Genomic DNA, 115343 nt, shown 5'->3' on the forward strand with positions numbered 1-115343 from the left:
GGTTGAGGTGATGATTCCTGAGATGTTCAGAGTATTCATCGTGGTTCCATCAGCAGCACTGACAAAGGTATAGCCCGTCAGAGTGGGGGGCGTGAAAGTATAGCCGGAAGGAGTGCCGACGGCTGTGCCGCTACCGCTGTTTATTACGCTGTTTGTAGATTTGTCATACAGTGTGTAGGTGTAGGAGTACTCAGTGCCGCTCTTATCGTAAGTTACCTTAAATACAGGCACGTAGCAACCTACATTGCCGCTGGCTGACAAATTGATTGAAACAGATTGCGAATTGATGCCTGTCACAGCGAGTGTGGTGGCGTTAGATGAACTTGAGCTGGTTGCAGTAGCGGAAGTGCCTTTGCAACTGAGTGTTACTCGAGTGGAACCCACATTGTAGAACTTCATCTCAATGCCCAAGATGGAGTAGCCTTGAGCAATGGACAAGGTATAAGTGCAATTAGAAGAACCCCTATAAAGGGCAAAGCCATTTGAATGATAACTTAACATGTTGTTAGACGGCACACTCAACGTAATTTGAGGCGTGCTGGCACTGACCCACTGTTTGCTGTATTGGGAACCGGATGCAGGCACACCATCTCTGTAAAATGTGCCGCCACTGGTGGTCTTGCCATTGAGTGTCACAGTGGTCTGCGCATTTGCTCCGATACTGCACATGGCGAGCAGGAGCACTAAGAAACATAAATAATACTTTTTCATACGATATTCATTATATAGATTTATAATTACCTGTTGCAGAACGGATCTTTTTATTTTATCTTGATAAGGATACTGCAGATGCTATAGCCGCTATAGACTTTTGCCGGGCAAGATTCGCGCCTTGGCGCAGGTGCACGAAAAAGCCGTTCTCTCTTCCTCGCCTGAGGAAAAAAGAACGGTTGGAATTGTATTTATGCACGCTGCAAGCGAACTGGTTGTGCGGACTGCTTGTAAATCGCTGATATTCTGTTGATTACAGCAATTATGGGGGGGTAATTCCGAACTTTACACTCGCAGCATGTGCGTCAGCAGGCATGTGTGCTACATGACTGAGACGACGGACATTATTTGCACGGGTTGCGGGTTGATACAGACTGTTGGCAGGGCTCATAAGAAATTGCTGGGGTTGTAAGGCATTAAAACAAGTCGTTCGCGCAATGGCTCCTTTTCAGAAGAGCATGAGTTCGCAACTCTTGTCTTGCAGCTCCTGTAATACCTTGTGGCACACTTTTTCTGCTTGTTCTCTTTATTGTTTGATTTTGTTAAATCCTTATGGAGTCCGTTTTTTAAGGCATATTCCATTTAGATATTGCTTTCAATGTACAAAGATACGTTTTTTTTATAATATTTGCAAAGATTGTTAGATTATTTTCAAACACACATAAAAGATAGTTAAGAATTTTAGAGAAATGTGTAAGAAAAAGTCATTTTAAAAATGTAACTTTGCCGCGCCTTTCACACAGAGAGGTACATATATGCTTGCGTAGTTCAATGGATAGAACAACTCTCTCCTAAAGAGTAGATCTCAGTTCGATTCTGAGCGCGAGTACTTTAAAAACACATACCTTTATTATGTTTTCCCTTAATTATAAAGTAACGACGAGCAACTGCAACCGCGGTGGTAGCTTGAAGTTGTATAGTGCTTTGCAGATGATGCAGGACTGCAGCGAGATGTGGATTGATTCCGAGCCGGAAGTGAAGGCCTATTTCCGTGACCACCACATGGCGCAGCTCCTGGCGTCCCGCCAAGTGGAAATCCTGCGCGTGCCGCATTATAAGGAGGACCTTACGGTAAAAACAAGCGTCTTCGGCATGGAGTCGGTTTTTGGTTTCCGCAACACGGTCATTCTCGATGGTAAGGGCAAACCCTGTTATCTGACATGGAGTACGGGCGCGTTTGTGGACAAGGTTAGCGGTAAACTTGCGAAAGTGCCGGAAGAGATAATTGCAGCCATGCGTTTGGAGGACAAAGTGCGCATGGAGTACAAAAACCGTAGGATAATCCTACCGAAAATCGTACCGGAAATCCATGCGGGCATAAAGGTGATGCGCAACGACATCGACTATAACCAGCACACCAACAATGCCAACTATGTGCGTATGGCACTCGAACTGCTACCCGAAAATTTCGTAGTCCGCAGCATGAGGGTGGAGTATAAGATACCCGCCAAATTAGGCGATGTACTCGTGCCGGAGGTAATAAACGCAGGCAACGTGATATACGTAGTCCTGAAACTCGACGAACGCGACAGCACAATTATGGAGTTCTGCAGGTAGCGCTTCACAAAATATGATTTTTGACCTTGATACAGTTGTTTCTATGAACTTGTAAAGAATCATTGTAACCTATACCCGGGTGTTCCATTGACGAAAACAGGACCATAAGGCGCAACCTCATTCGGAGAGGTTGCGCCTTATCGTATGTTGCAGTGTATTGTGGGGGGGCTTATCTCGTGAGCGCCACGCAGACTTTGTTCTGGAATTCTCTGCCGGTTTTTGATTCTCGCAGGCCGTTGTTGAGGATGGAGAAGACGAGGCGGTGGCCATTGGCTGCTGTGCAGTAGCCTGAGAGGGTGCTGACACCCGTTACGGTGCCTGTCTTGGCGTAAACGTTGTTTTCGGCGGTGGTGTTCTTCATGCGCTTGCTCAGCGTGCCGTCCACTCCGGCTATCGGCAGCGACGGGAGGAAATAGTCGTAGATGTTTTTGTCGTTGTAGGCATAGATGAGGATTTTCCCGATGAGTTCTGCGCTGACTATGTCGTAGATGGATAGTCCGCTGCCGTCGGAGAAGTTGTAGTCGTCTGGGTCGAGACCGATTTTTCTGACGAGGGCATTGATGCGTTCTTGTGTGTCAGTGAGGTCGGCAAATTTCCGCTTGCTCTGCATGGCTATCTGGAAGAACATGGATTCTGCGCAGGTGTTGTCGCTGCTTTTCATCATAGGGCGGAGCACCTCGTTGATGTTTCTTTCGTGTGTATAGATGAGTTGGGTGTGTTCGCCAACTTCGTCGTGGCGTACATACCCGGAGAACTCTATGCCTGCGGTATTGAGTTTCTCGGAGAATTTCCGGTCGAATTCGTCCTTTCCGTTGAGCAACATGGGTGTGCATACGCCTTCGTCATCGTCCCAGCACCATCCTTTTCCGAGGCGTGTCATGTCTTTCATCGTCTGGTCGATGATGATGTCGCCATTAAAGCGCTTTACACCATGTTCTTTCAGACTGTTGACAAAATTGTCGAGGTCGGATGTGGAGAGCAGCGGGTCGAAACCAGCCCGTACGTAGATGTTTCCGTCGAGCGTGCCTTCGTCGCTGATAAGACTGTTTTCGTTGCTTTCCGGGTCGTCGTATTGGCTGCGGTCGATGTAGAGTTTGGTTTGGTAGTTGTAGTTGCTACTGAGAATGTCGAGTGCTGTGACTGCAGTAACTATTTTCTCGTTGCTCGCCGGTCGCAGACGCTTGCTCTCGTTGTATTTGTATATCTCTTTGCCGTCGGTGAGGTCATAGACGTAGATGCCCACGTGCGATGCATTGAACATCCTGCTTTTGAGCAACTCGTTAATCCTCTCGCCTATGACGTTCGACGAGCCCCTGTCGCCTTTCCTTTCGCCGTCGGCAGTGATGTAATAGCCGTCGTCGCTGAGATAGGTGGTTTCATATTCTTCTTGCGCCGACAGGCGGGTTGTGCCTAAAGTAAAGACGGCAAGAATAAAAAATATGTGGATAAGTTTCCTCATAAAATGATTTTGGTGAGACATATCCGCACGTGTTTGCATTGGTGCGGAGTGGGGTGGTTTGGCACAAGCGTCCAAAATAACGCACCGGTTTTTTTGGACCGATGCGTCGTTATAGGGTCAGAAGATACGTCTTTATTGGTTGCCTTGTGCTGCTGCGGCTGCAGCCTTTCCTGCTGCGATGTCGGCTTCTGTGATGCCGAGTTTGTTCATGATTTTCTTCGTCACGTCTTCGCTGATGGATTCGTTGATGAAGACGCCGGCATTCTGGGATGATGCCACATCGAGGAGGTAAACGTATCCGCCTTCTTTAGCCACTTCTTTTACAGTGTTGATTATTCTCTGAATGATGGGCTGCATTTTTTTCTGCTGTTCTTCCTGGAAGGCCTTGGTGTTGGCTTCATCGGCTTGCTGAAGACGCTGCTGGAGGTCGTTTATCTCCTGCTGCTTGCGCTCAACAACCTGTGGCGGTGTTGATTCGTTCACTTCCTTCTGATACTTCTCGTATTTTGTCTTCAGTTCGTTCTGCATGTCAGTAAGGTCTTTTTCATACTGCTTGTAGATGGTCTGAAGTTCTTCGTTTGCCTTGCGGTAGTCGGGGAGTGATTGCATAACATCTGCGTAGGAGAAGTGTGCAAACTTTTGAGCGAAGAGGCTCATGGGTGCAAGAAGGAGCACCAGCATCAAAATTTTCTTGGTCATTTTATGTGTTGTTTTTATGTTTGTCTTTTCGGATTTCGGGGTGCAAAGATACGGCTTTCTGTGCGAAAAAATCCTTAAAAAGTGTCAATTGTTAAAAAATCGGCTACTTTAGGCGCTTATCTTACGTTATATCCGAGTTTTTGCAGCACTTCGCGGCTGATGTCGATGCTCGGCGAGGCAAAGATAATGCCGTTGTCGCTCGAACGATCGAGAATGAGTTGGAAGTTCTTGGCAGTGGCGATGGACTTCACTGCATTGTATATTTCAGTTTGTATCGGCTCGATGAGTGCAACACGTTTTTTGTAGAGTTCGCCTTCAGGACCAAAATACTTCTTCTTCAGGTCGCTGGCTTCTTTCTCTTTGCTTACGATGGCTTGTTCACGAGCCTTCTTTTGTTCGGCAGACAGGAAGGTCGCTTCGTCCTGATAATTCTTGTAAAGTGTCTTTGCCTCGTTTTCGAGGGCCTCAACTTCTGCCTGCCATTTCTTCGAGGTCTGGTTGAGTTGTTCGTTGGCTTGTTCGTATGCGGGAATATTGCCCATGATGTATTCCATATCGACAAGTGCGAATTTCTGAGCCTGTGCGCCCACTACCATTGTCATGGCAAGGCAAGCGATGATGAATAACTTTTTCATTTTTATGGTTTTTATGCGTTGTTTGTTTATGATTTTGTGCTGTTTGTTTAGAACTCACGTCCGAGGATGAAGTGGAACTGACTGCCACCGGCCTTCGAGCCGTTGATGTACTTTTGGAAACCGTATGCCCAGTCGATACCCATCAGACCCACCATGGGGAGGAGGATGCGCACACCGACACCTGCCGAGCGTTTCATGTTGAAGGGGTTGAACTTCTTGACGTCCGTCCAGGCATTACCGCCTTCGATGAATCCAAGTGCATAAATACTTGTACTACTTTCAAGCATGAGCGGATAGCGCAGTTCGAGGGTCATGCGGCTGTACGCGTAGGCATTATTGGTGGTGTTTCCTGCCAGCGAACCGTTGTCGTAACCGCGAAGACCGATGGTTTCCGTGGCATAACCGCTGCTATAGCCCGACATGCCGTCACCACCAACGTAGTAGGTCTCAAACGGCGACTTGTTATACTTGTTGTACGAGCCGAGCAAACCAAATTCCGTGCGCATCATCAGTACAGGACATTTCACCTTATTGGTCAGCGAGAGATAACCCTTGAACGACATCTTCCACTTGTGATACTCAATCCATCTGTACTTTTCCTGTGCCTCCGCCTGATATGTTGCACTTTGGTAGTTCGTGGCAAGGTTTTTATAATCTTTGCCGCTCCAAAGCGAGTAGGGTGGGGTGAGCGACACACTGAGTCCGAACTCTGAACCCTTTCTGGGGAAGAAGGAGTTGTCTATGTTTGTGCGTGAGAGCGAGAGTGTGAGGTTGATGTTGTTACAGTTACCATCAGTAATGAGGAAGTACTGCCACGACTTGAGCATATATCGGGTATATGCAAGTTCTGCCATGAATGAGAAGTTGTCGTCGGGCCAACGAAGGCGTTTTCCGAAACCGATACTCACACCAAGCATCTGAACGTACTTATCGGGGTCGTAGTAGTTGGTGTAGTTATAGCCGCTCGAACCATAACCATAGAGATAGTTGTAGTAGTTGTTGTAGTAGTTAGAGTTGTAGTAACTCGATGCCACGTCGGTCTGCTTGGAATAGTAGATGGACACACTGAACTGGTTGGGGCGCTTTCCGCCGAACCATGGGTCCATGAACTGCAGGGAGTAACTCTGATAGTACGTACCATTGGTCTGTCCGCTGAGCGAGAGTGTCTGTCCGTCGCCCTGCGGCATGAAGCCTGCGCGCTTGTTCCCTTTGCCGAAGAGGTTCTGCATGGAGAAGTTGGTAAATTTAAGTCCCACTTTTCCAATGATACCTGTCTGTCCCCATCCGGCAGAGAGTTCCACCTGGTCACCGCCCTTTGTCACAAGAGGATATGTAATGTCAACAGTACCGCTTTCCTGGTCGGGTTTTATTTCCTTGAAGAGGTCGCGCTGGAGGGCTTCGGGGTCGAACTGGTTCATGTTGGCGAGAGTGCGCAGACTTCGCTTGATGGCTTCCATGCTGAACAGGTCGCCGGGCTTCGTCATCAGTTCGCGGCGGATAACGTTTTCATAAACGCGCTCGTTGCCCGAGATGCGTACATGGTTGAAGGTGGCTTGCTGACCTTCGGTGATGCGCATCTCGAGGTCCACACTGTCGCCGTCAACATTGATTTCTACTGGGTCGAGGCGGTAGAACACGTAGCCGTTGTCGTAGTACATGTTTCCAATGGCGTCTTCATCCACCTGGAGTCGGTTGTTGAGCAATGTCTGGTTGTACAGGTCGCCTTTCTCCATCTTCAGGATGCGTTGAAGTAGGGAAGAGGGATATACGGTGTTACCCACCCAGGTGATGTTCCTGATGTAGTAGGGCTGACCCTCGTAGAGGTCGAGATAGACGTCCACCTTGTTGTCGGGCAGGTTGACCACACTGTCGCGTACTATCAGCGCATCGCGGTAGCCCCAGGCGTTCATCTTTTCAATGAGGAGGCCCTTGTCTTCTTCGTACTTTTCTGGTATGAATTTCTTGGAGCGCAGCAAGTTGACAAGTGAGCGTTCATGTGTCTTTTTCATCGCCCGCTTGAGTTTTCCTATCTGCTTTTTTGGCACACCTGTGATGTAAATGCGGTTAACCTTGACTTTTGCCTGTTTGTCGATGTTGATATCTACTATTATCTTGTCCTTGCTCGTTACGTCGTCGCGCTGCACAATGTCAACTTGCGCATTCTTGTAACCCTTCTCGTCGAAATAGCGCTTGATGAGGGTCTTTACCACGTTCGTGGTGTTAGGCGACAGTTGGCTGCCCTCCTTGAGGCCTATCCTGCCCTCCAGGTCTTCTCGCTCAGTCTTCTTGATGCCGTTATAGCGTATGCTCGAGATGCGCGGCTGGGGTCTGAGTGCCACGTGGAGGTAGGCTTTGTTTTCCTTGATGCTGTCGATGTCGATGCTGACGTAGGAGAAAAGTCCCTGTTTCCAATAGCGGCGCACTGCCTCACTGATTTCGTTGCCCGGAATTTCGTAAAGGTTGCCTTCAACGAGCCCTGAAAGGCCTTTAAGCCATTCTTCATCGTAATTTCCTATAGGGTCAACAGTCAGTCCGCCCAGAACGTAGGTAGGATGATTGTCGGTGTATTCCACTGTGGGCTTGACTTTGCCTGTACTGTCGGTTTGAGCAACGGCGTGATGGGTGCAGAGGGTGATGAACACCAGCGCAGCAATCAGGCGTATGGACATTTTATATTTCATAAAACGGAGTTGTTCTTCTTTTTTATTTCTTTTTTGCAGCAACCATTCTCGGACAGCCGCTATATAGTTGTTTTTTTGAATTGTCAGATGGTTGTAACCTGTTCGCTCGTCTTTCCGAAGCGGCGCTCGCGATTCTGGTATTCCACTATGGCTTTGTAGAACTCTTCCTTGCCGAAGTCAGGCCAGTAAGTATCGCAGAAATAAAATTCTGAATATGCACACTGCCAGAGGAGGTAATTGCTGATGCGCTGTTCGCCACCGGTGCGGATGAGCAGGTCGGGGTCGGGCATAAAACTCGCCATGAGTTCTTCGGAAATAGTGTCTTCGCCGATGTCTTCCGGATTGAGCGTCCCTTCCTTCACCCTGTTGGCAATGCCGCGCACGGCATGTGCTATTTCCCAGCGCGAAGAATAACTTATGGCAAGCACTTGGGTCAGACCCGTGTTGTTCTTGGTGTGGTCCATACACTCGATGATGACGTTCTTCAGTTTGTCGGGCAGAGAGTCCAAATCGCCGATGAAGCGCATGCGGGCATTGTTCTTCATATAGACATTCTCTTTCATCTCCTGGATGATAAGTGCCATCAGTGCCGTAACTTCATCATTGGGGCGCTTCCAGTTCTCTTTGGAGAAAACGTATAGCGTAATGTATTTCACACCAAGTTCCGCCGCCGCTTCCGTGATGTCGAAAACCGACTTCACTCCTGCCTGATGACCCATGCTTCGGCTTTGTCCGCGCTGTTTTGCCCAACGTCCGTTCCCGTCCATGATGACGGCAATGTGGTTGGGTATCCTTTTCATGTCTATGCGTTCCAAGTTGCTCATAGTGTCGGGAATTGTCGCGTTGTTGTACTTTTTTCACCAGTCGTCCTTGTTACACGTTGCGCATTTCGGTGCGAAACTGTAGGTCAGGGTGATGAATGCCGTATGATAGTGATCCTTGTTCTTAAATCCTGTCGATTTGATGCCCTGCGGGGCTTCCAGACCATCGAGTTTGTCGCTGATGGTGAAGTGCATCTGCCAGTCGAAACCAAGGTTGATGCGTTCTGCCAACTTGTATTTCAGTCCGAAACCAATAGGTATGTTCGGCGTGAAGTCGTTATCCACCGTGCTGAAGGAGGCACCGATACCAAATTGAACGTAGGGCACGAGGCGCTTGTGCTTGAGGTAGCCCTCCTTGTAGCCGTAAGGCAGGAAATGAAGTTCATAAAGCACATTCAGGTCGGCTATTCCGCCTGAAAAATTGTACTTTAGTCGTTCTGCGCCTGCAGTTCCTATGACGGCTGGCTGGAAGTCCTTTAAGTTTTTTGTGTCGCCCTTCGTGAGGTTGTAGTTGAGGTTTACTTTCACTGCCGAGCGTGGATTCAGAATGAAGCGCAGTAGCGCACCGCCTGCCACGTTAGGTTGTCCGAAAAAGGAGGAATTGGCATCGTTCAACCCGAAACTGCCGCCCGCAGCAGCACCCACTTCCATCCTGTATTCGGTTTCGTCCTGTGCTGCTGCGCCCATGAAGGTCATGGCGCAGAAAAGACACAAAAGCAAACGCATGATTCTTACTTGCATCATTGTAGTCCTTTGGTTCTGAAGACTTTAGACTCGCTGTCCCAGCCAAGTCGGTTCAGGCGACCCTTCCACACCTCTCCGCTGCCACCGCAGAGCAACCAGATGAAACTGTCGTTGTCGGCTGTAGCCACGAGCGATGTGGGAGTACCGACGTCAGGCTTGGCATATCCCTCGTCCTTCCACGTCCTTCCCCTGTCTCGGCTAAGGTAGAAATTGGAGAGTGTCCCGTCAGTCTCAAGGCCTACGAGCATGGCTGCCTGATCGTATTCCATCAGCGAAGCATGGCTCAAGGCGAGGTATGGGTATTTTATTTCTGCCGTGATGGGGAAATAGTTCCAAGGATAGGAGTAAGTTCCTGTGAGGTCAACGGTTTTCCTCCATAATGAAGCATTGCCGTCAGCCATTCCGCCGACGAGGATGTCCTCCACACTGTCGTATGTCCTCGAAGTCAGCCGTAGTCCGCAGATGTTGGTCTCGGGCAGCGGTTGCACTTCGTCCAGTCCTTCTGTGCTCCAGTTGATGCCGTCTGCAGAACTGAGCATGCTGCCGTTGTATATGCCGAAGAGCGATTGCGTGCCGTTGGCAACGAGTGCAGAGAGTGGCTGCGTGCTGCCGTTGGGTGTCCAGTTGATGCCGTCTTCGCTTGTAACCACCTGTGTGCCGGCTATGCTGTAGAATTTACCATTGAAGAGTTGTACCGACTTCACGTTGAGACCCGCTGTCGGAATGTCCGATTTCGTCCAGTTCGCGCCGTCATTAGCACGGCTCGTCAGGAGCACGGCGTGAGAGCCGCTGGTGCCGAAGTCGTAGAGCACACCGTCCTTCAGGATGAGCCGCTGGTCTGTCAGCGAAGCAATGTCGGCATTCACTGCTGTACGTTGCCATCTGAAACTGTCTGCGGCTTCTTTGTGCACATTTAACTTCACGGTGTATGTGCGTTTCATCGTGCCACTCTTGCTGTTAACCGTAACAAGCCTTGGAGAGGTGAAGTCTGTGCTGTCTGTCGTGCTGAAGGTGATGTCAACGTCTGTTTCTGCGTTGCGAATGACGATGGATTTACCCGAGTGGGCAAATGTGCTGAAGGTAACTTTCGACAGGTCCGTACCCACAGGAAGGGAGTCGGCATTGTAGATCTCCTGATTGATCTGGTCGATATACATCGGGAAATTGGCACCTGTCACACCTACGGTGTAGGTGCTGTCCTCACCTGTGGAGGATGTGGTATGCCTGACGCATTTCAGCGAACCGAGTACCACGTTTGTTACTATGCAGTCGCCGCTTTGTGCCGTTGTCGTTGCATCGTCGTCGTCATCGTTGCTGCCGCAGGAGAAACAGGCGAGCGAAAGGGCTAAGGAAAAGAATATATATCTTCTTATTAGTCTGTTCATTTGCAATAATTTCTAATTGTTACCGAGGTGCTGCGGGAAGTTGATGCAGCCGATTAAAACGTGCCTTGAAGGACGTCCTCTTTCTGCGAGCCCACTTTAGCGCAAGCAAAAGTAGTACAAAATATTGGAACCACGAGCAGCACAGGCTTACCTTTTTAGGTTTTTAGGTTTTTTTTAGACTTGCTCTCCGTCAGGTTTCAGCGTAAAGACCAATTTAGAAGGCTATTTGCCCAAATATTAACAAAAAAAGCAGCGAATAACAGCCATATCTCCCATCATTTTTATAATTTTGCCACGAAAACAGACAGACATATCATGGACAACATGGACAACATGGAAGAAAAGTTGGAAAAGACGGTTGAAGAACCCGTAGCAGAGGATTTAGTCGTAACTGATGAATCTTTGTCGGAAAAGGAAGGAAAGAAAAAGAAGAAGAAAAAGCAAAAGGAACCAAGCCGACCATTGAACAAGAAGCGTGTACTAACGTTTCTGTGTGTGGTGGGGTGCACGTTTGCACTCGTGGCACTCATAGGCTATATCTTCGTGCAGAAACTGGTCAGGGAGGAAGACAGTGCCGACGATTATGACTTCAAGGAAGTGAAACTCGCCACACCGATTATCAACGAGCAGGTAGGCGAGGAGGACGACAACTGGTTCATGAATGCCCTCGACGAGACAGCCAAACCTGTAACGCAGAAGACAGAGGAGGCTGAGGCGGCTGCCAAGAAGGTGGAAACACAGACCAAACCAAAGACTGCAACGCCCGCAGCAACTGCTCCAAGTACAGCACCCACTGCCACTGCCGCACCCTCAGGCGAAGCCACAGACGCACCCGCTGCACCAAGCACTGCCGAACCATCGTCGGAAAGTGCGCCTGCACAGGCACCGGCACCAAAACCGGAAAGCACCACACCGCCGCCTGCACCGAAGGAAACGCCAAGCGCTCCTGCAGCACCAGCACCAAAAGAGGCTGCACCGAAAGCAGGAGAATAGCGAACGTATAGATATCAAAAAGGACCCTCTGACAGGGTCCTTTTTTTTTGACTTTGGCGACTTCGTCAAGTAAGTTGCGACTCTGTCGCAGCCACCAACTCCCGCGTGGATTCAAGCAACGCAAAGAGTTCTTCTACGGTCTCCGCCCTCAGGATGGCTATACGCTTCTGCCGGAAATTGGGGATGCCCTTGAAAAGCGGTGTGGCAGCAAGGTGCCGCCGTATGTGCAGTATGCCGCGATATTCGTCGATGCGCTCCACACTTTGCAGGATTTCCTCTTTCAGCACATCGAGTTTCCAATCGGGCGAGAGCACTGGGTATTGGCTATTGATAAAGTTCTTCACATCGTGCACATCAGGGTGTAGCGCATCGTATATTTCCTTAAAAATCCAGGGTCTGCCGAATGTGGCACGACCTATCATCACGGCATCCACCCCAGTCTCGTCGAAAGCACGGATAGCCTGTTCTGCCGTGCAGATATCGCCATTGCCTATGATGGGTATGTGCATGCGCGGGTTGTCCTTCACTGCTTTGATGAGCGACCAGTCTGCCTCGCCGGTGTACATCTGCGAGCGCGTCCTGCCGTGTATGGTAAGTGCTTGTATTCCTGTGTCTTGCAGTTGTTCGGCAAGGTCCACGATAATCTTGTTGTTATGGTCCCACCCGAGACGTGTCTTCGCCGTAACGGGTATGTCAACCGCCTCTACCACGTTGCGCGCTATTTCGAGCATCAGGGGTATGTTTTGCAGAAGACCTGCACCTGCCCCCTTTCCTGCCACACGCTTCACGGGGCAGCCAAAATTCATGTCGAGCACATCGGGGTGTGCCTGTTCCACTACAATCTGTGCAGCATCGCGCATGGCGATAGGATCTTTTCCATAGATTTGTATCGCCACAGGGCGTTCCTCGTCGCACACACGGAGTTTTGCCAACGAGGGCTTCACCATGCGCACGAGTGCATCGCTCGCCACAAATTCGCTATACACCATTGCTGCTCCCATGCGGCGGCACAGCAGGCGGAAACCAATGTCGGAAACGTCCTCCATCGGAGCAAGCAAGAGAGGGCGGTCGCCAAGATCAATCTTCCCTATTTTCATCTGCTATACAGTAAGGATTCTTTAATTTTGACACACAAATCACTGCTGCAAGAAGCAAGGCTGCACTCATCGGTATCGTTAGCGCGTATGATGCAGAAGTCATCGACTGCTCCATTTCTGGATAGTGTAGCGAGATCATCGCCAACGAATTATTGACGATATGCCCCACGATGCAAAAGAGGATGCTTCCTGTTTTAATGTATATGTAGCCGAGCAGAAGCCCGAAGATGAAAGCACTAATGCCCTGAAAGATATTGAGATGTACTATGGCAAACACGGTAGCCGACACAATTACTGCTAAAACAGGTTTCACACCACTGGCACGCAGATTAGCAAGAATGCCATAACGGAAAGTCAGTTCTTCTGCGATAGGTCCCATGAAGCAGATTGCCACGATACACACAGCACTATTCTCCATCGCTTTGAACTGCGCTGATGTGCCACCATCCATATCGTTGATAGGCTCTAACATCATGCTTAATGCAAATGCCATCAACACCATTGAGATAATCGTAAGAAAAAGATTCCTTGCCGTCAATGCAGGTCTGACATTGGGCACCAAATTTCGATTCATCAACGTGATAAGCAGGGCGATAGTCAGGTTACTGAACAATAAAGAAAAACCTAAAACTTCTATGTTCTGTGGGGCATTCAAATCGATAGAAGCAAAGGATGCACCTTTCTGCACAGCCACATAAGCCATAGCAGAAATGAGCGCAATCATTTGCACTGCAAAAAATATAACGATGGCAAGTATAGACTTTTTCACGTTTAATATATGAATCTTTTTACTTCTCTGGCAACAGCAGCATCCTCCACTATTTGCTTTTTCAGTTCTTCAAGCGAGTCGAAGCGTTTCTCTCCACGCAAGCGTTTCAAGAACTCCACTTGCAAGATTTCGCCATAGATGTCGGCATTGAAATCAAGTATGAAAACTTCTATCGATCGGTCATTCCCATTAGCAAGTGTAGGGCGACGACCTATATTAAGCACTCCGCGATACGTTTTTTCTTTCCATATCACATCCACAGCGTATGCTCCATCTTGCGGAATCACTTTTCTGGAATCATTTGGGCGGAGGTTGGCTGTAGGGAACCCCATAGATCTGCCCACCTTATGACCTTCCACCACAGTGCCACACAGGCAATAGTGACGGTGAAGTAAGAGTTCTGCACACTCCACATCGCCTTCAGCAAGCAGCCTTCGAATGAACGATGAACTGATATTATCTGTGCCGCAGTAAAAAGGTTTTGCCAGCTCCACTTCGATTCCCACTTCTTGTCCCACCGCAAGATAGTGGTCAAAACCGTTCTCCGTGTCGCTACCAAAATGATGATCGTACCCAATGAGCAAGCAATCCACTCCAAGCGTTTTATGCAGAATGTCTGTCATAAATTCACGCGATGTCATTTTGGCAAATTCTTCGGTGAAATCAAGAATTTTTACCTCATCCACATGCGATGCTTTGAGTAGATCAATGCGCTCTTCAAGTGTAGTGAGCAGTTGTGGTTGATAGTCGTTATGGAGTGTTTGACGCGGATGCTCACGAAAGGTAACCGCCATTGTCTTCAGCCCACGCGCACTCGCCACTACCCGCAACTGTTCTAAGAGGTAGCGGTGACCACAGTGCACACCATCGAAGAAGCCAATGGTAGCAGCATATCGTGAGTCGTTGATCTGCATATTGAATTGGTTTTCTTTAGTTGTCTAAAAAATAGCCTTCGCTGTCGAAGTATTTGAACCATTCAGAATTCTTCGGTGCAAGGCGTGCCTGCATACCGCATTTCCTTGCCGCCTCGCAGTTTTGATCACTGTCATCAAAGAAGATAATGTCCTCCGCTGGGCAACCAATGGTTTGGATGACTCGCTGGAAAATTTCTGGTTCAGGCTTTTCGCAGTGCATCTCACAGGAAAGGAAGATGTGTTCGAAAAAGTCGTTCACACAGAGGTCCTTATAGAGGAAGAAACGGTTACGCGCCATGTTCCAGTGCACCTCGTTCGTGTTGCTCAACACGCTGACGTGGTAATGCTGCTTGATTTTCAACAACATTTCAAGACGTTCCTGAGGAACATCTACGAGGAACTTCTCCCACGCGCTGACAATGTCGGCATCGGTGAGGTTTAATCCCGAAAGGTGGCGCACCTCCTCGCAAAATTCGGCTATCGTTGCCTCACCGCGTTCTATCTTCGAGAGTATGCCACTTTGTGCATACATTCCGATGTAGGGGCGCAACTGAAATCCGAGTGCCTCGAAAGCGGATATGCATCGCTCCAAATCGAGGTCAACGAGGACACCGCCAAAGTCGAAGAGCATAGTCTTGTCCCTCATGTTCATAATCTGACTATTGATGTTCTGTTTTTATTATTTTATAGAGTTTATCACTCGGTCGCACCTTGTCAGAAACTGGAATGGACACACTCTGCCCTTTCTGTGCAGTCTGCACAGGATGGTCATCGAAATAGATTTCTTTGGCTTCAAAATAGCGCGCTCCCACCGTTGGTCCCATCAGTAGCAATTTGTCGCCAACACTCACTTCTGCAGCCTCAATTTTGAACTCTCCTACCCCGAGACGAGAGAAAAACTTCACACCGCGCCCCACATAGACTTTCTTCTCTGTGGCTTGCGAACCATACACCTTGCTCCACTCGCCAAGTCGCTGTCCAAGATAATAACCATCCCAAAAACCACGATTGAACACGGTTTTAAGTCGTTCATTCCATGCCTCAACTTTTTCTTGCGAGAAAGTGCCATTGCAAACGGCTTCTATGGCTTCTTTGTAGCATGCCACAACAGTGCTTACATATTCTGCAGAACGTGCACGACCTTCAATCTTGAACACACGTACACCTGCTACCATCATTTTATCGATAAAACCGATAGTTTTGAGGTCTTTCGGACTCATAATGTACTTATTGTCCACTTCGAGTTCGATGTCCGTCTCGCGGTCTTTCACAACGTATCCTCTGCGGCACACCTGCATACACGCTCCACGATTGGCGGAATGGCCCAGGTTGTCGAGCGAAAGGTAACACTTGCCGCTCACAGCCATGCATAATGCACCATGGCAGAACATTTCTATGCGTACGAGGTTGCCGGAGGGACCGCAAAGATGGTGGTCCACGATATAATCGTAAATGGTGCGTACCTGGTCGAGGTTCAGTTCACGGGCGAGCACTACAACGTCGGCAAACTGGGCATAGAAGCGGAGGGCGTCCACGTTCGATATGTTCAACTGAGTGCTGAGGTGCACCTCCTGTCCTATCTCGCGGCAGTAGAGCAACACAGACACATCGGCTGCTATGACGGCAGAAATGCCGGCGGCTTTTGCAGCATCGCATATAAGGTGCATCTGTTCGAGTTCCTCACCATATATGATGGTGTTCACCGTGAGGTAGGTCTTGACCCCTCTCTCCTTGCATTTATTGGCAATATCGTGCAGGTCGTTCAGCGTGAAATGGTTGGCAGAGTGGGCACGCATGTTGAGTTGCTCAATGCCGAAATAAACGGAATCGGCACCGGCATCAAGGGCGGCAACAAGCGACTCGCGAGATCCCACGGGCGCCATGATTTCAAAGTCGTTCAGTTTCATCGGGTGCAAAGTTACTCTTTTTTCGGCTAATTATCCGCCATGCAAGCTTTTACTGACCATTTATATAAAAAAGTTTATTAACTTTGCAAGATAAATACGCTAACATAACGTTTGCAATTATGGCTGAAATATTTTGCACCCGATGCGGCACACGCATGCCGGACGGAGTTTCTGAATGCCCGTCTTGCCATAACCCTATACAACATTACGGCACGGGAGGACCACAACAGGCGGCAAATCCTGCACCGCATGCCGCATATCAAAACAGGTATGGGCAGGCGCCTGTACCGCCTGGCAATGGTAATCACGGAAACAAGAATTTGCTGATAATAATCATCGTTGCGTTGATCGCCGTAACGATATTGCTTGCCGTTTTAGTCTTGCAACGTTGCTCAGGAAGCGAGAATCCACCCGCTGTACCTGCCGACACATCTGCCACTGCCGCCAAAGCGAACAAACCCGACACTGTCGTGAAGGAAGTCGTCGTAGTCAAAGAAACGGCAGAACGCGTGGAGGTACCAACTGCCCCACTGCAGTCAGGCACTATACAAGCCTACGACGGATTTCTCAACATACGAAGCCGCCCAAGCGCAAGAAGCAGGATAGTGGATGTGTACTACAACGGCAACACCATCTATTACAGGCGCAACGGCGGAAGCAGTTGGGTGAAAGTGTATGACAGTACGGGAACCAGAATGATTGGCTATGCCAACAGTAACTATATCTATTAAATTTATCTTTCTGAAGTTATCACTACGCCCGGAGTTATCGGAGTTAAAGAAGTTAAAGACGATACGTTGGACCGAAAAATAATATCAGCATAATGATAATTAAGAAGTTAAACGAAGTTAGAGAAGTTAGAGAAGTTAGAGAAGTTAGAGAAGTTAGAGAAGTTAACGACGATACCTTAGACCGATAAATAACAAAAGAAAGAAAAACATCAGCATTAGGTAATGTCGTTAACTTCGAGCGTAGCGATAACTTCAATAACTTCGCTAACTTCAAAGAGAAAGAGGTAATGTCGTTAACTTCAAGCAAACGAAACTTGCGAAACTTGAATAAATAACATGCAATAAAACACTATAAACTAAAACCTATGAAACTGAAAACGTTGACAATATGTTCCTTGCTGCTGGCTTCTGTCACCATGAATGCTTCATGCGAGGATAGGGCAAATAATACAACGACAAAAGATTCTACAGAAGTTGCAGAGGACAATAACTCCGAAAATGCCGATGAATTCGTGAAAAAATGGAAAGCAGGCACCATCGTTTCGGAAGCACAGGTGAAAGCCGTCGGCATAGACAACTGCTTCAAGGCTGAAGAAATAAGCGATGCCGTCTTCGCACGAATGAAAGGCAAGTCGTATAAGGAAGGGTGCCCCATACCGCTCAGCGATCTGCGCTACCTGAAGGTGCTCCACCGCAACAAGGACGGCAAGATACAACTCGGCGAGATGGTGTGCAATCGCATCATAGCAAATAAGTTGCTCCGCATCTTCCGCAAACTCTACGACATTGGCTACAAAATTGAGCGCATGGTGCTGATTGACGATTATGATGCTGTGGACGAAAAGTCGATGACTGCAAACAACTCTTCCTGTTTCTGCTATCGCAACGTGTCCGGCACCACTACCATCTCCAAGCATGGTCGCGGCCTCGCAGTAGATATCAACACACTATATAACCCTTACGTGAAAGTGCGCAACGGCAAAACACTCGTTGAGCCTGCTGCAGGCAGACCATACATCAACAACCGCGACAAGCGTACAGACATCCCATTCAAAATAGACCGTAACGATTTGGCTTACAAGGTCTTCACTGCTGAAGGCTTCACATGGGGTGGCAATTGGAACTCTGTAAAAGATTATCAACACTTTGAATACGACCCGAAATGAAAAAGAAACTGACTTTTTTGCTGGCAGTCTGCTTAGTCATAAGCAGCGCGAGCCTGTTGAACAGTTGCAAGACAGTAAATGCCGGTAGCGCAACTCGTCCACACCGGCAGGTGGAAACCGCCGAACTGATACGTACCAGTCAGAGTTGGGATGGGGTAGAACTGCCCGACTATCTGCAGGGACGACCCGAACTGGTGGCGGTGAAGTACGTGATTCCAGCCGGTAGCAAACTGGGCTGGCACCATCATCCCGTGATGAACTATGGCATTCTGGTGCAGGGCGAACTGACCATCATCGGCCTGGATGGCAAAACAAAGGTGGTGCACGAGGGAGAAACCGTTGTTGAAATGGTGAATACCATACACCATGGCGAAAACCTTGGCAAGAAGGACGTCATCCTCTATATGTTCTACCTCTCGAAGGATGGAATGCCGCTCGCCGTGCAGCATCCCGAAATACCAATGAAATAAACGTCCCTCTATAATAGTTTTATGACAATGAGTAAGCCAACGCAGGAACTGCCAGAGCGTATGTTGCTGCTTTGTGCCTGTGCCGCTTATGAGGCACGGGGTGATTTGGAAAAACTCGAAACAGCGATACCCCGTGCACTCGAAGCAGGGGTAACAGTCAATGAACTGAAAGATGCCTTCGCACAATTATATGCCTATACAGGCTTCCCGCGTTCGCTGAATGCATTGGGTGTGTTGGAGCGGGTGCTGACAGAGAAAAAAACACAAGGAACAGCGTACAAAGAGGGAAAACCTTTTACACGCCCTGCCGAATGGGATGACGCTGCATTGGCGCTGGAATCGGGAACAGAGATGCAGACGCGCGACGAGGGCGGTACACCGTGGAACTATACTTTTTGCCCGCAGGCAGACTACTACATGAAGTCGCATCTCTTTGGCGACATCTATGCCAGCGACCAACTCACTGCTGCTGAGCGAGAACTCGTTACAGTGGCAGCACTCAGTGCTATGGAGGGCGTGAAACCGCAGTTTGAAGGGCACAAAGAATGCGCAGTATTTATGGGTAACACCAAAGAACAAGTAGATACGCTGTGCAAATGGCTCGAAGAAAACGCGTTATAGAACACCACTGAAAGCATTCACGATGTTCATGGCGTTCACAGTGTTCACAGTGTTCACAGCGTTCACGGTGTTCACGGTGTTCATGCGTTCACGGTGTTCACACTCCTCAAGCGTGAACGCGTGAACACTTGACACAAATTATCAGTTAAAAGATTAATTATCAATTATTTAACCTTTATAATAGATTATATGTTAATCAATTTGAGAATTTAATAATTATTATTTTCTGTACAACCAACTCTTTCAGTTCATACATATCAAGTTATTTTTTTGAGAATAAACTCTATAATTTTTCGCATACGCTCAACAATACGTCTGTTATTCTTGAAAAAAAATCTATTGTTGTCTGATAAAAATTCATGTGTAATATATATCGGACAAATAGCGTGAACACCTATTTATTTACATAAACACTTGATATTCAGTTTATTACTTGATAATTTAAGCGAAAGTGTTCACGCGTTCACGCTTGAGGAGTGTGAACACCGTGAACGCATGAACACCGTGAACACCATGAACGCTATGAACGCCGTGAACACTATTTTCTGCTTATCTTTCCGTGCTTTTGCAAACCCTGCTTAGCAAAACAAACGCTTTGAATTACAGTAAGTTGGGAAAAGAAAGAAAATAATGGTTTTTTTAGAAACTATTTTAGAAAAAATCTTGTTGCATGTTTTCTTTTTTGTAATTTTGCATTCGATTTGGAAGAAAAATTTCGCATCGGCGAAAATTGACTGAAGAAAAGCCAATCAACGACAAAATCAAAACAATTATATTTTTTACAAAAAATTATGGCAAACATCGATTTAACAAAGTACGGTATTACCGGTGCAACGGAAGTGATCTACAACCCTTCTTACGAAGTATTGTTCGCTGAAGAGACTAAGGAAGGTCTTGAAGGCTTTGACAAGGGACAGGTAACAGAGCTCGGTGCTGTTAACGTAATGACAGGTATCTATACCGGTCGTTCTCCCAAGGACAAGTTCATCGTTGAAGACGAGAACTCAAAGGACACTGTATGGTGGACCACTCCCGAATATCCCAACGACAACAAGAAGTGCTCTGAGGCTTCTTGGGCCGTTCTGAAAGAACTTGCTCAGAAAGAACTCTCTAACAAGCGTCTCTTCGTAGTTGACGGCTTCTGCGGTGCAAACAAGGACACTCGCATGAAGGTTCGCTTCATTATGGAGGTGGCTTGGCAGGCTCACTTCGTAACAAACATGTTCATCCGTCCTACAAGTCAGGAAGAACTCGACCAGGAGCCCGACTTCATCGTTTACAACGCCAGCAAGGCAAAGGTAGAGAACTATAAAGAACTCGGTCTGAACAGTGAAACAGCTGTTGTTTTCAACGTAACAAGCAAAGAACAGGTAATCCTGAACACATGGTATGGCGGTGAAATGAAGAAGGGTATGTTCTCTATGATGAACTACTTCCTCCCACTTAAGGGCATCGCTGCCATGCACTGCTCTGCAAACACCGACATGAACGGTGAAAACACCGCTATCTTCTTCGGTCTCTCCGGTACAGGTAAGACCACACTTTCTACCGACCCGAAGCGTCTGCTCATCGGCGACGACGAACATGGTTGGGACGATGCAGGTGTGTTCAACTTCGAAGGTGGTTGCTATGCTAAGGTAATTAACCTCGATGCAGAAGCTGAACCAGACATCTACGGTGCTATCAAGCGCAACGCGCTCCTTGAGAACGTTACTGTTGATGCAGAAGGTAAGATTGATTTTTCAGACAAGAGCGTGACAGAAAACACCCGCGTTTCTTATCCAATCGACCACATCACAAACATCGTGAAGCCTATCAGTCATGGTCCCGCTGCAAAGCAGGTTATCTTCCTCAGTGCTGACGCATTCGGTGTGCTTCCTCCCGTTTCTATCCTTTCTCCGGATCAGGCTAAGTACTACTTCCTGAGCGGTTTCACAGCAAAACTCGCCGGAACGGAACGCGGTATTACAGAGCCCACACCTACCTTCTCTGCATGCTTCGGTCAGGCATTCCTCGAACTGCACCCCACAAAGTATGCTGAAGAACTCGTACGCCACATGGAAAAGAGCGGTGCTAAGGCATACCTCGTAAACACAGGTTGGAATGGTACAGGCAAGCGCATCTCTATCCGCGACACACGCGGTATCATCGACGCTATCCTCGGTGGCGCAATCCTCAACGCTCCTACAAAGCAAGTGCCCATCTTCAACTTCGAAGTACCTACAGAACTCGAAGGTGTTGACAGCGGTATCCTCGACCCACGCGACACATACGCTGACGCAGCAGAATGGGAAAAGAAAGCCGTTGACCTCGCACAACGCTTCCAGAAGAACTTCAAGAAGTACGAAGGCAACGAAGCAGGCAAAGCCCTCGTTGCTGCTGGTCCACAGCTCTAAGAATAGATTTCTTGAACATCATAAAGGCACAGGCGAACATTCGCTTGTGCTTTTTTTTGGCGGTATTCGGAACTATCGGAATACTCTGAATAATCCGAATAATCAGAACATTCAGAACACTCAGATTACTTTGAATTATTTGGTGTCCGGTAAACGGGCAGAAAGCCCCAAAAACTCATAGCCCAGGACAACGTCCTGGGTGAATGTAATTAAAGGTATTGGCGCGCTGAGAGCGCAAAAGCAGAGATACAAACAGAGTGGCGTAGATGTTTTATTCATAGTGCTTTTGTCCTTGCAGTACGTGCTTGCCTGCAATCCTATACCCAGAGCGTTGCACTGGGCTGGGAGCAGTAAGGCTTTCAGCCTAATCCGAGCGCTATAACTTACAAAACAAATCAGCGTATGCCGTGATGTTGGCATACGCTGATTTTTAGATGTGTTTTGGTATAAGGCTTTACAGCAGACTCCATGCCACTGTGAGACCTGCCATGACGATGGAAACCATGCTCATGAGTTTGATGAGGATGTTGAGGCTGGGGCCGCTGGTGTCCTTGAATGGGTCGCCCACTGTGTCGCCTACGATGGTGGCTTTGTGTGCGAAACTGCCCTTACCGCCGAAGTTGCCTTCTTCCACGTTCTTCTTTGCATTGTCCCATGCACCGCCGGAGTTCGCCATGAACACGGCGAGGGTGAATCCTGCGCAGAGTCCGCCGAGCAGCAGACCAAGCACGCCAGCCACGCCGAGGATAAGACCTGTGGCGATTGGAATGATGATGGCGAGCACTGAAGGCACGATCATTTCGTGCTGTGCAGCGCGTGTGGAGATTTCTACGCAGCGTCCGTAGTCGGGTGTTGCCTTGCCTTCGAGGATGCCTGCTATTTCGCGGAACTGACGGCGTACTTCAACCACCATTTTCTGTGCAGCGCGTCCTACAGCCTCCATGGTGAGTCCGCAGAAGAGGAATGCTGCCATAGCGCCGATGAATGCACCGACGAGTACGCGTGGGTTCATCAGGTTTACCTGGAAGTGGTTCATGAAGTCGGGTATGGTGGCATCTGCAGCATTAACTACTTGCCCGCTAACGTTTACGATGGTTTGCCCAGCTTCTTTCATTGCGATTTTCACTTCCTCTATGTATGAAGCAAGGAGTGCGAGGGCTGTGAGGGCTGCACTACCGATGGCAAATCCCTTACCTGTTGCAGCTGTGGTGTTACCCAGTGCGTCGAGGGCGTCTGTGCGGTGGCGCACTTCTTCTCCGAGTTCGCTCATCTCAGCGTTACCGCCTGCGTTGTCGGCAATAGGACCGTAAGCATCTGTTGCGAGTGTGATGCCGAGTGTGGAGAGCATACCTACTGCAGCGATACCGATGCCGTAGAGACCGTGTGAAATGCTGGCTGCTTCCAGTTCGAGTTCAAAGCCATTGGCGCAGAGGTAACTCAGAATGATGGCTATACCTATGGTCAATACAGGAATACATGTGGAAATCATACCTGTTCCGATGCCCTTGATGATGACTGTTGCAGCACCTGTCTGTCCTGCTGCAGAAATATCCTTCGTGGGCTTGTAACTGTGTGAGGTGTAGTATTCCGTTGCCTGTCCGATGATGACACCGGCTGCGAGACCTGTAATCACGCTGAATGAGAGACCTATCCAGTTCTCCATGCCAAGACTCCACAGGATGACGAATGCTGCTACAGCGATGAGCACTGCGCTGACATTCGTACCGAGTGAGAGGGATTTGAGCAGGCTGCGCATTGAGGCACCTTCTTTTGTGCGTACGAGGAAAATACCGATGAGAGAGAGGAAAATACCTACAGCAGCAATCGCCATAGGAGCGATAACAGCGCGCATCTGCATATCGTAACTTGAAGAGATAAATGCTGTTGCGCCAAGGGCTGCTGTAGAAAGGATACTGCCGCAATAACTTTCGTAGAGGTCGGCTCCCATACCGGCCACATCTCCCACATTGTCGCCCACGTTGTCGGCAATGGTAGCGGGGTTGCGTGGGTCGTCTTCTGGAATGTCTGCTTCCACTTTGCCCACGATGTCAGCACCTACGTCGGCAGCCTTTGTGTAGATACCACCGCCCACACGAGCGAAGAGTGCCTGTGTGGATGCACCCATACCGAAGGTCAGCATCGTAGTGGTAATCGTGATGAGCGCCGTCTTTTCATCAGTGTAGAAGGCATTGAGAAGGAGGAACCAGATAGCGATGTCGAGCAGTCCGAGACCAACAACGACAAGTCCCATAACCGCACCCGAGCGGAAAGCTACTTTCAGGCCGCCATCAAGACTCTTGCGTGCTGCGTTGGCAGTACGTCCGCTGGCGTATGTGGCAGTTTTCATGCCGAAGAAGCCAGCCAGTCCGGAGAAGAAACCGCCGGTAAGGAAGGCGAAGGGTACCCATGGATTCTGTACGTGGAGCACGTATGCCATGAAGGAGAAGAGAATGGCAAGTACGATAAAGACGATGAAAACGACTTTGTACTGCTGTTTGAGGTACGCCATTGCGCCTTTTCGCACATAGAGCGCGATTTCTTTCATTCGTGGTGTTCCTTCGTCGGTCTTCATCATCGAGCGGAAGAAATACCAGGCCATCGTCAGCGCGACTACAGAAGCCACGGGGACAAGCCAGAATAGAGGATGGATGTTCATCATTTTACTTTAGTTTTTTTATTGTTTGTTTGAATTTGTTGTTCTTCTTCAATGAGTTCGAAGTCGAGTTGCTTGCGGTCGAGATTGGCGCGTGCCACTTTTATTCTGACCGGGTCGCCAAGGCGGTAGCGCTTGTGGTATCGGCGCCCCCACAGGCAGTAGTTCCTGTCGTCGAATTCGTAATAGTCGTCTTCGAGGAAGCGTAGCGGCACCATGCCTTCGCAACCATTGTCGTCCACTTCCACATAGAGACCAAATTCCGTAACACCACTTATGGTGCCATTAAATACTTCTCCGAGGTGTGCACCCATGAACTCCACTTGCTTGTACTTGATACTCGCGCGCTCGGCGTTGGCAGCAAGTTGCTCCATGTTGGAAGAATGTTCGCAGAGTTCCTCATACTTTTTCTTGTTAGCACTTTTTCCGCCTTCCTGATAGTGGGTGAGGAGGCGATGCACCATCGTGTCGGGATAGCGACGTATGGGCGACGTGAAGTGGGTGTAGTACTGGAACATCAGTCCGTAGTGACCAATGTTGTGTGTGGAGTAGCGTGCTTTCTGCATAGCTTTGAGTGCCACGAGTTCCACCATCTTCTGCTCTTTGCTACCCTTTGCATCTTCGAGCAGTTTGTTGAGACTTTTCGACACTTCCTTCTTTGTACCGCTGGTCTTTACTTTGTAGCCAAACTTATTGACGAACGAGCAGAGAGTTTCAAGTTTTTCCGGGTCGGGCACATCGTGTATGCGGTAGGGGAGGGTCTTTGCTTTCGTGCCTTTCTGTACGCGCCCAATCATTTCTGCCACACTCCGATTAGCCAAAAGCATGAATTCTTCCACAAGTTTGTTGGCATCCTTTGCCACTTTTATATAAGTGGAGATGGGTTTTCCCTTGTCGTCGATTTCGAAACGTACTTCCGGACGGTCGAATCCTATTGAGCCTTTCCTGAACCGGGCGCTTCTGAGTAGTTTCGCTATGCGATTGAGCGCGACGAGTTCTTCCACATACTCGCCTTGCAGCGGACTGCCTTTGGGTAGCGGTTTGGGATGATGCCCCGGCTGTGTGAGGTCCTCTTCACTCGCTTCGCGGTTGAGTTCGAGGATGTCCTGCACTTCTTCGTAGGTAAAGCGCCGGTTGCTCTTAATAACGGTATGTGCGAGATGCCAATTCTGAATTTCAGCATTGTCGTTCATCTCGAAGATGCATGAATATGCCAATTTCTCTTCGTCGGGACGGAGTGAGCAAATGAAGTTGCAGAGCCGTTCGGGAAGCATAGGGATTGTGCGATCTACAAGATAGATACTCGTTGCACGTTTTCTGGCTTCCTGGTCGATGATGTCGCCTTCTTTCACGTAGTGCGACACGTCGGCAATGTGTACGCCTATTTCCCAATTGCCGTTTTCCAGTTTTCGGATACTGATGGCGTCGTCGAAGTCTTTTGCATCGTGTGGGTCGATGGTGAATGTCGTTACCTCGCGGAAGTCCTCACGGCTTGCTATGACTTCGGGTGTGATGCCGGGTTCAATCTGATTGGCAGCATCCTCCACTGCCTTTGGATATCTGTGTGGCAGTCCGAATTCTGCGAGAATGGCATTCATCTCTGTGTTGTTTTCGTACTGCTTTCCAAGCACTTCAACCACTTCTCCTATCGGACTCTTGGCATCGTCGGGCCATGAAACAATCTTCACGATGGCTTTGCAGTTGTCTGTGGCGCCGTTGAGTGACTTCTCCGGGATAAAGATGTCCTGTGCCAGAAGTCGGTGGTCCGTAATAAGGAAGCCATAGTTGTGCTCCACTTTCATAAGTCCTACAAATGTTTCACGCTTTCTCTGTATGATTTCAGTAACGGCAGCCTCTCGTGCATGGTTGTGGCGCTTGGCTAGCATCGTTACTCGCACGCGGTCGCCATCAAGGGCATGAGCAGCGTTGCGTTCAAAGACGAGGATGGACTTGCCTCCGTCGTCGGGTATGAATACGTTTCTGCCGTTCTGCCGGCGCTGGAACACGCCTTCCATCACCTGCGAGCGCACAACGTACTTATAGTTTCCTTCCTTATCGGTGGCGATGTAGTCCTCCATCATCAGGTCGCCCAGCACATCGATGCAAAGCATCTTTGTGGGATGTGACGTGATGTGCAATGCCGAGAAAATGTGCTTGACGTTGAACGTCTTTGTGGCGTTCGACTCAAAGAAGTCAATGAGGAACGCGCGTATGTCCTTTTTGGTAAGTCGTCCTAATGATTTCTTTCTTGCCATAGTTTGTGGAGTTTATATTTCTATATTACAAAATAAACCATTTTTCATGGAACAGCGCCACAAAAATATGAGAAAATTTTGTCAATCTTCTTTGTTTGCCCGTTTGCGTGCGAGGTGGTCGAGGATAGTCTTTCGCATGCGCATAGACTTTGGTGTTACTTCGACATATTCGTCTGCCTTGATGTATTCGAGTGCTTCTTCGAGCGAGAAGATGACGGGCGGAATGATTCTTGCCTTTTCGTCCGTACCACTCGCACGCACATTGGTCATCTGTTTGGCTTTAGTTACGTTCACCACAAGGTCGTTCTCATGGACATGTTCGCCCACCACCTGTCCGGCATAGACTTCGTCCTGAGGTGAGATGAAGAATTTTCCACGATCTTGTAGGTGGTCGATGCTGTATGCGAATGCTGTGCCGTTCTCCATCGAAATCATAGAGCCATTGGTGCGCCGCAGGATTTCACCCTTGAACGGCTGGTATTCCTTGAATCTGTGCGCCATGATGGCTTCTCCCTGACTGGCTGTGAGCACATTGGTACGCAGGCCGATGATGCCCCTTGAAGGGATGTCGAATTCGAGATCCACACGTTCGCCCACATTCTGCATGATTCTCATTTCACCCTTTCGGCGTGTTACCATGTCGATCATTTTCGACGCAAATTCTTCCGGCACGTTGATGGTGAGTTCCTCGATGGGTTCGCAGCGCTTACCGTCTATTTCCTTGAAGATGACTTGTGGCTGCCCCACTTGCAGTTCGTAGCCTTCGCGGCGCATCGTTTCTATGAGAATGGAAAGGTGAAGCACGCCACGTCCGCTGACAATCCATGAGTCGGTGCCTTGCGGCATGACGCGTAGCGCAAGGTCCTTTTCCAATTCTTTGGTAAGCCGCTCACCGATGTGCCGGCTGGTGCAGAATTTTCCTTCCTTTCCAAAGAAAGGACTGTCGTTGATGGTAAAGAGCATCGACATGGTGGGCTCGTCGATGGCTATGGGCGGCAGTGCTTCCGGTTCGTTGAAGTCGCAGAGTGTATCGCCGATTTCGAAGTTTTCAAGCCCGATGACGGCACAAATGTCGCCACTTTCTACAGAGTCGGTCTTCTTTCGCCCCATGCCTTCGAAAGTCTGGAGTTCCTTTATCTTGGTCTTCTCCATCGTTCCGTCGCGGTGAGCAATGGTGCAGTTCATGCCATCTTTGATGACACCGCGATGCACACGCCCTACGGCGATGCGCCCGGTGTAGTTGGAATAGTCAAGACTCGTAACGAGCATCTGCGGTGTGCCTTCCAACTGTGTTGGGGCAGGGATGATTTCTATGATTTTGTCGAGTAGATAGTTGATATTGTCAGTAGGAGTCTGCCAATCTTCGCCCATCCAACCTTGCTTGGCAGAACCATAAACCACAGGGAAGTCGAGTTGGTCCTCTGTTGCACCGAGTTCAAACATGAGGTCGAACACCATTTCATACACTTCTTCCGGACGGCAGTTGGGTTTGTCCACCTTGTTAACCACAACGATGGGCTTCAGTCCTATTTCGAGCGCCTTTTGTAGCACGAAACGCGTTTGCGGCATTGGTCCTTCGAATGCGTCCACAAGAAGCAAGCAACCGTCTGCCATATTGAGCACGCGCTCCACCTCACCGCCAAAGTCGCTGTGTCCCGGGGTATCGATGATGTTGATTTTCGTGTCGTTATAGTTGATAGAAACGTTTTTCGACAGGATGGTGATGCCGCGTTCGCGTTCCAACTCGTTGTTGTCCAAGATGAGTTCGCCGGCATTCTGGTTCTGTCGGAACAGGTTGCCTGCCAAAAGCATCTTGTCAACGAGAGTAGTTTTACCATGGTCAACGTGTGCTATGATGGCGATGTTTCGGATGTTTTGCATTTGATTTTCCTTTGAATTGGCATTTCAGGCCAAAGCCCATTTTTCGGGGAGCAAAGTTACAAAGAAATGACCACTAAATGTGGTAAAAACACGAAAAAGGCAACCTTGTGGTGGTTGCCTCTAATGTATTGTTATGTCGATATGACGTTAGTTAACGTGGAAATAAACTTTTGGGTCGAGTTTATCGAAGAATTCGCCTCCGTCCTTGAACCCTTCGAAGTCCAGCGTGCGGAAGTGCTGCAGGTAGGTGGGCATTTCGATGGCTTGCTGACCGTTTGTGTCTTCCCTGAGGTGCTTTTTTTCTTCGTTGAGGAAGTCCACCCACTCTTCCATGTATTCAGTACGTATCTTGAGGCCGGTCTCCCATGCGTAGTAAGCGTTGACATAGAGGAAGTGGCGGCTGAGTTTGTTCACGAGCGACTGAAGGAGGTTGGTGTTGTCGGCGTCCGTCTTCTTGATGTAAGCCGTGTAGCCCAGATAGCTGCATGCCCAGAAGTCGCCAGCCTCGCCTTGGAAGAAGAGCGTATTTTCGGGGAAGTATTCCACTGATTTCGAGTACGTGTTAGGCTCGGCATAGAGTCTGATGCCTGTAACAGAGTCGGGTGTGAGCACATACATCGGAATGGGATTTTCGCGGCTCAGTACTTCTTTGTCGCACTGTATGGAATCGTTCACATAGCGTGTCCAGTTGTCGTTCTCATTCTGTGCATAAATATTGGTAATGCCCATCAATGCGGCAAAGACCAAAAGCAGTGTTTTCTTCATAAATTCTTTTTTGAAATGATGTCCTTTTTGTATTCCGACGGCAAAATTACGAAAAAGTAAAATAATTTGTTTCTTTAGGTTTTATAATAATTGTTAATTATTCGAGTTTCATTTGCTTGAAGTTAACGAAGTTGATGTTTTCTTTGAAGTTAACGAAGTTATTGAAGTTATCGCTACGCTCGAAGTTAACGACGTTACCTTATGCTTATATTATTTATCGGTCCAACGTATCGTCGATAACTTCGTTAACTCCGATAACTCCGAGCGTAGCGATAACTTCAGAAAGTTGAATTAATTATCTTTTTGGCTTATTATTGTTCGATGTCCATGGCGAGTCGCAGTCCGAGGTAGTCGTCCTTGTGTGTGGGGAAGGCGTAGAGTCGTCGTGTGGACCGGCAGTAGATGTTCCATCCGTCGAAACTGCCTCCACGGCGCACCCTTCGTTCGCCTGTTTCGGGCCCTGTGGGGTTCACTGCTTTGTCGGCGGTGTATCGGGCATACCAGTCGGAGCACCATTCGTACACGTTTCCGCTCATGTCGTAAAGTCCGAGTTCGTTAGGCAGTTTTTCAGCAACTTTGTGTGTTTTGGAGCCCGAGTTGTTGCCGAACCAGCATACGTCTTTAATGCTGTTGCTGCCGCTGTAATAGAAGCCGTTCGACTTGTTTCCTCCGCGGGCTGCAAATTCCCATTCTGCTTCTGTTGGCAGTCGGAAGGAGCGTCCTGTCAGGCTGCTCAGTGTGGCAACGAATGTCTGGCAGTCATCCCATGTTACGGTTTCCACGGGCAGGGAATCATTCTCCGTGAAACTCGACGGGTTGCTACCCATGACGGCTTTCCACAGTTCTTGCGTTACTTCTGTTTCGGCTATGTAATAGTCGCCTACTGTTACCTGGTGGATAGGTGCTTCGTTGGAGAAGGCGTTCGGGTCGGTGGAACTGTCGGCGCCCATCATGAATGTGCCCGAAGCCACGCCTTTCATGGTGAACGTTACGCCGTTGGCTGTTACTTCGATGTCTGGAAGCGTGTGTTCGTATTGTCCGAGTATATAGTTGGTAAGCGCCACGATATCGCTCACGTTCACTTCTCCGTCGCCGTTGATGTCGCCGTATGTCGCGTTGTCGAGTGTGCCGTTGCCCAGAATATGGTTTACAAGGCTCACCACGTCGGTAACGTTGACTGTTTCGTCGTTGTTCACATCTCCGAAGATGTGGGTAGCCGAGGCTGTGAATGGCATCAACAGGCTTATCAGTATATAGCAGAATCTTTTCATTGGTCAGGTTATTGATGAAGCGCGGCAAAGGTATGTAAAAATCACGAAATGATACGGATATACCCTTAATTATTTGATTTTTTGCGCATTACAATAGGTTTAGTCTAGTTCGTTGGTAGCCTTGATGAGCCATTCGCGGTCGGCATTGTCGGTAAGTAGTGGTAATAATTTCTCTCGCACTGTTCGGTGATAGTCGTTCAGCCATGCTATTTCGTCCTTGTTTATTATCGAGCGCTCTATTGCAGCCGTGTCGATAGGACAGAGGGTGAGTGTTTCGAACTTGAGGAAATCGCCGAAGTCAGTCTTTCCTGCAGGTACGGTCAGCAGTATGTTTTCAATGCGAACTCCAAATTTTCCTGCCACATAGATGCCAGGTTCGTTCGTAACGACCATTCCCTCTTCGAATGGCACCATTGTGCAACCGCGCAGATTCTTACGGATCTGGTGTGGTCCCTCGTGGCAACAAAGATGGCTTCCCACACCGTGTCCTGTGCCGTGTCCGAAGTCGTAGCCGCATCGCCACATATTCATGCGTGCCGCTGTGTCGAGTTGCAGGCCTGTGGTGCCTTTCGGGAATTGCATCTGCGAGAGGGCGATGTGTCCTTTCAGCACGAGCGTGTAAACGTGTCGTTCCTCATCGGTCAGAGGTCCGAGGGCTATGGTGCGTGTGATGTCGGTTGTGCCACAGTCGTACTGTGCGCCGCTGTCGAGCAAGAGTAAGCCTTTGGGCTGTAATGCAGCACTACTTGCTTCGTTGGCTTCATAGTGGACGATGGCGCCGTGGGGACCATAGCCGGCAATAGTGCCGAATGACAGTCCTTCAAAACCTTTCTGCTCCGCACGCAGGGCAGTGAGTTTCCTGTCTATGCTCATCTCTGTCTGTCCGCCTTGTGTAACTGCTTCATCCAGCCATCGGCGGAAACGTACTAAAGCTACACCGTCTCGCAGCATCGCCTCGCGCATACCGGCTATTTCGCCTTCGTCCTTCTTGGCACGCAGATGCTCTACGGGCGAAGTGGTAATATAGTCCTTGTCGGCTACTAATCCTTCCACCATCATGCTGTTCATGGTGCGCGCTATAGCGATGCACCCCTCTTCGGCTATTTTTTTCAGCACGAAATTGCGCGTTTCGTCATAGGGCAAAACGCTAACCTCTGCCGTTCTGAGTGATTCGCGTGCCTCGTCAGTGAGTTTGTTGTCGTCAACGAAAAGCGCAGTCTCGGTCTGCCCTACGTACAGATATGCAAGGAACACGGGGTTGTAGTCCACATCGCCTCCTCGCAGATTGAGCAGCCATGCTGCGTCAGCGAGTTCATTTAGCAGTATGCTACCGCTGCAGTCCGGTGCGTAGCGGCGCAAGTCGTTTCGGATAGCAGCCAGTTTCTCTGCCGCTGTCTTACTCGTATAAATGGGATTCTGCACTCTGATCTTTCCGTTGGGTAACGGTGGTCGCCCTTCCCACAAACTGTCTGTTACTTCGGGTGGCGTCAGGCGTAGTGTGCGTCCCAAGTCAGCCAGCATGTCTCTTTCAGGGATCATCAGCGTGCTGCCATCGGCTGCTATCACATCGCCCGGCGAGGTGTGCCTGCATATCCATTCGTCGGTTTCAGGCACTCCTGGCTCGCCTTCTTTCATTAAGATGATGCCACTCCCACGTAATTCTTCTTCAGCCTGTAGCCAATAGCGTGAGTCGGTCCACAGTGCGGCTTCGGTCTGTGTGACGACAGCCGTGCCGGCAGAGCCTGTAAATCCTGTCAGCCATTTCCGGAACTGGAAATGTGCCGGCAGGTATTCGCTGCCGTGCGGGTCGCTTGTCGGTGCGTAGAATGCAGCCACACCCTCGGCTGCCATCCATTCGCGCAATTTTTCTATAGGTAAGGTCATGATATAGTCCTGTTTAAGTGTGGTTTCCACAAAATTACAAAAAAAACTCAAAAAGCCAGCATAATTGCACCTTTTTTTTGTTAACTTTGCCGTTGCGAATAGATCAACAACAAAAACATAAACATTATGGCATTTTTAACAAACGACAAATTGGTTATCGTCGGTGCTGCCGGCATGATTGGCTCCAACATGGTTCAGACAGCCCTGACGATGGGTCTTACAAACAACATCTGCCTCTACGATGTGTTCTCACCCGAAGGTGTGGCAGAAGAAATGCGTCAGTGCGGTTTCGGCGACGTGAACATCGTTGCTACGACAGATGTAAAAGAAGCATTCACTGATGCGAAATATATCATCTCCAGTGGTGGTGCTCCCCGCAAGGAAGGCATGACGCGCGAAGACCTGCTTGCCGGCAACTGCAAAATTGCTGAAGAACTCGGCAAGAATATCAAGGCTTATTGCCCCGACGTGAAGCACGTGGTAATTATCTTCAACCCTGCTGATCTCACGGGTCTTGTAACATTGCTGTACAGCGGTCTGAAACCCTCTCAGGTAACCACACTTGCTGCCCTCGACTCCACACGTTTGCAGAGTGCACTGGCAAAGAAATTCGGTGTGATGCAGAGCGAAGTAACGGGCTGTGCCACATACGGCGGTCATGGTGAACAGATGGCTGTGTTCGGTTCAAATGTTAAGATAGCAGGCAAGCCGCTTACAGAGATTATTGGTACCGATGCCTTCCCTGAGGCAGAGTGGGAACAAATGAAGAAGGACGTTACTCAGGGCGGTGCTGCCATCATCAAGTTGCGTGGTCGCAGTTCATTCCAGAGCCCCTCGTATCTGAGCGTAGAGATGATTCGCAGCGTGATGGGTGGCGAAGCATTCCGCTATCCAGCCGGTACTTTCGTCAACAACGACAAGTACAGCCGCATCATGATGGCTATGGACACCACGCTCGACACCAATGGCTGCACCTACCGCATGCCACAGGGCACACCCGAAGAACTTGCAAAACTCGATGCTTCTTACGAGCACCTCTGCAAGATGCGCGACGAACTCGTTACGCTCAACATCGTGCCACCCATCGAAGAGTGGAGCAACATCAATCCTAATCTCTGATTTTAGGGACATAACAAAACAGAAAAGGTCGGCATTTCAATGTGCCGGCCTTTTTTAGCGGTTGCAGTGATTCTGTCTCATTCATCGCGCGACATGGAGTAGGGTGCATCGGTCGGGGTGGTGCCGCGTTGTGTGTCGGGCTGTGGTGCCATGTCGAAGTGGAGGCGGATGCCGCGTTGCAGTGTTTCGTGGCGGAGGTAGTTGCGTGTGTAGGGCTTCCCATCCATGGTGAGGCGATGTATATAGACGTTGTCGGCACTCACGTCGGGCGCGGTTAGTGTTGTGGTGCGTCCGTTCGCGAAGTGTATGGCGGCGCGGCGGAAGAGTGGTGAGCCGATGGCGTACTGGTCCGTGCCGGGACAGACGGGATAGAAGCCAAGGGCGCTGAATACGTACCATGCGCTGGTCTGACCGTTGTCCTCGTCGCCGGGATAGCCGTCGGGTGTGGCGCGGTAGAGTTTGCGCATGGCATCGTGTACGTGCTGCTGCGCCTTCCAGGGTTGTCCTGCCCAGTCGTAGAGGTAAATCATGTGCTGTATAGGCTGGTTGCCGTGGGCGTAGTTGCCCATTCCTGCCACTTGCATCTCTCGTATCTCATGAATGACACCGCCATAGTAGGACGCATCAAAGCGTGGCGGTACGCTGAACACGCTGTCGAGCATCTGGCAGAAGTTCTCCTTGCCACCCATCAGCCGTATGAGACCGTCGATGTCGTGGAACACGGACCACGTGTAGTGCCAGGCATTGCCCTCGGTGAAGACTTCGCCCCACTTCAGCGGTTCGAAGGGTGTCTGCCATGTGCCGTCCTTGCGTTTGCCGCGCATCAGGCGGTGTGAGGGGTCGAAGAGGTTGCGGTAGTTGAGGGCTCGCCTGTGGAGTTCTGCCGTGTCGGCACGCCCCATTTCCTTCGCGAGTTGCCACAGGCACCAGTCGTTGTAGGCATACTCCAGCGTGCGCGCCGCACTCTCGTTGATGCCCACGTCGCAGGGAATGTAACCCAACTTGTTGTACCAGTCATAACCCTTGCGACCTGTAGAACCCACAGTGGGATGGACAGCGCGGGTGGCATGGAGCAAGCCTTCAAAGAGTGTTGTGCTGTCGGCAACACGCACTCCCTTTAGGTAGGCATCGGTGAGCACTGATGCGGAGTTGTTGCCCACCATGCAGTCCCTGTGTCCCGGGCTGCACCATTCGGGGAAAAAGCCGCTCTCGCGGTAGGCATTGAGGAAGCCCTCCTGCATCTCGCGGTTTACGTCGGGATAGACCAGGTTGAGCAACGGAAACAGGCTGCGGAAGGTGTCCCAGAACCCCGTGTCGGTATAGAGATAGCCCGTATGCAGTTTTCCGTCGTAAGGGCTGCGGTGCAAGATGTTGCCGTCGGCATCGCATTCATAGAGTTTGCGGGGGAAGAGCAGGCAGCGGTACAGGCAGGAATAGAACGTGCGCGCCTGGTCGATGTCGTCCATATCTACCTCGATGCGTCCCAGCACATCGTTCCAGGCCTTGCGTCCTTCCTCCCCGAGTGTCTCGAGCGATTTGTCAGCAAGTTCTGCCCGCAGGTTCTGCCTCGCTTGCATGATGCCGATGAACGATGATGCCACGCGTGCCGTAACGCGTTGCCCCTTAGTCGTGCGGAAACCTATCATGACACCGGCGTGGTTGCCTCTGGCTTCCAGGGTGTCTGCCTGTTGTCCGTCCAGAACAGTGCGAACTACGCTGAATGGTGTGTCGAACTCCACTACAAACCAGCAGCAGAAACCATCCGCCACACCACCACTGTTTTTCGTTGTGTAGCCCGAGATGCGGCGGTGAAGGGTATCAATCGCCACCGCGGAACCGCCGTCGAAAGCATCTATCGCTACCCACGCGCTGTCGGTCTGCGGAAATGTGAAACGCATCAGGCAGGCACGCTCCGTCGGTACGAGTTCCGCCCGCACGTCGTGGTCGGCAAGATAAACCTCATAACTATAGGGTGTGGCTTTCTCGCTGAGGTGGGAGAACCAACTGGCGCGCCCCTCTTCGTCGAACACACCGCGTCCCACGAGAGGCATCAGTGAGAATTGCCCGTAGTCGTTGATCCATGGGCTGGGCTGGTGTGTCTGCTTGAAGCCGCGCAGGCGGTGTGCCGTGTAGGTGTATTGCCATCCGTTACCATTCTTGCCCGTCTGCGGTGTCCAGAAATTCATGCCCCATGGCCGGCAGATGGCGGGATAGGTGTTGCCCGCCGAGAGTTCGTAACTTGAAGCCGTGCCCATCAGCGGGTTGACCAGCGCAGCATAGTCGGTGGCTGCAGTTTGCGCCTGCGCCGTGATGCCGAAGAAGCCCAGCCACGACAGGAGAAAGAGGAAAAACTTATTCATTACAAGTTTAGAAATGCTATTTGCTTGAAGTTAATGAAGTTAGCGAAGTTAGCGACGTATGTTTTGTTCGACAGATGGTCATTTACTTTCCACTTGGTGGTATCGTCTGTAACTTCGTTAACTCCGTTAACTCCGAGCGTAGCGAAAACTACAGAAAGTAGAGGCATGTTATATTATATACCTCTCTCAATATTTAAAAGTGCTTCCGCCGAGGAATTCCCGCAGCAGCGAAGTTGGTGGCAGGCCTTTAGTGGAGATGGGCTGGACGTAGAGGAGGAATTTCTTGAGTCGGTATGCCTCGCTGTATTCCGGTTCGTGTTCCGGCACTTGTTCGAGCAGTTGCAGTGCCTTGTCGCGCAGTGCGGCGAGTTCGAAGAGCAGTGCGGTGTTGATCATCTCGTCAGCCTGTTCCTCGAAGGGGAAAATCCACTTTTCTTCTCCTGCCCTCACGCTTGGCCAGCGGCGTATGGTTTCAAGTGCAGAATAGCCTCTGTATTTGTAGTCGCGCACGATGCGTCGCAGCAGGCGGTTGTCGGTAGTGGGTATGTAGTTGTGGTAGTCGAGCAAGATACTCGTCAGGGCTGAAGCATAGATCTTGAACTTGTTCTCCTTCGGGATGTCCTTTGTGATAAGCGGATTGAGGGCGTGTATGCCTTCGAGGATGATGAGGTCGTTCTTTTCGAGTTGTACGAAGTTTCCGCTTCGCTCGCTCTTACCCGTCTGGAAGTTGTATCTGGGCAGTTCCACGTTCTGTCCGTTGAGGAGGGCGTTCATCTGCTCGTTGAACAATGGTATGTTCAGTGCCTCTACGTGTTCGAAGTCGTATTCCCCGTTTTCATCGCGAGGTGTCTTGTCGCGGTCCACGAAATAATCGTCGAGCGAGATGGGAATGGGGTGTAGTCCGCAGGTCTGCAGTTGCACACTCAGTCGTTTGGCAAAGGTGGTTTTTCCGCTTGAACTTGGTCCTGCTATGAGTATGACGCGCAGCCGTTGGTCTGCTGCTATGCGGTCTGCCATTTTCATAATGCGTTTTTCCTGCAGTGCTTCGCTGACATTGATGAGTTCGATGGTGCGTCCCTCTTCGCAGGCACGATTAAACTCTCCAACGGTGGTCATATTGAGAATGTCCTGCCAGCGGTGTTGTTCGCGGAAAATGCCCAACAAGCGTTCCTGTGCCACCATCGGGCGCAGTCTGTCTGGATCTTTTGAGTCGGGGATGCGCAATAACAGTCCTTCGCTGTGAGGTACAAGGTCGAAGAGATAGACCTGTCCTGTTGAGATGAGCAGTGAGCCGTAGAAATAGTCTGGCAGTCCGTCGAGGGTGTAGTAGGTGGTGTAGAGTGCCCCGCCTGTCTCGATGAGCACCGCCTTGTCCTCCTGTCCATGTTCACGGAAGAGTTGTATCGCCTGGTCAGAAGGCACTGTGTTGCGGTGGAAGGGAATGTTTTCGTCCACTATTTCCTGCATCCGGTTGCGCAGAGCGTTGACGATGTCTTCCGTTACGCCTCCCTCGAGGTCGAGCCGGCAATAGTAGCCGTTGAGTACGCTGCAGTCTATGCGTAAGCGTGCCTGAGGATAGAGGTCGTGCACTGCCTTGTAGAGTATGAAGAAGAGCGACCGGCTGTATGTGCGCCTGCCTGAGGGATTTGTCACGTCGATGAATTCCACGTCTTTGTCGCTGAAGATGGTATAGTGGAGTCCTTCCACCTTGTTGTTCACCTTGGCGCTTGTTGCGCCATGCGGTAAGTCGAGTTCGAGCATTTCATACACTTGCTCGAGGTTGAAACCTAAGGGCACTTTGTGTGTCTTACCAGTGTTTTTGCAACGTACGTTGATGGTTTGTAAAGGCATGTTGAATAATTTATAAAATGAGTTAAGCCTATTTCCTTAATTAGTTAATACCACTTTGTTTTTTCTTTGCCCATCTGTATTTCGAGGGTGCCACCACGAGCGATGTCGGCATAATCTACCCAGTATTTTTTCAGACGTTTGCCATTGAGTTTCACACTCTGTATGTAGTGGTTTTCAGGGCTATTATCTTTGGCTATGATGGTAAATGTGCCACCTTTCACACGCAGGTCAGCGCGGTTGAAGAGTGGAGATCCCAGCACATAGCGCCCGCCAGCGGGTTCCACTTGATAGAAACCAAGCGAGGAGAGGATGTACCATGCCGACATTTGCCCTACATCTTCGTTTCCGCTAAGTCCGTCGGGTTGGTCATGGTAGAGTGTGGTGTTGATTTGTCGCACGAGGTCGGCTGTTTTCCAGGGTTCACCGAGCATGGTGTAGAAATACACGATGTGGTGGCTTGGTTCGTTGCCGTGTGCATATTGTCCGATGAGTCCGCTGATGTCTGGCGATGCGTTCTTTCCGAGGTCGCCTGTTACGACGAACAGCGAGTCGAGTTTTGCGATGAGTGCTTTCTTGTTTCCGAAGAGGCTGACCAGCCCGTCGATGTCGTGCGGCACGAGCCATGTGTATTGCCAGGCATTGCCTTCTGTGAAGTCGTCCTGCTCATGCGATGAGACAAAGGGGTCGAACGTTGTCCGGAATGTGCCGTCGGCATGGCGTCCGCGCATGAATTTTTTCTTTTTGTCGAATACGTTTGTATATGACTTTGAGCGTTTGAGGAAGTAGTTGTAGTCATCTGTCTTGCCGAGTTTCTTTGCAGCCTGTGCCACAGCCCAGTCGGCGAGGGCATACTCCAATGTGCGCGACACGTTTTCGTTGCCGTCCTCGACAGCGATATATCCGCGTTCGCGGTATTCCTTCAGTCCCCGCTCGTCGAGCATGGCGCTTGTCTTCATGGCTTCGAAGGCGAGTTGCTGATCCAGACCTTCTATGTCTTTCATTACGGCATCTCCCACCACTGCTACACCCGGGTTACCCACCATGCAGTCCGTTTCGTTAGCCATCAGGTGCCACACGGGCAACTTGCCCTGCTCCCTGTATATATGTAGCATCGTATTGATGAAGTCGGGCATTCGGTCGCTGTGTATGAGTGTCATCAGGGGGTGTTGTGCGCGGTAGGTGTCCCACAGGCTGTAAGTGGTATAGTTGGTAAAAGCCTCTCCCTCGTCGGTGTTTTGGCGCACCATGTCGTCGCTGCCTCGATAGTCGCCGTTTACGTCGCAGAACACGTTTGGCGCAATCATTTCGTGGTACATTGCCGTATAGAAGATGCGGCGTTGCTGTGCATCGTCGGTAGTGATGACTACGCGGCTGAGTTCATCGTTCCATGCCTTGTCGGCAGCCTTTGCCGTGGCATCGAAGTCCCATCCGGGCAGTTCTGCCGCCATATTAGCCTTTGCTCCTGCCACAGACGTGGGTGAGAGGCTGACTTTTGCGAGCACTTTCTCGCCGTCGCCGGTCTGGAAGTTGATGCGTGCATAGTGTCCATCGGCAGTGGTCTCTACACCATCGATGCGTTTGTTGAATTTAACGTGGAAGAATATTTTTTGATTCTTTGCCCAACCGGTGGAGTAGCGGTAGCCGGAGATACCGCCCTCGTCTTGTTCCATGTGTACTTCCGTGGCTTTATCCCAACAACCACCGTTCATCAGGTCGATAACGATGGCGGCATCTGTGCTCTGCGGAAACGTGTAGCGATGCATGCCGACACGCTGTGTAGCGGTGAGTTCGGCTGTGATGCCATATCGGAGCAATTTACCTTTGTAGTAGCCCGGACGAACCACTTGTGTGCTACGTTCGATGTAACTCCAAAGTCCACTTTTCGGGTCTGTTTCTTCTCCGCGTGCATAGGCTGGTCTGCCCACAACGGGCATCATCGTTACATCGAAAAGATCACCTATGCCAGTGCCGCTGAGGTGGGTGTGGGAAAAACCTATGGCTGTGGAGTCGCTAACGTGGTATCCTGAGCACCAGTCCCATTGTTGCGGTAAGCTCGTTGGTCCGAGTTCTACTAACCCGAAGGGTACGTTTGCTCCTACGAATACATGGCCGTGTCCTCCCGAACCTATTGTCGGGTCAACGTATTGTGTCAGGTTTTGTGCCGTTGCCGTAGATGAAATCAGCAACAATGCCATCAGGATCTTTTTCATGTTTTTTTTGATTGTTAAGTTTGGAGCAAAGATAAGAAATTGTGTCGCAAAAAAGTGCGAAAATGAGAGGTTTTTTATAAAAAAGGTCTGTTTGCTCTTGCTAAAAAAGGCTTTTCATTTGTTAAAATTTTTGAATATTAAATAAAATGCTTATATTTGCCATGATTATGTGTTTGCACATAAGAAAAAGAAGAGCGTATAAAAAATAATTGAAAAGTTTCTTATATCAATTAAATTTTACATTATTAACTAACTAAAATCCTCAACAATGAAAAAGATTACAGTTCTTTTAGCATTCTTGCTGACAGCAGTTGTTGGTATGTGGGGACAGACCGGACCTAATGGTTCTACGCAGGTTACAAACGGAGAACTTGCAACGGGCTACTACTACATTTACAACAATGGTGCTGCCAAGTATTTGGACGGAAGTACAAATGCTTACGCATGGGTGGATGAGACCAGCCTGACAGGTGATGTTGGTCTTTGGTTCATTCAAAACTTAGGTGCAGGTTCTGATGGAAACATCAGATACTACGTGCAGGTTATGGGTCAGAACCTCTATTTCGGAGGAGTCGGACCTGAATGTCCCCTGAACTCATCAAACGTTTATCAACGCATCAGCGTTCGCGAAAGCGGAGCCTACTACACCCTTTCCGGACACCAGGATGTTAGCATGATTGGCAACAAGTCAGCCATCAAGTTCAACGGCACGTCAGGCAATCTGATTTACCGTAATGGTGGTGATATAACAAATTCTACTTTCGATGCCATCAGCCAGTGGGTGCTTTACAAGGCAACGCCCGCCATCACCTACACCATTGCCGTGTCTGGTACAGACGACACAAATGCCGGTGTTCAATATCAAGGCACCAACTATACTAACGGAAGCACTTTCTCTACGAGCGACGACATTTCTGCATCTGATTTCACCGCCAATGAAGTGACCGGCTACAAGGCAAGCGTTTCTATCAGTGGTGCGACAATTAACGTTGTATATACAGATTTGAAATATGTGGTTGACCTTACAAATCTCTATGTAACTAACGCCTCTGTTTCTGCCACCACTGATCCTATCGTGGAAGGACAATGGTACATGCTGACGCAGGTTCGCCGTGAAGGTTCTAGCGCCAACGATGCAGAATCTCCGGCTTACGACAGAGGTTCAGGAAATACGATTTACCGTGCGGGGGCTGCAGTTACCCCAAGTGCTGTATTAACCCCCAACACTCCTGCCAGCGACATCAGTACATATTTGCTTCGCTTTATCTCAACAGGTGTAGGCAACGGTTACTACATACAGTTTGCTACGGGCAATTTCTGGAATGGGGTGAAAACCAGCAATTCTATTTCTTCTGCCGGTGCATACCTCATTTACAATGCTTACCATACATCAGCCAAATACACTGGTTGGAGAATCAATGCTACGAGCGATGGCACAACTTACGGAAGTATTGTGGACAACAACGGTGCAGGCTACTCGTTATCCTTCTGGGGGACAGGTTATTCGAACGAGGGTACAAACAATGTTTGGAAACTCTATCCCGTTGAACTTGGGCAAGCCCTTGAAGAAGTGAACTTTGATGTTGAAATTACTGATGGTACAAACTCCAAGACATTCTACGGACTATCTCTCGTAGAAGGCACTACAATTACGGCTTCTGATTTCTTGGCTATTTCCGGCGAATACATCACTTCTACCACCCATCAGGTGTCTAAAACCGATGAGGGACAGACGATAACACTCCAGGTTTCTGCTTCAGAAGCAATGCCGGTAGGTGCTGACAACTATGTATGGCAGTCAGCAGTAGGCAATAACCCAGCCTATGTGCATTTAGATGAAAATGGTGCTGTAGTGAATCCTAACAACTACACCATCGACTTGACAAAACCAATCACTGCGGAACACGTATGGCAGTTCGAAGGCGATATTATCAATGGTTACGGCATCAAGAATGTCTCTTCCAGCGAATATCTCGGTGGTCGTACGGAAGCAGCTGGTGCGATGAGTATGGAAGCAATGCCTTCTTTGTTCGCTCCTGTTTTCCGCAACGCAAGTTCTTTCATGTGGAAGAGTGTAGATTATGACTACTGGATTGACCGTTCCAGTGGTGCACCCTACGCACATACATCTGGTAATGCTAATGCATTGACAAAAGTGTGGCTTGTGACAGTTAGTCTGTCTGATCCGGCAGCAGGCATTATTATTGGTGGTGATACCATTAATAACCTCTCGTCATGCTTCATCTCCAACTTAGCAGAGATTTCTCTTGTTTCAAATGAATACTCCATTGCTGACATCAATGGCAAAGCCACTCTCGCAGAGGCTCTCGCAGAAATGACAGCAGGTGGCACTCTGACGATCAACGTTACTCAGGAAATGTCGAACGTGACCATCAACGTAGTTAAAGGCACACAGACAGTCAAGACCGTAACCGTTGAAAACGTTGCAGCAGGACGCGCTGTTGACGTAGCAGAAGCCATCGGTGATGTACCTTACGTAACAGGTTACGATCCCGCAACGATTACAGCAACTGCCGACGATCAGACTGTGAATGTAACCTACACTTCTTCTCTGCCATTCACATTGGCAGCCGACCCAGCAAGCAGCGAGGCACCGACATACGCAATGACGCTCCGTGAAAAATATGCTCACGGCAATGTTGCCTCATCGACTTCTCAATACGACATCACAGACGAATACCTCTGGACGTTCGGCGGTGATGAGTTCAATGGCGTGACCGTTTACAACAAGAGTAACGGCTATATGAGTGTAGGCTCTGAATCAGACAACAGTGTTGCCACATTCAGCAGTACTCCGACGCTCTTCACCATCAAGCCTAACACAAACCAGGCTAATGGTTTCAACCTCAATATTCCCGGAACTGATGCCTATATAAATAGCCGCGATAACAAAGTCAGCACATGGCTCAGCGCTTTAGCTAACGGTGAAGTAGGTTCTTGCCTCGTGGCTATACCTGAAGCAACTGTTGTTGCAAACCTCATCAACAAACTGGAAGACTACTTCCATACAACTGATGTTGTAGGCGCTCTCGCTTCTGCTGACACGGCAGCCCTTCTTGTTGACTATAACGCGCTTAAGGCAAATCCCACAAAGGCTGACTACCTCGCATTCAAGGCACAGATAGAAGCCAGCGCCATTCCTCTAACTGTTGGTGCATACTACATCATACAAAGTGCATATCCTGGCTATTATACAAGCCAAGGTGTTTATAAGTCATGGTACTACTCTCTTTCTTCCAATACAGTGAAATGGAGAGACCTGCATGCATGGCCCGAAGCAGAGATCTTCCAGGTTGTTGACAATGGTAATGGCGGCAATGTGTTCTACAATCCGATGCACAATGTGTACCTCACCGATACAGAAGGTTCCGGAAGTGCTGACATCAATGCTGCCAAGGCATTCACACTCACTGCTCTCGGTGGCGGACAGTTCAACATCTTCCTTGAAGGCACAAGTGCTCCTATCCACACTGCAGGTCACAACAATGGTAAAGGTACAAATGGCAGCCTGACTAACTGGTCAGGTGGTGCCAACACTGCTTCATCTTGGTATCTCATTCCTCAGAACATAGAAGAAATAACACTTATCGCTCCTGAAGGCGTTGCCGATGGCGAAGAAGTGGTACAGACATTTGCACATGCCACAGACGCACAGTTGCCCACCACGATTACTGTTTACACCATCAACGAAGAACTGCCTAAGGGCGCACGTCTCGATACGATTGCTTCAGGTAAGATTGCAGCCGGTCAGGGCTACATCATCAGCGGTACGAAGGGTGCTACAGTGCCTCTCCTGCCCGTAGCAAGCGCAGTTGAAGCACCTGTAGGTAACCTCCTCGTAGCAGGCGAAGGCACCTTAGTGAACGGTGGCTTTATGCTCGCTTACAAGAAGGGTCAATCAGAAGCCAAGTTCTGGACTATCGATGGTCTTACAGTACCGACAGACCGCTCATATCTGCCCGCGGGCACACCGACTATCGGTCTTGAGAGCATCTTCGGTGGTCTTGGTGACGACGTAACCGGTATCAACGGCATCACTACAGGTGCTGAAAACGGTGCTATCTACGACCTTCAGGGACGCCGCGTGAACAGCGCTCAGAAGGGTGTTTACATCATCAATGGTAAGAAAGTGATTAAGTAAATCAAACCGGATTTTCCGGAAGTTCCGGCAACACCGGAATTTCCGGGAAACCGGAAAATTCCACAAAAAACAAAACAAAGACAATGAAAAAGACTTATATCACTCCCGCTACAGCGACATACGACATGCGCCACGAGAACGTCATCGCCACAACCATCCCTAAGGATAACAGCGGCGAAGGCATCGGCGACACCAACCAAGACGGTTTCGACTTCGCACCGAAAGATGACAACAGTTGGACCGACGGCAGTTGGACTAAACCTTGATAAACAGCACTTCAAAATAAAAAGCCACCGATTTCGGTGGCTTTTTTCTATCTTTTCTTATCTTTGCAAACAATAATAAGAAACAACCCCAATCATGAAAAAAACTCTTGCAACCCTTAGTTTTGTTCTCATAGCGTTTTCGGCTATGGGACAGACCACGTTATTCCACACCGGCGACGGTACGGGAGCACCCTATCGTATTCCTGCCATTGCCACTGCAAAGAACGGCGATGTCATCGCCTTGTCTGACCATCGTCCTTGTGGCAATGACATTGGCTATGGATTGGTAAACATCCTGATGCGTGTTTCGGGCGACAACGGTGCCACATGGAGTGCCGCGGATACTGTGCTCCTCGGCAGCGGCAAAGGTCCTGACACCGGTTATGGTGATGCCTGCCTCGTGGCAGACCGTGAGCGGAATGAACTGCTGTTGGTTTGCGTCAGTGGCGACACGCCTTATTGGAAATCGAAAATAGACCACCCCCAACGCATTGTGTGTACACATGCCAATCTTGATGCAAAGACCGGCAAGTGGGTGTGGAACAAGCAGCCTGTCGATCTGACGAAGCAAGTGTATGAAGACCTGCTCGGCAATCGCATTAACGGGCTTTTCATGGGTTCGGGCCGCATCTGCCAGTCGAAGATGGTGAAGGTGGGCAAGTATTATCGCATATATGGTGCATTATGTACTCATGGCGGCAATTTCGTTATCTATTCTGACGATTTTGGTTACAACTGGAAAATTCTCGGCAGCGCTACTGAGAGTTGTGCCCCGAAAGGCGATGAACCCAAGTGTGAAGAACTGCCTGATGGCTCTGTACTCCTGAGTAGCCGCAAAGCGAAGGGACGCTATTTCAACGTGTTCCATTACACTGATGTTGCTTCAGCCCAGGGCAGTTGGGAAAAAGCCGTAGAGACTGACCTTATGCCTGGCGGCATAACGAATTTCGGATCACCTACAGACGGCGAAATCCTCATTGTAGATGCTGTGTCGAAGAGCGGTCGTAAAACGAAACTGGCGCTGCAGAGTGTGCCGGCAGGTCCGGGACGCACAAATGTAACCATCTATTGGAAGGAACTGCGTGTGGCAGACGACTACAACACGGCTGAAAACTTTGCCTCCTACTGGCCCGGGCGCTATCAAGTGAGCGACAAAGGCAGTGCCTACAGCACGATGACGCTTCAGCACGACGGCAACATAGGTTTCTTCTACGAGGAAGAGCCGCAGTGGTACCAGATGGTTTACAAAAACCTCTCGCTCAGTGAAATCACCGGTGGTGAATACACCATTGCCTACGGGAAGAAAAAATAGGAATTTTCAAATCAAGACATACAATCAATAAAAGGAAAAACTCTATGCTTAAAAGGATAATGCTGCTGATGGCAGGAGGGTTGGCACTCACCATGTCTGCCCAACAACAGAAACTCGACGGTTTCTATTATGGCGATGCCGATGCGCCTACGGGATGGGAATGGCAGTCGCCCGACTCCTTGGGTTATAATAAAGAGGTGCCCCATGCCTGGTTCTTCAACTTTCAGAGCGAAGATGCAGCCCGTAAGGTGCTGCCGGAGAACAGCGACTATTGGCTGAGTCTGAACGGCGAATGGCGTTTCCACTGGGTGGGCAATCCCTGGGAACGCCCTGTTGACTTCTATCGCACAGACTTTGACGACAGTGCTTGGGACAAGGTTCAGGTGCCCATGAACTGGAATGTGGTGGGCATACAGAAGGACGGCTCACAGAAGTACGGCATGCCAGTCTATTCCAACCAGCGCGTTATTTTCCAGCATCAGGTGCGTGTGGGCGACTGGAAAGGCGGTGTGATGCGTACACCACCTACCAACTGGATGACCTATAAAAACCGCAACGAGGTGGGTTCCTATCGCCGCACATTCACCATACCTGCCAACTGGAGCGGGAAGGAAGTGTTCGTTAATTTCGACGGCACCGACTCCTTCTTCTATCTCTATGTGAACGGCAGGTATGTGGGATTCTCGAAGAACTCGCGCAACACGGCATCGTTCGACATCACACGCTTCATCAATCCGGAAGGCGAGAACGTCATGGCAGTGGAAGTGTATCGTCACAGCGACGGCTCGTTCCTCGAAGCGCAGGACATGTTCCGTCTGCCTGGTATCTTCCGCACAGTGGCATTGCAGGCCAAGCCGAAAGTACATGCCAGCGATTTGCAGACCGTGCCTATTTACGACGCTTCGCTCGTTGATGCCTCATTGAAGGTGAAGACACTTGTGCGTAACCTCTCAGGAGAAGACGTGAAAGGTTACACCATAGGCTATAAACTGTTTGCCAATGAACTCTACAGCGACAAGAACACGCCCGTGCCGGGTGTGAAAGGCGAGGTTGCAGTACCCTTTATGAGCAAGAACAAGGAATATGCCACGGCAGAGGGTGTCATTCCCGTAGGCGCGGTGGTAAAGAAATGGAGCGCAGAAGCCCCCTATTGCTACACCCTCGTGGGCGAACTCAAGGATGGGGCAGGGCAGGTCGTTGAGACCTTCTCCACCACCGTTGGCTTCCGTACCGTAGAAATCCGTCAGACAGCCGCTAAGGACGACGAGTTCGGTCTGTCGGGACGCTATTATTTCCTTAATGGCAAACCCATCAAGATGAAAGGCGTTAACCGTCATGAGAACAACCCCGACCGCGGCCATGCCATCACGCGTCAGCAGATGGAGCACGAGGTGATGCTGATGAAGCAGGGCAACATCAACCATGTGCGCAACAGCCACTACGTGAACGACCCCTATTGGTACTACCTCTGCGACAAATACGGCATCTATCTTGAAGACGAGGCCAACATTGAGAGCCACGAATACTACTACGGTGAGGCTTCGCTGAGCCATGTGGAGAAGTTCAGGGCAGCCCACGTGGCACGTAATGTGGAGATGGTGATGCAAAATTACAACCACCCCTCTATCGTCATCTGGAGTCTTGGCAACGAGGCTGGTCCCGGCAAGAACTTCGTGGCAGCATACGAAGCGATAAAAGGCATCGACGAGCAGATGCGCCCCGTGCAGTATGAGCGCAACAACGACATCGTTGACATCGGCTCCAATCAGTATCCGAGCATCGGCTGGGTGCGTGGCGCAGTGAAGGGCAACTACAACATGAAATACCCCTACCACATCTCAGAATATGCCCATTCCATGGGTAATGCCGTGGGTAACCTCATCGACTATTGGAATGCCATCGAATCGACTAACCACTTCATCGGCGGTGCCATCTGGGATTGGGTGGACCAGGCCATCAACAACTACGACCCCGTGACGGGCGACCGCTATTGGGGCTACGGTGGTGATTTCGGTGAGACCGACAATCCGAACGACGGCATGTTCTGCATGAATGGCATCATGCGCCCCGACCTCACGCCGAAAGCTCAGTATTTCGAGGTAAAGAAGGTCTATCAGAACGTGGGTGTGGCAATGGACTCCGTTGTGGCAGGCAATATCGTCATCTTCAACAAAAACTACTTTGAGAGTCTTGCCGACTACGACATCATGGTGTCGCTATGGAAGGACGGCAAGAAAGTGGACGAAAAGCCCCTTACAGGCACTCCGCTGTCGCTCAAGGCGCGCGAACATCAGAGTTACGCTCTGCCTTTCGATCTCTCGGAACTTGCTCCCGATGCAGAGTACTTCGTAAAGGTGCAGTTCCTGCTCAAGGCAGACAAGCCGTGGGCAAAGAAGGGCTATGTGCAGATGGAAGAACAACTCCTCCTGCAGGACAATGCCCTGCTGCCCGCACTCGAAGTGCAGAAGACGAAGGACAACAAGGTCGCTGCAGTTGAAGCCAGTGATGTCATTACTGTAAGCGGTAAGGGTTTCGAAGTTAAGTTCAGTAAATCCGATGGCTCGATTTGCGCATTGTCGTACGGCGGCAACGCTGTCATCAAACCCGGCTGCGGACCTAAACTCGATGCTTTCCGTGCAGTGGTGGACAACGACAACTGGGCGTGGAACACATGGGCACAGAAAGGTCTGCATAACCTGAAGCACAAAGCCTCCGATGCCAAGGTGATCAAGGGCAAGAACGGTGAGGTCATCATTACCTTCTCCGTAACGAGTCAGGCACCCTGCGGCGCACAACTGCGTGGCGGTGCGAGCGGCAGATACCAACTCGTGGATAATGCAACCGCATTTGGTCCCGACGACTTCAAGTTTATGACTAACGAAGTCTATACCGTCTATCCCGACGGCTCTATCGAACTCCGCAGCGCCATATCGTCGAACGAGAGCAACGTGGTGCTGCCCCGCATAGGCTATGTTCTTGAACTGCCTTCGGAATACAACCGCTTCACCTACTATGGTCGCGGTCCTGAGAATAACTATAATGACCGCCTCACTGGTTCGTTCATCGAGCAGTACAGCCGCCCCGTGAGCGAGATGGGTATCATGCTGCCCAAACCACAGGCACAGGGCAACCGCGAAGACGTGCGCTGGTGTGCCGTAACGAATGTGGAAGGCAATGGTGTTTGCTTCGTGGCAGACGGCAAGATGAGCGCCAGTGCCCTGCCTTGGTCGCAGAAAGAACTGCTCTTTGCTCCCCATCCCTACCAGTTGCCCAAGTCGAGCGGCACACACCTTCATCTCGACGCGAAGGTAACAGGTCTGGGCGGCAACAGTTGCGGACAGGGCGGACCGCTCAACGAAGACCGCACCTTTGCCGGTTCGTATAACTTCGGTTTCATCATTCGTCCGATAGTAGCCAGTGATTTTGATGCCAAGGTTGGTGTCAGCGGTTCCGGCGAAGTGCCTATCAGCGTCAGCCGCAACCGTGTGGGCAAGGTTACGCTGTCCTCGCCTCAGGAAGACCGCGTCATTATGTACAACGTGAATGGCGGTAAGGCTCAGCAATACACCGAACCGTTCAGTATGCGCGAAGGTGGCACGCTCAAGGCCTGGTACAAGGACAACAAGCGCATGGAAGCAGTTCAGACTTTCGACAAGATAGAATCTGTGCCTCTTCAGGTAGTGTTCTGTTCCAGTGCGGAACCCGGTGAGGGCGATGCCAATAATCTTGTGGATGGCGACCTCGGCTCCATCTGGCACACTGCATACGGTGTAACACTGACGAAGTATCCGCACTGGATTAACTTCGACGCGGGCGAAGTGCGCAACATGAAGGGCTTTACCTATACACCGAGACAAAACGGTGGCAACGGCGACGTGAAGGACTACGAAATCAGCGTCAGCCAGGACGGCAAGAACTGGACAAAGGTTCACAGCGGTGCCTTCCCCAACAGGAAAGGTCAGCAGCGTGTGGAATTCAGCAGTCCTGTTATGGCACGCTACATCCAGTTCAAGGCACTCTCCGAGCAGCACGGACAGGAATATGCCAGCGGTGCAGAATTCGGGCTCCTTGCTGAATAGCGAAGAACTTTCAATGATAAACCTCCGCTAAGGCGGAAAGCATAAAATGGTAGCAGAAGTCTTGGAAACGAGGCTTCTGCCATTTTCTGCACTCTAGGTTCTGCGTTAAAGTCAGAAAATTAGGCTGAATAATACAAATTGAGAAAACAACTTTGACAAATTGAGAAAACAACCTGAAAAATCGTTACTTACTTTCTTTCTACAGTTTATAATTTTGCTTTCAGTTTGAAGAAACCTTGTGTATCTTAAAAACTAAATGAAGTGTACAATAACGATAGTGAAATAAGTATGTCAGAGGAGAGAAAGCGCGTAGAGACAGAAGATGTTGCCGGAAGTAAAGAAAAACCTTCTGGCAAACGTAAACAAGCACTATTCCTGCAACTTGAGAAGAAAGTGAATGAAAAGAACCTGTTTCTGTGTTCACACCTTTCGCGGGAGGACCTTTGCAGGTTGATAGGTGTTGATAAGAATGACATAGCAGCCATTGTCAAGGAGTTCGACGGCCGTAACGTGCGCATGTACATTAACAACAAACGGATTATCTATGCGGCACGGCTGATGCAGCGTCAACCCAACTTCAACGTGCAGTCGATAGCCGAAGAGTGTGGCTTCAATCATCTCGGCACTTTCTACAGGCTTTTCCGTCGGAAATATGACATGACGCCCATTGATTTCGAAAAGTTGGTAAGAAAAAATGCTGCTGATGACATCCTCGACGAGCAGGGCGACCTGAAACAGCAGTACAGGATAGTTGAAAATAAGTAAGTATAATATTCGTTTTTCTCATAGACAACGGGGAGGAACCATTCGTGATGAATAGTTTCTCCTCATTTTTTTGTCAGGTTGCACATCGCTTTCTGCAAAATTTGCCATTTTGTACGATTGAATTTTAAAAATTTTGTCAAAAATCACTACTTTTGCGCCCAAAGTAAGAAACAACATCATTTTGATAAGAAAATGCTCAGGATATACAACACTTTAACAAGGACAAAAGAGCGATTTGAGCCACTTGTAGAAGGTCATGTAGGCATGTATGTCTGCGGTCCTACAGTCTATGGTGATGCACATCTGGGCCATGCCCGTCCTGCCATCACTTTCGACCTCGTTTTCCGCTATCTCAAGCACAAGGGATATAAAGTACGCTACGTCCGTAACATTACAGATGTGGGCCACCTTGAGCACGATGCCGACGAAGGCGAGGACAAGATAGCAAAGAAGGCTCGCCTCGAACAACTCGAACCTATGGAAGTGGCGCAATACTACACTAACCGCTTCCACCATGCCATGGACCTGCTCAATGTTCTTCCGCCCAGCATCGAGCCTCACGCCAGCGGTCATATCATAGAACAGGAAGAACTCGTGAAGCAAATCATGGCGAATGGTTATGCCTACGAATCGAACGGCAGTGTGTATTTCGACGTGGAGAAATACAACCGCGACCACCACTATGGCAAACTTAGCGGACGTAATCTCGAAGATGTTATCAACAACAGCAGGCAACTCGACGGTGTGGGAGAGAAGCGCAACCAGGTGGACTTTGCGCTGTGGAAGAAAGCACAGCCCGAACACATCATGCGTTGGCCTTCGCCATGGAGCGATGGCTTCCCGGGTTGGCACTGCGAGTGTACCGCCATGGGCAGGAAATACCTCGGTCAGCACTTTGATATACATGGTGGCGGCATGGATCTCGTCTTTCCTCACCACGAGTGCGAAATAGCGCAGGCTGTGGCGAGTCAGGGCGACGATGCCGTGAAATACTGGATGCACAACAACATGATTACCATCAACGGGCAGAAGATGGGCAAGAGCCTCGGCAACTTCATCACCCTCTCCCAGTTCTTCACCGGTGAGCACGACAATCTTGAGCAGGCTTACAGCCCGATGACCATCCGTTTCTTCATCCTTCAGGCGCACTATCGTTCCACAGTGGACTTTTCCAACGAAGCACTGCAGGCCTCGAAGAAAGGGCTCGACCGCCTCATGGAAGGCCTGGCACAACTCGAGCGTGCCGACGTGACACCCAAAGGCAAAATCAACGAAGCCTATGCAAAGGATATTGCTGAGAAATGCTATGAAGCCATGGACGACGACTTCAACTCGCCCATCGTCATCAGCCACCTCTTCGATGCCTGTCGCCTCATCAATCAGGTTGTAGACAAGAAGAACAGCATCACCCCCGAAGGCCTCGAAGCACTGCGCAAAGTGATGCACACCTTTACCTACGATCTGCTTGGACTCAAAAACGAAGCACAAGGAGGCAATGAAGGCCGTGAGGAAAGTTTCGGCAAGGCAGTTGACCTGCTCCTCGAAATACGTCAGAATGCCAAAGCACAAAAGGACTGGACTACCAGCGACCGCATACGCGACGAACTCGCACAACTCGGGTTTGAGGTGAAAGACACCAAGGACGGTGCCACCTGGCGACTGAACAAATAGGAATGTACAACTAACGGCGCAAAGCAAAGAAAAGCAAGAAAATCGACCATGAAAATGAGATTTTTTGAAAAAAAAGCATTTGATAAAAAAAATATTCTTATTTTTACACCCTAAAAAAAGAGCGTTTAATTATTCTTAATTACATTTTAATTAATTTATTTCTAACCAAAACCAAAACCAAATCCACATGAAAAAGATTACTCGTCTATTTTCAATGCTGCTTCTGATGCTTGTTGCAACAGGAGCCTATGCACAGCAGGAGATGACTGTGACGTATTCGTCCAGCGACCCTACTGCAGGTGCATTCTATCGTGAGACGACCACAGAGGGATGGCAAAAGGTAACCTCCGGATTCACAAAACGCTGGGCATCCTACGGTACACCTTCTGTTGTTATCTCTATGACGGCTAACAACATGGATGCAGCCACATTCTCTTTCTATTCCGGTCTCGTTGTTACACCTTACACCCTCTCTATTGAGACTGAGTACCTCATTACAGGTCTCGAAATCAAGTTTGAGAACAAGATTCAGAACAATGGTCAGCGTGGTGGCGACCAAACCATGACTTGCGAAGGTGTGTCCGTAACTGCCGAAGGCGACCAGGAGGCTCACCTGCAAGTTCTTGACCTCGGTGGTGTATCATCTGTAAGCTTTGATGTAACTGGTTCCAATACAGGTGCTACCATCAATGCCTTCATCATCCATTACATTGAGAATCCTGAAAAGGGTATGGCTTACATTGACAACATTATTAACAATAATCCCTTCGATGCTTCTCAATATCCGGTAGGAACAGCCGGTGGCTACTATCCCGAGACGCTCGTTGCGGCAGCAGAAGAGGCTTACAATGACATGCTCGATTGGCAGGTTTCTGGTGGTTCGAATGACGACCTCATTGCAGCAGGTGATGCTTATCTCGCAGCACTTAAGGCTCTCCAAGAAGGTCAATATCCTATCGTTGTAACAGCAGGTAACTACTACATCCTCAATGCCCGTAATGGTGATGCCAATGAAGTAATTCCTGACCTTACCATAGAAACTGGCGTCAATGTCCTCTCTACAGCAGGAAATTACGCAGGCTGGGCACCCAATGTAACAACAGCTCAGGATGAAAATGCACAACCCGCTTACCTGTGGACACTTGAAGCTGCCAATGATACAGCGTTCTACATCAAGAGTATAGCTTTCGATAAGTATATACCTCATATAACCGGCGCTAATAGAGTACTCACGCTTACAGAGGAAAAGGAAAATGCTGCTAAGTTCTATTTCAATACCAGTTCGAATTACCCGGGCTGGGTAACCGTTCGCAATGCTGAAATAGAAGGTATCGGTGAGATTACCGACTATGCTTATCTCTACTCATACCCATCTACAAGCAGTTCTGGTTACTATACAGTGCTCAATGCTGGTAATACTTATGCAGCACAGTGGAAACTTGTCCCACTATCAGCAGAAGCCCTTGCAGCCCTTGAAGATAATATTAAGGCGCTTAAGGATTCACTTGCACAAATCGAGCGCAATAAGCAGATGGAAACTCTCCTCGGCACAGCAAGAACAGCTGAATCTGCAGGTAAGTCATACATCATCGACCCAGGTACATACGACGGTGTATTCCAAGTAGATACAACTGAAGTGGAAGATCCTGAAACAGGCGAAATAGTAACCAAGACATCGGTTGATGGTCTTGTTACTGACCCATCGCAACTTTACAGCAATGCGAAGGAACCAAGCGAAGGTTCATACGCTGCTCTCTTCGATGGTGTATTCAATGGCGCATCTTTCTTCCACTCTGCATGGAGTCCTGGTAATCCTGCAACTGAGGCCCACTACCTCCAGATAGACCTCGGTCAGGCAGACATTCAAGACATCGTGCTCAAGTATGCTACACGCTCAAATGCAGGCACCCCAGACCTGCCTTACGAAGTAACGCTCTATGGTACAAACGATCCTGCTCTGCTTTCGGGTGTAACAACTACGGTAGAGGATCCCGAGACAGGAGAAACAACTGAAACTGTTTCTGATGTGCCTTCAAGCGAATGGCCTAACCTTGGTAACTACACCATGGCATGGGATATTCAGCTGAAGGATGCTGAAGGTAATGATGTTACAGTAAGCAACCGCCGCACAGCCGCTCCTATTAATAATGGTGCTGGTATCACAACATTCAATGTTCAGGGTAACCGCTACATCCGTATCGCTGTAACCAAGTCATTGCAGCACGCTGCTTCTGGCAACGCACGTACCAATGGCGATGGTTTCGATTATTGGTATCTCTCTGAGCTCCGTGCATACAAGTCAACTTACGACGAGAATTGCGTTTACGAAAAGATGGACGCACAAGTTAAAGCAGACCTTGCTGCAGCCATTGCAAATGGTGAGCAAAAACTTGCTGAAGGTAAGGCATCTCAAGAAGACCTCGACCAACTCCAAGCTGCTTACGATGCTTTCATGGCAGTTTATCCAAGTTCAGACAAACTCAATGAAAAGATTGCTGAAGCAAAGACTTGGCGCGACAAGACTACCGAAGGTGCCGGTGTAGGTGAATACGAGACAGGTAGCAAAGATCCTCTGAACTCTACTATTGAAACTGCTGAAGCAGCGGCTGGAACTGTGCTTTCATACGACGTTTACAACTCCAACATGCAAGCCCTTAACGAGGCTATAGAAACTTACATCGGTAAGGTTAACACTCCTAAAGATGGTATCTATAAGATTCAGAGCCTCACTACAGGTGCTGCAAAGGGTGCATACGTTTGCACAGATGGTACAGGTTCTGCAAGCAATGCTTACTCCAACGTAAGATGGGATTACGCTAACGACACAGAAATCGATAACCGTCTCAATGCACTTTGGGAACTCAAGCACGTTGACGGTGGTATTACCCTCCGTAACCTCGCTACAAACCGCTACCTCTCCAATGAGCAGGTAAGCCTGAGTGGTCGCGTTCCACAAACAGATGCTTCTCACACACTCGGACTCCGTGGCGCACGTATTGACACCATCACAAAAGCGCTCAATATTACGCTCTATAACGACTCAGTGAAGTACTTCGCAAACGCGCAACCTGGTGGAAAGGTGCTCGTAGTATGGAACTCTGCAAAGGGTGCAGACAACTCAGCCTTCGAATTCATCAAGGTGAGTGAAGATGAGTTTGCTGCAACGATGATTCTCGAACACCCCGTACCATTCACAGTACACCTCCTGCCGTTCGACATCGCAGCACCTGCAATTCCTGTTTACACCGTACTCGGTTTGAAGGATAATGCCGTACAACTCAAGACTATTACATCTGACGTGATTACTGCAGGTACTCCGTTCATCGTGGCTGAAGACACAGCAACGACTAAGGACTTCTCAGTTTATCTGACAGTTTACACTGCTGGTGAAATGGCTTACAGTTATGCAGAAGATGGTCTGAACGTAAATGGTATGACTGCTCTTTGGGAGCCCGACACTGTTGGTGCAAACCACCACATCCTCGGTACTGCAGATCCTGCATCGCTCCAGAGAAGGGCTGCTCTCATCCAGACCGACAAGAACACTGTAGTTGTTGCTAACGACGCTTACTTCACCATCACTGGCATGCCAGAGGCTGCTGTAGACGGCGATGCATACATACCACTCGAAAAGGCCATCGTAGACGGTGTTGAAAAAGTGGTTCTCGGCGACGTAGTAATTAAGAACAACCGTATGTACAACATCAGCGGACAGCAGGTTAAGTCAACCAAGAATCTGCCTGCAGGTGTTTACATCATCAACGGCAAGAAGGTTTACGTTAAGTAAATCTTGATTGTAAGATTATTTATTAAAGAAGGAGGGCGTGCTTACGGCATGCCTTCCTTTCTGTTTATAGCACATCTCTTTATAATAAGATGTGAACACCCTCTAATGATTTGCGGTTTTTTTATTATTGCTGTCCGGTAAACTTATTGTTGTCCGCTAAAACGGGCTGAAAGTCCGTAAAGCCCATAGCCCAGGGCAACGCCCTGGGGGATAAGGTCAATGGCAATGGCGCACTGTAAGTGCAAAAGCAGAAACGAGATTAGCATTTATTTAATAATATGGCTTTTGTCCTTTCAGGACGCAAATACTCATACGTCCATATACCCAAGGCGTTGCCTTGGGCTATGAGCAGTAAGGCTTTCAGCCTAATTCAGAGCACTAAAACGGACGCAACAAAGTCAAAGCGTAAGCCCCCATAGATTACACCACCCATAAAACACCCAAACAGAAAGGCTTATGACTATGTCCATAAAACTTTTACCGGACACCAATATTTTTTTATATTTTTGCAACAGTAAGCCAAAAAAGAAAAGAAAATGAAGAAAATTATCATGATGTTGGTCACTGTGTTTGCCATTTGCGTCAGTGGCAGTTGCCAAAACGACAAAAAACAGCAAGAGAACAACAAGTCAGAACAACAAACCGCACAAACAGAAAATCAGAAGAAAACTTTGGTGGCATATTTCTCTGCTACAGGCACCACAAAGGCTGCTGCAGAAAAACTCGCCAACGTAACAGGCGGTGAACTCTTTGAAATCGTACCCGAACAGCCCTATACGGACGCTGACCTGGACTGGAGAGATAAGCAATCGCGTAGCACGCTGGAGATGAAGGATGCCAAGTCGCGACCGGCTGTGAAGTCGAAAGTGGACGATATAAAGAAATATGACGTGATTTATGTAGGTTTCCCCATCTGGTGGTACATCGCGCCCACTATCATCAACACTTTCCTTGAGCAATACGACCTTTCCGGAAAGGTGATAGTGCCCTTCTTTACTTCCGGCAGCAGCGAAGCAGGCGAAACAGTGAAACACCTGCAACCCTCTGCACCCAATGCAAAAATACTGCCGGCAGAAAATCTTACCGGCGACGATGAGGCAAACATCAAAAAGTGGGTGGACAGTCTCAAGTTCTAATCCCTATAAAGATATTTTATGAAAGTACTATTGATAAACGGTAGCCCGAGAAAGAACGGCAACACGTTCCTGGCTCTGCAAGAGGCTGCTCGCACCCTTGAGGAACAAGGAATAGATAGCGAAGTGGTGTGGATAGGCAACAAACCTGTTCGGGGTTGCATAGCCTGTGCCACTTGTAAGACTAAAGGTAATGGAATGTGTGTTTTTGACGACGATGTCTGCAACAAAGTCATCGGGAAGATGAACGAATCTGACGCACTCATCGTTGGCTCACCTGTGTATTACGGTGTGCCTACAGGTCAGGTCATAGCCCTTGTCCAGCGTATGCTCTTCGCCGGAGCCGATGTCAAGTGTAAGCCGGCGGCAGCAGTAGCGGTATGTCGAAGGGGAGGCGCCACTTCGGCATTCCAGACACTTCAGATGCCTTTCCAGATGGTAAATATGCCAATAGTAACTTCACAGTATTGGAACATAGTGTATGGTCGCGAACAGGGTCAGGCGAGTCTCGACACCGAGGGTATGCAGACCATGCGCACCCTTGCACGCAACATGGCTTGGATGCTCAAGAATATCCATTCCGGCAATGCCGAACTCCCGCAGTATGAGCCCTGGCAGCCCATGCACTTCATCAGGGAAGACTGATGTCAGGAAAAATGTAACAGGAGTGCCGAAATGGCACTCCTTTTTCTTGCCAAACCAAAACACGACCTGATTTTCTACGAAGAGAACCCGAATAGCGATTATTCCCAAAAATAAGTTGTAAATTTGCAACTTGTAAAAATATCGTCAATGATTACAAAGATTTGTTCGTGGATTTATAGAGACCGTTTCAAGGCTTTCGATCGCATAGCAGAACAGCCCGAAGCCGTTCAGCGTGAGGCTCTACAAAAACTCCTTGATATGGCAAAGGACACAGAATGGGGTACAAACCACCATTTTGAAGAGATTAAATCCTATGAAGAGTATGTCGCCCGTACACCGCTCACCGACTATGAAATATTGAAGAATGACATAGACAGGATGCGCCATGGCGAGAAGGATATCCTTTGGAAAGGACGCGTGAAATGGTACGCCAAATCCAGCGGTACAACAAACGACAAAAGTAAGTTTATTCCCGTAAGCAAGCAAGCGCTTAAGGACACGCACTATAAAGGTGGTATCGACACTGTGTTGACTTATATGCGAAACTATCCGAAGAGTAAAGTGATGGACCGCTTCGGGCTTATACTCGGAGGTTCGCACCAACCCAACTATAATGTTCCGGGGTCTTATGTAGGCGATCTTAGCGCAGTGCTCATACAGAATATTCCCGATATACTCAATATGTTACGCGTGCCGAGCAAGAAGACGGCACTCCTCGACGACTTTGAGGTAAAGCGCGACCGCATAGCACGAGAAGCACTCCATCGCAACATCAGCAGCATCAGCGGTGTGCCATCGTGGATGATGAGTGTGCTCAACCGAGTACTCGAAATATCGGGGAAAGACACGATAGACCAGGTGTGGCCCCATCTTGAAGTGTTCTATCACGGCGGAGTGGCTTTTGCGCCTTATCGCGAGCAATACCATCAACTCATAGCAAATCCCGATATGCACTATGAGGAGACGTATAATGCCAGCGAAGGATTTTTCGGCATACAGAGCGACCCATCAGACGTAGCGATGCTTTTGATGCTCGACTATGGTGTGTTCTTCGAATTTATACCTCTCGAAGAAGTAGGAACAGAGCATCCCACAGTGTTGCCCATCTGGGAAGTACAAGAGAACAAGAACTATGCCCTCGTCATCTCTACAAGCAGTGGACTGTGGAGATATCAGATTGGCGATGTCATTAAGTTTACAAGCACAAGGCCATACAAGTTTATCATCACAGGTCGCACAAAGAGTTTCATCAATGCATTTGGAGAAGAACTCATTGTGGACAATGCAGAGAAGGGACTCCAGGAGGCTTGCCGGAAGACGGGTGCCATCGTTCAGGAATACACCGCAGCACCTGTGTTTATGGACAAGGAGGGGCAATGCCGTCACCAATGGGTAATCGAGTTCAAGCAACCACCTGCCGACCTCAACGAATTTGTCACCATTCTCGACACAGCGCTTCAGCGCATAAACAGCGACTACGAGGCTAAACGCTTCAAGAACCTTACTCTCCAGGAACTCGAAATCGTGCCGGCACGTGAGGGACTCTTCAACGACTGGCTTAAGAGTAAAGGAAAACTTGGCGGACAGCATAAGGTGCCACGCCTGTGCAATGACAGGAAAATCATAGAGGAAATTCTCGCTTTGAACTAATAACAAGGTTTCCGTATAACTTATCGACGCTTCCGGAATGCGCATAAAAGGACTTTATTTTCTACCCATGATCTTGTTAGTGGCTATTCTCATGCCGCTGATGATGAATTCGTGCGCTAACCCTGGAAGCGGTCCTGACGGAGGTCCTTTTGATGAAACACCACCGAAAATCATGTCAATGTCGCCTAAATTGGGCAAACGACATGCCTCTCCGAAGAAGATAGAAATCGTTTTCGACGAGAACATCAGGTTGGATAACCCACAAGAAAAGGTTACAGTATCGCCTGCACAGATAGAACCACCAAATATTTCGTCTTCGGGCAAACGCATCACCGTAACTCTGCACGATACGCTCAAACCTAATACAACATACACCATCGATTTTGGTGAAGCCATCTCCGACAATAATGAAGGCAATCCCTTTGGAAACTTCACCTACTATTTCTCCACCGGCGATGCGCTCGACACGATGGAAATAGCCGGCACAGTAGTCGATGCTCAGACATTGGCGCCCCTTAAGGGCATTCTTGTGGGACTCTACAGCGAGGACGATGATTCTGCCTTCCAGACCCGTCCTTTCGACCGTGTGGGCAGAACATCCGAGGATGGGAAATTCTCTATCAAGGGCGTGAGAGACGGTAATTACAGGCTCTATGCCCTAAAAGACGTGGACGGCGACTTGATGTTCAGTTCGAGGTCTGAAATAATGGGCTTTACAGACAAAACCTATCAAACGTCGTCATTCCCCGACATACGCTACGACACCATTTGGCGCGATACGGTGTACTACGACAGCATAAAAGTGGTACACTATACGCATTATACCCCCGATGACGTCGTCATTTTGGCTTTCCAGCATGCAGACAAGCCACGCCACTTCCTCAAGAAGCAACGCGATGTGCCCGAGTGGTTCAGAATGTACTTCACGGGACCTTCAGGACATAGCCCGGAGATAATAGGACTGAATTTTGATGCAAACGATCGTTTTGTGGAAGTCAGTTCGCCCTTCAACGATACCATCACCTATTGGCTCAAGGATAGCGCACTACTAAAGCAAGATACACTCACTTTTGCATATACCTACATGGAGACCGACGACTCCACAGGCATGGACACTCTCCGGACGGACACCTTTGAACTCGTGCCCCGCATGACGATGGCTCGAAAACTTAAGGAACGTGCAGAAGAGATGAAACGCTTCGAAAAGGAGCGCGAAAAGCGTCATAAGCGCGGAGATTACAGTCAGGAAACCCTGCCAGCCGAGTTTATAGAACTCATTGTTAAGGTGCAGGGCAACCTGCCACCGAACGAGAATATACCTATCTCTATAAAGCAGCCCTTCGCCCGTTTCGACGAGAGTCGTGTGCATCTCTACCTCGGTCCCGATACAGCGAGGACAGAGGCTCCGTTCCGGCTCGACAGGCATGAAACCGACCCCATGCTCTACGTCTTGCGCGGCGAATGGAACTATGAGCAGCAATACACCCTCGTTGTCGACAGTGCTGCAGCGGAAAATATATATGGGCTGGTGAATAGAAAGGTGGAAAAGCGTTTCAAGATATCCAAGCAGGAAGAGTTCGGCTCGGTCTTTGTCACACTGCCCGATGCAGACTCATCGGCAATAGTGCAACTCATGCAGGACGACAAACGCGTGGTGAGACAGGAGCACTACAGCGAAGGTAGTGCAGACTTCTTCTATGTGAAGCCGGGAAAATATTACCTCCGCATGTTTATCGACGACGATGGCGACGACCTGTGGACACCAGGAGACTATTCCGAGCGCCGACAGCCCGAGCGCATGTACTACTACAACAAGCAGGTGGACGTAAGAGCCAATTGGGATACCGAGATAACATGGAATGCGAAGAGCATACCCATCCTGCAGCAGAAGCCTGAAGGTTTGCGCAAGAACACATCTTCGAAAAGCAGGCAGACGGCTCATCAGCGGAATTTGGAACGACGCAAAGAAAAGCGAAAATAACGCACGAAAACATCTTTCAGTCACCACCTTTCAGTCTATATACCTCGACAAACAAACGCTTTTGCCTTGAATTTTCTGAAACGAGCATACATTTGGCTTAAACGCATGCCCTATCGAAGAGGCTACGGCATACACTCGCCGTGGGCATTCAATATCGTGCGAGGCGTGATTTATGAAAAAGGCAATTATCTCGCCTATCAGTCGCTACATGAGCAAAGAAACACGAGTAGGGGAGAGCGCAAGGACAAACTCATGCTACGCTTGGCTAACGAACTGCAACCGAAGAGAGGCTTCTATGAAGGGAATGATATAACGTTAGAATACCTCAAGGCGGGCTGCAAAACTTGCGAATATCTTTCGTCGCCGCTAACGGGTATCACAAATGAGTCGTTAGACATTCTATATGCAGATACTTCCGACTTCGAGAATATGGCACCTTACATAGTGGAAAAACTTTCAGCCAGAGCATTGCTTATTGTAAGGAATATACGCAAGGACGATGCATGTTTGAAAACATGGAGGGAACTCATCTCTCATCCTCGTATCAGAGTCACGTTCGACCTTTACGAAATAGGACTTGCATATACAGAAGAAAGACTGAACAAACAAGACTACATCATCAATTTTTGACAAATCTTTATCCATGAAAATCTATACACGCAGCGGCGACGATGGCACAACACAAATCATAGGAGGCAAACGTGTGAAAAAATACGACCTGCAAGTAGAAGTTTACGGCACGTTCGACGAACTGACCAGTTACATAGGTCTTGTAGCAACCTACTGCAAACCGCCTGTTCAGGTCTTCCTCAAAGAGATACAGCAGAAACTCTTTTACATCATGGCTTGGACGGCAGGAAGTTGCAAAGACAATCCGCTTCCTGTGGCTACAGATATTGAGAAAATAGAAAGTGCAATCGATGACCTCGAGGAAGAATATGACTTGGCATACAATGGACTCATCCTGCCGGGAGGCACACGCGCAGCAGCGCATACACATGTTGCGCGGACCATCTGTCGGCGAGCAGAACGGCTCCTCGCACGCCTTCTCGATGAACGAGAATTCTCCTCAATTTCTTCGCCACATACCCCAGTTTACCTCAATCGGCTCTCCGACTACCTATACACATTGGCACAAACGTTGCAGCAAGAAAAATGAAGCGAAAACGGGCTGCGAAAAAAAACTTAAACAGGACGAATGACCTAATAAGATATTATTGGTGTCTGGTAAACGGGCTGAAAGCCCCAAAAGCGCATAGCCCAGGACAATCCTGGGTGAATGTGATTAAAGGCTTATGACTAAGTCCATAAAACTTTTTACCGGACACCAATAAAGAAAATTGGTCAGTAAAAAAGGTCAAAAGAAAAGCCTTAATTGGTGAATTAGAACCAATTAAGGCTTCTTATAATAGTATGTTTAAGTGTTATGATACCAAATGCTTATCTCTTCCACCATTGCTTGAGTACATCGCACATGCTTACATAGTCGGGAAGGCGTTTGTAGTTCTTTGCTTCTAAGGCGAAGGCTGCAAAGTCCTTGAATTGCTGTGCTTCAGGAACAACGTTGAATTCTATGTCTTTATTATAGTTGTAAATATAGAGCCAGTAGTCAGCGTCTGTATTAATGAATGCCTTGCCCATTTTTACCTTCAGGCGTAGTTCGTCGTTGGTGGTATAGGATGCTTGTTGTAAGGCTTCGTATGCCTTTGCCACAAATGGGTCTTTCTCCGGTTTCCATGTGGTATAGGCATAGTCCGTCAGATACCAGCAATCGCCTTCGTCGGAAATCTGATAATACAGGTTGGCAAGTCGGTGGTAGTCGTCGTAGGAGGCTTGGCGCTTGGCAACGGCGTTCTCGAGGGCTATGATGTCCTTGCAGAAGTCCACCTTTTGGTTGCTCTTCACCTTCATGGGTTCTTCGTTCATCCAGTCATCGAGTTGAGAGGGTATGGTCTGTCGGTGGTTGAGCCAGCGGATGACGTTGTAGTCGCGTTGTGCCATGTAGAACGAGATGTTCTGGGCGGAAAGGAACTCTGTTGATACCTTTTGCAACCAGGGCAGGGCTTCTTGGAATTTGCCTTCGCGCATGTAGCGTGTGCCTATCAGGTCGTAGTACACTTCCTGACTTTTGTATCTGTCATCAAGTTTGTTGAACAACCAGAGGTCAATGCCGCTATGTGGCGTAGAGAAGAGATTTCTATGGTATTCCACAAGTTGTTCTGGTGTCATCTCCCTGAGGTGAGTGATGTAGTCGCTGCTGTAACTGATGTAGAGTGGACTTGGGGAATACTCATTATAATAGTAGCCGCCGTACTCTATGGTTTCTGCCATATACGTGAGGAGACCCACTGTAAGTGGTCTGCCAAGTTTCTCATAGCGCGGTATGAGGTGGAGTCGGTAGATGCGGTTGGCTGCATTCCAGGAAAGTTCGTAGTCTTCCGCTTTCACTTTGTCATTAAGCCATTGCAGTTCGGAGATGAGGAACGATTCGTAAGCGTTTTCATCGCTGTGTTTTTCGGCTGTCGAAACGAGCAGGCGTATAATGCGGGCATTGTCTTTCATGTGTGCGTTGCCCTGTGCTGTCATTGCCTTGTCAGCGAGTGTGCGCGCTTCAGCGAAGTTGCCGTAAAGGAAGTTGAGCAGAGCAGCAGCAGAGTACCACATGGATGGGGTAGAGGTCTTACCTTCTTTCACCACTTGCTGTGCGAAGGCAATAAAGCCTTCTACTTCGTCGCGATATACCTTATTAATAATATCGCGCCCCTGGTTGTAGTCTTCGCTCTTTGCATCAAGCGTTTCCTGGGCATTGTTTACGAAGTCCTGCACGAGCAGTTGCAGTGTGCGGCTGTTGGGTGCGGTGGCATATACCCGCTTGATGCAGCCGAGGTTGCGCTCGTCCTTCATGCACCATGTGGCGCTGTGTATGTCGCCCAGTTCTGCATAAATTTCGCAGGCGTCCTCGCGCTGGTCGGTGCGATAGAGCGCACCGGCATAGAAACCTTTTGCCATGTTCTTGAAAACATTGTCCTTCATCCTTGTGCCCTTCGATTTCCATGTCGAAATCACGCCCGCATAGTCCTTAGCCTGAAACAGGCTGCGCATTTGCAGCAGGGTGTATTGGTTGAAGAGGCGTACATCATTGTATGTAGCCGCACGGGCAGCAATGCGTTTCATCTCTTTGCTGCGGGCTGCAATCTCTTCTGCCGAAGGATAGTCCCATTCGTTATACGAACCGGGTACATTAGCCATATAGTCCAGCAGTAGGGTGAGATATGCCTTCATCTCCTTGTCGTTGCGGTTGCGCACGGAAGTGATGATGACATTTCGGCTGGTATCCATGGCGGCAGGTGTGAGTTCAGCAAGTTCTTCCACGTCTGCTGCCGCAACGGTTTTGCCCACGTATGTGCTCCATTCCTTGCTTAATTGCTCGGTACGCATTTTGCCAATCTCCTCGGCATTATCATCAATGATGTAGTACATATAGTAATTGTACGTCATAATAGGGGAGCAGGCCTTGCCGGGAATGAGGCTGAGCGCCCATAGCAGGCAAATGGTAAAAAATAGTTTGGTTTTCATGATGGCGTAGGTATTTTGATTTTCTGTTTTGACGAAAGAAATACGCTAATGGTTTAATGAAATTTCTGCATATCGCACCTTATTTTTTGCTTACCGCCCCGAGGTGGTAGATAATGGTCTGGGCATTGATGCCCGGGCGCACTTCCTCGAGTTTGTCGGCAATCGCCTTGACGTCTGCTTCGCTGCATTCCCATACGCGCACTTCCTGTCCGGGCACGATGTGGATGTCGTAGTCGGCAGTCATTGCGCCGTGGAGTGTACGCGCCTGTATCACCTGGTAGAGCGTGTCGCCACTGATTCGCGCGTAAATGGTGGAGTCCGATAAGTTCTCATCGTAAAGGATACCCTTAAAATCTTTGCCGCTGAAGAGCAGTTGCCACCGGTAGTTCGGATAGGCGGCGCAGAGTGGCAGGTCGTAGTTGCGCAGGTGCTTGAGGAAAGGCTCTACGTCGCGCATGTCGAGGATGGGGTTGTGATCGGAACGCACTTTCAGGTTGCCCGTGTTGTAAACCATCAGCACACCGTAGTCGGCAGGTGGTGGTGCCTGCTGCAACTGGTGTAGGCGTATGGTTACGCTCATGCCCCAGCCAAAAGCCTTCAGGCGGGTGCGGATGTCCTCGAGCAAGGCGAAATAGGTATCGCGCGAACGCGGTGTCCAGTCGCAGTCAATCTGTACCTCGCTCACATTGGGCACATGCTCACTGTCCGTCATCTTCTTCACCCTGGTCGCGATTTTCTCGCCAAGCGATGCGGTGTCGGCATGCAGGCACTCTTCGGTGATAAAAACCGTGGGAATGACCTTTATGCCGGCGGGTATGCTGTCCCTGAACTGCAATGTGCCTACAGGCATTGCCCTGCCGTCAAGCAGAGCCACGTCGAAGAACTTTACGTACATCTTCCCCACCTCGTGCTGGCGGAGATAAGCCCTCTCCGTGCTGTCGAGCGCAAGTTGTGTCTGCCAATAGTACACACTGGGGCATGGTTCAGGCACATTGCCAATTTCCTTACGGCAACCCGTGGTAATGGTGCAGAAAATAAATAGAGAGAGGAGTATGTAATAATGTCTCTTCATAAAGGGTCGTTTTCAAAAGCAAAGATAGTGCTTCCCGAAAAATAATTTCGTTTTCCTAAAAAAGTTTTTGAATAATAAACATTATTACATCAAAAAAAAGCGGACCGACACTGTTGCCGGTCCGTTAGAGTTGATGGTAGAGGGTTTCCTTATTTCAGGATAACCTTCTTGCCGTTTACGATGTAGATACCCTTTGTTGGGTTGGCCACGCGGCGACCCTGGAGGTCGAAGATGACGTTCTTGCCAACAGTAGTTTCTGTCTGTACCTTTTCGATGTCGGTAGGAATGCCGTCGCTCTTAACAGCGATGTCCTTGATTTCCCATGTGCCTGCAGCAGAAGTAGTGCTGGTGTAGAGGAAACCGATAACAATCTTCTTGCCACCATAGACAGAGAGGTCAACAGTCTGTTTCTCGAATGCAGAGAAACTCTTACCATCGGCTATTTCAGGATAAGTGATGCTGACTTGATTCCACTTGTCTTCTTTCAGGCTTGGAGCGGCTGACGTGCCGTCGACAGTCTTAATCCACAAGGTGGCTTCTTCTGCCACATTGCCGAAGTGCTTGCTGATGCACTGTGAGAACACGAGGCGTGTGGGCTGACCTGCCGGAATCTCAATAACAGGAGTTTCGAGACGGCTCTGGGTAGCGTGATTGGTCTTGTTGATATACGCAGTGGCTTTTGCGCCGTATTGTGTGTCGAATGACCATACATATATGGATTCGTCAACGCTGATGTTGTTGACAGTAAGTGTGTTTTCGCTGCTTGTGCAAGCCTCTGAATAGAGGGTAGTGTTGTCTGGATCAGGATCTACGTTGCCGCCACCTTCGGAAGCGTCATATACGCTGATACCTTTCACTTCCCATGTACCGGCTTTGGTTTCTGTACTGATATAACGGAAGGAGATTTGAATCTTGCTACCTACGAAGTCTTCGAGGCTGATAGTGTCGTTCACGAATGTCCAACTTGTGGGATATGCACCGATAGGCATCTGTACCCAGTCGCTGTATTCACCACCGTCGGCTGTGCGTACCCAGATGGTTGCTTCGTTCTGAATGGTGCCGAAGAACTTACCTGCGTGCTGGTATGCGAGAACGGGGAGTTCTGCAGTGCCGAGGTCGATGATGGGCGAAAGAATTTCGCTTTCGGCAGCATAGTTCGTGCTGTTGGCATAAGCAGTAGCCTTCATACCATATTTGCTGTCGAATACCCAAACATTTTCAACGGCTTCAGGGCGAGTGATGTTGTGGATGGCGAATTGACCTATGCCTTCTGCCATGCTTTCTTCGTATGGCAGCGATACTTCGCCAACTTGAGGTTCATCATCGTCGGGATTAACCGGGTCGGGGTCGGTCGTTGCGTCCTTGTCAATAACACTTACATTCTTCACTTCCCATGTGCAAGCACCGTTAGGGGTACTGGTGTAACGGAAAGCGAGTTGAATGTTCATGCCGGCATACTGTATGAGGCTGATGGTGTCGCTGACGAAAGCCCATGAGTTGCCATCAGGAAGAGTGTTGATTGTGAGGGGTGACCATTCTGTGGCGCCCGTGGGTTCAACGATGCAAATCAGAACACTCACTTCGTCGGGGAGGGAAGTGAAGAATTTGGCGGTATGGTCGAAAGTCAGGATGGGATCCTTGGCGCCTGCAAGCGAAATGACAGGCGAAACAATCTGACTGACTGCTTCGTAGTTCACTTGATTCTTGAAAGCACTTGCCTTCATGTAGCCGCGAGACTTGTCTGCCGTCCAAACGTATGTCAGAGAGTCGTGCATAGAGATGTTCTCGATGGTAAAGGTTCCAATGCCGTTGCCGAATGTCTCCGTGAAAGGCAGTGACTGAATTTCTGTAGAAGGATCAGTACCGGGATCAGTACCTGGGTCGGTGGAGGTGGAGTCAGCCTTGATGTTGTACGTTTGCGAAGCAATACCGCTGGCATTTCCTGCAACATCGTATGCAACCGCCTTAACTGTTACTGAACCCACTGTTGTCAGAGTGAACGGCTCCTCATAGAGCGTGCTTTGGTTGGTGGGATCGTTACCGTCGGTGGTGTAGTAGATGGTTGTCGTGCTGTCGCCCTTGATAGTTACCGTAACCTGACCGGTTTTGGTGCCACCATTGGGAGAAATCACAGGAATCTGAACATTCACCACGTCGGTCTGCGTGTTGTTGTCAGCGTCTTGCAGCGTTACCTCAATGACTGTAATCTGAGATGTACCTGTACCGGAGAAAGTAACGCTTGTGGCATTGCCGCTCCATTCTTTACCGGTGAGCGTGGCAGGGTTCGCACTGGCATTCAAGTTGCGTGCCGTAAACTTGATTTTGGTAAGCGCCTTGCCGCTTGGGGCGGTAATGTACAGTTCTCCGCCTTTGTAGAAACGGAGTTCGCAAACACCGGTGCCGTTGTTCTTGTTGTAGTACCACCAAAGACGGGCAGGATTGTTTGCACCAGCCTTGCTGGATGTGATCTTAACGCCGTCCTGCGAAAGAATGACAGCGCCGTCTGTCTGGTCACCACGCGTACCATCATAACTTGTGCCCATCCGCATGGTGTCGGTTATCGCCGTGATGTCGAACGTAACCGTCTGTGCGTTGACCGTAATGCCACATAATGCTATGGCCAACACAGCAAGAAAAGTGTAGAATTTCTTCATAATGTTTGGTTTATAAATATTAAGATGTTTCGTGTTTGCAAAATTATAAAATATAATTTTCACGGCTAAATTTATTGAATTCTTTTTTTGAAAAAATACAAGGCATGGATACAGTGAAGTATTGAAAAAACCCGACAATACCGATAAGTTTTCGTAAATTTGCAAAAATCTTCGGCGATGACAAATAGTGATACATTACGCCTGATAGCAACCCACATCAGCGATGATGTGGCACAACTTGCGTTGCAACTGCAAGGGCATCCCGATGCTGAGTTTATCCTTCGGCAGGTGGAGGGGCGGCAGGTGATGGCAAGGAAAGTGCCGCCATGGGCGAAGGTGGACGACATTCATTATCCGCGCAGAATATCGCTCGAACAATGCAGCGGCGAGTCGGCGGCGAGATATAAGGCGGACCTCGCCCGCCGCTTGCTGCCCGGGGGTGGAACCTTTGCCGACATTACCGGCGGGCTTGGCGTGGATTTCTCCTTTATCGCCAAGCATTTCCAGCGTGCCGTCTATGTGGAGCGTCAGGCTGAACTCTGCGAACTGGCGCGTCATAATTTCCCGTTGTTAGGTTTGCCTGATGCAGAGGTGGTGAATGACGATGGGGTGGAAGTACTCACGAAGATGGACCAGGTGGACCTTCTCTTCGTTGACCCTGCCCGGCGCGACGGACAGGGCAGAAAAGTGGTGATGCTCAGCGATTGTGAACCGAATGTGGTGGAACTCAACCGACTGCTTCTGTCGAAAGCGCGTTTTACCATCCTGAAACTCTCACCCATGCTCGACATTCACGCTGCCCTGCAACAGTTGGAAGGCGTCTGCGAAGTACATGTTGTGGCAGAGCGCAACGAATGCAAAGACCTGCTCCTCGTGATGAACAGAAGCGGGAGGCAAGCGCCCGTCGTCTTCTGCCACGATGAGAATGTGGACATTCAGTTCTTCTGCGAAGAAGAGAAAAACATACAGCCGGAATATGCCGACAGCGTGGAAACCTATCTCTATGAGCCGGGTGTAACTCTACTCAAGGCAGCGGCATACAACCTGCCCTGCCAACGCTACGGTGTGAAAAAACTCCACCCCAACAGCCATCTCTATACCTCGCAGGAACTCGTACCCGACTTCCCGGGCAGGACATTCCGGGTGGTGGAGCAGCACGATTACAAGAAAAAACAAATCAGCAACCTCAGTGGCAGTAAAGCCAACCTCGCAGTAAGAAATTTTCCAGACAGTGTAGCACAACTCCGTAAACGACTGAAAATCAAAGATGGAGGTGAGGAATATTGGTTTGCTACAACATTAAAACAGGGCGAAAAAGTGATTGTGCGAACAAAAAAAGCAAAAAAACTGTAACTTTTCATAAACTAATCCGTCTTCTAAATAGAGAGCGATGAACAAACCGGATTTCAAAAACGATTTGATGCCGCTGAAAGACATGCTCTTTCGGCTCGCAATGCGCATCACTCTCGACCGCGCAGAGGCGGAGGACGTTACAGAAGATACACTCATCAGAGTGTGGAACAAACGAGACGAGTGGAGCAAAATTAAATCGGTCGAGGCATACGCAATGACCATCTGCAGAAACCTCGCTCTCGACCGAAGCCAAAAACGAGAAGCGATGAATGTGTCGCTCGAAGAGCACGACAACGAAGCACCCGACAATGACGACGGACCGCACGAAAAAATGGTCAGAAGCGAAAGACTCAGATGGGTGCACAAATTCTTCCAGGAACTCCCGGAAAAGCAGCGAACAGTGATGCAACTGAGAGACATAGAAGAAAAAAACATCAAAGAAACAGCCGAAATAATCGGCATCAGCGAACAAGACGTTAAAGTAACACTCTTCAGAGCAAGACAAACCATCCGCAACAAATTGCAGAAATTAGAAAATTATGGACTATAAATATATCGAACAACTGCTAAACCGCTATTGGGAATGCGAAACAACCATGGAGGAAGAAAACATTCTCCGCGCATTCTTCAAGCAGCAAAACCTGCCCGAACACTTCGAGCAGTATAAGCCGCTGTTCGATTACGAAAGCGAACAGGCGAACCTCACCACTTCTGAGGGCTTCGAAGAACGTGTGCTCCGGAAAATACAGCAAGAAGGCAACGAAAAGGGCGAAACGAAGAAAAAACGTACCGCCTTTATCAGCCTGCGACCACTCTACAACGCTGTGGCAATGGTAGCAATAGTATGTATGGTGGCGCTCGCTGCACAGCACACCTTCTCCAACCAGCAGGAAGAGGAATGGGATACCACCAGCACTCCGGAAATGTCCTACAAAGAGTCGTTCACCGACCCACAAGTGGCAAGAAGCGAACTCAGGGACATGCTCAAGACAATGAGTTCCACATTCAGCGATACACAGTCGCCCGACTCGGTGGAAAACAAAGAGGAAGTCATCAACGACTAAACAATTATGAGAAGGCTATTCCTCATCATAGCAGTCATCATGATTCTGGTGCCCACCATGGCGCAGAAAAACCATCGCAATGCTGAACCCGACTTCGCAGCGTACTTCATGAATGCCTATCAGGATGAAGAGTTTGAGGTAACAAACATCGGTCCGAAAATGATAGCCGACATCATCGACGATTGCGAAAACAGGAACGAAGCGGAAGTGAAAGCCAACCTCGAAAAACTCAACAGCGTGAGGATGGTCGTCACAGACAAAAAGGCAAAAACGCATTTCGACAATGCAGTGAGACTTGCCGACAAAAACAAAAAACGATATAAACTGCACAGGACAGGAAAGAACAGCAGGTTCTACATCCACCAGCGAAACGGAGTCATCATGGAGTTCTTCATGATAGCAACAGAAGGAAAAGGGTTCGTCATCATGGACTTTACAGGAAAAATGACAGAACAAACCGTCAACTGGATGTGCAACAGAAATTACTGAAAACAATCATAAGCCAAAACAATCAATAAACAATTACAATCAATCACAAGTAAAACAATTAAAAACTACTGACTTTTTTTGAAGGGAACGACATCAATTGCCTTTAAAACAACAGAATCCGACAGGGTTCAGTTCTCTCAAAAAAACAAAACCAAAACGGAAATTCCGATAAAGAGAGGAGGATAGAAAGTCTTCCTCTTTTTGTTTTGTATGCGACAAAACATCAAAGCATTTCAGCACCACTTCCTTTTCAACAGAATTAGGATAACAGAAGGAATGTCTTTACTCAACTTTCTGAAGTTCTCGCTACGCTCGGAGTTAATGCTTTTTGAAGTTATCGCTTCGCTCGAAGTTAACGACGTAACCTTATGCTGATGTCTTTTTTCTTTCTTCATTTGTTATTTATCGGTTCAACGTTTCGTCGTTAACTTCTTTAACTTCGCTAACTTCGTTAACTTCAAGCAAATGACACTTGTGAAACTTGAAATTTCTTTATTACTTTTGCATAGAAAAAAATGACGATAATGAAACAGATAGAATATACATCATTTTCAGAGTGTGGTGGTCGTAAGAATAATGAGGACTACTGTCAGGTGGTTGCAAATCCGGATGATGAGCGCTACCTCTTTGTTGTGTGCGACGGCATGGGCGGACATGAAAATGGTGAAATAGCGAGCCAGTTGATTTCTACAACAATTTGCGACTATTGGCGTTCGCATTCTGCCGGTTCAGAGACCGACATGATTTTGAAAGAGGCTTTCAGAAAGGCATCAGAAGCATTAGATGCTAAAACAGAAGAACTTGATTATGTCATGATGGGAACAACAATGGTGCTTGCGGCGATAGTTGGCAATCAACTGACCATTGCACATTGCGGCGATAGCCGTTGCTATTTGCTACGTCCGAATGAAGGAGTGGTCTATGAGACAACGGATCATGTTCAAAATTCAGGAGGGAGAAACTTAATCACCCGTTGTTTTTTCTCCTTTCATCGCAGACATGCAGAAGTGGACATACGTCATTTCGAATTTCAGATAGGCGACAGGCTGTTCCTTTGCACTGACGGCGTGAGTTCCTATGTCAATCCTGACATTCTCAGAGAAAGCCTGATGGAAAACAAGTCAACAGAGGAACTGGCAGACATCGTAAAATTGCTGTGTGAACAATCGTATTCGCCGGATAATTACAGTGGGATACTTTGCAAGTTCGGGATGCAATAATTCTAAAAAGGAGTACCTCATTAAAGAGAAACTCCTTTTTTTATTTGCACAAAATTGTATGCTGCTTTATTTTTCCTCGTCTTCTCTAAAGAAAGACCCTGGAGCCATCTCCATGTTGCAAGATACAAGACCATTAAAACGCATGCGGCTTTTGCGTTCACAACGAAACATTTCCTCTGTGCCTTCAACGTCCTGACAGAATTCCAAATGTTCATCGATGGCGAAGGAGTGAGCCATGGTCTCCACGTCGAGGTTGTCGGTGCCGATGAGCGTGAAGGTCCAGTTCTGTTTCTTCAGTTTCTCAATCATAGTACGTATCATCTTCAGCGTCCATTCATGCGAGCAGTTCTCTTCGCCGTCAGTAATGACAGTGACCAATACGTTGTCGTCTTCTGACACCTGCGCATTGACCTTCGAAATGCCCAAACCCATGGCATCATAAAGAGGTGTGCCACCACCAGGGTTGTAAGCATTCCAACTAAGGTCTTGTGTTTTTTCTGCAGGTGTGTTGTCATAGTGCCAGGTGGTATGGCCGGAATCGAAGGTAACGAGGGTGACGCGTTGTTCCTGATTGGGGAACTTCTCGCTCATCTGGCGGATGGTCTGTAAGGTCTCGTTCATGCCAGTAAACGCCTGTTTGCGGATGATACTCATAGAACCGCTCTCATCAACGATAATCAGGTTGAATACTCGCTTTGTTTTTTCTTCTTTTGTTTTCATTGTGTTAATATTTTAATAGGTTAATAGATGGGTGTGATAATTGCCTTTTTATTTCTTTGAAGAAGATTTTCAGAAAAAATTAAGCAGTGAGGAACATTTTTTTTGTAATTTCACGCAAAATTTTTTATCAAATGTATTTCCAATCACTTTCAGATACCGAGATTATAGAAGGTTTCCGCAGAGGAAATAGCAGTATTATCCACGAGTATTTTTATGGCTACTGCCGAGTGGCGTACAATTTGTATGACCAGCATTATCAGTTGAGAAGCAAGGAAAATTTAGACTTTATGTCTCTGGCTCATCAATATGCCATCTATCTGATGGAGCATGACTGGAAACCGTTGGAAGATCATTCACCTAACGTCAGTCTGCGCTCATGGCTCATTGGCGGTTTCCGGTATGTGGTGCTCGATGCCCTGAAATGGTACCAACGAGAGTACGGCAGCATCACTTTTGAGGACTATTTGCGCACGTTTGATGTCAATAGCGACTTGCGGTTGCAGTTCAACCGCGTGGTGAAGGATTTGCTCAAACATGAGTCGCTGAATGACCAGGAAAGACTGATAATCGACATGATGCTCCTGCAAGGCTTTAAGGGCAAGGAAGTCGCAGCGCAGTTGGATATGACACCTTCTGCCATCTCGCAGAAATATAAGCAACTTATGGAGCGCATCATCGTACCATATTTCCTGAAAAACTTCGACATGGAACTCGAAATGCCGGAGGTGATGGAATTGCCTTTGGTGGAAGAATGGGGCAAGGAAATGGCTCTTCAAGAACCACAAATGTACGACTCTATGCAGTACATGCCACCTATTTCATCAAAGTCTTCTGTTCGTTTCAAAACAGACTTTTTCGAAGAAGAAGACAAACTGCAGAAGCGAACCACTCCATATTTCATCGCAGAACTGCAGCCGAACGAGATATTTGTATTTGGCAGCAATCTGCGCGGTCTGCATAGCGCGGGTGATGCACAAAGAGCGTATCAGATGTTCGGGGCGATTATGGGGCAGGGCGTTGGTCTGCAAGGTCAGAGTTACGCCATACCCACGATGCAAGGTGGGGTAGAAACCATACGTCCGTATGTAAACGATTTTATTGGGTTCGCGAAGGAACATAAGGATCTTACATTCCTTGTAACACGAATAGGTTGTGGTATAGCCGGGTTCAACGACGAAGATATCTCACCACTGTTCAAGAATGCACATGAAGAAGAAAATATAGTGCTACCACCGCATTGGTAATTCATCCATCGCACAATTTGAAAGAATTATAGACGAAAGAAAAATATGAGAAAAATCATAATCATTGCAGCACTGTTGCTGACTCTGACGGCATCGGCGCAGGAGAACCTGCAAAGACAAGCCGGCACGTTAAATAGGGTGAAGTCGTTCACAACAGTGAAGGAACTACCCATAACCAGCGTGAAAAACCAGTATCGCAGCGGAACCTGCTGGGCTTATGCCACGTTGGGCTATTTAGAGAGCGAGATTTTAAGAAAAACCGGCAAGATTTACGACCTCTGCGAGATGTTCGTGGTCAACAAGGACTACATGGATTGTGCCACACACTATGTCAGGATGCACGGCTATAGCCAGATTTCGGAAGGCGGCTCTTGCGACGATGTGTTGGAGGTTATCAGGCAGCATGGCATCTGCCCTGAGGATGCCATGCCGGCACCTGGCTCACTGACGGGCGACCCGCTCGCCAATTTTAAGGAATTCTTCCCTAAATTGGAAAGCACGGTGCGTGGCATAGTAAGGGAAGATGCGAAAGCACCTCTTCCTCATTGGCAGGACTCTGTTCAGACCGTCATCGAACGATACATCGGTTGCTGTCCCGAAACCTTCGTTTACGAAGGTAAAACCTATACTCCAAAATCGTTTGCAGAAGGTCTGGGACTGAATCTCGACGACTATGTGAGCCTGACGAGTTTCACACACCATCCGTTTAATGAGTGGTTCATTATTGAGGCACCCTACAAGTGGCGACTGAAACCAAGTTATAACATCCCCATCAATCAGTTGATTGATATACTCGACAAGGCACTCGATGCCGGATATACCGTGGCATGGGGAGGCGACGTGACGGGCGACTTTACCGGTACGGGAATAGCCCTCCTGCCTGAAAGTGTGATGCCTACACAGGACTTACGACAGGAACAGTGGGACGACTGGCGGTTCACGTACGACCACGTGATGCTGATTTATGGCAAAGCCATCGATGAACAGGGCAAACCTTACTATATGGTGAAAAACTCATGGGGCAAGAGCGGGCAATACAATGGTACTTGGTATATGTCGCGCGAGTATATGTTGCTGAACACCACATATCTGTTCCTCAACAGGCATGCACTGCCAAAGGATTTATTCAATGAAATGAAAAAATAGTTTTATAATGAAAAAGTTTTTAATTACAGCACTCTTGGCTGCTATGATGATAGCGCCAAGCACAATGTCCGCGCAGGAGGAAAATGGTTTTAAGAAATTCAGTGTAGAGGAAGCCTTCGAGGATAACGGCTTCCAGTGGTTCCGCGACGCACAGTTGCTGTGTGCCGGAAACAGGCAGCAGGCCAACGCCATGACCATAGGGTGGGGCGGCATAGGTACACTCTGGAGAAGGACGGCACTTACAGTTTACGTGGCAGAGCAGCGCTATACAAAGCAGTTTATGGACAGCGCAGAGTATTTCACGGTGATGTCGTTCGACATGAAGGACAGCAACGTACTGCACTATATGGGTACCAAGAGCGGACGCGACGGAGACAAGGCGCAAGCCTTAGGCCTTCACACCGCCTATACAGCCAACGGAACACCTTACTACACCGAGGCTACAATGGTTATAGAGTGCAAAATAATGTATGCCGCCCCCTTCGACCCGCAAGGCTTCAAAAGCGATGTCCCCAAAAACATGTACACCAACTTCCCCGCCGGCATCCACTCAATGTACATAGGCGAAGTAGTAAATGCCTGGAAGAAATAATAGTTCGGTAAGTAGTAAAAAAACTATATCAAGAGTTTTTTAATATCAAGTCATTATGAAGATAAATTAAAGGATTCAAGACAAACAAGGATATTCGCGAAAGTTCCTATGAATAATAAGTGGATTGCATAATGTAACATAGTTGGAATTACCACGTTGACTGAAAAGCAAAAGAGGATATATCTGTGTTGACATATCCTCTTGTTCTATAAGCGCTTCAGGATGGGCTTGAACCAACGACCCCCTGATTAACAGTCAGGTGCTCTAACCAACTGAGCTACTGAAGCAAGTGCAATCTCTGTTTTTTTTGCGCTTCAGGATGGGCTTGAACCAACGACCCCCTGATTAACAGTCAGGTGCTCTAACCAACTGAGCTACTGAAGCATTTTTTTTGACGAAAATCTTACAAAAATGTTCGATTTCTCAGAAATTGCGGTGCAAAAGTAACGCATATTTTTTAATTAAACAATATCTTTGCGGAAAAATAATAAAAAATTTTATGGATAAGGTTATCGGAATGGGTAATGCGTTGGTGGATATCCTCGCAAAGCTGGACAACGACGCTGTGCTCGACCGCATAGCATTGCCCAAGGGTTCCATGCAGTTGCTCGGCGAAGAGCGCTATGCCGACCTGCTCGAAGAAATAAGCAAAATGCCTACACAGCGTGTAACGGGAGGCTCGGCAGGCAATGTGATGAAAGGACTGGCTGAACTGGGTGCTGCACCGGGATTTATAGGCAAAACGGCTGCCGATGCTAACGGCGACTTCTATGCCGAAACCTGCAAGGATATGGGCGTGGATTTCGTCCGGCTGCATGATGACACACTGCATACAGGAGTGGCATTGACCTTCATCTCGCCCGATGCCCAGCGCACTTTCGGTACGTATCTCGGTGCTGCCTCGAATTTGCAGCCGGAAGACATCCGCCCCGAATTCTTCGAAGGATACAAGTATTTCTTCATAGAAGGCTATCTCACACAGAACCACGAACTCATAGAACGTGCTGTGGACATGGCGCGCAATGCAGGTCTGAAAATCTGTCTCGACCTGGCTTCGTACAACATAGTGGAGGCTGATCACGAATTTTTCCAATACCTGTTGCAGAAGACCGATATCGTCTTTGCCAACGAGGAGGAGAGTTACGCGTTCACGAAAAAAGAACCTGCCGAGGCGCTCGAAGAACTGGCGAAATTGTGTGAAACAGTAGTGGTGAAGACAGGAAAGAAAGGGTCGCTCGTGGCACGCGGCAGTGAACGGGCTGTCTGCGAAGCACTGCCCGCGGATGTGGTGGATACAACAGGCGCGGGAGATAGCTATGCCGCAGGGTTCCTCTATGGACTGATTACAGGAATGACTCTTGAAAACTGTGCCAGGACAGGCACACTACTCGCATCCACCGTGGTGCAACACATCGGTGCAACACCGCCTGCAGAAGCATGGAATGCCATAAGGGCAGAAGTGGCAAAACTGAAATAAATCATTCTCCCATCGTTTTCTATACGTTGTAGATTAAAAAATGTTTCGCGCAATAGGTATCTCTGTTTGTAGGCTGATAATGCCGGTCATGCTGGCATTAAGCCCCGTGTATGTCTGTGCACAGAGCGCGGAGAGCATAAAATATGCCGAGCAGATGGAGCGTTTCTTCAATGTGTACCAGATCATTCAGAACCGCTATTTCATACATGTGCCTGCAGAAAGACTCTTCAACAAGGCAATTCAGGGCATGATGGACATCCTCGACCCGCATTCGCAATTTCAGGTAATCAAGCATGATCATCCTTTAGACTTGGGTATAAAATGGCATTACGACCCCGATATCAGACGTTTCGTGGTGTCCCGTGTGGATGAGAAAAGCGGAGCAAAGGCAGCCGGTGTGCAGGCGGGCGATGTAATCATGGAGATAAACAAGAATCCTTTGGGAGAATGTTCGCTGAATGAAGACAGTGTCCGTCTCTATGATGAGAAAATGAAGGATATACTGTATGACGAAGTCAAGAAAGGCAAGGTGAGAATCACTTTTGCACGCAAAGTTCTCGGAGCAGATGGTGCCTTCAATCTCAAGAACAAAAACATAGACGTCAATATAGTTAATTACGCAAAAACCACCGTGCCATTCGGTTGTCTGATTGACGGCAAAGTGGCTTATATTCGTGTCAAGGAATTCGATTTCACAGGAGATGATGCAGGAACTACCACATATTCAGAGTTTTATAACAAACTCAGGACGCTCCGGTATCAGTACAACAACCTGAAGGCTGCTGCCGACAGCGGGCTGAATGAAAATGTAGTTCCCGACACACTCATGCCCATCATCATCGACATTCGGGGCAACGGAGGTGGACTTGTGAAGGCTGCCATAGATATTGCAGGCATGTTTTTGGACGAACGCTCAATGGTTTGCTACGTTGAGGGCGAACATCACAATGAAACTATGATTACGGAAGGAAAACCTGAATACAGAGCGAACCCATTGGTTTTCCTTGTTGACAGTGCGTCAGCATCAGCATCCGAACTGCTCAGCGGAGCCATGCAGGACCAAATGCGGGGCATCGTGATAGGACAACGCACATACGGCAAGGGCATCATGCAGAAAACGTTGGAAAACGGAGAGTTTCAAGACAACGTGCTCTCAATCACTATAGGCAGATATTATCTTCCGAGCGGACGATGCGTGCAGAGATGGGACTATAGCCCGCTGGTCTATGGCGAAGAAAAACGCGAAATCTACAACAAGGACGACTATGGCATCACGCCCGACAGCATGGTGAACGACACCACGCCTGCCTTCTTCGAAATGTTGGCTCAGCAGAATGCGTTTTTCAACAGTTGTGTGGACCTGAGAATAAGATATCCGGAAGTGATGGAAACCGATGCCAGAACTTTCGAACTGACCGAAGAACAACTGGAATACTTCAAGGTGAGGCTACTTGAAAATGGCTATATCTTCGAAACTCAGGTATGGAAGGATTTCAGCCAGATGAAGGAATCGCTCAGTCAATATGGCGTGGATACCAACTATCGACAGTTGGAAGAAGACGTGCTCAACCAACTTAGTAAGAAACTTGAAGGCAACGACGAGATATTGCGTGTGATGGTGACGAAGAAGCTGATGGACATGTATCGCACGCCGGAGGACTATTATCTCTATAGCCTCAATCACGATTATGTGTTAGACGTGGCAATGAAGGTGCTGAATGATGGACTGTACGAAGACCTCATGGACAAGAAGCCTGAACGCTAATGCAAATCTGACTTAAATATGTGGCAACCAGCCACTGTTGTGACGATTTTTTTGACAAGATAATCCATGATACCAATGAAGTCTATTATGAAGAAAGTGCTTTTTAGCATTATAGCCTTTTTTTGTGCAATGTCAGTTATGTTCGCACAAAAATATGAACCTACGAAGGAAAACATCGCCGCACGCAAGGAATTCACTGCCGACCGCTTTGGTGTGTTCATCCATTGGGGGACGTACAGCATGTTTGCGCAGGGAGAATGGTATCTTAGTGCCGGACTTAACGACAAGGAATACAGCAAGGCCGCTGATGCCTTCTATCCTCATCGATTCAATGCAGACGAGTGGGTGAGAGCCATCAAGGACGCAGGAGCCAGATATATCACCTTCACCTCGCGGCATCACGACAGTTTCTCCATGTTCAAGACCGCAGAGTCCGACTACAACATCGTTGATGCAACACCCTTCAAGCGCGATGTCGTAGGCGAATTGTCTGAGGCGTGTCAGCGTCAGGGCATGAATCTGCATCTGTATTATAGCATCCTCGATTGGCACCGTGCCGACTATCCGGTAGGCAGGACAGGCCTACGCACAGGGCGACAACTACAACCCAACTACGACTCCTACTTCCGGTTCATGAAGAACCAGGTAAAGGAATTGCTGACAAAGTACGGTCCCATACGCGGCATCTGGCTCGACGGCTATTGGGATCACGACAACGACTCTGTGCCCTTCGACTGGCGCATGCCGGAATTCTATCGTTACATACATAGTCTGAATCCGGCTTGCCTCATAGGAAACAACCACCATATCAGCCCCATCGAAGGCGAAGATTTCCAAATGTTCGAGCGCGACTTGCCTGGTGAGAACAAGGCAGGGATGAGCGGTCAGGACATCAGCAGCCTCCCGCTCGAAATGTGCCAGACGATGAATGGTATGTGGGGATATAAGGTGGCAGACCAGAACTATAAGTCGTCGGCAGAACTCATCAAACTCCTGGTTCGCGCCGCAGGAAAAGGTTCAAACCTGCTGCTCAACATCGGGCCGCAGCCCAATGGAGAACTCCCCGCTGTGGCACTTGAGCGACTGAAAGAAATGGGAGCATGGATGCGTATCTATGGTGAAACCATTTATGGAACGACGCCTTCCGAAATAGGAGAACAAGAATGGGGCACCACAACACAAAAGGGAAATATAATTTTTCTACACGTATTTTCTGCTCCCGAAAAAACAATAAATTTCCCGATGAAATCGACTATTTTGGACGCTTTTGAGTATAAGACAAACAAACCTCTTGCGTTCACGCAGTCTAATGACAAAGGTGTAACTCTGCTTTTACCCTCTGCTCCAAAAGGCGAGGACTATGTCATTACCCTTCGGATAAAGTGATGAAAGAAAAGCATCCTCTTCTCGAAGTGTGCTGCGGTAGTATGACAAGCGTGGATAATGCCCTGGCAGGTGGTGCAGAACGTATAGAGTTGTGTTCCGCGCTTGGCGTGGGCGGACTGACCCCTTCTTTGGGTCTGTTGAGAGAAGCGCGAAAGCGCTATCCTGCGCTGACAATCCATGTCCTGATACGTCCACGGGAAGGCGATTTCAACTATTCGCCCGGTGAGATGGAAGTCTTGATGGAAGATGTACGTCTTGCCGTAGAAAATGGCGCTGATGGTATAGTTTGCGGCATACTTGACAAGAATGGCGAGATAGACATCGTTCGCACAGGACAGGTTATCGCTGCATCCGGCGGCAGACAGTTTACGTTCCATCGCGCTTTCGATGCCGTGACAGACCCGATTTCAAGTCTCGAAACTCTCGTCAGTTTAGGCTGCCACAGAGTGTTGACAAGCGGAGGGGCTGAAACAGCGGTGGAGGGTGCTGATATGCTGAAAAAACTCGTAAGAGCGGCAGATGGGCGTATCATAGTAATGCCGGGAGCAGGTGTCAAATCTTCGAATGTGGCACATTTAATGCGCAACACCGGTTGCACCGAAGTGCACGCTTCATGCGCAAGAGCACTGGCACCCGCTATGCGAGGACCGGCACTCGGGGTAGCCGATGACGGCTCGCGAACAGAAACTGATGCTAATGAAGTGGCTGCCGTCATAGCGGCACTCAGAGAATTTAGAATATAGTAAAATCAAAACACCTGATATCATGAAATCCAGACTAATATCATTGATATGCCTTATGGTATGTCTTACAGGTATTGCCCGTGCTGATGACCCCTTCCGCAACCATCGTTACAATGCTTTTACCACTCTCAAGGTGGACACCAGCAGCATCGTCTTTGTGGGAAACAGCATCACAAACCTGCACGAGTGGTGGGAAGCCTTCGGATGCAATGCCAAAGTACTCAACCGCGGTGTGTCCGGCTCCTATTCCGACGAAGTGCTTGCCAATCTTGAGAATGTCATCATGGGTCATCCCGCAAAGATTTTCTTTATGATAGGTACAAACGACCTCGGAATGTATGGCAACAAAACCGCAAAAATAGCCGCCAACGTGCGCGAAATCGTGGCGCGTGTTAAAAAAGAGTCGCCTAAAACGGAAATTTATCTCCAAAGCGTGCTGCCGACAGAAGTGGGCAAGAGAACCCTGCCTGCAGAGCGTGAAATAAACGATTCTTTAAAGAAGATATGCACCGACTGCAACCTCACTTACGTGGATTTGTGGGACTTGCTCATAGATATACCTTCAAAGAATCCCCTCAGTATGTCGAACGACGGGCTGCACCTCACAGTGAAGGGCTACTACCAGTGGTGCAATGCCATAGCACCCATCGTAGGCAGCAAGTGTGTCTACACCAACGGAGAGAACAATTATGGCGGTGTAGATAAACTTTATGGTATGCGTGTAACGCAATTCGGCGACCTGCCCGTATGTAAGGGCGACGTCCTGCTCATCGGCGATGAAGTGGTAACAGGTGGAGAGTGGCACGAATTGCTTAACTCGACCAAAATCAAGAGCCGTGGCAATGCATGGGACTATCCGGGACGCCCCCTTTCGGTAACGCTGGCTTCCATTCCTGTCATTCTCCAGGGTAGGGAAGGAAACGAACAGCCTGCAAAGGTGTTCCTCTATGCCGGAGTACGCGAAGTAAACGGAAACAAGAATGTGGCTGCTTCGGCAGTGGAGTACAGGAAAGTGGTGGACAAAATCCGCGAAATGGCACCAAATACGAAAATATACCTCATGGCACACCTGCCGCAGGCCAACGCAAAACTAAGCAAGCGCGCAAAGGATTTCAACCTCCAACTGCAAATCATTGCTGAAGACATAGAAGGTGTAACGTACGTAGATACCTACACGCCTTTTGTGAAGGGGAGTGGCATAAACCCCGAATATATGATGGGCAACTATCTCACAGGACTTGGCTACAACCGCCTGGCTCGTGTTCTGGCGGATTATCTCGTGGAAGAAGGCGTCAGTGTGATGGACGAGGATGTGGCACGCGAACTTGCAGCAACGTATGAAGCGCGCAATGCAGCATACATGCAGAATGTGCGTAAGAAAAAGTAATCATTAGACTCATAAATACAAAATCAATAACAATGAAGAAATTTATCCTTTTTACAGCAGCATTGATGCTTAGCATCTCTATGGTGCATGCAGACTTGCCTTTCCGCAACCATAGGTTCAGTTCCTTTTCAGTACTTGAAGTGGACACTAACAGCATCGTATTCCTCGGAAACAGCATTACCAACATGAATGAATGGTGGGAAATGTTCGACAGCAATCCCAACATCGTCAATCGCGGAAACTCCGGAGCAGTATCATCCGAATGGCTTGCAAATCTCGAAATGGTAATAACCGGCAAACCCAAGAAAATCTTCCTCATGATAGGCACGAACGACCTTGGGGCAGTCGGTCTCAGTACTCCTCAGCAGGTGGCATCTACCATCCGCAAAATATTTACACGCATCAAAAATGAAAGTCCCAAAACGGAAGTATATTGTCAAAGTATCTTGCCCAGTAACTATCGACGAACAGAGAGTGTTTTGCTCGCAGCCAACGACTCGTTGAAGAAAATGTGCCCCGAGTTTGGATATACCTACATCGACCTTTGGGATTCACTCTACGGCATCATGAATGGCACCAATGGAGGTCTCTCCTACGATGGCTTGCACCTCACCGCCAAGGGTTACTACATCTGGGGGCAGAAAATCAAGCAATATGTGGGCAACAACTGTGTGTTCACTAATGCAGATTTGAATAATGCAGGCTATGGAGGCTCACATGGCATGAGATACACCGTATTAGCCGATCTTCCTGTCAAGAGTAGCGATGTGCTCATCATTGGTGATGAAATGGTGCATGGCGGCGAGTGGCACGAACTGCTCCATAGCGATAAAATCAAGAGTAGGGGAACAGGGTGGGGATACCCGGGCTCAAGCATAGAGCATGTCATCAATCTGACGCCGGTCGTACTGCAAGGGCGCACAGGAAATCAGGCTCCGGCAAAAATGTTTGTCTATGCTGGTGTGTCCGATGTCAACAATACGAGCGACCCGGCAACGACAGCAACAAATTATTGGAAAATCGTGGACAAAATCCATGCGCTCTGTCCGACGACAAAAATATATGTCATGGCGCTTCAACCTACTGCCACGGCAGCCACCAATACAGGTAAGGTGGTGCCCTTCAATGCCGCTATCAAAGCAAAGGCAGAAGCAACGGACTATGTAACATACGTGGACACCTACACACCGCTCGTCAATAGCAGTACAAACGTGGGTAACTCCAAGTATTTCAGCGGGAACTATCTCTACGGACTTGGCTACATCAAAACGGCGCAAATCCTGGCACAATACCTTGAAGAAGAAGGTGTCAGCGTACTTTCAGAGAACGAAGCACAGACCTTGATGAACCGCTACAGTGCGCGCAACACACTCGGTGGCGCTGTGTCCGCCGTTAACGACTACAAAGCCGGAACAGAAATGGGGCAGTACAGCGCAGAAGCCATAGAGAATTTCTCGGCAACTATAGACGAGTGCTACGAACTGCTCACCTCCGAAACTGCCACCAACGAGCAACTCTCTGCCAAAGCAACAAGCATGAATACAGCCCTAAACAGTATCCGTGAGAGCATCGCCATGCCTAAAGAAAGCGGTGACACCTGCTATTGGTACACTTTCAATTCCTCGCTTCGAAACAGCCTCTATCTCTCTTCAACAGCCACTGCAGGAGGTGTGCAAGGTAATGCATCAAGTACACGCGCATCTCATTGGAAGTTCATTAAACGAGCAGATGGCCGTTATGACATCGTGAACCGTTCACACGGGGGGTATATCGCTCCAACAGCAGTCTACAACAATCAAATCAAAACCGTATCCACCCAACCCCAGAAAGGCTGGAAATTGAGTTACAGCAACACGGCAGGTATGTATATCATCAGTAGCGATGCCGTACAACTCAACCAAACTAACCTGTTAGGCACCCCCATCTACAACTGGAGTGCGGGAGGCACAGGCACCGACCGCGACGACGCAGGATGCCAGTTCACCATCAAATATGTAGCGATGACTGTGCCCGCTGACACTACCACTACTCCAGACACTACAATGGCACCCGTTTATACATACAACACACAACGCGGTGCACTCTATGCCAATGGGGCCAGCACGGCAGTGAACAAAAGCGGTGCAAACGAGGACGATCCCACCTATCATTGGGGCATTGTGGAATACAAGGACAAAAAGTACATTTTTAGTGTATCTGAAAAGGCTTTCCTTTCTAAGAAAGTGGGAATGAACAGCGGAGCAAACTCCATCCTGACGATAGATGCCATCGATGCCATCAATTTTGCAGAATCGGGCAATGCTGATTATCCCGATTTCCTGTCAGTAACACAAAGTGGAGCCACCTACTACCTCAACATGACCTCCGATCCGGGCGATTTACGTATTGATTCGTGGAGCACGAAAGATGTTGGAAACCGTGTGAAGTTCGGAGAAGTGGAAGGTGTGCTGTACAACGAGGCGGAAGCCATTGCCATATTGAAAGAATTCCTCGGCGAGACGACAGACCCTGAAGATCCTAAAGTGCCACCATATACCGCAGCAGCAGAATATGCCTATACACTCGACGGCACATCGCCCATAGAACTCACAGGACCACTCGCCGAAACACTCCTCGACATGGAGAGCGGAACAGTGTTCATCTCTTTCACACCTGCCACCACGACAAACAGGCAAATCCTCCTTGCTGCATGCAATTACACCAATTCTGCATTCTTCGGAGCCATGATGAACGGCGGAAAACTCGCCGTGAACGAAACATCCACCGACGGTGCGGAAGGATGGTACACCCGCGGAACTGCAGTAACAGCAAATCAACAGCACGCTGTAGCACTGACATTCAATAAATCCACCGGTATATATACCTACTACACCAATGGCGCATCGAACGGCACGATAACGCTCCCTTCAGGAAACTATCAAGCCAATTTCTTCGGAACAGGCAACTTCAGCCAAATCTTCCTTGGAGGAGCAAAACTTTCCAATAACGCCAACATGAACCCCTTCACCGGAAAAATCAACGACATACAGGTATGGACAGAAATCCTTGATGCCGAAACCGTGGCAATGATTCAAGCCCGCAACCTCGACGACCTGCCCACGGCAATCAGCACAACTGTCGTCAATAATCCTTCAGAAACCATCTACGACCTCACCGGCAGACAAATCAGAAAACCCGCGAGAGGCATATACATCGCAGGTGGTAAGAAATTCATTCGGTAAGAAAATTTTTAATTGTTTGTTACATTAGACTGGTTATACATTTACAACGAAATGTTACAGCCGTAAAATTTACAGCCATAAGTTTACAGCCATAAATTTATAGCTGTAAAATTACGCCGTCACCCCCAACTCGTATAGTCTTTCAGGCGCGAAGTCCACACCATTGTACCATTCCAGTGTCCAGTCGGTAAGGGCGAATTGGACAAACTTGCTGTGGTCGAGCAACTGTTCGCGGAGTTTTCCTGTTAACAGCGGCCTGAAATCGACTATGCGTCGCTCACCGTTGCTAAACTCTAGTACCATTGTGTAGTCGTGCAGGTATTCCACATCGACCACTCTGAGCAATTCCTGGTTTTCCATCTTCGTGATTTTTAAAAGGTTGATTATCTTAAAGGGTCAATGGGCAATGCTTCTTCCCCATTCTGTAGGCGTGTCCAGTTCGCCATAAGTTCGTCGTGGTGCTCGTCCATCCACTCAAACACCTTCTTAAGTGCTTTGCGAGGCAGTTCGCCCTTAACCACCCCTTTGTTGATGGTTACGGTGCAACGATAGTCACCGTAACGCACATGGAAATCAGGTGGATTGTGATCATCGCCAAACATGGCTATGATGATACCGAAGAATCTGCTATTTCTGGCATTATCTCTTTCGCTTTTATTCTATCGATGCAAAAACAACAAATTTCTGCAAAATGAGAGGAAGATTCCAACTCTTTGAATCAACAATTATATATAAACAGCAATAAAAATATTCCCTGTTTTGTTTGCAGAGTCAAAGTTCTACCCTAAATTTGCACCCAGAAAGTGTAAATCACGTTTTACATATCTGTACGTGAATTGTAAATCGCCTTTTACACATTTCATGGATAAGTGTAAATTGCCTTTTGCACATCCTGTGAATTTAAGTATAAAAGAATATGGAAAAGTTATTCGAACGCCACGACATCTACCTCTCTGAAGTACCAATGGGTTACGTCAGAGACTTCATGCACCTCATCCATTGGGATTCACGTCTCGTTATTGTTAAGGGGCCTAAAGGAGTTGGTAAGTCCACTCTTCTGTTACAATACATCAAGAAGAACTTTGAACCCGATGACCGTCATGTGCTTTATTGTTCTGCAGATACTGGCTATTTTGCTACTCACACCATTGTTGATTTGGCAGATAAGTTTGTCAAGCGAGGTGGTCAGTGGCTCTTCCTCGACGAAGTGCATAAATACGAAGGGTGGAGTCGTGAAATCAAGGAAATTTATGACCTCTATCCCAAGTTGCATATAGTGCTCAGTGGTTCGTCGCTCATACAGATTAACGATGGGCAGGCAGACTTGTCTCGGCGCATGTTGCGCTATGATATGCCAGGTCTTTCGTTCCGCGAATTCCTTAAATTCGACAAGGGAATAGACATTGAAGCCGTTACTTTAGGCACCCTGTTGGAATCCCCCAATATGTTTTGTTCGCACGTCCGTTCCTTATGCCATCCGTTAGAGCATTTCGGCCGTTATCTGCAATATGGTTACTATCCCTTTTATTTCGAAAACAAAAGAGCGTATTATCGTCATATAGAAGATGTCGTTAACTACATCATTGACGTAGAACTGACTAAACATCGTAACATAGAAGTAGGTAATACCCGTAGTCTGAAGGCCTTGTTACAAGTCATTTCGCAAATGACGCCCTACGAGGTAGATATAGCCAAACTGTCGAAAGCCACAGGCATATCACGCCCCTCTACGCTGAAATACCTGACGCACATGGAGGAGGCATGTCTCATTCACCGGCTTTTCACGGACTTAAAACGTGTAACAGACCTTCAGAAGCCCGATAAAATCTATCTGGACAACTCAAATCTGCTCTATGCACTATGCCCACAAAGACCTGAGATTGGCACCGTTCGCGAGGCCTTTTTTGCCAACCAGTTGGTATCGGCTGGGCATACCGTGGAATATGCAGGCTATAAGAAAGGCGACTTCTGTATTGATGGTAATACGGTGATAGAGGTTGGTGGAGCCGATAAAGGCTTTAGCCAACTGGCAGGAAATAATCTTTCCTTTGTGGCAGCAGACGACATAGAGTCTGCCTCAATGAGGAAAATTCCTCTTTGGGCCTTCGGCTTCCTGTATTAACGTGAGTTCGGTAATTCCAGCTAAAGCAGTCTGAGGCGGACGTAACAACACAAGCAAGGATAAAACCTTTGTTTTGCTCAGGACGTTATGCATTCTTAAATTCAAATAAGAAGTGCAAGACTCGTCCTGTGGGATTCACTGATTGAAAGGTAAGTCAGAGACATCAAGTAGCAACATAAAAGCAAAAGGGAGATTTTCATCTCCCTGAGATTAACTACTTTTGTGTTGCATATGAAATATAAACAGCTAACCTCGCAGCAAAGGTACACAATCCAGAACGGATTAAAGCAAGGATTGACCAAAAAGATGATCGCCGCCCTCATAGAGGTGAACGAAAGCACCCTTTACAGGGAAATCCATCGAAATGGCGGTGCCAAGGTTTATAATGCAGAAAAGGCACAGCGCGAAGCAGACCGCCGCAAGACGCGTCTTCAGAAACCGCGAAGATTCACACACGCCCTTAAGCGGGAAGTCATAAGTCTGCTGCAAAAGAAATGGTCGCCCGAACAGATATGCGGGTATATAAAGAGACAAGGGCGCGAATGCGTCTCCCATGAAACAATATACGCATTCATCAGAACCGACAGGAAGTGCGGAGGGATGCTTTGGAAACTCTGCCGTCACGCAATGAAGAAGCGACGGAAGACAGACAAGGGAAAACGGATTCCCATAAAAGACCGCGTGAGTATAGACCTTAGGCCGGAAGAGGCAGACGGCACGCGTTTCGGAGATTGGGAAATGGACACCATAGTCGGTAAGGATGGGAAAGGAGCGCTAGTTACACTCTACGAGAGACGTACTGGATATGGGATGGTCAAAAGGCTGCCTGATGGAAAAGAGGCAAAAGGCGTGGAAGAAGCAGTATACAGAATGTTGATTCCTTACAAGAAACAAGTACTCACTATTACTACAGATAATGGAACAGAGTTCGCCAGGCATAGTCAATTGGCAAAGAAACTCTCCACGAAAATCTTTTTTGCACACCCTTATAGCTCATGGGAAAAGGGAGGTGTAGAAAACTACAACAAACTCGTCAGACAATATATACCTAAGGGAACGAATTTAGAACAATACACAGACAAATATCTTATGGAAGTACAAAAGCAAATTAACAGCAGACCAAGAAAAAAACTCAACTTTAATAACCCAAAAAACGAATTTTACAAACTTTTAGACTAATATTGCACTTGCTACTTGAATCTACGATTGAACTCTCAATTCTATATAAATTCCCAATCTGGTGCACCCATTCAAGGGAAAATTGCTAATTTTGCAGGTCCTATATGTTTATAAATTATTCTATAGGGCTGAAGCGGTGCGAAGGTGCGCGTAAACACCTGAAACAGAAACAAATAAAAACAAACTATAAAAATGAAAGAACAACTTTTTTCTGCGCTGCCTTATAAGGTGGCTGACATGACACTTTGCGACTTTGGACGTAAGGAAATAGAAATTGCAGAACACGAAATGCCAGGTCTGATGGCGCTGCGCGAGAAGTATGGTGCTGAAAAACCGCTTGCAGGTGCGCGTGTGATGGGCTCGCTCCACATGACGATTCAGACGGCTGTGCTCATAGAGACTCTCGTAGCCCTCGGCGCAGAGGTGCGCTGGTGTTCATGCAACATCTATTCCACTCAGGATCATGCAGCAGCAGCCATAGCCCAGACGGGCGTAGGCGTGTATGCTTGGAAAGGCGAGAGCCTTGCAGACTATTGGTGGTGTACGCTCCAGGCGCTGAATTTCGGCGAAAAGGGTATGCCCAACCTGATTGTGGACGATGGTGGCGATGCCACACTGATGATTCACCTCGGGGTGCAGGCAGAAAAAGACCCCGCCGTGCTCGACACGCCAAGCGGCAGTGGCGACGAGGAAGAACTCAAGAATATCATCAAGGCAGTCCTCGCCGAACGCCCCGACTTCTTCAGCACGCTCGCAGCCAGCATACGCGGCGTGAGCGAAGAAACAACCACGGGTGTGCACCGTCTCTACCAGATGATGGAGCGCGGAGAATTGCTCTTCCCGGCATTCAACGTGAACGACTCCGTAACCAAGTCGAAGTTCGATAACCTCTACGGCTGCCGCGAGAGCCTCGCCGACGGCATCAAACGCGCCACCGACGTGATGATAGCAGGCAAGACATGTGTTGTAGCAGGCTATGGCGAAGTGGGAAAAGGCTGCGCACAGTCCATGCGTTCATACGGTGCCCGCGTCATCGTAACAGAAATCGACCCCATCTGCGCACTTCAGGCTGCCATGGAAGGCTATGAAGTGCTTACCATGGAAGAAGCAGCACCCCTTGGCAATATCTTCGTAACTACTACGGGTAACATCGATGTCATCACCACCGAACACATGAAAGTGATGCCCGACCAAGCCATCGTGTGCAACATCGGGCACTTCGACAGCGAAATACAGGTGGAAGCCCTCAAGAACCTGCCTGGCATCAAAGCCACTAACGTGAAACCACAGGTAGATTCATACCTCTTCCCCGACGGACACCGCATCACCCTCTTGGCAGACGGCAGACTCGTGAACCTTGGTTGCGCTACGGGACATCCCTCGTTCGTCATGTCAAACTCCTTCACCAACCAGACCCTCGCACAGATGGCGCTTTGGAAGAAACAATATGAAGTGGGAGTGTATCGCCTGCCTAAAGAACTCGACGAAGAAGTGGCACGCTTGCATCTGGAACGCATCGGTGTTCACCTTACAAAACTCACTCAAGAACAAGCCGACTACATCGGTGTACCTGTGGAAGGACCGTACAAGGCAGAACACTATCGCTATTGATTACGAAAAGCGGAGAAGTAATTAAAAAGAAACATAACAACAGAAATCATAATGAACAAAGTAACATCTCGCCCAGTTGAGGGTGGTTGGTTAGGATTGCTCAGGCAGTCATGGCCTGATGCACTCTGTGTAGTGCTATTTCTCGTCATCAGTTTCGCCTATTTCATGACGCCGATAAGCCAAGGCCTTGTTCTTGGTGGCGATGACCACACTGGAGGCGTCGGAATGGCGCATGAACACGCGGAGTATCATGAGCGTACAGGAGAAATAACACGATGGACAAACAGTGTCTTCGGCGGTATGCCAACGTATCAGATAGCACCGTCTTACGATTCAACATCTGCACTCGGGACGATACAGAAAATATACCAGTTGGGCACAACGGGCGTGCTGAGTTACACGTTCCTCTTTTTGCTCGGATTCTACATCCTGTTGCGTGCATTCAATTTCAAGCCCTATCTTGCAGCATTGGGCTCAATCCTTTGGGCGTTTTCGTCCTACTTCATGATTATCATCCTTGCAGGGCACATCTGGAAGGTGCTTGCACTTTGCTTCATACCGCCTACGATAGGTGGACTCATTCTGTGCTATAGAGGAAAATACCTCTGGGGTGGGGCAGTTACAGCGCTCTTCACGGCATTGCAAGTAACCTCGAACCACGTGCAGATGTCCTACTATTTCATTTTCGTCATGCTGGCAATAGTAGTGGCATACGGCATCGCGGCATTCCTGCCAAAGAAGGATGCAACTGACGATTATGGGATGATTCTTTCGCCAAAATCATGGCTGAAGGCTACGGGAATAATCATTGTTGCAGGTATGATAGGTGTGTTGGCGAATGTGTCGAACCTCTATCACACGTATGAGTATCAGAAACATTCCATGCGCGGTGGATCGGAACTCAAACAGGCAGCACCGGAAAAAGCGGATGCAAAGACTGATGCAAAGGCGGCTGAAAAAACTACCGAAACGACACGCAGCGGACTCTCCACCGAGTACATCACACAGTGGAGTTATGGTATAAACGAGTCGCTCACACTTCTCATTCCTGAAGTTTCTGGTGGCAGTTCGGCAGAGAGTATCCTCGACAAAGTGCCTGAAGCTCAAGAGAACATGAACTTTATGGGAGGTCTGCAGAGCATACAGCAAGCAGCTGGTCCGCAGGCAGCCAGTGCGTTCCTCCCAAGTTACTGGGGAGAACAGCCAGGCACGTCGGGACCGGTCTATGTCGGTGCCATCGTGTGCCTGCTCTTCATTCTCGGCATATTCTATGTGCGCGGACCGATGAAGTGGGCACTCCTTGCAGCAACGATCATTTCGTTCTTCTTCGCATGGGGAAAGAATTCCATGGCACTCACGCAGTTCTTCATCGACAACCTGCCGCTCTATAATAAGTTCCGCGCAGTAAGTTCGGCACTCGTCATAGCCGAATTCACAATGCCTTTGCTCGGTATCCTGGCGTTGGCACGTTTCATCAAGGAGCCCGACTTGCTCAGGCGCAAACCATTTGGCATGTATATAGCCATCGCAGTGACAGTTGGTATCTGCTTATTGTTGTATGTGGCACCAGGCGTTTATGGCGATTGTATCAACAGCACACAGAAGGATATCATTGGTCAACTCTCAAATGCAGGAATCATTGAGTCCACTTCTTTCTCGGCTGCCCTGTCCAGCATACACCATAGTTTGCTTGCAAAATCGGCAGGACGATCGCTTTTCCTTGTGTTGCTTGGAGCAGCAGTGGTATATATCTATTCACGCGGTTGGATAAAACATTGGATGATGTGTGGAGCGCTTGCGCTATTATGCCTTGCAGACCTTTGGATGGTGGACAAAAAATACCTCAACGATGAATCTTTCAGTGATCCAATGATGGTGGAAGACGAAACCACACAAAAGCCTGCTGCATACGATGAAATACTCGCAGACCAATCGAACTATCGTGTTGCCGACGTTAGTAGAGGATTGAGCAATACGTTCAACAACAATCAAGCCAGTTATTGGTTCAAAAATATCGGTGGCTATAGCCCTGCGAAGATGCAGCGCTATCAGGAACTCATCGACCGCTACATCGGCAATGAACTCGCCACATTCGACAATGCGGCGAAGCAACTCGGCGACCACCTCGATGCCGTAAACATCGACAGCCTCTTCCCCGTGCTCAATATGCTCAACATGAAGTATGCCGTTGTGGCAGACTCCACCGGTACGGCGCAGATGAAGGTGAAGAACCCATACGCCAACGGCAACGGTTGGTTTGTCAACAAACTGCAGTTCGTGAAAGATGCCGATGCTGAATTGTCAGCACTCAGCAAACTCGACACGAAGCACATCGCCGTGGCAGACGAATCATTCAAGGCGCAACTCGACGGTACACCGCTCGACTCCGGTACGGTGAAACTCGACAAGTACGAGCCTAACGAACTCGACTATACCATCTGCAGCGCGAAGGGTGGAGTAGTGGTGCTCTCAGAAATCTACTATCCGGGATGGACAGCCACGCTCGACGGACAGCCCGTTGAAATAGGGCGTGTCAACTATGTTCTGAGAGCACTGAAGGTAACACCCGGACAGCATAAGTTGCACCTCGAATTCAAACCCGCTTCCATAGCAAAGACCGACACAGTGGCTTACATCGCTCTGGCGCTCACCATCATAGCCTTCATGGCAGGGCTGTTCTTTAACATAAAGGGAAAGGTGATTAAACCTAAGGGGCAGGATAATGTCAAATGACATGACATAAAAAGCCTGAATCATGAAGAAAGTAATCATCACCATCATCGTGGCAGCAGTGTTTATCATTGCAGCAGTGACCAATCCCTCTCTCTATGACCACCGCGAAACCGTAAGGCAAATCCTGAAGACACAGGCAGACAAAATAGCCGAAAAGAAGACCGAAGGTATTACGGACAAAGTGGTAAGCGGAGTGATAGGAACAGACATCAGCACCGGAAAGGTGGGCGAGACCATCGACGGTGTGGTACGCGAAGTAACTGGTGCCGTCATTGGCAAAGTGGCAGACGTTGGTGTCGATGAGGAAATAGGAAGGGAAAACTATGTGTTCTTCTCTCTGACCACACTCAAATGGAAGGGAGAAAAGAAGAAGGTAGGTATCGGTATCTTCGGCAATGTGTTCCTGTTTGCTGATGTCGACGAATATGTTGATAAGCATATCTGAAGGCATTCGAGCATTCAGATTATTCAGAACACTCTGATTACTCCGATTATTCCGACTATTCTGACAAAATCCGAAAACTGTTAAACGTTTTCGGATTTTCTCTGTCAAACAAGAGTAAAATCCAAGATAACAACATCATGAAAAGAAGTTTCTCTGCCATATTCGCCATGTTGCTGACAGCAATAGTGCTTTTGCCATCTGATGTGGCAGCACAGTGCTCATCGACAAATACAGCCTTCAAGAGTGGTGAAGTGCTGGGCTACGACCTCTATTTCAACTGGAAATTCGTCTGGGTGAATGTGGGTACAGCCAACTTGTCCATAAAGCAATCCACATACGGCGGTCAGCCTGCCTATTGCGCATCGCTCATCACACGCACGGCAGGCAAGGCGGACAAGTATTTCGTGATGCGCGACACGCTTACTGCCTTTATGGGTACCGACCTCGTGCCGAAGTATTACCGCAAGCGCGCACGCGAAGGCAAGGACTATAGCTGCGACGACGTGTGGTACAGTTATCCTTCAGGAAAGTGCAACGTCAAGATGCGCTTCAGCAAGAACGGGAAACCCGCAGAAAACAAGTCGGCTTCGAGCAAGTACTGCGCTTTCGACATGGTGTCGATGATGATGCGTGCAAGGTCGTTCAATGCCGGCACTTACAAGAAAGGGCAGCGCATACCCTTCCTCATGGCTGAAGGAAAGCATTGCGAATGGCGCGACCTCGTCTATCACGGCAAGCAAGTCATAAAGATGGAAAACAGTAACGACCGCTACCGCTGCCTCGTGTTCTCCTACGTGGAGAAGGAAAAAGGCAAGGAAAAAGAAATCATACGCTTCTACATCACCGACGATGCCAACCATGTGCCCGTGATGCTCGACATGCACCTCAATTTCGGCAGCGCAAAAGCCTATCTCCGCAGTGCAAAAGGACTGAGAAATGCCACAACAGCCAAGGTCTGAAGAACATGCCATAGCCCCCATAGTTTTCTCAAGAAAAGTTGAGTTTTCCAAGGAAAGTCCCGGATTTCACAAGAAAGTCAGGGATTTCTTTGTTTTTTCGTATGGAGGTCTGTAAAACTTATTACGCTGAATTATAATGTAACAGAGTCAATCTCTTCCTGCAGGTTTTTCAGGAAAGCACAGGCTTGCTCACCGTCCATCTGCGCATGATGAAACTGAAACGAAATGGGCAGGGTGGTCCTGAACAGCCTCTTGCGGTATTTGCCCCATGCAAGAAAGGGATTGTTGTATATGCCGGAATATTGATTGACAATACAGTCGAGTTCCAACTGGGGTAATGCAGATGTGCCTATGATCATGCGATCTTCTATCGATGTGCTTATGCAGGTCCTTGCTGCTTCATCGGTCAGCCTTAAGTAGTCGCTGTTAAACGCGCTGATGTCATCGCAGAAGGGTATGTCGCACAGAGTGATACCGCCTTTGGAGTTTTTTACGATGACGTTGATGCCTAATTGTTCGTATTTGTAGAGTTTTCCGTTCGTGGGCAGATAGTAGAATTCTTCTATTCGACAGGCAGTCTTGCCAATGCACCAGCACAAGAGCACATTGAACTTAATTTGCCTTTTCCGACTCACCTTTAGCAAGCGACTGACGTCTATTGTCTTTACCAATGTAACCATAGGCATTGGCGATGTCATCCACATCTTAAAAGCCTCTGCACGACTTGTTTCTTCCGGGTTTACTTCTATCTTCATCCTAATGACAGAATTGAGTTTGTTTATATTCGCTTACAAAGATAATTTTTTCAGATTTGAAAAAAGAAAAAGAAGAAAAATGAAAACGAAAAAAAAGAAAGAGAAAAAAAGACAGAAAAGAAAAGAACCAAAAGAAAAGAAAGAAATAAAAGAAAAAGAAAATAAAAGAAAAAGTAAAAAGAAGATAAAAGAAAAGCCTCCGCCACCTCTAAATCTCCTCCGCCCCCAAAAAGTTTTTCTTGTATTTTTGAATGCGATGACGGGCATCGCATAGCGGAGGAGGCGGCGAAATGATTATTTTTGAAAAAAAGTTAGTTTTTTTGATGTAAAACATCACAATTTACAGATAATGCCATGCCAAACTTTCATAAATTAGGTCATTCCAAAAGATTTGATTATATTTGCAAACTCATAACGAAATAAATTTTTAATCATTACATATTTTTTCACTTCCACATGTCAACAGTAAAATTCTATCGCCAGGAGCATCAGGTTCCTCTCGAAATGCACAAAGTTCGCATCGTACAGAAACTCTTCCTTCCAACGGTTGAGGAACGTCTCAAGAAAATGAATGAAGCAGGAAACAACACCTTCCTGTTGCAGAACAAAGATATCTTCATAGACATGCTGACCGACTCCGGTGTAAATGCCATGTCGGACAACCAGCAGGCTGCCATGTTCCAGGCTGACGACTCATACGCCGGTTCTGAAACGTGCAACCGCCTCAAGAAAGCCATCAAGGACACCATGGGCCTCGAACACTTCCTTCCGGCTCATCAAGGACGTGCCTGCGAGAATATTCTGGCAGAAGCATTCGTGAAGCCCGGACAGGTGGTACTGACCAACTTCCACTTCACCACGACAAAGGCACACATCACCCGCGTGGGTGGCAGCATGATTGAACTCGTGGCAGCCAAGGGTCTTGACCCCGTGACTGACGATCCTTTCAAGGGCGACTTCGATATCGACGAACTGAAGAAGACGATTGCCGAACTGGGTACGGAAAAGATTGCTTTCCTGCGTATAGAAACCGGTACCAATCTCATCGGTGGTCAGCCCGTTTCGATGGCGAACATGCTCGAAGTGGCACGCATCTGTAAGGAAGCCGGCATTATGACCGTGATGGACGCATCGCTCCTGCAGGACAACCTCTACTTCATCAAGGTTCGCGAAGAAGCCTACAAGAACAAGTCGATTCTCGACATCACACATGAACTTTGCGCTGCAATGGACATCACTTACTTCTCTGCACGCAAACTCGGTTTCGCCCGCGGCGGTTGCATCTGTTCGAACGATAATGAACTCATCCGCAAGATGATGGAGTATGTGCCCCTTTTTGAAGGCTTCCTCACCTATGGCGGTATGGAAGTGCGCTCGATGGAAGCCATCGCAGTAGGTCTCTATGAAACGATGGACGAAGAAATCATCAACCAGGGTCCGATCTTCATCGAATACCTCGCAAAGGAACTCCACGAATATGGCGTGCCGGTAGTGTTGCCCGCCGGTGGTCTTGGTGTGCACCTCAATGCATCGGAATTCTTCCCCAACATGTCTCATGGCGAATATCCTGCCGGAGCACTCGGTGCAGCCATGTACATCGCAGGCGGTATCCGCGGTATGGAACGTGGTACCATCTCCGAACAGCGTGAGCCCGATGGCAGCGAACGCTATGCAGAACTCGAACTGTTGCGTCTCGCCTGTCCACGCCGTGTGTTCACACTTTCACAACTCAAGTATGTGGCAGACCGCGTGAAGTGGGTATGGGACAACCGTGAAATCATCGGTGGTCTGAAGTTTGTGGAAGAACCCGCCGTGCTGCGCTTCTTCTTCGGCCGTCTGGCGCCCATCGGCGACTGGCAGGAAAAACTCGTCAAGAAGTTCCGCGAGGACTTCGGCGACAGCCTGTAAAAACAAAACGCCGAGTAGTCTCGGAACAATGACAGCGGACTTCCAAGTTGCCTTGCGCAAATCTGGAAGTCCGTTTTTTTTCGGAGGATTCGGAAGAATCGGAATAATCTGAATACTCTGAAAATTCAGAATACTCTGAGTAACTCTCAACTTTCAAATCTCATCTCCCACTCTCAACCCTTTATTTATGGGCGTGCAGACAAGTTGGCGAAAGTGCTTTTACATTTCTGAAAAAAGCAGTAATTTTGCTCACAGAAAAAAGAAGATTAGAAAAAGCATGAAAAGACTACTGATAACACTGTTTGCAATTTGCATTGTACTGCCCTCGACCGCAGTGCTCAAGGAACGCGATCTCAGCACCACGCTGAAAGTGCTTCGTGTGGAACTGAGGAAGGCATGGGACGACCAGCAGGTCCTGATGAAGCGCATCCAGACCAACCGCGAAGCGCAGCACAAGGAGATGGTGAGCCTGATGGAGCGTTCGGCGCAAGTGTCGCTCATGCTCTACAGCCAGAAACCCGACTATACGTTCGACCTCACTTTCGCCTGCGGTGAAGCCACTTCGCTCTATCGTGAGTTTACGAGAAAACGCCGCCCTTACGACAGGATAATGCAGCGGCTGAACATCGAAGTGGAGCGCTACGACAACCTCATCAAGATGCTGCAACTTCTTCCGCCGTCGCTTGTACAAGCCACTAACCAGAAACCTGCAGCGAACGACTCGCTGCGTCAAGGTCCACCGGAACTTGCAAAGGAGCAAAAGAGAACCCCTATACAACTCGATGCGGAGTCGCAGAAGAACAGGCAGGAATGTCTGGACTATGCCACAAAGTTGCGCGAAAACATCTCGAAGATGAAGGAGGAAACCTCGCGCGATGATGAGCACTATAAGCGGATTACCGAGCAACTCAAGAAACTGCACGACTACGCCCAGAAACGCTACCATGAGATACAGCAGAACATCTTCATCAATGGAGAAAGTTCGTATTTCACCACTATCGCTAACATGCCCCGCCATGTGAAGCGGGCGCATCAGGATGCCACAGACAAATACGACGACAAGGACTATCGCGGCACGCACACCGAGTGGCGCGGACCGATAGTGTTCGGCTTCGTCTTCTTCATCGTGTTCTATCTGGTGCTGTCCGTGCTGCTTGCCAACCTCGTGGTGCGCTTCCTCTTCCGTAAAGTGAAAAGACTCAAGACGGAAAACCTGCAACTGCGCAAGGCATCTATCATCATTGCTGCCAGTGTGTTTTTCTTCATTCTGTCCATCATGATAGCGCGGACGTTTATGTACCACGACTTCCTGAAGTTGGCTACCGAACTGCTCGTGGAATACGCCTGGCTGTTGCTTTTCGTGAGTCTCTCGTTGCTCATCCGCCTGAGCGGCGACCAGATCAAGAGCGGTTTCAGCATCTACATGCCTATACTCATCATGGGACTTGTGGTCATCGTGTTCCGTATCGTGTTCATACCTAACTACATCGTAACGCTCATCTTCCCGCCGCTTCTTGTGATATTCACGTTGTGGCAGTGGTGGGCTATTACCCGTCATAACGACAATATCCCCAAGAGCGATATCTTCTATACCTGGATTTCGCTGGCAGTGATGGGTGTGTCGTGCGTCATGTCATGGATGGGATATGTGCTACTGTCGGTACAGGTGCTGATATGGTGGCTCTTCCAGTTGACAGCCATACAGGCGGTTACCTGCTTCTTCGACCTTCTGGGCATGTACCGCGACAAATACCTCAAGAAACGCCTCCGCAAGTTCCGCGCGAAGCATAAGGCACTCACCGTGGCACTCAACAGCAAGATTATCACCGTTACGTGGCTCTTCGACTTCATCCGCATGGTCATCGTGCCTGTCGTGGGTGTTTACAGTGTGCTCTACTGTATTTTCCTTTCGAGCGACGTGTTCGACCTGAGCGATACTTGCTTCGTGATTTTCTTCTACGAATTCCTCAACATACCCGACGTGATTTCGCTATCGCTCTTCAAGATTGTGGTGGTAGTGGCAGCATTCTTCCTGTTCAGATACATCAACTATCTCTGCAAGTCGCTCATCAAGCACTACAAGACGAGCGTGGCAATCAAGCAGAACGGTGGCAAACTGATTCGCCGCAACCAGATTAACCTGATGCTCATCAACAATGTGACGAGCATCATCGTCTGGGGCATCTACATCATTGCTGCCATCATCCTGCTGAAGATACCTAAGTCGGGCATCAGCATCGTTACGGCAGGTCTTGCCACTGGTATAGGTTTCGCCATGAAGGACACCATCAACAATTTCTTCTATGGCGTGTCGCTGATGGCAGGGCGCATCCGCGTGGGCGACTACATAGAGTGCGACGGCATACAGGGCAAAGTGGAAAGCATTACCTACCAAAGCACACAGATTACCACTCTCGACGGTGCTGTAATGGCCATCCTGAACAGTTCGCTCTTCAGCAAGAACTTCAAGAACCTCACGCGCAACCATTCCTATGAACTGGTGAAGATACCCATCGGTGTGGCATACGGCACGAACATCGACGAGGTGCGCAAGATGCTTGTTGATGAACTTACCCCTTTGAACTACAAAGACAAGTTCGGCCGCTGGGTGGTGGATCAGGAAAAGGGCTTCTCCGTACTCTTCAAGGACTTCGGAGAGAGCAGCGTGGACCTCTACGTTGCATTCTGGATTATTGTTTCGGAAAAAGTGCAGTTTATGTACAAAGTGCGCGAAACCATCTACAAGACCCTCAATGCCAACAAGGTGGTTATTCCATTCCCGCAGCGCGACCTCCACATCATGAAAGAGTAATCCAAAATCGGTCATTAGACCGACTCGGGTTTATTATTTTTGCCCAATCCACTATTTTTTCATTACTTTGCAATCTCAATACAAATAAAAGCAGAACGAGACATGACATTTACCGAAAAGGCACAACCCATCTTTGAGCAAGCCATCAGGGACTACCACGTGACGGACAACGTGGACACCCCCATAAATAATCCCTACGCACCTCTGACCATAGAGTTCCACCTCTATCAGAAGTGCTGGATTGACACCGTGCAATGGCATTTTGAAGACTTAATCCGCGACCCGCAGATAGACCCTGCAGATGCGCTCGTGCTGAAGCGCCGCATCGACAAGAGCAATCAGGACCGCACAGACCTTGTGGAACTCATAGACAGTTATTTCCTCGATACGTACAAGGACGTAGCCGTGCAGCCCGATGCCACGATCAACACCGAGACACCTGCCTGGGCAGTGGACCGCCTGAGCATCCTGGCGCTGAAGATATACCACATGCGCGAACAGGCAGAGCGCACAGATGCTTCTGAAGAGCATCGCAAGAAATGCGCAGACAAACTCGCTGTGCTCCTCGAACAGCAAAAAGATTTGTCTGCAGCGCTGAACACGCTCATCGACGATATTGCAGCCGGAAGAAAGTACATGAAACTCTACAAACAGATGAAGATGTACAACGACCCTGCAACAAATCCAGTCCTTTATAAGAAAAATCCCTCCTAATCCTGCATAACTAACACTATAATGAAAAAAATTGCAGTTTTGAGACTTTCTTCCCTTGGCGATGTGGCTATGACTGTTCCTGTCATAGACAGTTTAGCGAGGAAGTATAACGATCTCAATTTCGTGATTGTTACATCTAAGCGCTGTGAAGGTATATTCTATGACCTTCCGGATAATGTGGATGTGCATGCAGTTCACTTACACGGCAAGCATTCAGGCTTTAAGGGTTTGAGGCGCTTATCTTCTGAACTGCGTTCGAAAGGTGTTGACACAGTAGCCGATCTTCATGACGTGCTACGCACCAAGGTGCTGCGCAAATTGCTCCTCCTTCATGGTTGCAAGGTAAAGCATATAGACAAGGGTAGGAGTGAGAAACGCGCCTTGGTCAGACATACCGCGAGTGGTTTCAGGCAACTGAAAAGCAATTTTGAGCGTTATGCAGAAGTGTTCAGGAAACTCGGCTTGCGTTTTGAAATAGATTTCGAGCGTCTTGACCTGCCTGCCGGAACATACGCCATCAGGAAGCCTGAAGGCGAAAAATGGATTGGCATTGCACCCTTTGCTGCGCACCGCGGCAAGATTTATTCGCTTCGAAAGATGAAAGAAGTGATAGGTGCTCTTGTTTATAGGTATCCCGACTGTAAAATCATGATGTTCGGCACGGAAAAGGAGATGCACAGCCTGCGCAAGCACTACGATTTCGACCAGTTGACCTATGTTTGCGATCAGTTTAGTGGTGTATGGAACGAATTGCGCGTTATCGACCAACTCGACGTGATGATTTCGATGGATTCGGCTAACATGCACCTTGCCTCGCTCGTGCAGACCCCCGTGGTAAGCATTTGGGGCGCCACACACCCTTATGCAGGCTTCTATGGCTACGGACAGGATCCCGATAACGCCATACAACATGACCTTGACTGCCGCCCCTGTTCCATTTTCGGCGATAAGAAATGTGAGTACGGCGACTATCACTGCATCAGGGAGATAGCTCCTACAACCATTGTGAAAAAGGTGGCGGAATTCATAGAAAAAGCAGAATAACCGATTGGGATAAACTGCTTCATGATGCTTTAGGGTTCTTAGGGTCTTTAAGGTCCTTAAGGATTATCAGTGATAATTTCCGATTTTACTGCTATTCCCACATTTGCAGCACCTTCTGTATGATAGGTGCCATGTCGTAGTACTTGTATTCTGCGAGTCGTCCGCCGAAGATGACGTTTTTCTCCTGTGCACCCCTTTCTCTGTATTTTTCGCTGATGCGGTTGTTCGTCTCATCGTTTACGGGATAGTACGGCTCCATGCCGTCTGTCCATTCCGTGCTGTATTCGCGGCTGATGACGGTGCGCGGGTTTTTGTAGACATCGTCGCCGAATGATTCGAAGTGTTTGTGCTCTATGACGCGTGTGTAGGGCGTTTCAGCATCGGTGTAGTTCACCACGGCATTGCCTTGATGGTTTGACGTGTTCAGAATGGTGTGTTCGAAGCGCACAGTGCGGTAGTTGAGTTTGCCGTATTCGTAGTTATAGAATTCGTCAATCTTTCCTGTAAAGACAATCTTTTTGCAACGTATTTCCTTTTCTCCGTCGGTCAGCACATGGCAGTCGTCTGTTTCATCGTACGAACGCGAGAATTGGAAGAAATCCGTCTGCGTCAGACATTCTGCATCTTTCAGCATACCGTTGATGAGGAGGTTGTAGCCCCCGATGGGTATGCCTTGGAAGGCATCGTTGAAGTAGTTGTTGTCGAAGGTCAGGCGCACGGGCAGACGCTTTATGATGAAAGCGGGCAGTTCGCTGCACTTCCTTCCCCACTGCTTTTGGGTATAGTCTTTGATAAGTGTTTCATAGATGTCGCGGCCTACGAGTGTGAGCGCCTGTTCTTCGAGGTTGCGCGGTTCTGCCACTCCCGCTTTCCTCATGGCTTCCACGGCTTCTTTGCGCTGTTCCTCTATTTTCTGCATGGCAGCATCAGGCGTTACCGTTCCCCACATTTGGTAGAAGGTGTTCATGTTGAACGGCAGGTTGTAGAGGCGACCTTTATAGTTTGCCACAGGGCTGTTGGTGTATCGGTTGAAAGGCACGATGCTGTTCACATAGTCCCATACTGCCTTGTCGGACGTATGGAAGATGTGTGCGCCGTATTGGTGTACGTTGATGCCCTCTACGAGTTCGCATCTGAGGTTCCCGCCGAGTTCGCTTCGCTTGTCGATGACGAGGCATGAAAAGCCGCGCTGTGTCGCCTGATGGGCGAAGGTGGCACCGAATAGCCCGCTGCCCACAATGAGATAATCGAATGTTTTATTTGTCATGTTCTTGTTTACCGGTTACGTTGGATTATGTTTGGTTTTCTGTATTATTTCCCAAGTCTTTCGTTGATACCGTCGCTGTATGCCCGGAAGAGTTGGCGTATGTCGCTGAGGTGATATTGCTTAGATGTGAGGCATAGCCATAGTGCTGATGCAGTGTATCCGAGCAGGGTGTTTAACGGGCGCAGATGTCTCACTGCGAAGTTCTTGCCGTAGTGGTGGTTGAACCATGCGGAATTGCGTATGTGGTACTTGCGTTTCCACTTTTTCTTTGCCTGCTTTGTTTCCCAGCTGTCGTTGGAGAAGAAAAGTTCCTTCTGCATCCTTGCCTGTGGCACATAGACCACGCGGAAGCCTGCCATCGTTGTGCGGAGCGAGTAGTCTGTATCGTCGTAGAAGATGAAGAGGTCTTTGTTTGGCAACCCTGCCTTCTCTACCACTTTTCGGCTGATGAGCGGTCCTTCGAACACCATGCCTTCTATGTCGGCAGGTTCCGATATGTTGTCTTCAAGGCGACTGCCGTGGAGAGATGCAAACGCGTTGGTAAGGTTGATTTTCCTGCATTCATTGACGAATACTTTTCCATCCTGAATGCGTCTTGGGCAGAGTATGCCGATGCTGTCGTCGTTTGCCAGTTTGAGTAACTGTTCGAGGCAGTCGGGTTCGGGATACACATCGTCGTCCATGCACCATATCCAGTCGGCGCCGTCGTCGCAGGCTTGCTGCATACCGGTGTAGAACCCGCCTGATCCGCCCACGTTGTCCTGATGTATGACGCGGATGCCGGTTTGGGTATCGAGCCACTCCTGTGTGCCGTCTGTGCTACCGTTGTTTACTACGATGATGCTGTCGAGCCCTTCTGCAGCAGTAATCTCCTTCAGTAGGCGCTTGAGGAGTGGAAGTCGGTTATATGTTACTATGACGGCAATGATTTTCATGATTTTATCAGTGTGTTTTCAGCATTTGCTGCAATTTTCCGATGGCATGGCTGAAATTTTTCTGGTAGAAATTGTGCAGGTTGAAGAAGTGCCTTTCCGGTTGGAATGTAATCTTTTCCTTAGGTGCTTCGGCATTGCATTGGCTGAAGTGATCAGCAACCATGTTGACCAGATTGTATTTTCCGAGGATGAGATTTTTTGCTTCGCGGCGTGCTTCGCGTGAGTTTTCGTAGGCTTCTTCCTTGATAAGACGTTCGATGAGTTGGCATGCGCCTTCAAAATCGTCGAGGCTGAATGTGGAAAGACTGCCTTCAGGGAAAAAATCGAAGATATTGGTGCAGCCGCAATAGATGGGATAGGCGTCACTCAAGAAACAGTCTGCCATCTTTTCTGTCCAATAGAACTTTTCACAACTGTTCTCGATGGCGATGTGATATTTGTATGGTGCCAGGACATCGTATTTGTCGTCGAAGTTGCGTATGCCTGCCCCATAGAGATCGAGTTGATCGCCAAAGTGTTCTTTCAGTCGCTTGACAAATTGCAGTCTGCGTCTATGACCTGATGTGAAAGTTTTGTTGCTCGTGATTACACTGATGAGTTTTTTCTTGGGTAATGCGTCCTGACGGCTGAAATCATCGAAGTCGAGGTTGACAGTGTTTCTTCCGTTGTTTTTTCCAAGCCCTACAAACCAAGGCAAAACAGCATGGGTGTAGATGTTGTTTCCTGTGTGGAGGTTTTCCTGACAGGTGAAAACTGTACCAAATTGCCGGCAGTATTTTTTCGGATATCTTAGCACAGACGCGGGCTCTGTTGTGAGCAAGAGTGTGTTCTGCCTTGCCACGTTGTACGTCACGGGTTCCTTGAATGCCTTGCTAAGCACTACGAGGAAGTCGGGCTCTATGTCTTCATTCACGTAAAAGCGAAACATTCCATCGTCTGAAATGCCGCGTCTTTCCGTGGTTTGCCGAAGGATTGACGTTTTTGGGTCGTCTTTTCTTGTTAGCAAGAGAACGTTGTACATGGCGTGTGCTTTTGTATGCTATTTATCCTTTTTCGTTGCTTTGTGGTTGCGGTATGCCCTGATGGGGTGGGTAATCATCTTCCGGCGGCTGTAGGCATTGTCGTGGTGCCGCTTGGTGGCAATTAGTGTCCCGGTTTCTTCCTTTGGCAAGTCCCTGCATGCCACGTATGCCCCGGCAAAGGTTTTGAAGAGTTCCATGTCGCCCGTGAACCGTGTCATGTTTTCGTAGCACTCCTTCAGGGCGGGCACTGCGCCGCGGACATAGTCCATGCGGTTGTTGTCGATGAGTTCGAAGGTCCAGCCGTCGGGTGTCTTTTCCGGCAGTATGTTAGTGCTGTTGAGGTCGTGGTGGAGAATACCTTTCTTATGCAGGTTGGCAAAGAATGCAGCGAGTTCGGCTATGAGACCTGGCAGTTCTCCGTCTGCTTTCTCAAAATATGCCATCAGCGGCTGTCGCCGGGTCTCTGCCGTAGCGAGGTAGCAACCGGTGATCCAGCCCTTGCTTTTCTCTTCGGCAAAGGCGTATGGCTCGGGTGTGAGAAAGCCTTCGCGCTGCAGGATGAGTGCATTGTCGTATGCCTTTCGGGCTTTGTTGTGCTCGAAGAAGGAATAGGCGGTCTTTTGGAAAATGTTTCTTATGCCAAATGCCTTTACCACGAGCACGGGCATACCATCTTCTTCGATACGTTTCACTACGTTGCGCCCCTGATAGAGCACTTCGCCAGTGGTCTGGAACACATCGGGCAAAGCCTTAAGAAAGGCTTCGAGCCTCTCGTTGTCCGCATGTTTCGGATTTATGGTGTAGGAATAAGACATAAATTCTGGCTCTATTTGGCGATGTATTTCCTGCCGTTTTTAATGTAGAAGCCCTTTTGGGGTTGGCAGATTCTCTTTCCGTCGAGGCTGAATGTTCCGATTCGCTCTGTTTGCAGTGCGGGGCGGTGTATGGCAGAGACGGGCGAATACACATAATTGATATAAACACTGTTCACTTCAAACCCGTTGTCCACGGTGAAGAGCGTCAGTGCGTTGCCATATTCGCCTTGCGTGGTGTGGCAATCCAGTTCTGCCGGCATGTCGGTTTTTCCTGAAATGGGCACATTGTTCTTTTCTACGTCCTTCCCTATGAGGGAACATATTCCTCCGCAGCAGATGGTCAGTCCGGGGCTCGGCATGGTGCCTTCCAATAGACGCCCCCGTGCGGAAATGGTAATGATGTCCGTCGTGTTGTTGCGTATGAGCAGTCCGTCTTTGGTTACTTCGTTCGATTTGCCCGACACATCGATGACGTAGCCGCCGTAGGTTCGTTCCACGACGTTTACGGTTATCGTGTCGCCCTCGTCGAGCACTTTGCCTTGCCACACGAGCGAAGTCATCTGCGCCTTGGCATTCAGCGCCAAAGCACAGCAGATAATGAAAGAAAAGAATATACGTAGCATGTGGCAAAGATACACACAAAATGTGAGAGCACGATGCTTTTGTCCGCTTTCGTTGCCTTGTCGGGCTATAGGCGATGATGCAGGGTGGCTGTCTCAGTCGATGATGTAGTCGTAGCCATCGCGATGCAGCATGCCGTTGCTCTCTGCAAAACTGAGGAACATCATGACTTCCATGGTGGATTTGCCGAGTTGCTTGCTGAGGTAATTGACGAGGAACGACTGGCTCTGCCGTTCGCCCCACTGCATTTTTGCGTCAACCAAATGACGCTTCCATTTCCACGGTTCGTACATAATAAAGCATTTGATAGTTTCTTATTGATGCAAATATAACACTTTAGTTTGTGTAAGTGCAGGAAAAATGGTTGAAATTACGATGTTATAATGTGGTGCGGAGCACGCCGGAAAGTGACACTATGTCAAGTTTTAAACGCGAAAGACGCGGATTTAACGCAAATACAGGTGTTTGCCAACGATTTATGCCATTGCTTTCGCCCGGCGAAGACACGAAGCCTGCGGTGCAAGACAGCAGACAGTCGTTTGATAGTTATTGCCGCAATCCGTGTCGTTGCCGAGCGAAGTGCGTACTGACGTAATTCTGCAATTGAATAATATTCAGGGGTGTTCTAAAAAAGAAAAAACTAATTTATAGAACACCCCTCAAAGGAAAATGATCTCGCAGGGCAACCCTTGCAAGAATATTTTTTAATGACTACCTTTGTACTCGTAACGTTAAAAGTGCAAGTATTTATGTCAAGGCAGATATTGGATAAAATAGAATATCTCGTGTTGTTGGTGTCTGAATTTGCTGCGCGCAGCAGAGTGTCGGAGGCTGAAGCATACAGATATCTCAGAAAGTATGGTGCTTTGGCTTTATGCAGCAAGCACTATAATATTATGCACACGCTTTCTGTTGAAGAGAATATTCAAACCTTGAGGGACTACTGCCAGCGGAGGGGCGGAAGACTATGAAACTCTATCATGGCACAACCATTGAAATAGCCAAAATAGACTTAGGACAATCCAAGCCCAACAAAGATTTCGGCAGGGCTTTCTATCTCTCTGAAGATGAGCGTCAGGCTCACGAGATGGCTCTGTTCAAGGCTGTGTTTGACGAAATGCCCCCCGTTGTTAATGTATATGAGTTCGATGAAGCACTTTTGGGGTTTTTCAAAGTCAAGAAGTTTAGGACATACAGTAAGGAGTGGGCACACTTTGTCTATGACCATCGTACAGAACCCAATGGCAGGACTCTTCACGATTATGACATTGTGTATGGTCCGATAGCCAACGACCGGATTGGTGCACAGATAACGCGCTATAAGCAAGGTTATATTTCCTTTGAAGAATTTCTGAGACGCATTCGGTACGTTAAAGGAATAACCTTCCAATATGCATTCTGCACTCAGAGAGCCATTGACAAACTGATAAAACAGAAAAGTGTATGAAAGTTTCGCAGGCGGAATTTCAAAACATGAAGGAGGAGATAGTAAAAGACCTTATCTCCCGACTGATGGAAGAAAAGGGCTTTACGATGGATAAAGCTTTTGACGCTGTCTATACCTCACGTCTCTTTGAGAAGTTGAATAACCCAAAGACGGGTCTCTTCTTCCAATCCTCCGGCTATGTTTACAGTTTCCTGACAAGCGAACTTGGCATGTAGAAAGATTTATAGCGCACCCCTAAAAACTATCGTGTTCTTCGAGTTTCCAAGAACAATCGCGGCACAATTTTTTCTTTTTAACGGTTTTTTTTCAAAGTTTACATTTTTATGTTTACCTTTGTCTTTGAAAAGAAAATACATCATTATGTTAGACGTCAAGCAACTATTGTCCGATTTGGACGAAAAGATGGAGATGAGCGTTCTTCATCTGGACGAGAAACTTTCGCAGATACGCGCCGGACGCGCCAATGTTCATATTCTGGACGGTGTACGCATTGACTATTATGGTCAGATGTCGCCGCTTCAGGTGGCAGCAAGCGTAACGACGCCTGATGCACGAACCATAGCCATCAAGCCTTTCGACAAGTCGATGTTCAAGGTGATAGAAAAAGCCATCATTGATTCCGAAGTGGGCATCATGCCTGAAAACAACGGCGAAATCATTCGCCTGGGTATACCGCCACTCACCGAGGAGCGTCGCAAGCAACTCACCAAGCAGTGTAACAAGGAAGGCGAAGAGGCTAAGATTGCTATCCGCAATATCCGTCGCGACGGTGTGGACAAACTCAAGAAAGCCATCAAGGACGGGCTGAGCGAGGACCTTGAGAAAGACGGCGAGGCAGATCTGCAGAAAATTCACGACAAGAAGATTAAAGCCATTGATGCGCTCCTTGAGAAGAAGAACAAGGAGATTATGACAGTATAGCAGGAGGATTCAGATGTACGGACAAAGGACGAACAGATATTTATACATCTTTTTCAACGCTCTCCTGAAAATACTCAAGGTTGCCATTATCGTAACGATTTGCATTTTTGTGTTCGATTGGTTCGGACTTCCGCTTTGGCTGTCGTTAATAGGTACGCTATTGTTCCTGCTCATCTTCTAAGCCTACAGTCAGCGTGGCGCATGGACAAGTCATTAAAAGTACGGGGAGTTGGTACGTAGTGAGGACCGACGACGGGCGTATAGTGGAATGCAAGGTAAAGGGCAACTTCCGCCTGCGTGGCATACGCTCCACGAACCCCGTGGCAGTGGGCGATGGTGTAAGTATCATAGAAAACGGAACAGAAGCGGCGTTCATCAAGGAGATTGATGAGCGCCGAAACTATATCATACGCAAGGCATCGAACCTGTCGAAACAGAGCCATATCCTTGCGGCAAATGTGGATGTTGCCGTGCTGGTGGTTACCGTGGCTCGCCCCGAGACGAGCACCACGTTCATCGACCGCTTTCTGGCATCAGCCGAGGCATACAATGTGCCGGCAGCACTTGTTTTCAACAAGACGGACGAACTCTCCGATGAAGAGCGACAGAAGAAAGACTATTACCATTTCATCTATGCCGACATAGGCTATCCCTGCTTCGACACTTCCGCCATTACCGGCGAGGGTATGTCAGCACTGTCGGACTTCCTGCGCGGCAAACTCTCCCTGCTGGCGGGCAACAGCGGTGTGGGCAAATCGACCATCATCAACTACCTCATTCCCGAAGCCCACGCCAAGACGGCAGCCATCAGCGAGCAGCACGAAACGGGTATGCACACCACCACGTACAGCGAGATGTTCAGCCTGCCCGAGGGCGGCGACGTCATCGACATACCCGGCATCAAAGGCTTCGGCACTTTCAACATGGAACCCGAGGAGATGGCGCACTATTTTCGCGACATATTCCACATCAGTGCCGACTGTCGTTTCGACAACTGCACACACACGCATGAGCCCGACTGCGCCGTTCTGAAAGCCCTTGAAGACCACCGTCTTGCGCCATCAAGATATGCCTCCTACCTGAGCATGATGGAGGATATGGATGCAGGGAAATATCGGGAAGGATATTAAATGACATTATAAGCATTATAAAAAAGAACGGCATTTTTTACACCGTTCTTTTGAGATTTCCTTTCAAACGTTCTCAGGTTTTATACCTGCTTGGAATATATTTAAATACCCCAAAGCCGGTGGACCAGCACTAGGGTTAAAAACCAAGTGGAATTCTCTTTGGTTTGTACTTGTATTCTCTGCAACTATAATTGATATTATACTGTCTTTTAGATCCACTTTTATAGTAGGTCTTAAAATATGCTGCTCGCGTATGTCCATAAAATAACATGACTCAAGCTCTTCATTACCTAGAGAAGAACTAACTACTTGATCAAAATATAAAGTCGTGTCCGGATCTGCTAAAATGGTAATATAAGGGTCAAAAGGACTATTGCATTTGAATCGCAATGTATCAGCAGACGCATCTATATATATATCATGAGTATACTTGTTCCTCATTTTTATTTTATGAGTGTCAGATTGAAAGTTTATAGGGATTGCAGGCGCCCAGTCCTTTTCTTCTTCACAAGATGAAAAAAGCGTTAATAAAGAAAGAACTAATGTTGTTATTGAAATAAGTGAGAAATTCTTCATAACTATATTGTATTATATGTCATAAATTAACTTTACCATTCGTATTTTTAATTAGCAACTATTGCATATTTAAAATCGTATCTAAAATCATATAGACTTTCTATATAAGTATTATCTCCATCGTCTGGAATTTCGCCACCAAGACGGGTGTTAAAAACTTTGCAGAAATAATATCCATTTCTTCTGCCATCCCACCCCCAATTACAGTGAACCATATTTAATGTTTTATTATCCTTAGTCGCATTAAGATAATCATCATAGATCCATATATGCCAGCCATTATCAGCGACAAGAGTAATAAATAATTTTTCTTCATGAATAATTTGTTTTAATCTTTAATTCTTCAATACTTGAAGATACAACAATCTGATATTATAATGCCTGCCAACTTACGAAACTTGAATATATTACTTTTCGAAATGTTTTTTGGCAAACTCCATGTCCTGCACGATTTCGACAGTGCCGAGGTATTGCCCGTTGTGGTCGCGTACAGCCATATAGTTGATATATTGGAGACGCCCTAATTTTTCCATCCATACTGGCACCTGGTCGCGTTTTCCGCTGCGGAAATCGTTGATAATGGCTCGCACCATAGGTTCGATTTTTGGTGGGTGGCATGAGAAGACATCGCGGTCGATTGCCATCGCTGGGCGTTTGAACAGTTTCGGACCTTCGTTGAAATAGCGATTGATGTTTTGTGCATCAACAAAAGTTATTTCAAAGGGCAGGGTGTTGAGCATAGCCCGGAGTTGTTCAATGGTGAGATGTCCGCCAGGCATAACTATTTCACCTTCATGCGCAGGTAGGGACTTTTCTTGTTGTTCTGCTTCATTCCATGTGTTCGGTTGCACCCCGAGACATGGTGCGTAGTCAAGGCTGTCGCGATAAATCTGTTTCCATTCCTCGTCTGAAAAGTTGGCTGCACAAAGTGGGAAGAGGATGTTGTCTTCTTTATATACCATTTCTGCCGCACGTTGTAAAACTGCCTCTGCACGATTGTTCCACTCGTCGCTGTCGGATGTGTCGCGTACGAGGCGTGTGAGTTCATCGCGTATTTCGTCGTCCACAGTCCACATAACTTCTGACGGGCCATAAATGCCATACTTTACTTTCAAGAGGGGATAAAGAAGGTCTCCCTTTTTAGCATAATGAATGGCTATTTCGCGACTTTTCCCCACCTTTTCTCTGAGACTTGTTTTCTCGTCGAGGAGTGCTTTCAGTGCCTTGTTCTCTGTATAGAAGGTTTGGAGTGGATGACCATCAATGTCGCGCAGTTTAGTGGCAAGGACAACGTTTTGATTAGTAGTCGTTACTGATTCCTCGTGGCTCTGTTCTGTTGCCATTTTACCATGAAACAGGGCGGAATGGACATCGCAGAGATGTTGCACCTCGCGTAGGGGTACTCCCTCCTCCATCATTTCCTGTTCTGCTTGCATTATCTCGTCGTAATCCACACCTTCGAAATGCTCCACGAAGTCCACGCGCACGCTCTCCAGGCTTTCGCCCTTGTTGAGTCGTTGAAGGTACGACTTCAACAGTTCTTTGCGCGAGAGAGCTACTTCAAATCCGTTCTCCCGTAGTGCAGTAAGTACATTTTCCATTGGGATGCCCTTCATCTTGGCACCTTTGGGAATGGTTATCATGCGTCCAACAGAGTTGAGCATAATTTTCTTCGTTATATCCTTAAACCCCAAGCTCACCATTATTTCGGTGAGCTCAGGGAATTCACTAACCAGTTCAAAGACGGTTTTGTTCAAATCAATCTTTTTCATGTGTTATCCTCTTATCATGGTAAGCAACATCTTGAAGCGTGTTGTTGCGTTGACGGCATGGGGGTGATTGGCGGGCATGATGAGCATTTCGCCTGCTTTGGGGTGATGGGGCATTCCATCGATGATAATTTCCGGTTCACCGTCGATTACGGTTACTATGGCGTCGAATGGTGCACTATGCTCTGACAGCCTCTGCCCCTTGTCGAACGAGAAGAGGGTAACGCTGCCACCCTGCGTGTGTATGATTTCCTTGCTGACGATACCATCAGCGGCATATTCTATCGCTTCGTTAGGCACAAAAACCTTGCCTGATTCTATTACAGCCATAGTTCTGGAAGAATGTTATAGTTCAGGACGGATGTTGTTGAGCCAGTTGTCGATGCGTTCCTCGCTGTTGTTGTCGCTTTCGGTGCAGTCGAGAGCCAGACCAACGAACATGCCATCGCTGACAGCCTCTGAATCCTCATAGGAATAGGTGTCGGCAGGCACCTGGCCTATAATGTTTGCTCCTGAATCTTTTACGGCATTATAAATTTCAGCCATAGCACCGCAGAATGTATCGCCATAGCCTTCTGCATCGCCACAACCGAAGATGGCAACGGTCTTGCCGGAGAGGTCGGTTGCTTTCAGTGTTTCCACACCGTCGTACCAGTCATCCTGCAACTCTCCTGCTCCCCATGTGGAGGAGCCCAGCAGCAGGTTGTCGTATTCAGCCAGTGTGTCGGCACTGACATCTGACACATTCATTACATCACTTTCGCCAAGTTTGCTGGCAATCTTCTCGGCAAAATCCTGGCAACTGCCAGTGGTAGAGCCGTAAACTACGATAGTCTTTTTCATTGCGTAATACGTTTTTATTATGATTTGTAATTCTTTACTGCAAAAGTAGACTATCGTAAATCATAAGGTTGTAACAAATGTTACGTTTCAGGTTTTTTAACAGTTTTTCATTTTTTGTATTGCGATTGGTTTTTTGGATGTGAAGGCCTTGGATAGTTGATTGTTGACTGTCAACGGTCCAAGACTATCAACTCTATACCATCAAGTGTGCGTTTAATGATGCCTTCAGCTCTCAGTTCTGATAGCACGCGTGAGAGTGAAGGGCGTGCCACACCCATTACGCGTGCCAGACGTTCCACGCTTTTTATCTTTTTGTGTAGACTCAGATACTCAACGACCCGCTCTTTGAGCGATCGTAGCGCAACGTCGTTGAGTAGTCTACCGAGATGTTGGCAGCGGTTGGAAATCATGCTGATATAGTTCTGCATTATTTGTTTGTCATGGTGCAGCCACTTTAGAAAAGTGGTGCGGTCTATATAAAGAATTGTACACGCTGTTTGTGCAACCACATTGACAGGAAATTTGTTTACGTCGGCAAAAAGAAATGCGGGTGCCAAAATGGCAGGTCCTGTATGTGTTTCTACAATTATTTCCTTGCCATCTTGATTGACCATACTGCCATAAGCTACCCCTTCAACGAGCATTGTGAGGTCTGTGCAGTCGTTGCCTTTGCGGGCAATGTAAGCCCCTTCGTCCTTATGACGTATGCGGTGTGGAGACTTTTTTATGAATTCTGCAATATTGTCCATGTTGCAGCCTTTGAAAAGAGGAGATACTTTTATTTTTTCTATCAATTTATCCTTCATTTCTAGAGTAAAGTTTCAATGGTTGTAGTCTGTTGGGTGTTCTTATTCTGTGTCGCGCAACGTGACGACCACTTTTTCTATTCTCGTTTCGTCCATTTCGACCACCTGTATACAGAAATTGTTCCAGAGCAGGCGTTCTCCCACGTGGGGGATGTGTTCTAACTGATCGAGCACGAGTCCGCCCACTGTCGAGAACTCGCGTGAGTATTCGTTCTCCATGTCGAAGTAGGCGAGGAAATCGTAGAAGAGGCACTGTCCGCTTACTACCCAACTCTTCTTGTCCTGCCGCTCAATGATGTCGGGCATTTCGTTGGGTTCGTCGATGCTTCCCACGAGGCCCTCCA

Annotated in this window: 96 protein-coding genes and 3 tRNA genes (2 of these 99 cut by a window edge); 53 read left to right on the plus strand and 46 right to left on the minus strand. The window is 48.5% G+C overall.

Annotated elements, in window-relative coordinates; all coding sequences use genetic code 11:
• Positions 1-711, minus strand: the beginning of a protein-coding gene (locus C7Y71_RS07840; protein ID WP_111898019.1) for a hypothetical protein. The gene continues 4989 nt to the left of window position 1, outside the view; the window shows 711 of its 5700 coding nt (coding positions 1-711); the start codon lies at positions 709-711; the stop codon falls past the left edge of the window.
• A gap of 757 nt (positions 712-1468) precedes the next feature.
• Between C7Y71_RS07840 and C7Y71_RS07845 the strand changes: the two genes are divergently transcribed.
• Together C7Y71_RS07845 and C7Y71_RS07850 are read left to right on the plus strand one after the other, a co-directional pair.
• A tRNA-Arg gene (locus C7Y71_RS07845) sits at positions 1469-1540 on the plus strand.
• 23 nt (positions 1541-1563) lie between these two features.
• The gene (locus tag C7Y71_RS07850; protein ID WP_111898020.1) at positions 1564-2268 is read left to right on the plus strand and encodes an acyl-[acyl-carrier-protein] thioesterase; all 705 of its coding nucleotides are present in this window, start codon (positions 1564-1566) and stop codon (positions 2266-2268) included.
• Between the two features lie 169 nt (positions 2269-2437).
• Here the strand turns inward: C7Y71_RS07850 and dacB are convergent, their stop codons facing one another.
• From dacB to C7Y71_RS07885, 7 genes are all read right to left on the minus strand, one after another.
• Complete coding sequence (gene dacB, locus C7Y71_RS07855; protein WP_193215875.1) at positions 2438-3727, minus strand: D-alanyl-D-alanine carboxypeptidase/D-alanyl-D-alanine endopeptidase; 1290 nt, start codon at positions 3725-3727, stop codon at positions 2438-2440.
• A 132-nt stretch (positions 3728-3859) separates the two neighbouring features.
• A complete protein-coding gene (locus C7Y71_RS07860; protein WP_111898022.1) occupies positions 3860-4426 on the minus strand; it encodes an OmpH family outer membrane protein in 567 nt (188 codons plus the stop codon).
• Positions 4427-4542: 116 nt separating this feature from the next.
• Positions 4543-5061, minus strand: coding sequence for an OmpH family outer membrane protein (locus C7Y71_RS07865; RefSeq protein WP_111898023.1), 519 nt, complete (start codon positions 5059-5061; stop codon positions 4543-4545).
• A 47-nt stretch (positions 5062-5108) separates the two neighbouring features.
• Positions 5109-7742, minus strand: a complete 2634-nt coding sequence (locus tag C7Y71_RS07870; RefSeq protein ID WP_193215876.1) for a BamA/OMP85 family outer membrane protein — start codon at positions 7740-7742, stop codon at positions 5109-5111.
• 83 nt (positions 7743-7825) lie between these two features.
• Positions 7826-8566, minus strand: a complete 741-nt coding sequence (locus tag C7Y71_RS07875) for an isoprenyl transferase (protein WP_111898024.1) — start codon at positions 8564-8566, stop codon at positions 7826-7828.
• Between the two features lie 33 nt (positions 8567-8599).
• Positions 8600-9307, minus strand: a complete 708-nt coding sequence (gene porG / locus C7Y71_RS07880) for a type IX secretion system protein PorG (RefSeq protein ID WP_226943417.1) — start codon at positions 9305-9307, stop codon at positions 8600-8602.
• Positions 9304-10692 (minus strand): DUF6242 domain-containing protein, encoded by a 1389-nt coding sequence (locus C7Y71_RS07885; protein WP_111898025.1) that lies wholly within the window; start codon positions 10690-10692, stop codon positions 9304-9306. The genes porG and C7Y71_RS07885 overlap by 4 nt, the downstream gene beginning before the upstream one ends.
• 315 nt (positions 10693-11007) lie before the next feature.
• Here C7Y71_RS07885 and C7Y71_RS07890 point away from each other — a divergent pair, with 315 nt between their 5' ends.
• The gene (locus tag C7Y71_RS07890) at positions 11008-11685 is read left to right on the plus strand and encodes a hypothetical protein (RefSeq protein ID WP_111898026.1); all 678 of its coding nucleotides are present in this window, start codon (positions 11008-11010) and stop codon (positions 11683-11685) included.
• 65 nt (positions 11686-11750) lie between these two features.
• Here the strand turns inward: C7Y71_RS07890 and dusB are convergent, their stop codons facing one another.
• From dusB to C7Y71_RS07915, 5 genes are read right to left on the minus strand one after another with little or no spacing between them, the layout of a single operon-like run.
• Positions 11751-12782: a tRNA dihydrouridine synthase DusB gene (dusB, locus tag C7Y71_RS07895; protein ID WP_111898027.1), complete on the minus strand. Its 1032-nt coding sequence runs from the start codon at positions 12780-12782 to the stop codon at positions 11751-11753.
• Positions 12763-13551, minus strand: a complete 789-nt coding sequence (locus C7Y71_RS07900; protein WP_146739381.1) for a CPBP family intramembrane glutamic endopeptidase — start codon at positions 13549-13551, stop codon at positions 12763-12765. The genes dusB and C7Y71_RS07900 overlap by 20 nt, the downstream gene beginning before the upstream one ends.
• Before the next feature lie 2 nt (positions 13552-13553).
• Entirely contained in the window at positions 13554-14465 is a 912-nt protein-coding gene (ribF, locus tag C7Y71_RS07905; RefSeq protein ID WP_111898029.1) for a riboflavin biosynthesis protein RibF, read from the minus strand.
• Positions 14466-14481: 16 nt separating this feature from the next.
• On the minus strand, positions 14482-15111 hold the full coding sequence (locus C7Y71_RS07910; RefSeq protein WP_226943418.1) for an HAD family hydrolase: 630 nt from the start codon (positions 15109-15111) through the stop codon (positions 14482-14484).
• Positions 15112-15124: 13 nt separating this feature from the next.
• Positions 15125-16372: a peptidase U32 family protein gene (locus C7Y71_RS07915; RefSeq protein WP_111898031.1), complete on the minus strand. Its 1248-nt coding sequence runs from the start codon at positions 16370-16372 to the stop codon at positions 15125-15127.
• 119 nt (positions 16373-16491) lie between these two features.
• Between C7Y71_RS07915 and C7Y71_RS07920 the strand changes: the two genes are divergently transcribed.
• The 4 genes from C7Y71_RS07920 to C7Y71_RS07935 all read left to right on the plus strand — a co-directional run bounded on the left by C7Y71_RS07920 (position 16492) and on the right by C7Y71_RS07935 (position 19360).
• The gene (locus tag C7Y71_RS07920) at positions 16492-17103 is read left to right on the plus strand and encodes an SH3 domain-containing protein (protein ID WP_111898032.1); all 612 of its coding nucleotides are present in this window, start codon (positions 16492-16494) and stop codon (positions 17101-17103) included.
• A gap of 365 nt (positions 17104-17468) precedes the next feature.
• The gene (locus C7Y71_RS07925) at positions 17469-18269 is read left to right on the plus strand and encodes a M15 family metallopeptidase (RefSeq protein ID WP_226943419.1); all 801 of its coding nucleotides are present in this window, start codon (positions 17469-17471) and stop codon (positions 18267-18269) included.
• Positions 18266-18739: a cupin domain-containing protein gene (locus C7Y71_RS07930; RefSeq protein WP_111898033.1), complete on the plus strand. Its 474-nt coding sequence runs from the start codon at positions 18266-18268 to the stop codon at positions 18737-18739. Before C7Y71_RS07925 ends, C7Y71_RS07930 begins: the two co-directional genes overlap by 4 nt.
• A gap of 27 nt (positions 18740-18766) precedes the next feature.
• Positions 18767-19360: a carboxymuconolactone decarboxylase family protein gene (locus C7Y71_RS07935; protein ID WP_193215877.1), complete on the plus strand. Its 594-nt coding sequence runs from the start codon at positions 18767-18769 to the stop codon at positions 19358-19360.
• Here C7Y71_RS07935 and C7Y71_RS11850 read toward each other — a convergent pair.
• On the minus strand, positions 19355-19495 hold the full coding sequence (locus C7Y71_RS11850) for a hypothetical protein (protein WP_193215878.1): 141 nt from the start codon (positions 19493-19495) through the stop codon (positions 19355-19357). The two genes, C7Y71_RS07935 and C7Y71_RS11850, sit on opposite strands and share 6 nt — an antisense overlap.
• 656 nt (positions 19496-20151) lie before the next feature.
• Between C7Y71_RS11850 and pckA the strand changes: the two genes are divergently transcribed.
• Positions 20152-21756, plus strand: coding sequence for a phosphoenolpyruvate carboxykinase (ATP) (pckA, locus tag C7Y71_RS07940; protein ID WP_111898035.1), 1605 nt, complete (start codon positions 20152-20154; stop codon positions 21754-21756).
• Between the two features lie 454 nt (positions 21757-22210).
• Here pckA and C7Y71_RS07945 read toward each other — a convergent pair whose 3' ends face one another.
• From C7Y71_RS07945 to C7Y71_RS07970, 6 genes are all read right to left on the minus strand, one after another.
• On the minus strand, positions 22211-24412 hold the full coding sequence (locus C7Y71_RS07945) for a sodium-translocating pyrophosphatase (RefSeq protein WP_394366625.1): 2202 nt from the start codon (positions 24410-24412) through the stop codon (positions 22211-22213).
• Complete coding sequence (gene rnr, locus C7Y71_RS07950; RefSeq protein WP_111898037.1) at positions 24412-26664, minus strand: ribonuclease R; 2253 nt, start codon at positions 26662-26664, stop codon at positions 24412-24414. Before rnr ends, C7Y71_RS07945 begins: the two co-directional genes overlap by 1 nt.
• Before the next feature lie 81 nt (positions 26665-26745).
• Entirely contained in the window at positions 26746-28545 is a 1800-nt protein-coding gene (gene typA / locus C7Y71_RS07955; protein WP_111898038.1) for a translational GTPase TypA, read from the minus strand.
• A gap of 147 nt (positions 28546-28692) precedes the next feature.
• Complete coding sequence (locus tag C7Y71_RS07960) at positions 28693-29310, minus strand: hypothetical protein (protein WP_111898039.1); 618 nt, start codon at positions 29308-29310, stop codon at positions 28693-28695.
• Positions 29311-29621: 311 nt separating this feature from the next.
• Positions 29622-30581 carry an SUMF1/EgtB/PvdO family nonheme iron enzyme gene (locus C7Y71_RS07965; protein WP_111898040.1) on the minus strand — a complete coding sequence of 320 codons (960 nt, stop codon included), beginning with the start codon at positions 30579-30581 and terminating at the stop codon, positions 29622-29624.
• A 99-nt stretch (positions 30582-30680) separates the two neighbouring features.
• Positions 30681-32465, minus strand: a complete 1785-nt coding sequence (locus C7Y71_RS07970; RefSeq protein WP_111898086.1) for an aminopeptidase P family protein — start codon at positions 32463-32465, stop codon at positions 30681-30683.
• A gap of 126 nt (positions 32466-32591) precedes the next feature.
• On the opposite strand from C7Y71_RS07970, the gene C7Y71_RS07975 reads away from it, so the two are divergent.
• Positions 32592-33584, plus strand: coding sequence for a malate dehydrogenase (locus C7Y71_RS07975; RefSeq protein ID WP_111898041.1), 993 nt, complete (start codon positions 32592-32594; stop codon positions 33582-33584).
• A 77-nt stretch (positions 33585-33661) separates the two neighbouring features.
• Here the strand turns inward: C7Y71_RS07975 and C7Y71_RS07980 are convergent, their stop codons facing one another.
• The 4 genes from C7Y71_RS07980 to C7Y71_RS07990 are packed head-to-tail and all read right to left on the minus strand — an operon-like array spanning position 33662 to position 40005.
• Positions 33662-35944: a GH92 family glycosyl hydrolase gene (locus C7Y71_RS07980; RefSeq protein ID WP_111898042.1), complete on the minus strand. Its 2283-nt coding sequence runs from the start codon at positions 35942-35944 to the stop codon at positions 33662-33664.
• Positions 35944-36111 (minus strand): hypothetical protein, encoded by a 168-nt coding sequence (locus tag C7Y71_RS11855; protein WP_193215879.1) that lies wholly within the window; start codon positions 36109-36111, stop codon positions 35944-35946. The genes C7Y71_RS07980 and C7Y71_RS11855 overlap by 1 nt, the downstream gene beginning before the upstream one ends.
• Positions 36112-36130: 19 nt before the next feature.
• A complete protein-coding gene (locus C7Y71_RS07985; RefSeq protein ID WP_111898043.1) occupies positions 36131-37795 on the minus strand; it encodes a nucleoside kinase in 1665 nt (554 codons plus the stop codon).
• Between the two features lie 44 nt (positions 37796-37839).
• Complete coding sequence (locus C7Y71_RS07990; protein ID WP_111898044.1) at positions 37840-40005, minus strand: GH92 family glycosyl hydrolase; 2166 nt, start codon at positions 40003-40005, stop codon at positions 37840-37842.
• 268 nt (positions 40006-40273) lie between these two features.
• On the opposite strand from C7Y71_RS07990, the gene C7Y71_RS07995 reads away from it, so the two are divergent.
• The 13 genes from C7Y71_RS07995 (at position 40274) to C7Y71_RS08055 (ending at position 62615) form a co-directional block, all read left to right on the plus strand.
• Positions 40274-44167: a hypothetical protein gene (locus C7Y71_RS07995; protein ID WP_111898045.1), complete on the plus strand. Its 3894-nt coding sequence runs from the start codon at positions 40274-40276 to the stop codon at positions 44165-44167.
• Positions 44168-44250: 83 nt separating this feature from the next.
• Complete coding sequence (locus tag C7Y71_RS08000; protein ID WP_111898046.1) at positions 44251-44433, plus strand: hypothetical protein; 183 nt, start codon at positions 44251-44253, stop codon at positions 44431-44433.
• A gap of 94 nt (positions 44434-44527) precedes the next feature.
• On the plus strand, positions 44528-45745 hold the full coding sequence (locus tag C7Y71_RS08005; protein ID WP_111898047.1) for a sialidase family protein: 1218 nt from the start codon (positions 44528-44530) through the stop codon (positions 45743-45745).
• A 44-nt stretch (positions 45746-45789) separates the two neighbouring features.
• Positions 45790-49824 carry a glycoside hydrolase family 2 TIM barrel-domain containing protein gene (locus tag C7Y71_RS08010; protein ID WP_111898048.1) on the plus strand — a complete coding sequence of 1345 codons (4035 nt, stop codon included), beginning with the start codon at positions 45790-45792 and terminating at the stop codon, positions 49822-49824.
• Between the two features lie 288 nt (positions 49825-50112).
• Positions 50113-50589 (plus strand): helix-turn-helix domain-containing protein, encoded by a 477-nt coding sequence (locus tag C7Y71_RS08015; protein ID WP_146739382.1) that lies wholly within the window; start codon positions 50113-50115, stop codon positions 50587-50589.
• Positions 50590-50781: 192 nt separating this feature from the next.
• Positions 50782-52260 carry a cysteine--tRNA ligase gene (gene cysS / locus C7Y71_RS08020; protein ID WP_111898050.1) on the plus strand — a complete coding sequence of 493 codons (1479 nt, stop codon included), beginning with the start codon at positions 50782-50784 and terminating at the stop codon, positions 52258-52260.
• A 187-nt stretch (positions 52261-52447) separates the two neighbouring features.
• Positions 52448-56047, plus strand: coding sequence for a hypothetical protein (locus C7Y71_RS08025; RefSeq protein ID WP_146739383.1), 3600 nt, complete (start codon positions 52448-52450; stop codon positions 56045-56047).
• A gap of 536 nt (positions 56048-56583) precedes the next feature.
• Positions 56584-57183 carry a flavodoxin gene (locus tag C7Y71_RS08030; protein ID WP_111898052.1) on the plus strand — a complete coding sequence of 200 codons (600 nt, stop codon included), beginning with the start codon at positions 56584-56586 and terminating at the stop codon, positions 57181-57183.
• Between the two features lie 18 nt (positions 57184-57201).
• Complete coding sequence (locus C7Y71_RS08035; protein ID WP_111898053.1) at positions 57202-57825, plus strand: flavodoxin family protein; 624 nt, start codon at positions 57202-57204, stop codon at positions 57823-57825.
• A 147-nt stretch (positions 57826-57972) separates the two neighbouring features.
• The gene (locus tag C7Y71_RS08040) at positions 57973-59475 is read left to right on the plus strand and encodes a GH3 auxin-responsive promoter family protein (RefSeq protein ID WP_111898054.1); all 1503 of its coding nucleotides are present in this window, start codon (positions 57973-57975) and stop codon (positions 59473-59475) included.
• 37 nt (positions 59476-59512) lie between these two features.
• Positions 59513-61456, plus strand: a complete 1944-nt coding sequence (locus tag C7Y71_RS08045; RefSeq protein WP_226943420.1) for an Ig-like domain-containing domain — start codon at positions 59513-59515, stop codon at positions 61454-61456.
• 105 nt (positions 61457-61561) lie between these two features.
• Positions 61562-62086, plus strand: a complete 525-nt coding sequence (locus C7Y71_RS08050) for a hypothetical protein (protein ID WP_146739384.1) — start codon at positions 61562-61564, stop codon at positions 62084-62086.
• A 13-nt stretch (positions 62087-62099) separates the two neighbouring features.
• Positions 62100-62615, plus strand: a complete 516-nt coding sequence (locus C7Y71_RS08055) for a cob(I)yrinic acid a,c-diamide adenosyltransferase (RefSeq protein ID WP_111898057.1) — start codon at positions 62100-62102, stop codon at positions 62613-62615.
• Between the two features lie 281 nt (positions 62616-62896).
• On the opposite strand, the gene C7Y71_RS08060 is transcribed toward C7Y71_RS08055, so the two are convergent.
• From C7Y71_RS08060 to C7Y71_RS08070, 3 genes are all read right to left on the minus strand, one after another.
• Entirely contained in the window at positions 62897-65032 is a 2136-nt protein-coding gene (locus C7Y71_RS08060; protein WP_146739385.1) for a hypothetical protein, read from the minus strand.
• A 79-nt stretch (positions 65033-65111) separates the two neighbouring features.
• Complete coding sequence (locus C7Y71_RS08065) at positions 65112-66104, minus strand: hypothetical protein (protein WP_111898059.1); 993 nt, start codon at positions 66102-66104, stop codon at positions 65112-65114.
• A 149-nt stretch (positions 66105-66253) separates the two neighbouring features.
• Positions 66254-68758, minus strand: a complete 2505-nt coding sequence (locus C7Y71_RS08070) for a choice-of-anchor J domain-containing protein (protein ID WP_146739386.1) — start codon at positions 68756-68758, stop codon at positions 66254-66256.
• 177 nt (positions 68759-68935) lie between these two features.
• Between C7Y71_RS08070 and C7Y71_RS08075 the strand changes: the two genes are divergently transcribed.
• From C7Y71_RS08075 to C7Y71_RS08095, 5 genes are all read left to right on the plus strand, one after another.
• Positions 68936-70111: a THUMP-like domain-containing protein gene (locus tag C7Y71_RS08075; RefSeq protein ID WP_111898061.1), complete on the plus strand. Its 1176-nt coding sequence runs from the start codon at positions 68936-68938 to the stop codon at positions 70109-70111.
• Positions 70112-70148: 37 nt separating this feature from the next.
• Positions 70149-70661: an RNA polymerase sigma factor gene (locus C7Y71_RS08080; RefSeq protein ID WP_111898062.1), complete on the plus strand. Its 513-nt coding sequence runs from the start codon at positions 70149-70151 to the stop codon at positions 70659-70661.
• Positions 70651-71175, plus strand: a complete 525-nt coding sequence (locus C7Y71_RS08085; RefSeq protein ID WP_111898063.1) for a hypothetical protein — start codon at positions 70651-70653, stop codon at positions 71173-71175. The genes C7Y71_RS08080 and C7Y71_RS08085 overlap by 11 nt, the downstream gene beginning before the upstream one ends.
• A gap of 6 nt (positions 71176-71181) precedes the next feature.
• Positions 71182-71664: a DUF4252 domain-containing protein gene (locus C7Y71_RS08090; protein ID WP_111898064.1), complete on the plus strand. Its 483-nt coding sequence runs from the start codon at positions 71182-71184 to the stop codon at positions 71662-71664.
• Between the two features lie 524 nt (positions 71665-72188).
• A complete protein-coding gene (locus C7Y71_RS08095; protein WP_193215880.1) occupies positions 72189-72884 on the plus strand; it encodes a PP2C family protein-serine/threonine phosphatase in 696 nt (231 codons plus the stop codon).
• A gap of 66 nt (positions 72885-72950) precedes the next feature.
• Here the strand turns inward: C7Y71_RS08095 and C7Y71_RS08100 are convergent, their stop codons facing one another.
• The gene (locus C7Y71_RS08100; RefSeq protein ID WP_111898066.1) at positions 72951-73604 is read right to left on the minus strand and encodes a vWA domain-containing protein; all 654 of its coding nucleotides are present in this window, start codon (positions 73602-73604) and stop codon (positions 72951-72953) included.
• Between the two features lie 872 nt (positions 73605-74476).
• Here C7Y71_RS08100 and C7Y71_RS08105 point away from each other — a divergent pair.
• The 3 genes from C7Y71_RS08105 to C7Y71_RS08115 are packed head-to-tail and all read left to right on the plus strand — an operon-like array spanning position 74477 to position 76586.
• Entirely contained in the window at positions 74477-74848 is a 372-nt protein-coding gene (locus tag C7Y71_RS08105) for an A1S_2505 family phage non-structural protein (protein WP_111898087.1), read from the plus strand.
• 45 nt (positions 74849-74893) lie between these two features.
• Positions 74894-75994: a C1 family peptidase gene (locus tag C7Y71_RS08110; protein WP_111898067.1), complete on the plus strand. Its 1101-nt coding sequence runs from the start codon at positions 74894-74896 to the stop codon at positions 75992-75994.
• A 7-nt stretch (positions 75995-76001) separates the two neighbouring features.
• Complete coding sequence (locus tag C7Y71_RS08115) at positions 76002-76586, plus strand: flavin reductase family protein (protein WP_111898068.1); 585 nt, start codon at positions 76002-76004, stop codon at positions 76584-76586.
• Between the two features lie 213 nt (positions 76587-76799).
• Here the strand turns inward: C7Y71_RS08115 and C7Y71_RS08120 are convergent.
• Positions 76800-76873, minus strand: a tRNA-Asn gene (locus tag C7Y71_RS08120).
• 23 nt (positions 76874-76896) lie between these two features.
• Positions 76897-76970, minus strand: a tRNA-Asn gene (locus C7Y71_RS08125).
• Between the two features lie 115 nt (positions 76971-77085).
• Here C7Y71_RS08125 and C7Y71_RS08130 point away from each other — a divergent pair.
• The 6 genes from C7Y71_RS08130 (at position 77086) to C7Y71_RS08155 (ending at position 86565) form a co-directional block, all read left to right on the plus strand.
• Positions 77086-78063: an adenosine kinase gene (locus C7Y71_RS08130; RefSeq protein WP_111898069.1), complete on the plus strand. Its 978-nt coding sequence runs from the start codon at positions 77086-77088 to the stop codon at positions 78061-78063.
• 40 nt (positions 78064-78103) lie between these two features.
• Positions 78104-79828 carry a S41 family peptidase gene (locus C7Y71_RS08135; protein ID WP_111898070.1) on the plus strand — a complete coding sequence of 575 codons (1725 nt, stop codon included), beginning with the start codon at positions 78104-78106 and terminating at the stop codon, positions 79826-79828.
• 87 nt (positions 79829-79915) lie between these two features.
• Positions 79916-81214: an alpha-L-fucosidase gene (locus C7Y71_RS08140; protein WP_193215881.1), complete on the plus strand. Its 1299-nt coding sequence runs from the start codon at positions 79916-79918 to the stop codon at positions 81212-81214.
• Positions 81214-81957, plus strand: a complete 744-nt coding sequence (locus tag C7Y71_RS08145) for a copper homeostasis protein CutC (RefSeq protein ID WP_111898072.1) — start codon at positions 81214-81216, stop codon at positions 81955-81957. Before C7Y71_RS08140 ends, C7Y71_RS08145 begins: the two co-directional genes overlap by 1 nt.
• A gap of 22 nt (positions 81958-81979) precedes the next feature.
• Positions 81980-83344 carry a GDSL-type esterase/lipase family protein gene (locus tag C7Y71_RS08150; RefSeq protein ID WP_111898073.1) on the plus strand — a complete coding sequence of 455 codons (1365 nt, stop codon included), beginning with the start codon at positions 81980-81982 and terminating at the stop codon, positions 83342-83344.
• 32 nt (positions 83345-83376) lie between these two features.
• Positions 83377-86565, plus strand: a complete 3189-nt coding sequence (locus C7Y71_RS08155; protein ID WP_111898074.1) for a GDSL-type esterase/lipase family protein — start codon at positions 83377-83379, stop codon at positions 86563-86565.
• A 111-nt stretch (positions 86566-86676) separates the two neighbouring features.
• Here the strand turns inward: C7Y71_RS08155 and C7Y71_RS08160 are convergent, their stop codons facing one another.
• Together C7Y71_RS08160 and C7Y71_RS08165 are read right to left on the minus strand one after the other, a co-directional pair.
• Entirely contained in the window at positions 86677-86925 is a 249-nt protein-coding gene (locus tag C7Y71_RS08160; protein WP_111898075.1) for a DUF2442 domain-containing protein, read from the minus strand.
• 23 nt (positions 86926-86948) lie between these two features.
• Positions 86949-87167 (minus strand): DUF4160 domain-containing protein, encoded by a 219-nt coding sequence (locus C7Y71_RS08165; RefSeq protein WP_111898076.1) that lies wholly within the window; start codon positions 87165-87167, stop codon positions 86949-86951.
• Positions 87168-87481: 314 nt separating this feature from the next.
• On the opposite strand from C7Y71_RS08165, the gene C7Y71_RS08170 reads away from it, so the two are divergent.
• From C7Y71_RS08170 to C7Y71_RS08195, 6 genes are all read left to right on the plus strand, one after another.
• On the plus strand, positions 87482-88687 hold the full coding sequence (locus C7Y71_RS08170) for an ATP-binding protein (protein ID WP_111898077.1): 1206 nt from the start codon (positions 87482-87484) through the stop codon (positions 88685-88687).
• A 231-nt stretch (positions 88688-88918) separates the two neighbouring features.
• Complete coding sequence (locus C7Y71_RS08175; RefSeq protein WP_151908877.1) at positions 88919-89866, plus strand: IS30 family transposase; 948 nt, start codon at positions 88919-88921, stop codon at positions 89864-89866.
• 192 nt (positions 89867-90058) lie between these two features.
• Positions 90059-91477, plus strand: a complete 1419-nt coding sequence (gene ahcY, locus C7Y71_RS08180) for an adenosylhomocysteinase (protein ID WP_111899250.1) — start codon at positions 90059-90061, stop codon at positions 91475-91477.
• Positions 91478-91528: 51 nt separating this feature from the next.
• Positions 91529-94210 carry a YfhO family protein gene (locus C7Y71_RS08185; protein WP_111899249.1) on the plus strand — a complete coding sequence of 894 codons (2682 nt, stop codon included), beginning with the start codon at positions 91529-91531 and terminating at the stop codon, positions 94208-94210.
• A gap of 22 nt (positions 94211-94232) precedes the next feature.
• Entirely contained in the window at positions 94233-94655 is a 423-nt protein-coding gene (locus C7Y71_RS08190; protein WP_111899248.1) for a DUF4359 domain-containing protein, read from the plus strand.
• A gap of 137 nt (positions 94656-94792) precedes the next feature.
• The gene (locus C7Y71_RS08195; protein ID WP_111899247.1) at positions 94793-95614 is read left to right on the plus strand and encodes a DUF3108 domain-containing protein; all 822 of its coding nucleotides are present in this window, start codon (positions 94793-94795) and stop codon (positions 95612-95614) included.
• A gap of 131 nt (positions 95615-95745) precedes the next feature.
• On the opposite strand, the gene C7Y71_RS08200 is transcribed toward C7Y71_RS08195, so the two are convergent.
• Positions 95746-96369 carry a CatA-like O-acetyltransferase, family 2 gene (locus tag C7Y71_RS08200; RefSeq protein ID WP_111899246.1) on the minus strand — a complete coding sequence of 208 codons (624 nt, stop codon included), beginning with the start codon at positions 96367-96369 and terminating at the stop codon, positions 95746-95748.
• 79 nt (positions 96370-96448) lie between these two features.
• Here C7Y71_RS08200 and C7Y71_RS08205 point away from each other — a divergent pair, with 79 nt between their 5' ends.
• The 5 genes from C7Y71_RS08205 (at position 96449) to C7Y71_RS08225 (ending at position 102847) form a co-directional block, all read left to right on the plus strand.
• Positions 96449-96643 (plus strand): hypothetical protein, encoded by a 195-nt coding sequence (locus C7Y71_RS08205; RefSeq protein WP_146739487.1) that lies wholly within the window; start codon positions 96449-96451, stop codon positions 96641-96643.
• A 182-nt stretch (positions 96644-96825) separates the two neighbouring features.
• Positions 96826-98277 carry a tryptophanase gene (locus tag C7Y71_RS08210; RefSeq protein WP_111899244.1) on the plus strand — a complete coding sequence of 484 codons (1452 nt, stop codon included), beginning with the start codon at positions 96826-96828 and terminating at the stop codon, positions 98275-98277.
• Between the two features lie 277 nt (positions 98278-98554).
• Positions 98555-101089 carry a mechanosensitive ion channel family protein gene (locus tag C7Y71_RS08215; RefSeq protein ID WP_111899253.1) on the plus strand — a complete coding sequence of 845 codons (2535 nt, stop codon included), beginning with the start codon at positions 98555-98557 and terminating at the stop codon, positions 101087-101089.
• Between the two features lie 102 nt (positions 101090-101191).
• Entirely contained in the window at positions 101192-101803 is a 612-nt protein-coding gene (locus tag C7Y71_RS08220) for a DUF4254 domain-containing protein (RefSeq protein WP_111899243.1), read from the plus strand.
• A 21-nt stretch (positions 101804-101824) separates the two neighbouring features.
• Positions 101825-102847, plus strand: coding sequence for a glycosyltransferase family 9 protein (locus tag C7Y71_RS08225; RefSeq protein ID WP_111899242.1), 1023 nt, complete (start codon positions 101825-101827; stop codon positions 102845-102847).
• A 91-nt stretch (positions 102848-102938) separates the two neighbouring features.
• Here the strand turns inward: C7Y71_RS08225 and glf are convergent, their stop codons facing one another.
• The 6 genes from glf to C7Y71_RS08255 all read right to left on the minus strand — a co-directional run bounded on the left by glf (position 102939) and on the right by C7Y71_RS08255 (position 107800).
• A complete protein-coding gene (gene glf / locus C7Y71_RS08230) occupies positions 102939-104114 on the minus strand; it encodes a UDP-galactopyranose mutase (protein WP_111899241.1) in 1176 nt (391 codons plus the stop codon).
• Between the two features lie 44 nt (positions 104115-104158).
• Positions 104159-105049, minus strand: a complete 891-nt coding sequence (locus C7Y71_RS08235; RefSeq protein ID WP_111899240.1) for a glycosyltransferase — start codon at positions 105047-105049, stop codon at positions 104159-104161.
• A 7-nt stretch (positions 105050-105056) separates the two neighbouring features.
• Positions 105057-106070: a glycosyltransferase family 10 domain-containing protein gene (locus tag C7Y71_RS08240; RefSeq protein ID WP_111899239.1), complete on the minus strand. Its 1014-nt coding sequence runs from the start codon at positions 106068-106070 to the stop codon at positions 105057-105059.
• A gap of 18 nt (positions 106071-106088) precedes the next feature.
• On the minus strand, positions 106089-106886 hold the full coding sequence (locus tag C7Y71_RS08245) for a lipopolysaccharide kinase InaA family protein (protein ID WP_111899238.1): 798 nt from the start codon (positions 106884-106886) through the stop codon (positions 106089-106091).
• Between the two features lie 11 nt (positions 106887-106897).
• Positions 106898-107509: a hypothetical protein gene (locus C7Y71_RS08250; RefSeq protein WP_111899237.1), complete on the minus strand. Its 612-nt coding sequence runs from the start codon at positions 107507-107509 to the stop codon at positions 106898-106900.
• A gap of 93 nt (positions 107510-107602) precedes the next feature.
• Positions 107603-107800, minus strand: a complete 198-nt coding sequence (locus C7Y71_RS08255) for a hypothetical protein (RefSeq protein ID WP_111899236.1) — start codon at positions 107798-107800, stop codon at positions 107603-107605.
• A gap of 456 nt (positions 107801-108256) precedes the next feature.
• Between C7Y71_RS08255 and C7Y71_RS08260 the strand changes: the two genes are divergently transcribed.
• The 6 genes from C7Y71_RS08260 to rsgA all read left to right on the plus strand — a co-directional run bounded on the left by C7Y71_RS08260 (position 108257) and on the right by rsgA (position 111005).
• Positions 108257-108478, plus strand: a complete 222-nt coding sequence (locus tag C7Y71_RS08260) for a DUF3791 domain-containing protein (protein ID WP_193215882.1) — start codon at positions 108257-108259, stop codon at positions 108476-108478.
• Positions 108475-108954: a DUF3990 domain-containing protein gene (locus tag C7Y71_RS08265; protein ID WP_111899234.1), complete on the plus strand. Its 480-nt coding sequence runs from the start codon at positions 108475-108477 to the stop codon at positions 108952-108954. Before C7Y71_RS08260 ends, C7Y71_RS08265 begins: the two co-directional genes overlap by 4 nt.
• Positions 108951-109169 (plus strand): hypothetical protein, encoded by a 219-nt coding sequence (locus C7Y71_RS08270; RefSeq protein ID WP_226943421.1) that lies wholly within the window; start codon positions 108951-108953, stop codon positions 109167-109169. The genes C7Y71_RS08265 and C7Y71_RS08270 overlap by 4 nt, the downstream gene beginning before the upstream one ends.
• Positions 109170-109314: 145 nt before the next feature.
• Complete coding sequence (gene frr / locus C7Y71_RS08275) at positions 109315-109875, plus strand: ribosome recycling factor (RefSeq protein ID WP_111899233.1); 561 nt, start codon at positions 109315-109317, stop codon at positions 109873-109875.
• Positions 109876-109888: 13 nt separating this feature from the next.
• The gene (locus tag C7Y71_RS11860) at positions 109889-110056 is read left to right on the plus strand and encodes a hypothetical protein (RefSeq protein WP_193215883.1); all 168 of its coding nucleotides are present in this window, start codon (positions 109889-109891) and stop codon (positions 110054-110056) included.
• Between the two features lie 13 nt (positions 110057-110069).
• Positions 110070-111005 carry a ribosome small subunit-dependent GTPase A gene (rsgA, locus tag C7Y71_RS08280; RefSeq protein ID WP_111899232.1) on the plus strand — a complete coding sequence of 312 codons (936 nt, stop codon included), beginning with the start codon at positions 110070-110072 and terminating at the stop codon, positions 111003-111005.
• A gap of 63 nt (positions 111006-111068) precedes the next feature.
• On the opposite strand, the gene C7Y71_RS08285 is transcribed toward rsgA, so the two are convergent.
• From C7Y71_RS08285 to C7Y71_RS08315, 7 genes are all read right to left on the minus strand, one after another.
• Positions 111069-111581 (minus strand): hypothetical protein, encoded by a 513-nt coding sequence (locus C7Y71_RS08285; RefSeq protein WP_111899231.1) that lies wholly within the window; start codon positions 111579-111581, stop codon positions 111069-111071.
• Positions 111582-111628: 47 nt separating this feature from the next.
• Complete coding sequence (locus tag C7Y71_RS12230; protein WP_111899230.1) at positions 111629-111904, minus strand: C10 family peptidase; 276 nt, start codon at positions 111902-111904, stop codon at positions 111629-111631.
• Between the two features lie 84 nt (positions 111905-111988).
• Entirely contained in the window at positions 111989-113353 is a 1365-nt protein-coding gene (locus tag C7Y71_RS08295) for a DUF438 domain-containing protein (protein WP_111899229.1), read from the minus strand.
• Between the two features lie 3 nt (positions 113354-113356).
• Complete coding sequence (locus C7Y71_RS08300; RefSeq protein WP_111899228.1) at positions 113357-113680, minus strand: cupin domain-containing protein; 324 nt, start codon at positions 113678-113680, stop codon at positions 113357-113359.
• Between the two features lie 15 nt (positions 113681-113695).
• Entirely contained in the window at positions 113696-114193 is a 498-nt protein-coding gene (locus C7Y71_RS08305) for a flavodoxin (RefSeq protein WP_111899227.1), read from the minus strand.
• A gap of 170 nt (positions 114194-114363) precedes the next feature.
• Positions 114364-114942 carry a Crp/Fnr family transcriptional regulator gene (locus C7Y71_RS08310; RefSeq protein ID WP_193215884.1) on the minus strand — a complete coding sequence of 193 codons (579 nt, stop codon included), beginning with the start codon at positions 114940-114942 and terminating at the stop codon, positions 114364-114366.
• Positions 114943-115041: 99 nt separating this feature from the next.
• Positions 115042-115343, minus strand: partial view of a hemolysin family protein gene (locus C7Y71_RS08315; RefSeq protein WP_111899225.1) — the end only. It continues 973 nt past the right edge of the window; only the last 302 of its 1275 coding nucleotides appear in the window; the start codon falls outside the window, past its right edge; the stop codon is at positions 115042-115044.

Origin of the sequence: Pseudoprevotella muciniphila (assembly GCF_003265305.2) — a bacterium.
Lineage (GTDB): Bacteria > Bacteroidota > Bacteroidia > Bacteroidales > Bacteroidaceae > Alloprevotella > Alloprevotella muciniphila.

What these genes read in the sequence shown, in the direction of transcription:
- C7Y71_RS08060 (WP_146739385.1), bottom strand. Translation starts at nt 65,032, where the DNA reads ATGAAAACCAAACTATTTTTTACCATTTGCCTGCTATGGGCGCTCAGC.
- C7Y71_RS07915 (WP_111898031.1), bottom strand. Translation starts at nt 16,372, where the DNA reads ATGAAACTGAACGACTTTGAAATCATGGCGCCCGTGGGATCTCGCGAG.
- cysS (WP_111898050.1), top strand. Translation starts at nt 50,782, where the DNA reads ATGCTCAGGATATACAACACTTTAACAAGGACAAAAGAGCGATTTGAG.
- dusB (WP_111898027.1), bottom strand. Translation starts at nt 12,782, where the DNA reads ATGAAAATAGGGAAGATTGATCTTGGCGACCGCCCTCTCTTGCTTGCT.
- C7Y71_RS07980 (WP_111898042.1), bottom strand. Translation starts at nt 35,944, where the DNA reads ATGAATAAGTTTTTCCTCTTTCTCCTGTCGTGGCTGGGCTTCTTCGGC.
- C7Y71_RS08305 (WP_111899227.1), bottom strand. Translation starts at nt 114,193, where the DNA reads ATGAAAAAGACTATCGTAGTTTACGGCTCTACCACTGGCAGTTGCCAG.
- C7Y71_RS07985 (WP_111898043.1), bottom strand. Translation starts at nt 37,795, where the DNA reads ATGCCTTTACAAACCATCAACGTACGTTGCAAAAACACTGGTAAGACA.
- C7Y71_RS08145 (WP_111898072.1), top strand. Translation starts at nt 81,214, where the DNA reads ATGAAAGAAAAGCATCCTCTTCTCGAAGTGTGCTGCGGTAGTATGACA.
- C7Y71_RS07850 (WP_111898020.1), top strand. Translation starts at nt 1,564, where the DNA reads ATGTTTTCCCTTAATTATAAAGTAACGACGAGCAACTGCAACCGCGGT.
- frr (WP_111899233.1), top strand. Translation starts at nt 109,315, where the DNA reads ATGTTAGACGTCAAGCAACTATTGTCCGATTTGGACGAAAAGATGGAG.
- C7Y71_RS08030 (WP_111898052.1), top strand. Translation starts at nt 56,584, where the DNA reads ATGAAGAAAATTATCATGATGTTGGTCACTGTGTTTGCCATTTGCGTC.
- dacB (WP_193215875.1), bottom strand. Translation starts at nt 3,727, where the DNA reads ATGAGGAAACTTATCCACATATTTTTTATTCTTGCCGTCTTTACTTTA.
- C7Y71_RS08070 (WP_146739386.1), bottom strand. Translation starts at nt 68,758, where the DNA reads ATGAAGAAATTCTACACTTTTCTTGCTGTGTTGGCCATAGCATTATGT.
- C7Y71_RS08170 (WP_111898077.1), top strand. Translation starts at nt 87,482, where the DNA reads ATGGAAAAGTTATTCGAACGCCACGACATCTACCTCTCTGAAGTACCA.
- C7Y71_RS08295 (WP_111899229.1), bottom strand. Translation starts at nt 113,353, where the DNA reads ATGAAAAAGATTGATTTGAACAAAACCGTCTTTGAACTGGTTAGTGAA.
- C7Y71_RS08085 (WP_111898063.1), top strand. Translation starts at nt 70,651, where the DNA reads ATGGACTATAAATATATCGAACAACTGCTAAACCGCTATTGGGAATGC.
- C7Y71_RS07990 (WP_111898044.1), bottom strand. Translation starts at nt 40,005, where the DNA reads ATGAAAAAGATCCTGATGGCATTGTTGCTGATTTCATCTACGGCAACG.
- C7Y71_RS08240 (WP_111899239.1), bottom strand. Translation starts at nt 106,070, where the DNA reads ATGTACAACGTTCTCTTGCTAACAAGAAAAGACGACCCAAAAACGTCA.
- C7Y71_RS08100 (WP_111898066.1), bottom strand. Translation starts at nt 73,604, where the DNA reads ATGAAAACAAAAGAAGAAAAAACAAAGCGAGTATTCAACCTGATTATC.
- C7Y71_RS08225 (WP_111899242.1), top strand. Translation starts at nt 101,825, where the DNA reads ATGAAAAAAATTGCAGTTTTGAGACTTTCTTCCCTTGGCGATGTGGCT.
- C7Y71_RS08135 (WP_111898070.1), top strand. Translation starts at nt 78,104, where the DNA reads ATGTTTCGCGCAATAGGTATCTCTGTTTGTAGGCTGATAATGCCGGTC.
- C7Y71_RS08110 (WP_111898067.1), top strand. Translation starts at nt 74,894, where the DNA reads ATGAGAAAAATCATAATCATTGCAGCACTGTTGCTGACTCTGACGGCA.
- C7Y71_RS08000 (WP_111898046.1), top strand. Translation starts at nt 44,251, where the DNA reads ATGAAAAAGACTTATATCACTCCCGCTACAGCGACATACGACATGCGC.
- C7Y71_RS08080 (WP_111898062.1), top strand. Translation starts at nt 70,149, where the DNA reads ATGAACAAACCGGATTTCAAAAACGATTTGATGCCGCTGAAAGACATG.
- C7Y71_RS08310 (WP_193215884.1), bottom strand. Translation starts at nt 114,942, where the DNA reads ATGGACAATATTGCAGAATTCATAAAAAAGTCTCCACACCGCATACGT.
- C7Y71_RS07935 (WP_193215877.1), top strand. Translation starts at nt 18,767, where the DNA reads ATGAGTAAGCCAACGCAGGAACTGCCAGAGCGTATGTTGCTGCTTTGT.
- C7Y71_RS07970 (WP_111898086.1), bottom strand. Translation starts at nt 32,465, where the DNA reads ATGACCTTACCTATAGAAAAATTGCGCGAATGGATGGCAGCCGAGGGT.
- C7Y71_RS08130 (WP_111898069.1), top strand. Translation starts at nt 77,086, where the DNA reads ATGGATAAGGTTATCGGAATGGGTAATGCGTTGGTGGATATCCTCGCA.
- C7Y71_RS07965 (WP_111898040.1), bottom strand. Translation starts at nt 30,581, where the DNA reads ATGAAAAGATTCTGCTATATACTGATAAGCCTGTTGATGCCATTCACA.
- C7Y71_RS08035 (WP_111898053.1), top strand. Translation starts at nt 57,202, where the DNA reads ATGAAAGTACTATTGATAAACGGTAGCCCGAGAAAGAACGGCAACACG.
- C7Y71_RS08205 (WP_146739487.1), top strand. Translation starts at nt 96,449, where the DNA reads ATGAAAACGAAAAAAAAGAAAGAGAAAAAAAGACAGAAAAGAAAAGAA.
- C7Y71_RS08045 (WP_226943420.1), top strand. Translation starts at nt 59,513, where the DNA reads ATGCGCATAAAAGGACTTTATTTTCTACCCATGATCTTGTTAGTGGCT.
- C7Y71_RS07960 (WP_111898039.1), bottom strand. Translation starts at nt 29,310, where the DNA reads ATGAAGAAAACACTGCTTTTGGTCTTTGCCGCATTGATGGGCATTACC.
- C7Y71_RS07870 (WP_193215876.1), bottom strand. Translation starts at nt 7,742, where the DNA reads ATGAAATATAAAATGTCCATACGCCTGATTGCTGCGCTGGTGTTCATC.
- C7Y71_RS08150 (WP_111898073.1), top strand. Translation starts at nt 81,980, where the DNA reads ATGAAATCCAGACTAATATCATTGATATGCCTTATGGTATGTCTTACA.
- rnr (WP_111898037.1), bottom strand. Translation starts at nt 26,664, where the DNA reads ATGGCAAGAAAGAAATCATTAGGACGACTTACCAAAAAGGACATACGC.
- C7Y71_RS07865 (WP_111898023.1), bottom strand. Translation starts at nt 5,061, where the DNA reads ATGAAAAAGTTATTCATCATCGCTTGCCTTGCCATGACAATGGTAGTG.
- C7Y71_RS08255 (WP_111899236.1), bottom strand. Translation starts at nt 107,800, where the DNA reads ATGTACGAACCGTGGAAATGGAAGCGTCATTTGGTTGACGCAAAAATG.
- C7Y71_RS08250 (WP_111899237.1), bottom strand. Translation starts at nt 107,509, where the DNA reads ATGCTACGTATATTCTTTTCTTTCATTATCTGCTGTGCTTTGGCGCTG.
- C7Y71_RS08190 (WP_111899248.1), top strand. Translation starts at nt 94,233, where the DNA reads ATGAAGAAAGTAATCATCACCATCATCGTGGCAGCAGTGTTTATCATT.
- C7Y71_RS07975 (WP_111898041.1), top strand. Translation starts at nt 32,592, where the DNA reads ATGGCATTTTTAACAAACGACAAATTGGTTATCGTCGGTGCTGCCGGC.
- C7Y71_RS08050 (WP_146739384.1), top strand. Translation starts at nt 61,562, where the DNA reads ATGCCCTATCGAAGAGGCTACGGCATACACTCGCCGTGGGCATTCAAT.
- C7Y71_RS07860 (WP_111898022.1), bottom strand. Translation starts at nt 4,426, where the DNA reads ATGACCAAGAAAATTTTGATGCTGGTGCTCCTTCTTGCACCCATGAGC.
- C7Y71_RS08195 (WP_111899247.1), top strand. Translation starts at nt 94,793, where the DNA reads ATGAAAAGAAGTTTCTCTGCCATATTCGCCATGTTGCTGACAGCAATA.
- pckA (WP_111898035.1), top strand. Translation starts at nt 20,152, where the DNA reads ATGGCAAACATCGATTTAACAAAGTACGGTATTACCGGTGCAACGGAA.
- C7Y71_RS07875 (WP_111898024.1), bottom strand. Translation starts at nt 8,566, where the DNA reads ATGAGCAACTTGGAACGCATAGACATGAAAAGGATACCCAACCACATT.
- C7Y71_RS08300 (WP_111899228.1), bottom strand. Translation starts at nt 113,680, where the DNA reads ATGGCTGTAATAGAATCAGGCAAGGTTTTTGTGCCTAACGAAGCGATA.
- C7Y71_RS08155 (WP_111898074.1), top strand. Translation starts at nt 83,377, where the DNA reads ATGAAGAAATTTATCCTTTTTACAGCAGCATTGATGCTTAGCATCTCT.
- C7Y71_RS11860 (WP_193215883.1), top strand. Translation starts at nt 109,889, where the DNA reads ATGTACGGACAAAGGACGAACAGATATTTATACATCTTTTTCAACGCT.
- C7Y71_RS11855 (WP_193215879.1), bottom strand. Translation starts at nt 36,111, where the DNA reads ATGCCTCTACTTTCTGTAGTTTTCGCTACGCTCGGAGTTAACGGAGTT.
- porG (WP_226943417.1), bottom strand. Translation starts at nt 9,307, where the DNA reads ATGATGCAAGTAAGAATCATGCGTTTGCTTTTGTGTCTTTTCTGCGCC.
- C7Y71_RS08005 (WP_111898047.1), top strand. Translation starts at nt 44,528, where the DNA reads ATGAAAAAAACTCTTGCAACCCTTAGTTTTGTTCTCATAGCGTTTTCG.
- C7Y71_RS08215 (WP_111899253.1), top strand. Translation starts at nt 98,555, where the DNA reads ATGAAAAGACTACTGATAACACTGTTTGCAATTTGCATTGTACTGCCC.
- C7Y71_RS07930 (WP_111898033.1), top strand. Translation starts at nt 18,266, where the DNA reads ATGAAAAAGAAACTGACTTTTTTGCTGGCAGTCTGCTTAGTCATAAGC.
- C7Y71_RS08210 (WP_111899244.1), top strand. Translation starts at nt 96,826, where the DNA reads ATGTCAACAGTAAAATTCTATCGCCAGGAGCATCAGGTTCCTCTCGAA.
- C7Y71_RS07925 (WP_226943419.1), top strand. Translation starts at nt 17,469, where the DNA reads ATGAAACTGAAAACGTTGACAATATGTTCCTTGCTGCTGGCTTCTGTC.
- C7Y71_RS08025 (WP_146739383.1), top strand. Translation starts at nt 52,448, where the DNA reads ATGAAAAAGATTACTCGTCTATTTTCAATGCTGCTTCTGATGCTTGTT.
- C7Y71_RS07920 (WP_111898032.1), top strand. Translation starts at nt 16,492, where the DNA reads ATGGCTGAAATATTTTGCACCCGATGCGGCACACGCATGCCGGACGGA.
- C7Y71_RS08270 (WP_226943421.1), top strand. Translation starts at nt 108,951, where the DNA reads ATGAAAGTTTCGCAGGCGGAATTTCAAAACATGAAGGAGGAGATAGTA.
- C7Y71_RS08160 (WP_111898075.1), bottom strand. Translation starts at nt 86,925, where the DNA reads ATGGAAAACCAGGAATTGCTCAGAGTGGTCGATGTGGAATACCTGCAC.
- C7Y71_RS08200 (WP_111899246.1), bottom strand. Translation starts at nt 96,369, where the DNA reads ATGAAGATAGAAGTAAACCCGGAAGAAACAAGTCGTGCAGAGGCTTTT.
- C7Y71_RS08140 (WP_193215881.1), top strand. Translation starts at nt 79,916, where the DNA reads ATGAAGAAAGTGCTTTTTAGCATTATAGCCTTTTTTTGTGCAATGTCA.
- C7Y71_RS08090 (WP_111898064.1), top strand. Translation starts at nt 71,182, where the DNA reads ATGAGAAGGCTATTCCTCATCATAGCAGTCATCATGATTCTGGTGCCC.
- C7Y71_RS08265 (WP_111899234.1), top strand. Translation starts at nt 108,475, where the DNA reads ATGAAACTCTATCATGGCACAACCATTGAAATAGCCAAAATAGACTTA.
- C7Y71_RS08185 (WP_111899249.1), top strand. Translation starts at nt 91,529, where the DNA reads ATGAACAAAGTAACATCTCGCCCAGTTGAGGGTGGTTGGTTAGGATTG.
- C7Y71_RS08075 (WP_111898061.1), top strand. Translation starts at nt 68,936, where the DNA reads ATGACAAATAGTGATACATTACGCCTGATAGCAACCCACATCAGCGAT.
- glf (WP_111899241.1), bottom strand. Translation starts at nt 104,114, where the DNA reads ATGACAAATAAAACATTCGATTATCTCATTGTGGGCAGCGGGCTATTC.
- C7Y71_RS08285 (WP_111899231.1), bottom strand. Translation starts at nt 111,581, where the DNA reads ATGAAGAATTTCTCACTTATTTCAATAACAACATTAGTTCTTTCTTTA.
- C7Y71_RS07945 (WP_394366625.1), bottom strand. Translation starts at nt 24,412, where the DNA reads ATGAACATCCATCCTCTATTCTGGCTTGTCCCCGTGGCTTCTGTAGTC.
- C7Y71_RS07890 (WP_111898026.1), top strand. Translation starts at nt 11,008, where the DNA reads ATGGACAACATGGACAACATGGAAGAAAAGTTGGAAAAGACGGTTGAA.
- C7Y71_RS08095 (WP_193215880.1), top strand. Translation starts at nt 72,189, where the DNA reads ATGAAACAGATAGAATATACATCATTTTCAGAGTGTGGTGGTCGTAAG.
- C7Y71_RS07995 (WP_111898045.1), top strand. Translation starts at nt 40,274, where the DNA reads ATGAAAAAGATTACAGTTCTTTTAGCATTCTTGCTGACAGCAGTTGTT.
- C7Y71_RS07910 (WP_226943418.1), bottom strand. Translation starts at nt 15,111, where the DNA reads ATGAGGGACAAGACTATGCTCTTCGACTTTGGCGGTGTCCTCGTTGAC.
- C7Y71_RS08115 (WP_111898068.1), top strand. Translation starts at nt 76,002, where the DNA reads ATGAAAAAGTTTTTAATTACAGCACTCTTGGCTGCTATGATGATAGCG.
- C7Y71_RS08010 (WP_111898048.1), top strand. Translation starts at nt 45,790, where the DNA reads ATGCTTAAAAGGATAATGCTGCTGATGGCAGGAGGGTTGGCACTCACC.
- C7Y71_RS08015 (WP_146739382.1), top strand. Translation starts at nt 50,113, where the DNA reads ATGTCAGAGGAGAGAAAGCGCGTAGAGACAGAAGATGTTGCCGGAAGT.
- C7Y71_RS08055 (WP_111898057.1), top strand. Translation starts at nt 62,100, where the DNA reads ATGAAAATCTATACACGCAGCGGCGACGATGGCACAACACAAATCATA.
- C7Y71_RS08165 (WP_111898076.1), bottom strand. Translation starts at nt 87,167, where the DNA reads ATGTTTGGCGATGATCACAATCCACCTGATTTCCATGTGCGTTACGGT.
- C7Y71_RS08245 (WP_111899238.1), bottom strand. Translation starts at nt 106,886, where the DNA reads ATGTCTTATTCCTACACCATAAATCCGAAACATGCGGACAACGAGAGG.
- C7Y71_RS07885 (WP_111898025.1), bottom strand. Translation starts at nt 10,692, where the DNA reads ATGAACAGACTAATAAGAAGATATATATTCTTTTCCTTAGCCCTTTCG.
- C7Y71_RS08175 (WP_151908877.1), top strand. Translation starts at nt 88,919, where the DNA reads ATGAAATATAAACAGCTAACCTCGCAGCAAAGGTACACAATCCAGAAC.
- C7Y71_RS08040 (WP_111898054.1), top strand. Translation starts at nt 57,973, where the DNA reads ATGATTACAAAGATTTGTTCGTGGATTTATAGAGACCGTTTCAAGGCT.
- C7Y71_RS08220 (WP_111899243.1), top strand. Translation starts at nt 101,192, where the DNA reads ATGACATTTACCGAAAAGGCACAACCCATCTTTGAGCAAGCCATCAGG.
- C7Y71_RS08235 (WP_111899240.1), bottom strand. Translation starts at nt 105,049, where the DNA reads ATGAAAATCATTGCCGTCATAGTAACATATAACCGACTTCCACTCCTC.
- C7Y71_RS08065 (WP_111898059.1), bottom strand. Translation starts at nt 66,104, where the DNA reads ATGAAGAGACATTATTACATACTCCTCTCTCTATTTATTTTCTGCACC.
- ahcY (WP_111899250.1), top strand. Translation starts at nt 90,059, where the DNA reads ATGAAAGAACAACTTTTTTCTGCGCTGCCTTATAAGGTGGCTGACATG.
- ribF (WP_111898029.1), bottom strand. Translation starts at nt 14,465, where the DNA reads ATGCAGATCAACGACTCACGATATGCTGCTACCATTGGCTTCTTCGAT.
- typA (WP_111898038.1), bottom strand. Translation starts at nt 28,545, where the DNA reads ATGCAAAACATCCGAAACATCGCCATCATAGCACACGTTGACCATGGT.
- C7Y71_RS08260 (WP_193215882.1), top strand. Translation starts at nt 108,257, where the DNA reads ATGTCAAGGCAGATATTGGATAAAATAGAATATCTCGTGTTGTTGGTG.